The organism is Flavobacterium xanthum, assembly GCF_900142695.1.
In the GTDB taxonomy this organism is placed as follows: Bacteria; Bacteroidota; Bacteroidia; order Flavobacteriales; family Flavobacteriaceae; genus Flavobacterium; species Flavobacterium xanthum.
The window spans coordinates 1-99,261 of record NZ_FRBU01000012.1 but is presented as its reverse complement, the minus strand read 5'-3'; the positions used below and the strand labels follow the sequence as shown (position 1 = coordinate 99,261).

Below are 99,261 nucleotides of genomic sequence, written 5' to 3'. Positions count from 1 at the left end.
CCTGCTATTGTCGCTAATGATGATGCTGGAACAACTATAAATGGTGCCAACGGTGGAACAGCTTTCACTAATGTTTTGGTTAACGATACTTTAAATGGAGTGCCTGTTTTACCTTCACAAGTGGTCTTGACTACAGTTTCATCTTCAAATACTGGTGTTACACTTTCTGGTACTGATGTAGTAGTAGCTCCGGGTACACCTGCTGGTGCTTATACTTTGGTTTACCAAATCTGTGAAATACTAAATCCAACCAATTGCGATACTGCAACAGTTACTGTTACTGTTTCTGCTCCTGCTATTGTCGCTAGTGATGATGCTGGAACAACTGTAAATGGTGCCAACGGTGGAACAGCTTTCACTAATGTTTTGGTTAACGATACTTTAAATGGAGTGCCTGTTTTAGCTTCACAAGTGGTCTTGACTACAGTTTCATCTTCAAATACTGGTGTTACACTTTCTGGTACTGATGTAGTAGTTGCTCCAGGTACGCCTGCTGGTTCTTATACTTTGGTTTACCAAATCTGTGAAATCCTAAATCCAACCAATTGCGATACTGCAACGGTTACTGTTACTGTTTCTGCTCCTGCTATTGTCGCTAGTGATGATGCTGGAACAACTGTAAATGGTGCCAACGGTGGAACAGCTTTCACTAATGTTTTGGTTAACGATACTTTAAATGGAGTGCCTGTTTTAGCTTCACAAGTGGTCTTGACTACAGTTTCATCTTCAAATACTGGTGTTACACTTTCTGGTACTGATGTAGTAGTTGCTCCGGGTACACCTGCTGGTTCTTATACTTTGGTTTACCAAATCTGTGAAATACTAAATCCAACAAATTGCGATACTGCAACGGTTACTGTTACTGTTTCTGCTCCTGCTATTGTAGCTAATGATGATATTTTTTCAATCGAAAATTGTACATCGTCTGGATTGATAGGAAATATATTGGTAAACGATTCACTTAATGGATCCTCAGTACTAGCTTCTGCCGTTAATATCTCTTTGGTTTCTGGACAAAATTCAAATATTCAAGTAGATATCATTGGAAACATTACTACATTAAATGGAGCGATTCCTGGAACTTATGTTTTAACTTATAAAATATGTGGGAAGTTAAATCCAGAAAACTGTGATACTGCAACAATAACAATAACAATTAAAGATAGTACTGCACCGGTAATAGCTCAATTACCAATACCTTCAAGTATAAGTTGTAGCACTACTCCAAATTTCACTCAAGCAACAGCAACTGACACTTGTAGTACTGTGACATTAACATTTGTTGACGTGACGATTCAAGGTAGTTGTATTGGATCTTACACTATAACTAGAACTTGGACAGCTACAGATTTGGCAGGAAATATGAGCACTGCTTCTCAAATCATCAGTGTCCAAGATAACGTTGGTCCTACGACAACAACTACATTTGAAGCAAACATAAATGTAACATGTGATGCTATTCCTTTAAAACCAGAGCTAGTTTTTGTCGACAATTGTTCAACAGTTTCTCCAGCAGTATTTACAGAAACAATCACTAATAGTTCCCTAACCTCGTATACAATTACTAGAGAGTGGTCTGTTTCTGATTCTTGTGGTAACGTTTCTAAATTTATACAAACGGTAAATGTATCAATAGCAAATAGCGGTTTAGCAATTGCAAGCTCTGCTTGTAGTGGTGACTCGTCTACAATTAACATCTTTAACTTATTACCAGAAGGAACGCCAACGAACGGAACCTGGATAGATGTTGATAACACTGGTGCATTACAAGGAAACATCCTATCTCCTTTTGGATTAAGCTTAGGAAACAAAGTCTTTGAGTATAGAATCAGTAATGAAACATGTCCAACAAGCCTATTTCTGACTGTAAATATAAATGATGATTGTATTGTTTTAGGTTGTGGTGATATAAAAGTTCATAATGCATTCTCTCCTAATGGAGATAATATAAACGAAGTTTTTGTTATCGATAATATTGATGATGTGACTTGCTATCCTGAAAATACAGTTGAAATATATAACCGCTGGGGTGTATTAGTTTTTGAAACTAAAAACTATAATAATCAGACTAACAATTTTGAAGGTATTTCACGTGGAAGAACTACTGTTAATCAGTCTTCTGGTTTGCCAACTGGAACCTATTTTTACATATTGAATTACAGTACTATTGATGGAAATGGTAAAGTAGAAATCAAAAAATTAGACGGGTATTTATATCTTAGCAAATAATATTTAATTACTTTTAAATCCTGACGATCTTAAATTGTCCTCAGGATTCAAAAAAATGAACCAGCCCTATTCTTTAATATAAATAGCATTGACCTTACTCAAAATAGACCTCTTTTGTCTAATAAAAGAAAAAGTTCAATCAAAATAAAAAAATCTACTATGAGAACAAAAATATTATTAATCTTTTTGATGTTTACAGCTTTTGTGGGTTTTGCACAACAAGATGCTCAATATACACAGTACATGTATAACACCATCAATATCAATCCAGCCTACGCTGGTTCTAGAGGTGCAATGAGTATTTTTGCGATGCACCGAACGCAGTGGGTAGGATTAGACGGTGCTCCAGTAACAAATGTAGCTTCAATTAATACCCCCTTAAACAATAATAATCTAGGACTAGGAATTTCATTTATTAATGATAGGATTGGGCCTACTAATGAAAATACTATTTCTGCTGATTTTTCGTATACCATTCCAATGTCGGAAACCTTAAAACTTTCTTTTGGTATAAAAGCTACAGCTAATTTATTCAATTTAGACATCTCAAAATTGGATCCATCTCAACCGGATCCATCAATACAAAATATAGATAATGAATTTTCTCCTAATATCGGTGCTGGTTTATACTTGCATTCTGATAAAGGTTACGTGGGTATTTCTATTCCAAATTTTATTGAATCAAATCGTTACGATGATAATGAAGTTGCGATATTTAAAGAAAAAATTAATTACTACTTAATCGGTGGTTACGTTTTTGATCTTAACAGTACCGTAAAATTTAAACCAGCTGTACTAACTAAGATGGTTATTGGTGCACCCTTACAAGTTGATGTATCTGGTAACTTCATGTTTAGTGAAAAATTTGTAGTTGGAGTTGCCTATAGATGGAGTGCTGCTTTAAGTGCTATGGTAGGTTTCCAAGTATCTGATGGAATGCATATCGGTTATGGTTATGATCGTGAAACAACTAGATTGAACAACTACAATTCTGGTTCACATGAAATATTTTTGCGATATGAAATATTTAAAAATAATGGTAAAATTATAACTCCTCGATTCTTCTAGAAAGTGAATAGCATGAAAAAAAACACATTCTTTTGCATCATACTTATTAGTCTAGTTTATTTTAAAGGAAATGCTCAAGATTCCAAATTATTTATAACTGAAAAAACAAGTGACAAATATGTCTACGTAGATGTAATCAAAACCTATGAAAGGATTGCTGAAAAAGGATATAAGTCAGCTGATCTATTTAAAAAAATTGGAGATTCTTATTACTTAAATGCAGACTTTGGTAACGCTGCTAAATGGTATTGTGAATTATTTGCCATGGGTATTAATTTAGAACCTGAATATTATCACCAATATTCTAAATCTTTAGCATTTATTGGTCAAAATGATATTGCACATGAAATATTGGAAAAATTAAAACAAAAATCAAGGCTATTACACGAGAAAAAAAATCGGAAATAACGACAAAATCATAACGCCAAAATTCTTTTAAAAACAATTATTATGAAAAATAATATACTCCTCTATATAACCTTATTAACCGCTTTTTCATTTAGTGCACACTGCCAGCAAGGAAAGGTTGCAGCTGCTGATAAAAAGTACGACAACTATGCTTATATAGATGCCATAAAAACTTATGAAAAAGTTGCTCAAAAAGGATACAAATCGGCAGATATGTTTAAAAAATTAGGCAACTCCTACTATTTTAATGCAGAATTGGAACAAGCTGCAAAATGGTATGGCGAATTATTTGCCATGAATACTTCAGACTTAGAACCAGAATATTATTTTCGTTATGCGCAGTCTTTGAGATCAATTGGCCAAAATGAAAAAGCAAATGAACTTTTAGAGTTGTTCAACAAAAAAGCCGGAAACGACAGCCGAGGAAAACTTTTTTTGGAAAACGAAAATTATCTAGATGCCATTAAAGCTAATTCCGGAAGATATACTATTGAAGATGCTGGAATAAACTCTATCTACTCTGATTATGGTACTGCATTGTATTCCAATGAAATTATTTTTGCATCAGCTAGGGATACTGGAAGTCTTGGACAAAGAAAACACAAATGGACTAATCAATATTTTACAAATTTATATGCCTCTACTTTAGGAGAAAATATGACTCCCTCTGATCCTCATAAATTTGATTCCAATATCAACTCTAAATTCCACGAATCTACTCCTACTTTTACAAATGATGGGAAAACAATGTACTTCACCAGAAATAATTTTATAAATGGAAAGAAAGGAAAAGATACTAATCAAATTACTTTAATAAAAATATACAAAGCTACTTTAGAAAATGATAAATGGACTGAAATAACGGAGCTTCCATTTAACAGTGATAATTATAGTACAGCGCACCCAACATTAAGTCCAGACGGTAGGATGCTCTATTTTGCTTCTGATATGCCTGGAACCTTGGGTCTATCTGATTTATTTAAAGTTCAAATAAATAATGATGGAAGTTATGGAATACCCGAAAACTTAGGCAAAACTATTAATACCGAAGGAAGAGAAACTTTTCCGTTTGTAAATGATGAAAACGAAATCTATTTTGCATCAGATGGACATCCCGGCTTAGGAGGTTTAGATGTTTTTGTTTCTACAATTAATCCAAACGGTTCTTTTAGCAAAGTACAGAATGTAGGCTCTGATATTAATTCTCCCAAAGACGATTTTGCTTATTTAATAGATACAAAATCTAGAAGAGGCTTTTTTACTTCAAACCGGGATGGTGGTATGGGATATGATGACATTTATAAATTTTTAGAACTAAAAAAAATTACATGTAAACAATTATTATACGGCGAAATCACCAACATCGATACTGCAGAGTTGCTTCCTAACACTAAAATAACGTTGCTTGACAATCAATTTAATAGCATCAGCACCACCGTTTCAGATGATAAAGGTGCTTATTCATTTGCTGTTGAATGCGGTAAAAAATATTACGTAAGAGCTCAAAAACCAGAATATACCGTAAAAGAAGTATCGATAACGATTGCAGACGAAAATGGAAAAACATATCTACCAATCGCGCTAGAGAATGCTGTTTGTAAAGTTACTATTGGTGATGATCTTGGTAAATGTTTTAACATAAAAATGATTTATTTTGATTTAGACAAATCTAATATTCGAAAAGAAGCCGCTTTAGATTTGGAAAAAATACTAGATGTTCTAAACCAAAATCCAACGATGACATTGGATATTCGCTCTCATACTGACAGCCGCGCCTCGTTTAAATACAATGAAGCTTTATCAGATAGAAGAGCTAAATCAACTATTAAGTGGTTAGTTAAAAATGGAGTAAATGAGAATAGATTGAGTGGCAAAGGATATGGTGAGACTCAATTAGTAAATAAATGTACCGATGGAGTATCATGTACAGAAGAAGAACATCAGCTAAACAGAAGAAGTGAATTTATTATCACTGCCCTGTAAAATAAATCCCTAAGTAAATGCAATAGGCTGTCCCATAAAGACAGTCTATTTTTATTTCAATTATTTTCCTCATCTATTTTCTCCGCGTAATAAAAATAACTCCTAGGGATATAAATGATATAATTTATGGAATCAAAAGATATTACATTTGAGCATATCATTTGTCAATTATCTCCTTTGTAGACTAGTAAATAGCTATGTCTAAAATTTTAGTAGTATAAAAATTTTGTAAATGATAAATCAAGCCGAGATAAGTAGGAATATAAAAACTACGAATAATTACAAAAAAAATATAAAGAATAAGATACCTTACATTCCTAAATGAAAAATAATTATAATTTAAAACACATCTAAAGAAAAATCATTAACAGTTAATATCTTAAATTAACAATGATTTTTTCTAAACTGTTTTTAAAATATAAATGGCTGTCTTTTGGGGGGAAGACAGCCACTTAAATATAAAAAACTCAACTTAAATTTTTGCAAAGATATTTGTATAATACTTTCTACCATTTACTGGATTTTCTTTTATTGCAATTCCAAAATGGGTAAAGTTACCTTCTATATTTTCTTTATGACCAGGACTTGCTAACCACGCATTCAAAACTGCCTGTGGTGTATTAAAGTTATAAGCTATATTTTCACTTACAGATTTGGCTCCTAAAATCTTCATAATGTTTTCAGAACGCGCAGCAAAATCATTATGATTAACTACATTGTTTGCGATCATGTAATTATCATGCTCTTCAGATTTATAAGACATGTGATTGATTTTCTCCAAGCGATTCAAACCTTTACTAACTCTGTGGGCATTTATTAAATCCATAGTCTCTAACTCAATGGAATTGTATGAGTATGCAACTACTTTTTGAACGGTTGCGTCAGCGGTTTCAATTTCAGAACTGTCTGAGGAACAGGAATTCATAGTGCATATCACAGCAGCGAGCAATAATGCACGAAGTAATTTTATTTTCATAACTTTGGTAGGTTAGGTTTAAAGTAGATTGTGGGGCAAACAACTTTAATATATAATACTATGTTTTTTATTTCTTACTCAAACATACATCTTTTACCGTTTAAATACCTAAAAAAATCGATGAACTACATCATAAAAATAATTAAATATGTATAATTCTTACATTAAGGAGAAAGACGGTCTATTTTCCAAGAATAATCTTGTTGGCTAGAATACCGAATTCTATCATGTAATCTATTAGGTCTTCCTTGCCAAAATTCTACTTCTAAAGGAGTTACAAGAAATCCGCCCCAATGCTTTGGTCTTGGAATAACCATACTCTCAAAATCTTTTTCTAATTGTTTCAAGTTTTGTTCTAAATAGTCTCTGGAAGGAACCACTTCACTTTGATTGGACACAATTGCTCCTAATTTACTCCCCTCAGGTCGCGATTCAAAATAAAGATCTGATATGTCTTCTGCAGTTCGTTTAGCGATCCCTTTAATGATTACTTGACGTTCTAGGGTATGCCAAAAAAAAGAGAGGCATACGTTTGGATTTTCTGTAATAGCCTTCCCCTTTTCTGAATTGTAATTGGTATAAAAAACAAAACCCTCTTCATTAAACTTTTTTAACAAAACAACTCTAGACTTTGGAAATCCATCTAAGCCAATTGTCGCTACGGTCATTGCATTTACTTCACTATCACCTCCAAAGTCCTCTACTTCGTGAAACCATCTGTTAAACAAATTGATTGGATCTTCGGGGATAGAAGCTTCTAATAGCTCGCTCTTATCGTACGATTTTCTGTAATTACTTAAGTCGTTCATATATTTTTAATTTAAAAATGTTCATTTCTAGACTGATTTGCGTAGTGTCATTCAAAATTCCCTAAACCAATTTTCTCGTGCCGTTCAATTATTTATTTAAAACTCAAAGCTTTTCCCATCATCGGCTAAAAGCACCTCTGAAAAAACGGTTTCGGCTTCGTCTTTAAACAATTCAATTTTTTCATAACGTGTTGAATAGTGGCCCAAGATCAATTGTCCTACATTAGCCTTCAGAGCAATGGTTGCTGCCTCTTTAGCGGTACAATGTAATGTCTTTTTAGCCAGATTTTCCTCAGACTGCAGGAAGGTAGATTCATGGTACAATACAGTACTCTTGGCTATAATAGGAATAATAGCTTCATGGTAAACGGTATCAGAACAAAAAGCATAACTCTTAGTTGGAATAGGATCAAAAGTCAATTTGTCATTTTCAATAACTCTCCCATCTTCTAGTGTGATATCTTTACCATTTTTGATTTTTTGATAATAGCAACTATTAATTTCATAATTCTGGACTGCATCTAAATTCAGTTTTCTCTCCCCTATTTTTTCTTGGAACAAAAAACCATTTGTGTATACTCGATGTTTTAATGGGATGGTTTGCACCCTAACCTTCTCATCCTCATAAACAATCTCGCTTTCTAGCGATTCCAGTTCATGAAAAAACAAACCATAATTTGTCCAAGAATTAGACAATCGCAATTGCAATTTAATAATTTCTTTAATTCCTTTTGGTCCATAAATATGCAAATCGGTAGTCCTGTTCAACAAAGTAAATGTGGATACTAAACCGACTAATCCAAAAAAATGATCCCCATGCAAATGAGAAATGAAGATATGATTAATCTTCGAAAACCTGATTTTATTCTTGCGCAATTGCACTTGCGTTCCTTCTCCGCAATCGATTAAAAAAAGTCTGTTTTTTATTTCTAAAATCTGGGAGGTGGGATTGGTAAAAGTTCGTGGTGTAGCTGCATAGCAACCAAGTATTGTTAGTTTCAATTTTTTAATTTCATGTTAGAAGTTACGATAGAATTAAAAATGGAACATTCATAATTCGCTATGTAAAAATTAATTACAAAATACTATCCTTTTTTTCCTTGTTATATTTTTTAATTTGTAGCCCTTGAGAAATTGCTAATAATAAGTTTGCACCTACTCCCCATTTGCTGTATGAATCGTCAGTAGTAAAAACTTTATAGAGATTGAGACCCATTAAAATTATAAAACATGCGAATAGAATAATGCTTAAAAGATGTGCGTCTTTTTTGTTTTTGTAAAAATCCATAAGATATTTGTTAAAACCCTAAATCTCTTTCAATCTCTTCCATTTCTATAATATCGTGCGCCTCTAATAAGGAAGGCACCACGGTTAGTTTAGCAGGCACGGCATTATAATCAAAATCAGAAGTAATTATGACAAAAGATTTTTTTGCTTTTTTATGTTGTTTCGATAAAGGCATAAATTGCTTAATATCATTGGTAGATAAATCTTTATGTAACAAAAGATCAATCATTATGTTGTGTTTTTCGAATGTTTTATACTGGTGCGTAACCTTCATAAGAAAAGACATAAAATCCCCTTGTGTATCTCTAATCGTTACGGTATGTCCTTTTTGATCTACTTTCATTTTTACTATATTTATGAAACTACCCAGCGGTATTTTCGATTACAAGTAGCTAATTTACAAAGTTTCACCTAAAACTACTGAATTTTTGATGCCAAAAGATAAATTACAGCCATTCTAATTGCAACGCCATTTTCTACTTGGTTTAAAATCACTGATTGGCTTGAATCAGCGACTTCGCTAGTAATCTCCACACCACGATTGATAGGTCCTGGATGCATGATGACAATTTCTTTATCTAAAGAATCTAAAAGTGTTTTATCCACTCCATATTGTTGTGCATATTCTCTTGTTGAGGGAAAAAAATTCACGTCCATCCGCTCATTTTGTACACGCAACATGTTTGCCACATCGCACCATTCAAGTGCTTTTCTAAGATTTGGTTCTACCGTAACTCCAAGCGATTCAATATGTCTGGGAATTAGCGTTTTAGGCCCACAAACTTTCACCTCGGCCCCTTGCATTTGCAAAGCATATATATTAGACAGTGCTACTCTAGAATGTAAAACATCCCCTACAATAACCACTTTTTTCCCAGCGACCTCTCCTAGTTTTTCTCTAATCGAATAACTGTCTAATAAAGCTTGCGTAGGATGTTCATGCGCACCGTCTCCAGCATTAACGATGCTTGCTTTTACATTTTTGGATAAAAAATAAGCAGCTCCCGGATTTGCATGTCGCATTACCACCATATCAACTTTCATCGAAAGTATATTATTCACCGTATCAATTAGTGTTTCTCCTTTTTTGACAGAGGATTGTGCAGCTGAAAAACTAATAACATCAGCTGATAAACGCTTTTGAGCAAGTTCAAAAGAAAGTTTTGTCCTCGTACTATTTTCGAAAAAAATATTGGCAATGGTAATATCTCTTAAAGAAGGTACTTTTTTTATGGGGCGATTAATGACTTCTTTAAAATGATCGGCTGTTTCAAAAATTAGGTCAATATCATTCTTATTAATGTATTTTATGCCTAACAAATGATTTACGCTTAATTCTTTCATTGCTGTTTACGATTATTAGTTTTTAATAGTTAGCGTTTAAAAACGATCTAACTTGTAATTAGATAGACACCATCTTCCCCTTCATTTTCTTTCCAGCTCACTTTGACTTTTTCGTTATTGATTGCATCAACCTGTCTTCCTCTATAATCTGGCTGAATAGGCAAATTGCGACTGAAACGTCTGTCGATTAATACCAATAGTTCAATTTCTGAAGGCCTACCAAAAGATTGAATAGCGGTCAAAGCAGATCTGATACTTCGTCCAGTGAACAAAACATCGTCTATAAAAATGACTTTTTTATTTTCAACAATAAAATTAATTTTAGTTTTATTGGCCTCCAATGGTTTGTCGGTTCTTCGGAAATCATCTCTAAAAAAGGTAATATCCAAATAACCTAATTGAATTTCAGGAGTTTGGTATTCATTTTCCAAAATTTCTTTCAAGCGTTCCGCTAAAAAAACACCTCGTGGTTGAATTCCAACTAAAATTGTATCCGAAAAATCTAAGTGTTTTTCAATTAATTGACAGGCCAAACGATGTAATATGATAGTTACTTCTTTTGCAGTAAGTAATACTTTTTGACTCATAGTAGATTATATTGTTTGGTTTGACAAATATACGAATTCCGATTTAGGATTTTATAATTAAAAAGAGAGAAAATAAACATCGTTACTCGTTTATCTGCTAAAAACCAAATTGCTTTTTTACAAAACTATTCTAAAGCATTTTGGAAATGGATTTTAGAACACTGTGTAAAGTTAAATTGGACAAACTTCCCTGATAATCAATAGACGTATTAAAAAATACTGTTGCAACATCAAAAAATCCTATGACCTAATTTGATACTTGACCGTCTCAACAGGAATTGAAATAGTTTATCTAGGTAGACTTCATTTTACTAAATAATACCGTTTTTTATTCCACTATGTTTTGTCAAAATATAAAACACTACTGTTCAACTGTACATATTTTTGTTTTACCTTTATACTTAAATGGGCAATTTAGATACCATTTTAAGCTATTTTTTGTTTGAATTATATAAACACCTCTCTAAATTATATAACAAACTGCTTAGTTGAAAGCAATAATTTTACATTTTTAACCTAAACTAATTAATCATGCAAAAAAAATTAACTCGTTTATTGATGCTTTTTATAGTATTAATATCATTTTCAAGCTGTTCAATAATAGAAGGAATATTCAAAGCTGGAGTAGGTGTTGGTATATTTATAGTTGTTGCAGTACTGGCCATACTAATTTTTATAATCAGCAAAATTTTCGGAAGAAAATAAGTAACGGTACTTTCGAATGGTAATTTGATCCCAATAAAAAAGAGCCCATTGCTGGGCTCTTTTTTATGGTTTCAATATTGTGGCTTTTTAATTTACTAAAAACAAAGCATTACTGAATAATAAATTTCCATTTTCCCAGAAACCTCTAAATAAAGGGTTGTCGACCATATAGATTACAGATCCGTCACCTTTACTTTCTACTGCAAAACTTACCGTATTATTCAATTTCTTTTTTATTTCATTTCCAACAAAACCATAACTCTTATAATCTTTGGGCACATAAACGACATTTGTTGCTTTTTTCAGTAGCGAATAATGTCTATCATCCGTTTTTAGACTGAAATATTTATCCCCTAAACCAAAAGACATTGGATGTGTTTTATTCAGCATGTTCTCGATAATAGCGCCAGGAATTGATTTAGAAATATACCTACGCTCCGAATCTTGAAAATCTAAAAAACGTTCTTTTAACGCTTCCTCTTCAGCCTCTTTCTCTGAACTCAATTTGTCTTCCTCGGATGCAAATGGACTTAATGCATAGCCTTCTTTTCCCTCAAAAAGTGTTAATGCACTATTCATTGCTATCACTTTTCCTCCGTTTTTAATCCATTCTCCAATTTTCTTTTGTTGGTCTTCGGAAAATTCATAATATCCATCTGCTAAGATTAACGTGTTATAATTGAACAAGTTTAATCTGTTGAAATTGTCTACTTCAATCACACTTACTGGATAACCAATTGTTTCTTCCATATAATACCAAGCGGCACCAAACTCAGTGGAACCAACCCCTTTTCCAGATAATAAAACCACTTTTGGCGCTTTCAATAAATTAAAATTTTCTCCTCCTACATCTTTCGAATTCGAGGAAAAACCCGTAGCAATATAATTGTAATCCGTTTTCATTTTCACTAGTCCTGCAATTGTTTTTTCAAAATCAACTATTTTAGGATTATCTGCTTTTGTGACTAACAAACCACCCGGCTCCACAATTACTTCTCCAAAAACAGCTTTCTTCATTGCTGATCGCACTTTAATATTATTTTGGTGCAACAAAGATAATACCTGAGCTGAAATTCTATTATTCCAAGGAATATGAAACGCATACACGTTTTGCGGAATGACTTTTTCCTGCATTTCAATTGCCATTTTTGTTTTAACAGCTACACTATTTTTCAGTGCATACCCTTCTACTCCATAAGCCAGAGGCAACGCCCATGAAGTAATATCATACGATAAACTGTCATTTAATTTTTGGTTTGGTTCAAAAAGCACTTGCGCAAAAACGGCTTTCGGCTGATCTACTTTCACAATTAAATCATTTGGTTCAATTGTAAAACCTTTCTCTGTTTTTGTAGTATAATTAAATCCGGATGCTTTTTGAGTAGCATCAGCATAACTGAATTCTACATTGTTTTTTTTCAACAAATCCGCCATTTGAACCAACTTCGGATTGTTTTTCATCACATACATTTTATAATTTCCCTTGACCGTTTTTCGAGAATTATTCATAAAACCTCTAAAACCTTTCAGCAAAACATCCGCTTGTGCTGCCGCTGATTCTACAACCGTAAGAACTGCCGTTGCATGATGGGTTAAGCGATCTTTTATAGTCAATGTGATTCCGTTACTCATTGTAACTGCTCTCCCAGCTCCTATTCCGCCTTGTTCCATAGTCATGCCTACTGCTCCATTGTAAGTAGGATAAGTATCTCCATAACTTGGATAAAACAAATCAAAACGCTCCCCTGTATTGTACATCCAGTTTTGAGCATCAAATTTTTTAGATATATTTTTACCTAACGTGTAATGAAAATCTTTTTGATACTTTTCAATATATTCGTGCAAAGGTTCCGCTGACGGTGGAAAAAAATAGGGAGAATCATATCCCATTTCATGTACATCCGTGTGTACTTGAGGCATCCACTGGTTGTACAATGCGATACGCTGTTGGGTTTCCGGCTGGGTTTGCCACGCCCAATCCCTGTTCAAATCAAAGATATAATGGTTGTACCTTCCCCCTGGCCAAACTTCCATGTGTTCTCTATCTGACAAATCGGGATGTGTTTTTTTACTTGAAATTTCTCTTAACCAATTCCCATATCTGGAATATCCATCAGGATTGATGCATGGATCCAAGATTACAATAGTGTTTTCTAACCACTTTTTAGTTTCGGCGTTTGAGGGATTTACCAGCTCATAGGCTACAGTCATAGCACTTTCAGTTCCAGCAAATTCATTTCCATGAACATTAAAACTCAACCATACAATTAATTTATCACCAATCATTTGGCTTTTGTTAGTGGACAAACCAATAGCGGCTAAATTATTATTTCGAATTTGTTCCAAGTTAGCCAAATTCTCAGGACTAGAAATAAAATATACATTCAAATCTCTTTGCTCGGGAGTTACTCCATATTTTTGATGTTTTATTAAAGGAGATTTTTCCGTAAGATGCCTAAAATAATTTTCGGCTTGATGGTAATACGTTATTTGCTTTCCGTAATTCGGTAAAAATTCTGAAGGACTTTGCACCTGTGATTGAACACTGAGTACCAGAGTTAGCATTAGATAAAAAGAAAAAATAGTCTTTTTCATATTATTTTGGGTTAGTTATGCCTCAAAAATAGCAATTTACGAAGTCTTTCACAAGCTAAATTTTCTATTAATTAAATACGGATTATACCAAAGCTATTCTCTATCATTAATTCATTTTTTATTAAGAAATACTAAGATTACAGTACTATTCTTTATTAAATAATTAATAAAATTTTGCATATAATTCGGATACTAATAACAATCTATTATATTTGTCGATCACAAAATGAAACAACAGATGGAAGAATGTATCTCAGTTTTTGACATGTTAAAAATTGGTGTAGGCCCTTCGAGTTCACACACACTTGGCCCATGGAGAGCTGCCGAACGCTTTTTAGGTGAATTGAGAAACGAGTTGTTACTTCATGCTGTAACCCGAGTAAAAATAGACCTATACGGTTCTCTTTCCTTGACTGGAAAAGGGCACGCAACGGATTTAGCCGTAATGCTAGGATTGAGCGGACAAGATCCAGAATACATTCCTATAGAAAATATTGCTGCCATTATAAAATCCATTGAATCAAAAAACGAGATTAATTTAGCAAACGAAAAACCAATCCCTTTCTATTTTCTTCAGGATATCATTTTCAATAAAAACTTCCTTCCTTTTCATGCCAATGGAATGACGTTCACGGCTTTTATGAACGATGATAGCGAATATATATCTACTTTTTATTCTATTGGTGGAGGATTTGTAGTCAAAGAGGAACGCATTAACGCTAAAAAGAAAATACAAATAAAATGTGCTTTTCCTTATCCTACTGATAAAGCATCAGAACTATTAGCGTATTGTAAAAACGAAAATAAATCCATTTCGGAAATCGTTTTTGAAAACGAAAAATCAATGCGTACGGAAGCCGTAATTGATCACGAATTGATCCGTATTTGGCACACCATGCTGGAATGCATGTACATAGGCTGTCATTCTGAAGGGATACTTCCTGGAGGATTAAACGTACGCCGAAGAGCATTTGACATGCATCAAAACCTAATTGGTTTAGCCAATTATAATTCTCCACAAAGTTGGCTTGAAGAAATTAGAAAAACAGAAGTCAAATTTCGTCAAATCCTGAAATGGGTTAGCTGTTTTGCACTTGCAGTAAATGAAGTCAATGCAGCATTAGGACGCGTGGTAACTGCTCCAACTAATGGAAGTGCTGGCGTTATTCCAGCTGTTTTAATGTATTACTTAGTGATTGAAAACCACCAAGCTGGTGAAAAACAAATCAAACAATTCCTTATGGTTGCCGGTGAAATAGGCAGTATTTTCAAGAAAGGTTCTACTATATCAGCAGCGATGGGCGGTTGTCAGGCTGAAATTGGAGTGTCCTCCTCGATGGCAGCTGCCGCTTTATGTGAATTAATGGGTGGGACACCAGAGCAGGTATTAATGGCAGCTGAAATTGCCATGGAACATCATCTTGGACTGACTTGTGACCCTATTGGCGGATTAGTCCAAATTCCTTGTATTGAACGCAACACCATGGGTGCCATAAAAGCCATTAATGCCGCCGAATTAGCCTTAGCCACCGATCCCGAAAACGCAAAAGTTCCTTTAGACAAAGTGGTAGAAACCATGTGGCAAACTGCCAAAGATATGAACAACAAATACAAAGAAACTTCTGAAGGCGGTCTAGCAATTGCCGTGAATATGGCAGATTGTTAATTCGCCCATTGCGGTAACATTTTTTATCTTGTTTCAGCTTAGATAGGCTCTTTTTACAATGACAACCAAATACTTAATCCGTTACACTTCAATGATTTAAAGTAATTAATAGTTTAAAAATGAAATCAGCCAAAACAATATCCTCTTTATCTGACACTGATTTATTTATTTTTTTATTGATGTAATTTAAAGAAAAGTAAGAAAGATTATATTTTTAAAAACTTAGTCTCTTCTGCTTCATTTTCACCATTGGATTTGTTAATTGGTTACAAGTAGATCTAAAATACATTTGAGTACGCAGCAAGTAGCTATTTTTGAACCAGAATTATACCACTATTTGTAAAATTATTAGCAAACAATGCGCACATAAAAAAGCAGTTTTAGGAAACATATCAAAGTTAAAACGAAATTATAAAATAGAAAACAATGAAAATAAAATCAACTATTTGGTTACTACCCTTGCTATTATTTGCTTGTAACAAAGAGAAAAGCGATGCTTCAAAAAGCAGTGATACAATGGTTTTCACCGATACCACTCAAGTCGTAAAGCACATTGAACTACAAAATATTATTGTAAAACAGTATGCAAATCAACGCTTTCGACAGGTAACAGTAGAAAAAGTAGCGGATAATAAATTCCAATTGCAAGGACAAGCACAAGTTTTTGAAGCAACCTTCAACTGGGTGGTTGAGGATGGACACAATGAATTAAAAAAGGGTTACGTAACGACTGATGCGGGAGCACCTGAATGGGGCAAATTTGACTTTACAATTGATGTTGAAAAAAAGGAGGAATATTCAACTCTAAATCTAATTTTGTTTGAGGCGAGTGCACAAGATGGTAGTCGCCAATATGAACTTCCTATACCGCTAAAATAACGTCCTAAAAAGGAAATCGATTGCAGCAACCTAAAAGTAACCTCTGCGTAGAGATGAAGTTCTTTATGCTTACAACTTTTGTAATGCATTGAAAGTAAAATTATTCCCTATCAACTCTTTAAATACTTACAAGCCATTCTTTATTATTTTAGAATAATTTTTAATAAAATAAGTATACTTTTCCCTTTTACTATTTCTTTTTTTATGGTTTTAATTTCAAAAAACTAACCAATAAAATTTAATTAAAAAACAAATCGGAATTTATAAAATGCATAAAAGCACTTTCCAGAAAATAAAATTGTGTCAAACTAAAAAGGGTTCAGGTTCTAGCAGAAAAAAAATTATAAATAAAAATAGCAGCAATAAATAGGCATCAATAGGGCCGAAAAAGTTTCGAAACTGGTCAAGCAGCACGTAGGTCAAAAACAGATATTAATAGTAAGATTAGTATTCTCCAATAAAAAAAAAACAAGCTGAATGTCCTTATTTTCTATGTATTCTGCAATTTGAATGTAGAAAGCTAAAATTGAAAAAAGAGGACTATCGCAATTAGTTGCTTATCTCTTTTCAAATAAAATATTCACCCTGTAAGAAAATTGAATCCGTTACTTTTTCTAAATCTCATTGTCGTATTTATAAAACAGTATAAACGTGATTATTGTATTTAAATCCCTTTAGCCCGAAAAAAACTAAAAAAGAAGTGGAAAGCAAGATTTAAGCTACCGCGAAATTTATACTAGTCAAAAGTTTTTTTGGGCAAGAAGTATTATCTTAGCGAAAAGCTATTATTTTCCAATTGTGTAACCGCAAAAAGGCTACAAATAATACGTGAAATTCTTCAAGAACCACAAAGATTTATTATGACAATAACAATTATCATCACAATATGTACGTTACTTTTATTAGCTTATGTTTTTGAGCGAACATCGTCTAAAACAAAAGTGCCTTCGGTAATTTTATTATTGCTTTTAGGATTTGTTGTCCGACAATTGACGAGCTTCTTTGAAATTAGTATACCCAACCTCACGCCTATACTTCCATTTTTCGGTACTGTAGGACTGATATTGATAGTTCTCGAAGGTTCTCTTGAATTGGAATTTAACAAATCCAAAGCTTCTTTAATCAAAAAATCATTTTTAGTGTCTCTTTTTCCAATGCTGGCTTTAGCGTTTCTACTTTCATTTTTATTTCATCATTATGGGCAGTTCTCCTTTAAAGACAGTTTAACGAATGCTGTACCACTTTGTATAATAAGCAGTGCTATTGCAATTCCTAGTGTAAAGTCGTTGACCTCTTTCAATAAAGAGTTTATTATCTATGAAAGCAGTTTATCCGATATCATTGGTGTTTTATTTTTTAATTTTATTGCTCTAAATGACACCTTTGGTTTTTCGTCCTTTGGATATTTTGGTTTACAACTTATTGCTATTACTCTTATTTCCTTTGTTGCAACGATTGGACTTGCTTACATGCTCAATAAAATCGACCACCACATAAAATTTGCTCCTATCATTTTACTAGTTATTTTAATCTACGCTGTTTCTAAAGTGTATCATCTGCCTGGACTAATTTTCATTTTCCTTTTTGGTTTATTTTTGGGCAATCTTGATGAATTAAAACAATTTAAGTGGATTGAAAAATTAAAACCGGATGAGTTGAATGCAGAGGTTAATAAATTTAAGGAGTTGACAATTGAAGCAGCATTTTTAGTACGATCACTTTTCTTTTTACTTTTTGGCTATCTTATCCAAACTGAAGAAATCTTGAATATGGATACGTTGATATGGGCCATAGGAATTGTAACTGCAATTTTTGTTTTCAGAGCAATCCAATTAAAAATTTCTAAACTGTCATTATCTCCTTTGCTATTTATCGCTCCAAGAGGCCTAATTACTATATTACTTTTCCTCGCAATTGGGCCGGAACAAAACATTTCGTTGGTAAATAAATCACTTATTATTCAAGTGATAATTTTGACAGCATTGATTATGATGCTTGGACTTATGACAAATAGAAAGCAACAACAAGAATAAATTAACTAATTTAGCTACATATTAATGACAATTATACTACTTTATAAGAGCTAAAAGTTATGAATTAGAAGATTAACTTATAATACTTGTGCTTAAGCAAATCTGCAAATTAAATTAATAGAGATATGATCATTAAAAAGACGACTATTACAAAAGGGTTCATTATTGCTGGATTAATGAACGCCACAGTATTAATTTTTTCGAAATTATTTACAAATTCCACAATTCCTGAATTTGATCCAGAAGTAATGTCCAATTTTGGATTACTTATGATACTCATTTGGGGATTAGCTTACATGTCAGTGGCAAAGGAGTACCATCAAGTCAGATGGCTTGTTGGAATTTTTGTCATTGAAAAATTTATTTATGGTTTTATTTGGACCAATTGGATCATAAATAATAATGTTTACGACGTGTATAAAAAAGATGTATTAGCTGGACTATTTTATTCCATTTACGGGATAAATGATTGGGTGTTTTTTATCTTCTTCTTATCCGTCTTTATTCATCTTTTCAGAACAAAAAATAGTGAATAGAAAAGAGGAATAATAAACCTATTTACTATTTTCGTAGTGTAAATTCTAGATGTATGACATGATTTCAATAGGTCTCAAGCAGATAAGAATTAAAATAAAGAAAACAATCTGTTGATTTTAAAAGGAATGTTCGCCTACTCGCTTTTGTAAAATTGAAAGCTATGATTCGTCCAACACTATTTTATGGTCTGGATATCCTAATTCATCATGAAATACATTACGTTTACTATCTAATTTAGAAGCACGAGTCTCTCACTTTGTTTAAACACTAATTATCTTTGCTGTAAATTTTAACACAATCTTTCAACGTCACTAATTCTTTAAACCTAAAAAAATGGAAATCAACTGGATTATTATTGGTATTGTAATTTTCTTCGCAATTATTTTGATTGTATTCCTTTTTAGAAAAAATCAAAAAGATAAAAAGAAGTACACTTATTTCTTGAATAATGATTACAAAAAATCTGCAGAAGAAGAATCAGATTTGAATGACGACACATATTAATTGTTATCTTTCCCTTTTATGAAAGTTTTCAAGCTTAGTCAATTGACTTTTTAAATCTTCTTTTATTTCACTATTTCTGAAATAAATAATAAATTTTCACTAAAAATTAAAGATTATTTCTAAAAGGTGATAGTATCAATAGTGGTGCAAAAGAACAAAAATCAGTTATGGAAAAGTTCAAAAAATTGATTCAAAAAGCAAATGACTTCAATAAAGCCAATTTATTGTCTCCACAGCTTATAACTGTAGGTGACGAATTTCATGGAATTACTAGAGATCTAGATGCAGAAATAGGAATTTTAATTACGTTATGTAATTAATTAAGATAAAATATAAATACCTACAAATCAGAATATTGACTACATAATAGTATGAAGTAAAATAACAGAATCGTGATTGAAACCCAATGATTCCAGGAATAAAACCTTTAGATTTATTATAAAAGTAAACAATCTAATACAATGCACTATTTTAAATAATGCGTTCAAAATATTCAAAAATAGAACTGACAAATGGTCACTAGAAAAGTATTATAAAATTGTTTCTCATTCCATACCGTTTGAAGACTACGAATTCGTGTCTCAAAAGAGGAATCAAACCCGTTCCTTATTAAAGAAAAGAGAAAAAAAGCTAAATATGAAATCCTTTAATACGACCAAGAATACTATTAAACTTGATAAAACGATTTACAAATTATAATGCTGAATTAAAAAACGTTTTCTTTGGATAAGAAACTAAATTTTGAAGCTATTCAGAAATATCTTTTGGAATTTTATTTAATAATTTTGACGCTTTTTCTCTTTTTTTACTCAGTTGCAAGTCTGAATAGCGCTCCGATCCCTCTTTTGGGCTTACCCTTTTTTCAAAAATTAATCTTGCTAATAAATAACTCACTGTTGATTCAGCACCCTGATTTAAATTGAGATGTGTTTCTTCTAATCCGTCATAACATCCTCCTGTACAAGGATTATAAACAATTTGACTTAAATGATTATTGCCTAAAAACCAACTAAAGGCAATTTTCATTTTTTCTAAATAGTCTACTTCTTGAAAGATTTCGTAAAATTGATTCAGAGCCAAAATAGTATAAGCCACATCTATGGGTTGTTCTCCAAATTGATTTGGGCTTTTACCTTTAAGTTTCCAACCTTGATTTGAAATTACTTTAATCTGATTGTTTTTGAATATTATTGACAATAAAAAATCAAATGTTTTTTTGGCTATATCTTTATATAAATAACTACCAGAACTCATGGAAGCATAAAGCATTGCTTCTGGTAAAAGGCTGTTGGCATAAGTTAAATAATCTTCATACCAATCCCATTTTTTTTCTGAAACACCTCTGTATTTTGATACCAAGTTATCCGCAAGCGCAACAATCAAGTTTTCAATCTCTGTGCTTTTCTTCTTTAAATTATAATGGTATAGGCCTTTAATTGCAAAAGAAATTGCTCTTGGTGATTGAAATTTATTTATATAATGGAGCGATTTATCTAAAGCGAGTCTCACTTTTTCTATTCTTCGTTCAGGAAACAAATGTGCATAAGTCATAAATTCACCCAATGCCCAAATTGCTCTACCATTTGAATCTTCAAGATTTTCGTGATGGTTTTTTTCGAAATAATTACACTCAATATCTACATAATTTAGAAAAGATCCATCCGATTCTTGGCAAAATAAAATAAAATTTAAATAGGTATTTATCAGCTCTATATCGTCTAATTCACCAGTAAGGTAGTAATGTTTTGTAACAGCAATTAACGCTCTGGCATTATCATCAAGTGTGTATCCCGTTTCCAAATCAGGAATATCGATTGTAGAAAACTGAATCATCCCATGCTTAGCGGTCAGTCGTTTAATGTGCGCCAATGAAATTTCTGGCATTTTAAACTTCAAAGCATTTTGCTTTCCCTTACTAATTTCCTGCGCTAATTTAACGTGAGAAATGGCTATATTTTGCCAAGCCGTTGGATTAATTCGATGCAAAGCATTGGATCGCATTTGTTTTAATAATTTGGGGTCCAATAATAATTTTATTGCAGCATTCGCAAGTTGCCCTGAGCTTTTAAAATCAAAATTAATTCCCGCACCTTCTAGAAGTTCTTTTGAATGCGGAATTGGAGTAGAAATTATGGGGCAACCGCATGCCATTGCGTACGCTAAGGTGCCACTTACGGCTTGATTTGGATTTTTAGAAGTAAATAAATAGATGGTGGTCTGTTGCAAGTAATCGATTAAATCTTCAAGTGACAAGTAGCTGTTGATAAACTGGACATTGTTTTGAATGTTCAACTCCATTACCTTGGCACTTAAATATTCTCTGTACTTTTCTCCTTCATTTTTCACAACTTCGGGATGTGTTTTCCCGATAATCAGATAAATAACCGAAGGAAATTTCTTTATAATTTGAGGTAAAGCTTCTAAAGCTGTTTCTATACTTTTATCCTCGCTAATTAATCCAAATGTGGAGAGAACTAATTTATTCTCCAAATGAATTTTAGATTTCACACCTTTTTCCTTTGGAGAAATTAAATGGGTACCGTGCGGTATAACTTTTATTTTTTCATCCAAAATACCATAATCATTAATCAAAATTGCCGAGGAATTTTTAGTCATTACAACAATTGAATCGGAAAGTTGGGCAATTTTTTGAACAATTAGTTTTAAATCATGATCTGGTTTTGGCAAAATGGTGTGAAAAGTAGTTGCTACCGGTTTTTTTAAATGAGTTAACAATTCAATTATGTAGCTCCCATTTTTACCACTAAATAAACCAAATTCGTGCTCTAAAAAAACCATAAAGATGCGATCATCATTATTAATTTTTACCGCAAGTTCTTCATAATTGTCTTTTTCCGAAGTGATCAAATGATATTTTACTTCTGTGGGATACGTGGCTGTTGTTTTCTTGTTTTCTAAAGCACAAATTTTAACAGATACAGCACTACCAAATTTTTGAATAATACTATTTTTTAAATCTTGGCTATAGGTTGCTATCCCACATTCTCTAGGAGGATATGACGAAATTATCAATATTTCAGGGGATTCACCCTTTGGGATACTGACTAATTGTGTAATTTCATCCGTTTTATTGTTTTCTGATTCAACTGCAGGATCAATCAAATCTTTGAGTTTAAATAGCTGATTGTTGATTTTGGTATACGTAAGTGCTGTTTTCATTTTAGTAAGGATTTAGCATTAATTCTTCTATAATTTTTTAAACATAGCGGGGTAAAAGGGATAATTTTGGCTTTACTACTTCTTTTGATTACAGTCAAATTTCCCTCGAATTGACCTTATATCAAAGTTGAAAATTTTAACTCTCAAACCAAAAAATGCAAAACAAAACACTCGATTTTCGACCTAAATATTGCCAGGACTGAGAAAACGTACCTTTTAAAAAGCAAAACCAAATTATAAGGAATAATTGCTTTTTTTTTCAGAATCCCAATTTAGTCTTTAAAAGGAATATTTTGATGCAGTAAAGTGCAAAACAAAGTTGCGACTCTTGTCCTCTAATTTGTTACACTATTAAAGTTGAATATTACATAACTTACAGATTTTTGATATTTAACACGTCTGTCATCCAAATAAGGCGCATTCGTATTTCAAAAAATTAACAAGAACCAGAAATCACCATAAAAAGTATCTATTTTTAAAAAAGGCAAATCTATTTAGTCGTCACAAAAGAATTAGTTTCACTACTTTTACAATCATAAAAAACATAAAAATGTCTGTCGCTAAAAAAGATTACAAAAGGATTACCACGAAATCACTGATTGAGATGAAGGCTAACGGAGAAAAAATCTCTATGCTAACGGCTTACGATTACACTATGGCAAAAATCGTTGATAGTGCTGGAATCGATGTGATTCTTGTGGGTGATTCCGCTTCAAATGTCATGGCAGGTCATGAAACAACATTGCCTATCACTTTAGATCAGATGATCTACCATGCCTCCTCTGTAGTTAGAGCTATAGAAAGAGCTTTAGTTGTCGTGGATTTACCTTTTGGAAGCTATCAATCAGACCCGAAAGAAGCCTTGCGATCTGCTATTAGAATTATGAAAGAAAGCGGTGGACACGCAGTAAAGTTAGAAGGTGGTAAAGAAATTAAAGAGTCTATCAAGAAAATATTAAACGCAGGAATTCCTGTTATGGGCCATTTGGGATTAACCCCACAATCCATTTATAAATTTGGGACTTATACCGTTCGCGCTAAAGAAGAAGAAGAAGCACATAAGTTGATCGAAGATGCTAAATTACTTGAAAGACTAGGTTGCTTCGCCTTAGTTTTAGAAAAAATACCTGCACATTTAGCCGAGAAAGTAGCTCAGAGCATATCGATTCCTGTTATAGGCATAGGTGCCGGTGGCGGAGTTGACGGTCAGGTTCTAGTAATTCATGACATGTTAGGAATGAATAATGAATTTAGCCCTCGTTTCTTGAGGAGATATATGGATTTGTATGAAGGAATGACAAAAGCCATTGGCCAGTATGTTGCCGATGTAAAATCGAGTGATTTCCCTAATGCAAATGAGCAATATTAAAATAGACTCTTTAGATCGTTAGTTTTTTAAATTGTCAGACTAAAAAAAAGAAGATCATATATTTAAGGATTTGGAGATTTGGAAAAAAAGTAGCTTTTTTTCTTCTGAAATTATAAAGTCACTTTGTCTTTGCCCAGCGAAAAAAATTTTGGATTAACAAATCAATCAAGCGGGGCTTCTGTTTCTATTCCGTCAAATAGTGCTGAAGGACTGTCAAGACAATCGAATAAGGACTTTGCACAGTTTTAGAAATCGATATTGGTTCCGCTTATGAAGTCGAAACACAAATTCTTATTTCATCAGATTTGGGTTTTATAACTTCACTAGATTTAAAGCAGTTCGCAAATAAGCTAGATGAAATTGTAAAAATGACTTTAAGATTTAGAGCGACTTTATTAGAGACTTTCTTAAATTTTCAAACTGCAAGACTTGTATAAATAGCTAAACATCTAAAAAGTCTAATGATTTAAATTCCAATACTCTAAAAACCCAAATGAAAATAGTTTCAGACAAATCGAATCTCCAAATTCTGCACGAAGACAACCACCTTATTGTGGTCAACAAGCGTGTGGGCGATATTGTACAAGGCGATAAAACAGGCGATAAACCCTTGTCAGACGTTGTCAAAGAATACATTAAAGACAAATACAACAAACCCGGAGAAGTATTTCTAGGAGTGGTGCATCGGTTAGACCGACCAACAACTGGAATTGTCGTTTTTGCCCGCACTAGTAAAGCATTGACGAGAATGAATGAGTTGTTTAGTAACCGGGAAACTCAAAAAACCTACTGGTGTATTGTCAAAAATAAACCTTTAAAGTCTGAAGATAAACTCGTTCATTACTTAAAAAGAAACGAAAAAAACAACTCTTCAAAAGCACATTTAAAAGAAGTTCCCGACAGTAAACTAGCTAGTTTAGATTACAAAATAATTAAAGAACTCAACAATTATTTCGCTCTAGAAATCAATCTTCATACTGGCAGACACCATCAAATCAGGGCGCAACTTTCAGCTATTGGTTCCCCAATAAAAGGCGATTTGAAATATGGTTTTGACCGAAGTAATTCCGATGGTGGAATTCATTTGCACGCTCGAAAATTAGTTTTTACACATCCTGTAACTAAAGAAAATATTGAAATAGTTGCTGCAGTACCAAACGATGTGATCTGGAATGCCATTTAATTTTTATTAGAATAGTAACAAAATAGATACTTCAAAGACTTATACATTATAAAACAGGAATAATTTTTCCTGTTTTTTCGTTTTTATTTAGAATAGAAACTTGGATTAAAATAAAAATCTGTATTTTTAAAACTAAAATCATCCGATGAATCATAAAACCGACATAAATTACCGAAAAGAATCCTTAAAAAAACTATTACATGTCATTACAAAGCATGAAGAAGCGATCATTAAGGCTTTATATGATGATTTCAAAAAACCTGCTTTTGAAGCTGTTTTAACTGAAACCAATTATGTGATTAGTGATCTAAAAGAAACTATAAAAAATATAAGCTCTTGGGCTAAGCCAAAGAAAGTTAGTGCTTCGTTGTTGAATTTTCCTTCTTCAGATTATGTTTACAGTGAACCGTATGGCCATGTTTTAATACTTTCACCATGGAATTATCCTTTTCAATTAGCGTTATGTCCTCTTGTGGCCGCAGTAGCCGCTGGAAATAAAGTGACGTTAAAACCATCCGAACTTACACCACACACTGCCGCAATTATTTCCAAAATTATAAGTGAAACTTTTCCTGTAAAAGAGGTAGTAGTTGTCACGGGTGATGCTACTGTGGCGGCAGAATTGTTAAAAAAACGGTGGGATTATATCTTTTTTACAGGAAGTGTCGCTGTGGGGAAAATAGTAGCGAAGGCTGCCGCCGAAAACTTAACTCCTGTTACTCTGGAGTTAGGAGGAAAAAGCCCTTGCATTGTTGATGAAACGGCTAATTTAGAATTGAGCGCCCGTCGTATTGTATGGGGAAAAATTATAAATGCAGGACAAACATGTGTTGCTCCTGATTATATTTTGGTACATCATAAAATGAAGGACACTTTAGTGAAATTCTTAATTCTGGAAATTGAAAAAGCTTTAGGAGCAAATCCAGAAGAATCTCCTGATTATGCTAGAATTATCAATTTAAAAAACTGGGAACGTCAATTGAGCTTATTGGAAAATCAAGAAACGCTCTTTGGAGGAAAATCTACCAAAGAAAGCTTATACCTAGCTCCTACTTTACTCGACGAACCTAAAATGGACAGTAAAGTCATGCAGGAGGAAATTTTTGGTCCCATACTTCCCATACTTTCTTATAAAACAAAAGCAGATATTGAGAAAATAATTTTAAGCTTTGAAAAACCATTATCATTGTATTTATTTACTCAAAATAAATCCTTTGTTGATGAAGTATTACAAAAATATTCCTTTGGTGGTGGTTGTGTCAATGATACAGTAATTCATTTGGTTAACAATAAATTACCTTTTGGTGGTGTTGGAAATTCTGGTATGGGTGCTTACCATGGAAAATTGAGTTTCGATATTTTTTCCCATAAAAAAGCGATCGTAAAAAGAGGAACTTGGCTGGATTTACCGCTGCGCTATGCTCCATATAAAGATAAATTACAAACCATTCAAAAAGTATTGAAATGGATTTAAGCACTGAAAAATCAGTGAGCGAAGCTATTAAATACAGACGCTCTGTCCGTGTTTTTAAAAATGAAGCAATTGATATTCAAAAGGTAAAAGACTGCATTCAATTAGCGGCTCTTGCACCTACGAGCAGTAATATGCAGCTTTGGGAGTTCTACCATATAGTATCTCCAGATTGCATAGAGCAAATTGCGAAAGCAAGTTTTGATCAAAACGCAGCAAAAACAGCGCAACAATTAGTCATTGTTGTCACTAGAAAAGACCTTTGGCGCAAAAGAGTTAAATCAAATATTGAGTATCTAAAAACTCAATATGGCAATAAAGCGGAAGCCGATTATTCGAAGAGAGAAAAGTTTGCTTTAAATTATTATCAAAAAATTGTTCCTGCCCTTTATTTTGATTTTTTTGGAATCATTGGAATGATCAAATTTCTTGCTTTTCAAATTATTGGAATATTCAAGCCCATTTACAGGCAGGCTCGACAAAGTGATATGCGGATTGTAGCACATAAAAGTGCTGGACTCGCGGCACAAAATTTTATGATTAGTATGGCAGCCATAAATTATGATACCTGTCCCATGGAAGGTTTTGATTCGTTGAGAATTAAAAAAATATTACATTTACCCGCTTCTGCTGAAATAAATATGATTGTAGGATGTGGTATCAGAGCTACAAATGGTATTTATGGGGAGCGGTTCCGCATCCCTTTTGAAGAAACCTATTTTAAAATATAACCCATTAAATAATACCAAAACCAAATGATGAATACTACTCAAAATCGCATAGAAAGAATTAAAAATAATGGATACGAACTGGATTTTGGCACTGTTTTCAACCATGCATTCGAAAATTATAAAAAAATTGCGCTTTATGGCGGTTTAGTTCTTTTTGTATTTTTTTTCCTTTTAAGTATAGTAGCATTTGGCGTAATCATTGCCATTTTTGGTAGTGCCGCCACTTTAGAATTTCTAAAGCCAGAAAATTTAAGACCAGAAGCACTTTCCTTAAATATTTTATTAATTATTTCAGCAGTTTCCATTTTAATTGGTTCGTCCTTAAGCCCATTTACTGCTGGATTAATAAAAATGGCCTATTGCGCTGAAAGAGATGAAGAATTTCATGTATCAACTATGTTTGAGTTTTTTAAAGCGCCTTATTTCAAGGAACTTTTCATCGCTACATTACTCGTCTCTATAGTGAGCTCCACCCTCTCCGCAATAATTGATTATGCACAAATTCCAATTTTAGGTTTTGTTAATACCTTGACTGTCAATTTATTCACCATCTTAATGATTCCGCTTATTATTTTCGGCAAATTAAAAGCCGTTGAAGCTATACAAACAAGTCTTATGATTGTATCGAAACAACCACTGATTCTGCTGGGTTTAATTGTAGTTTCAGTTTTAGCAGTAACGGTGGGATTAATAGGATGTTGTATTGGAATTTTCTTTACTATTCCTTTTATGTATTCTTTATACTACGTAATTTATAGTGAAATAATTGGATTTGACACCGAAATTGAACAAGAAGCAACAATTTAATTAAAAATTATTTTTGAATAAAAACAATCACAGAAAGGGCAATCTGTTTTGGTTTTTAATTTAAAATAAATTACTAAATTGACAGCCAAAATAGCCCTCACTAATTTAATTTTTAACCTAAGCCAATACAATCTATGGTATTCTACTATAGCCAATTATATACTTCTCCACTTGAAATTATTTTCTTGGGGATCTCTAATTCATTGGCTATTAATGTGCTATTTAGTATTGTCGTTCTTATTTTAATCCTTTTTCTTATTTATAAAATTTTCAAATTAAGAAATGGACTAAAAAGTAATTTACTGGAAAAAAGTGCCAAAGCCATTACAAAGAAAAAGGAATATCAAATTTATCTTTTCTTTTTAGGAATTATACTACCCATTATAGAAATTACATTTGAATTTTTAAAAACTAGACCTAAAAGCTTGCTAGTAGTCAACTGCAGTATTGGGTTTGCCTTATTGGTCTTGTACTTTATCAGCACCAAATCTGCACTAATATTCAGAAATATTCAAAAAATTTTTACTGTTTGCTTTCTACTCTACTTTAGCTCAATTTGTAGAAATTTAATAGTAACTCCCACAGATCTTATTCCTATCGTAGCTTTCGCAGTAACGTTATTTTTTTCATACATCGTCCTCAAATCTTTAAAACTGTACTGGGGGTTTGTATTGGCGGTCATTGCCTATTTTGTTGTTATTTATGTTTTTGAATTAGTCCCATTTAAAACAATTTTAGTATTATTTATCAACTCTGCCGTAATAGTAATTATAAATTACATTCGCTTCATACTATGGATAAACCGCAATAATGTAACGAAGTTTAACAATCAAATTATCAACAAAGGAAATTCTCTCATTCTAGCAACAAATAAAAAAGGAGAAATTGTTTTTTGTAGTGAAAATGTAGAAAGTATTTTAGGGTATACTGTAGCCGAAGTAATGGGATTGGGTTACTGGAAAGTAACCGAAGATACTGAATTCTATGGGGAAGACTATCATACTAAGTTTAAAGTTGATCGAATTTTCACCCGAAAAGTTAAATGTAAAAATGGAGATTATAAGCAGATTCAGTGGAATGACAAGAAATTTTCTGATGATTTAATTATTGGCATCGGTCAAGATGTAACTAGTGAAATCAATTTACAAAATCAATATAAAAATTTAATTCAAAACGCAACGGATCTTATTTTTGAGGTAAACAACCTTGGCAATTTTATCTTTGTGAATGAATTTACAATTAAAACTTTAGGATACGATCCAAAAGAACTATTATCCCATCATTATTTAGAATTCATACGTGAAGATTACGGTACTAAAATCAGGAGCTTTTATCAGAATTTGTTAGAAAATGAGCAAGACTTTCCTACGATTGAATTTCCATTATTAAAGAAGAATGGCGAAGAATTATGGGTATCCCAAAAAGTAATTATCAATCGAAATGATACTGGAATACTAGTAGGATATTCCGGTATTGCAAGAGATATTACTAAGTTGAAAAATATTGAATTAGAAAATAAAATCCGTCAGAAAAAAACAGAAGATTACAACAGAACTATTAAAAAGCTATCCACAACCAATTTTAGTAATTACAAAAACCTGGATGTTAGTATAATGCAAATCATTGAAGCCGCTGCAAAAGCTACTAAATGCAGTCGCGTTAGTTACTGGAAGTATTCAGAAGAACTTATTACTTGTGAAAATTTATACGAATTAGAAACCAATACCTACAGCAAAGGATATGTTATTGAAAAGGAAAATTATCCTATTTACTTTGAATCTATAAAAAGCAAAAAACAAATTAGCGCACCAGATGTTTTAAAAAAATGGGAATTATCCGAATTCAAAGAAAATTATTTTTTAAAATATGATATCAAATCTCAACTTGACATCCCTGTTTTTATCAGTGGCGAATTAACAGGAACAATCAGCTTTGAAACGGCAAAAAATAAAAGGAAGTGGGATAATGACGATATTATTTTTGCCAGAACGATCTCTGACATTCTTTCGTTAACGATAATATCACATAGCAGATACGAGGCAGAAATAAAATTAGAGTATAAAAGTGAGCTATTATCTGCCATGGCACTTTGTACGGAGAAATTTTTGAACAGCAATGACATCAATGCTATTTTCTCCGATGTCCTGGTAATCATGGGAAAAGCGACTAAATCCCATAGAGCCTATTATTACGAAAATGATGTAAATACTGATCTAATTAGTCAAAAATACCGGTGGATAATACACAACATAAAACTATCTGAAAATAATATTAAACTTCAAAATTTACCACACGATTATTTTGAAGAACTCATAACACCCCTTTTAAATAATAAAATATATACCGCCTTAATTCCTAAAATTGAGAATATTTCTCTACGGAATAAACTAATTAATGTCGACGTTGTGTCTTTGATCCTTTTTCCAATCTTTGTAAGAAACAAATTTCATGGTTTCTTAGGATTTGATGACACCCATCAAGAACGATTATGGTCAGAGGATGAAGTCAATATTTTGCAAACATTAGCCAGTAACATTGCATCTTCAATTGAGCGTATTGCAAACGAGACCGCAATTAATGAAAGTGAAGAGAAATTCCGATTGTTAGCTAATAATATTCCTGGAACCGTTTATCTCTCTAATTATGATAAAAATAACACCAAAATATACATTAATGATGAAATTGAAAAACTAACAGGTTATCCTAAATCAAGTTTTATCAATAATGAATTATCTTTTATTGACTTGATTCATCCAGATGATAAAAAACAGACCATTACAGCACAAAAACATGCGATAGAAAACAAAAGAGCCATTCATTTAACGTACCGAATCATACACAAAGACAACCATGTAGTTTGGGTAGAGGAATTTGGTGATACCATTTATAAAGATGGAAAAATTGCATTTATCGAAGGCATTTTTATTGATATTACGGAGCGAAAAAAAACCGAAACCGCTATGCAACAAAAGGAATTAGCAGAAGCCGCCAACAAAGCTAAATCTGAATTCCTAGCTAACATGAGTCATGAAATTAGAACGCCTTTAAATGGAATTATTGGGTTCACTGATTTATTAATGAAGACTAATCTTGGAATTACGCAGGAGAAATATATGACCACTATCAGTCAATCCGCTCATTCCCTATTAGACATTATCAATGACATTCTTGATTTTTCAAAAATAGAAGCCGGTAAACTAGATTTGTACATTGAAAAATATGATATTCATGAATTGCTAAAACCTGTAATTGATTTAATTTTATACGAATCCAATCAAAAGAAATTAAATTTAGAACTTAGTATTGCATCCGATATTCCTAAATATTGCTGGTTAGACAGCGTGAGATTAAAACAAATATTAATCAATTTATTAGCCAATGCAGTAAAATTCACTCTAAAAGGCGCTATAAAATTAGAACTATCCTTAATCAAGGAATTAGATAATTCTGAAAATATAATTCGATTTGCAGTAATCGATACCGGAATTGGAATATTAAAAGAAAATAAGAAGAAAATATTTCAGGCCTTTTCGCAAGAGGACAGCTCCACCACTAGAAAATTTGGTGGTACAGGATTGGGTTTAACAATTTCGAATCAGTTGTTGGGCTTGATGGATAGTCATTTACAATTAGAGAGTACCGTTAATAAAGGAAGTACTTTCTATTTTGACTTAAAATTAAAAACTAGTAATGAAGCAACAGAAAGTGTGAGTCTATTCGATACAGATTTTAATGCTATCAAAGACATCGTAGTTAGGACCAATGTCACCACTAAAATAATTACCGTTTTAATAGTAGAGGACAACAAAGTAAACATGTTGTTACTCAAAACTATTATAAAAAACTTATCGGTACCTACTGCTATTTATCAAGTAGTAAATGGTCAAGAAGCTGTGGAGCAATTTGAAAAAATAAATCCAGATATTATTTTTATGGACATTCAAATGCCAATAATGAATGGTTATGAAGCCACAGAAATTATTCGGAATTTAAAATCCGGTAAAAAAGTGCCAATAATAGCCATCACTGCTGGTACAGAAAAAGAGGAAAAAGAAAAGTGTCTGAATGCAGGCATGAATGATTATATTCCAAAACCAATTATCAAAGGAATAATTGAAGATGCATTTTTAAAATGGGTTCAATAACCTAATCATAGGATTATTAATTATTGTTTTAAATTTGTATTTTTATATTTTGATTTAAATAACTAAAATAACAGATTATGAAATGGAGTGGCAGACGAAATAGCGAAAATTTCGAAGACCGTAGAGGAATGTCTTCGGGTGGAAAAACCATTATTGGTGGTGGAATTATTGGAATAGTCATCTTGTTACTGAATGTTTTTGGTGGAGAAAATGGTCAGATGATAGGTACTATTTTGGAACAGACTCAAGGAAAACAAACAAATCCTACTGAACAACGCGCTTTAACCGCAGCCGAAATTGAAGAAGGCAAATTTATAGAAGCCATATTAGTAGATACGGAGGATGTTTGGGGGAAAATATTTCAGGAGAATAATCTGCAATACGAAAGACCAAATTTAGTCTTGTTCACAGATTCTTATGAAACTGGCTGCGGAAGTGCTACATCAGCTTCTGGACCATTTTACTGCCCAGCGGACCAAAAAGTCTACATGGATTTATCCTTTTTTGAAGAGCTAAAAACTAAGTTTGGTGCGCAAGGAGGCGATTTTGCAACAGCATACGTTATTGCACACGAGATTGGTCATCACGTACAAACCTTGTTAGGAACTTCAACTAAAATGAGGCAAATGCAAGAAGGAAAAAGTCAATCTCAAGCCAATAAATTGTCGGTCGCTTTAGAATTGCAAGCTGATTTTTACGCAGGTGTTTGGACACATTACAATCAAAAAATGAATAATTTCTTGGAAGAAGGTGATATTGATGAAGCTTTAAGCGCGGCACACGCCGTTGGTGATGATGCGATTCAAGCTAAAATTCAAGGACATATTGTTCCAGAATCCTTTACACACGGAACTTCAGCACAACGCAAAGCGTGGTTTATGAAAGGGTATAAAACAGGTGATATCAATCAAGGCGATACTTTTGCAGAAATAAGATAAATGACAAATCAATAAGAATTTAAAAATCGGAATAATTTTCCGATTTTTTTTGTGCTTATATTTAAACAAATCGGGATAATCAAAAGCACATCGGAAAAATTAACAGTACCTTTGCGCCCAATTAAAAAGTAACCTAAATAATAGTGTTTACTTTATAAACACTATTTATGTCATTTAACTCATTAGGATTATCTGACGCTTTATTAAAAGCGATCAGCAAAAAAGGATACACAACCCCTTCTCCAATACAACAAAAAGCAATTAAACCTATATTAGAAGGGAAAGATGTTTTAGCATCCGCACAAACTGGAACTGGAAAAACAGCTGCTTTTACGTTACCCATTTTACAAATAATTTCGCAAGGTCAACAATTAAGACAAAGACCTATTCGTGCGCTAATATTAACCCCAACAAGAGAATTAGCTGCTCAAATTTTTGAAAACATTAAAGAATACAGCACATTTTTAGATATTCGAAGTACCGTTATTTTTGGTGGTGTAAATCAAAATCCACAAGCGGCTCAACTTAGAAACGGTGTAGATATTTTAGTAGCAACACCTGGTCGCCTTATTGATTTGCAAAATCAAGGTCTAGTTTCACTCGCTAAAGTAGAGATTTTAGTTTTAGATGAGGCTGATCGCATGCTAGATATGGGGTTTTTAAGAGATATAGAACGCATCTTAAAAGTGCTACCAGCAAAAAGACAGAATTTACTATTTTCAGCAACATTTTCACAAGACATTAAGAAATTAGCGATGGGAATTTTGCACAATCCTATTCAAGTTGAAGCAACACCTGAAAATACTACAGTTGAAGCAATCGCTCAAAAAATATATCCTGTTGCCAAAGAGAAAAAAACAGAGTTAATAATAAAACTTATTACAGAAGGCAACTGGAAACAAATATTAGTATTTACCCGCACTAAACAAGGGGCTAATAAATTATGTGAAAGCATGATCAACGCCGGTATTGTAGCAGCGGCCATTCATGGAAACAAAGGTCAAGGTGCAAGAACCAAGGCGTTAGCTGGTTTTAAAGATGGTAGTATAACCGCACTTGTTGCGACAGATATTGCAGCACGTGGTCTAGACATTCCTTTATTACCGCACGTTATTAATTTTGAATTGCCTAATATTCCAGAAGATTATGTTCACCGCATAGGCCGAACAGGAAGAGCTGGAGCAAGTGGCGAAGCTATTTCTTTGTTTAGTCCTGATGAAACTGTTTTTTTACGTGATATTGAAAAATTAATAGGTTTGAGATTGCCTAAAGAACAACTTGCAGGATTTGAGGCAGACCCAAATGCATCAACTGAACCTATTAAACAAGGGCAAGGAAGACAACAACGCGATTCAACTCCGCGAAAACCAAAAACCGACACTACAAACCGCAGCAGCAATAACAGTTTTGGTCCAAGACGTCCAAGTCAAAATAATGACAGACGTTCTAATAGATAATTAATTTTTATTGTTTTTTAGGAGCAGCATATTTTCGTTTTTTAAGAACGTATTTCCCGCTATACATTACAAACCTAGTAAGAGCTGAACACCAGCTCTTACTAGGTTTTTCATTTCTATCGGGGCTATATAGCGCGTTTTTATTTTCATAATACCATTTTGCAAAATACTACATTGAATTTACAACAGACAGATCCTTTGTAAGAAAAATTTAATATATTTGAAATAAATAGTAGGGCTCTTGTGATGCATAACTAACCTAAATTGGGTGGCTTAGTATGATTTTTTTTACACATATCTATTTTTTGTGTAACAAGCTGAAAAACAAATCCCTAATCAACTTTAGACCTAAAAAAAGCTTCAAATGTGATTTTTTCACTATATTTGTATAAAAAACAGATAGTATTATGCTAATTAGATTTACAATTGAGAATTTTTTGTCATTTAAAGACAGAGAAGTATTTTCCCTTATCCCAGGAAAAGGAACTCTAAAATCACATCATAAATCCAAATCAATAAAAGGAACTTCCGCTCTTAAAACAGCAGTTGTCTATGGTGCTAATGCATCTGGAAAATCCAATTTGATTAAAGCTATCGAATTCGGAAAAGAGCTTATTTTAAAAGGAAACAAGGCGGAACAACCTATAAAATATAGTAATTTTAAATTAGATAAAAAGCAATTAAAACATAATTCAAGAATCGAATACGAAATACAGCACAAAGATAAAAATTATGCTTACGGTTTTATTTTTAATTCTAAGGAAATAATAGAAGAATGGCTTTACGAAATTTCAAAAAAATCGGAAAAAAAAATATTCACTAGAGATAAGAATAGAACAAAAGAATTTGACCTTGAAGCAATACTTAGCAAAAACAAAAAAACGGAGGAAAAACAATTTTTAGAATTTACCGCAAAAGGAACTCAGAAAAATCAATTATTCTTATCTGAAATTAGAACAAGAAAAGTAAAGGAAAATGTTTCGAACATTGACGATCTTATCAATGTTATTGATTGGTTTCAAAATGCCCTAACTGTAATATATCCAAATTCAAAAAATGTTGGAAAGAAGTTTGAATTATTAGAAGACACCGATTTAAATAAAGTATTTACTGAAATGCTTGGGTATTTTGACACTGGTATTGACGGAATAGAATTTAAAGAAGTTGACATAGAAAAAATTGATATTCCAAGTGAAATATTAAAAGATATTGAGAATGATTTGGTGGGAGATAAATCAGAAAAAACTAATGCGTTTATTTCTAACATCCAAGATGACAAATATTATGTTATTTCTTTGAATAAAGACCGCTCAATAAGAGCTCAGCTTTTAAAAACAAAACATAAAATTTCTGGAGGAGGCTATGAGTTATTTGATTTAAGAGATGAATCAGACGGAACAAGAAGAATAATGGATTTAATTCCATTAATAATTGATTTTTTCAAAGGAAATAACGTTTTTGTAATTGACGAAATGGAAAGAAGTTTACATCCTAATTTGATATATGACTTATTTGATTTTTTTCTATCCAAGTGTAAAAATGTTAATAGTCAGTTTATCGTTGCAAGTCACGAATCAACTCTTTTAACTCAAAAGTTATTAAGAAAAGATGAAATATGGTTTGTCGTTAAAGACAAGTCAGGAGCTAGTAGACTTCATTCTTTAGAAGACTACAGCATTAGATTTGACAAGGAAGTCAGACGTGATTATTTGTTAGGTAGATATAAAGGTGTTCCTAAGTTTGGCAATAGAGATAATTTAACTGTTATCCCACAAATCAACTAAGTATGCCAAGAGAACCAATACCATTAATGAGGGAAGGCAGTTTTAAAGATGCGGAAAAATTGTATATCTTATCCTATGAAGGTCAAAAAACTGAAGTCACATACTTCAATGATTTTAGAATGTCTGAGTTTTTTAATGATTCAGGAATAATAGAAATTATTCCTTTAGAAAGAGAGGTCAATACTGGAACAGACCCACTAAGTGTTAAAAGATTACTTAAAAAAGCTAAAGCAAATTACCCCTTTAAAAAAACAGACGAATTTTGGCTTATTGTTGATAGAGACCATTGGGAAACTATTCATAAAATAGATTTCAATCAATTAGTAATAGACTGTAATAAAGAGAACAACTTTTTCTTAGCAATGAGTAATCCTTGTTTTGAAATATGGCTGATTATGCACTTAAAAGATATTTCTGAGTATGATGATGAAGAACAAAAAAAGCTTTTAGAAAACGCTAAGTTCAATAAAAATAAAAATCATATCGATATAGTTCTAAGCGATTTACAAGGTATTGGCTATAATAAAAACCCAAATCCGGAACTATTTTTACCTTTGACAAAAGCGGCTACTGAAATAGCTAAAAAATTAGATAATAACAATGAAACATATCCTAAAAAATTAGGTTCACACATTTATAAATTAATTGAAAAGCTACAGAAAGAATAAGCCCGTTAAGCAAAGTCTCCGACTTTAAGTATGTTTTTTTTTCAGTCTCATGCTGACCTTAAAATTAAAATATTTTAAAAACAAAATCGGTTAAGAATATAAAGTCACTTCCTCAAAGTCGGAGACTTTATAAAACGTTGTGCTTAAAATCTGAAATCAAAAATCGTTGATCAAAAATCTGAAATCTGTTCCTCTTTATACTGAAAACTGTTATTTCCAAATACAACAACAATTTAGAGCATTACTTTACAAATCAATATTTTATTCATACTCTTTCAAATCTAGTTTAAGAATATCACCAACTCTGCTAAACTCTTCATTAATCTTTGCATTTATGATAAGTGGTTCATCTGTTATGGGATGATTAACAAGTAACTGATGTGCATGAAGCATCATCCCTTTCAGTTCAAAATTCTCGAACCATAATTTATTTTGTTTGTTACAACCATGCGGGCGACTTCCTAAAATGGGATGAAAAATATGTTTGAAATGTTTTCGCAATTGATGCATACGCCCCGTTTCTGGAATCGCTTCTACCAAACAATATCGAGACGTTTGTTTATTGTTAAATTCTAACTCAATTTCGGTACTTTGCAAGCGATGAAAGTAGGTTATTGCATTTTGAACAATGCCACCATCATTGGTTAGATCATAATCAATCGTTAGTTCTTCGGGTGACCAACCACGTAAAATTGCTAAATATTTTTTTTCGACTTCGCGTGTGGCAAAACGATCATTCATGATTTTCAAAACGGCTGTATCCAACGCAAATAACAAGACACCAGATGTTTTGCGATCCAACCGATGAATCGGATAAACGTGTTGCCCTCCTATTTGATTTCTCAATTCTTGAATAGCAAACACTTTTGCATCGCGCGCATAAAATGATTTGTGGACCAACAATCCACTTGGTTTATTAATTGCAATAATATATTCGTCTTGGTACAGGATTTCTAACATCTGGCAAAAATAAAAGAGATTTCTATCGAAATCTCTTTTTTGACTTATTTATTTCTATACTTTTCTTTCTTCCCTACTTGCTCGCTCCGCAAAGTCTCTGACTTTGAGGATGTGTAATAAGGTCTCCGACCTTTGTCACCACTTATCAAAAGTACTAATCGATTACAGTTTCAAAACATCAATTAATAACGCTCCGCAAAGTCTCTGACTTTGAGGATGCGTAATAAAGTCTTTGACCTTTCTCACCACTTATCAAAAGTACTAATCGATTGCGGTTTCAAAACATCAATTACCGGATTATCAACTTTTGTAATTGCTATAATTCCACTATCTTCCACATAATTAGAAGCACTGGAATATATATAATGAGAAGCCTTAGCCACTATTCCTGCTCGAACAGGATTCAAATGAATATAATCCAATTTCGACCAAAATAACTTTTCTGAAAAAATTTCTTCAGGATGACTCCCATATTGCCAAAACTGATATTTTTCATTTCGACTGTGACTTTTACACGCAAATTCAAAACGTTTCAGCATCCAATCGGCTCTACTTTCTGGCTCAGTTTCTATTTTACTCAAAATAGTCTTTGCCGTAAACTTCTTGAAATCCCGAATCAAGTCAGATAATTTATTGTTTTCTGATTGAATAATTAAATGAATGTGATTGGACATAATTACAAATCCATACAAAATCATTCCTTTGTTTTTAATGCAAAAATCCAAGCTTTCGATAATACAATCTTTATAGGTTTTTCTAGAAAAAACATCAACCCAGTCTACAACCGCCGCGGTTATAAAATGCAGTTTGGATTGGTCTCGAATTATAAATCCTTCTTTATCTTTCATTGTGTCTTTTTAGGGTCAGTCAGAGACTGAAAATCACTTCCTCAAAGTCGGAGACTTTGCGGAGCATAAAATCTGAAATTTTGCTTCCGCTATACAAAATATCTGATTTTCAAGATGCGTTCGTCAGTTTGTAACGAAGTTATAAATTACTCGCCTCGCTCCGCAAAGTCTCTGACTTTGAGGATGCATTCGTCAGTCTATGACTGACATAAAATCAAAAATATCAAATCTAATTCACCATGTTACATGCTCCGCAAAGTCAGAGACTTTGAGGATGCGTTCGTCAGTCTGTGACTGAAATAAAAATCAAACAATCAAAAATAAATTCGGTTGAAAACCGAGAGTCACTACCTCAAAGTCGGAGACTTTGCGAAGCATAATCTATTCACTATCCCAAAGTCGGAGACTTTGCGGAGCGTAACTATACAACTGAAATCTATTTTAACCCAACCAGCCATCACGATCCAAACTTCTATACTGAATGGCTTCAGCAATATGACTGGAAACCACTATTGGAGCCGCATCAAGATCAGCGATAGTTCTGGCCACTTTCAAAATACGATCGTAGGCCCTAGCGGAAAGATTCAATCGTTCCATAGCCGTTTTTAATAATTGTTTCGAAACATCATCCAAAGCACAATATTCCCTAATGTGTTTGGTATTCATTTGTGCATTGTAATGGATGTTTTCCATTTGCTCAAAGCGCTCCGTTTGTATTTCTCGAGCAGCAGTCACTCTTTTACGAATGTCAACACTGCTTTCTGCTTTTTGGTCATCAGATAATTTTTCGAAAGGAACTGGCGTCACTTCGATGTGAATATCGATTCTATCTAATAAAGGTCCGGAAATTTTACTTAAGTACCGTTGCATTTCATGAGGAGAAGAAGTTTGTGGAGAATCTGGATCGTTAAAAAAACCACTCGGACTTGGGTTCATACTTGCCACTAACATAAAAGAGGAAGGATAGGTAACCGTAAACTTGGCTCTCGAAATTGTCACTTCGCGATCTTCTAAAGGTTGACGCATTACTTCCAGAACGTCTCTTTTAAATTCCGGTAATTCATCCAGAAATAAAACGCCATTATGCGCCATAGAAATTTCACCCGGTTGCGGATAACTTCCTCCACCAACAAGCGCGACGTTCGAAATCGTGTGATGCGGACTACGAAAAGGGCGTTGATTCATCAAACCTACTTCTTTTAATTTCCCTGCCACACTATGAATTTTAGTGGTTTCCAAGGCTTCACGTAACGTCATCGGCGGTAAAATACTAGGTAATCGTTTGGCCAGCATCGTTTTCCCTGCGCCGGGCGGACCAATCAAGATAATATTATGTCCTCCCGCTGCGGCAATTTCCATACAACGCTTGATGCTTTCTTGTCCTTTTACATCCGAAAAATCGAATTCGGGAAAATCTAATGTTTTATAAAATTCGGCCCGTGTATCTATAGTTGTCGGTTCTAGGGTTCCTTTACCTTCCAAGAAATCAATCACTTCCTGAACGTTTTCGATTCCATAAACATCCAATCCAGCAACAATTGCTGCTTCTTTTACATTTTGCTTTGGAAGAAAAAAACCTTTAAAACCTTCTTCTTTGGCTTTTATCGCAATTGGCAAAGCGCCACGTATCGGCTGAAGACTGCCATCAAGAGAAAGTTCTCCCATAATAATATATTTATCAATATCCTCCGCTTTGATTTGTCCGGAAGCGACCAAAATTCCGATAGTTAAAGTTAAGTCATACGCAGAACCTTCTTTGCGCAAATCAGCGGGAGCCATATTAATCGTTATTTTTTTCCCGGGCATGGCGTACCCATTATTTTTAAGTGCAGCCGCAATTCGATAACTGCTTTCCTTGATGGCATTGTCTGGCAAGCCAACTAAATGATAACCAATCCCTTTATCAATATTTACCTCAACAGTAATCGTTGTAGCTTCGACTCCAAAAACTGCACTTCCAAAAACTTTAACTAGCATCTCTATTTATTTTATTCTAAAATTAGAGAAAACTTTTCTTATTGTTATAAAAAATCTTACATAACTTCTGATAAAATACTAAATAACATAAAATATTCAAAAAACACTCCAAATAGTATGATGATTAACCCAATACCATTTATTATTCGCAAAAACAAAATGTTAAAATTTAAAAAATTGAAGGTATAATATTAACATTTTTCTACTTTTAGGAAATAATTAGAAACCACATTATGAAAAAAATTGTACTACTTCTCTTTTTTAGTTTTTTACTGCCAAAAACCTACGCACAAGAATACTTTCCGAATAATGAAAGTGTTCAAAACAAAAACACCAATTTTACCGCTTTTACCAATGCAAGAATTTATGTAACGCCCACACAAGTTGTCGAAAAAGGTACATTACTGATTCAAAACGGAAAAGTTATTGGTGTTGGAACAAATATTTCCATCCCAAAAAATTGCACGACAATCAATCTGGAGGGAAGATCCATTTATCCATCTTTTATTGATATGTATACCAGTTTTGGAGTAGAAAAACCAAAAGGAATCACCGAAAGAAACCCATTATATGATACAAAAAGATCCGGTTTTTATTGGAATGAGAGCATTCGTTCCGAGGTGAATGCTTACGAAGCTTTCAAATACGACCAAACTAAAGCCGAAGAATTATTAAAAGCCGGATTTGGTGTTGTGGGAACTCATATCCCGGACGGAATTGCACGCGGATCAGGAACTTTAATCGCTTTGAACAACTTTGAAAAAAAGAATCAATTGCTTTCTGATAAAGTAACCAATCACTTTGCGTTTACTAAAAGTGTAACCACAAATCAATCCTACCCAAGTTCTTTAATGGGAATGATGGCATTATTACGCCAAATGTATCATGATTTGGATTGGTATAAAAAAGGCAATTCAACAACTAAAGATTTATCATTAGAAGCCTTAGCAAATAATGAAAAATTGATTCAAATATTCGCTTCTGAAGACAAATTAAACAGTTTGCGTGCTGCCAAAATAGCGAAGGAATTTGGTTTAAATTATGTTCTAAAAGGAAACGGAAACGAATTTGAACGTATTGAGGAAATCAAAAAAACAAATTCAAAATTTATTATTCCAGTCAATTTCCCTGAAGCCTATGATGTTTCTGATCCAAATCAAGCGAACCAAATGGAATTGAAAGATTTGCGTTTTTGGAACCAAGCGCCTACTAACCTTAAAGTTTTAGCTGATAACGGAATTGTTTTCGCATTGACGACAGACAAGTTAAAGAAGATGGAAGATTTTAGACCTAATCTTTTAAGAGCCATCAAATATGGTTTTGATAAAACAAAAGCGTTAGAAGCATTGACTACAATTCCTGCTGCACTTTTAGGAAAAAGTAACGAAATGGGAACTTTGAAAACAGGAAGTTTAGCCAATTTCGTTATTACTTCTGGAGAAATTTTCGAAGAAAAAACAATACTCTATGAAAACTGGGTTCAAGGAAACAAATTTGTTATAAATGACTTGACTACAAAAGATATTCGTGGGAATTATGATTTAACCATTAACAATGAAAAATACAAATGGAAGATTAATGGCGAAATTAGCGCACCAAAATCAGAAATTACAACAGTTGATGCAAAAAAAGTAAACTCAAAACTGACGATGACCAACAATTGGATTTCGACAGTAATCAAACCTAATGATTCAACAAAAACCAGCTTTACAAGATTAATTGGATACATTGAAGACACACAAAATCTTTCTGGAAAAGCCGTTTTATTTAATGGAAATGAAGTAAAATGGTCGGCTGTAAAAACGGCACCTTTCGTAAAAGTGGTGGATTCCTCCAAAATTGAGAAAAACAACATGATTATCCCAACAACATTTCCAAATGTTGCTTATGGTAATTTGAAAAAACCAACTGCAGAAACCTTATTATTCAAAAATGCTACTGTTTGGACCAATGAAAAAGAAGGGATTCTTGAAGAAACGGATGTATTAGTTAAAAACGGAAAAATCGCGTCTATCGGGAAAAATATTTCTGACGCAGCTGCAACAATCATTGACGCCAAAGGCAAACATTTAACCAGCGGAATTATTGATGAACATTCACATATCGCTATTTCAAACGGTGTCAATGAAGGCGGACACAATTCCAGTGCCGAAGTAACAATACAAGATGTGGTAAATTCAGAAGACATTAATATCTACAGAGATTTAGCTGGTGGAGTAACTATTTCGCAATTATTACACGGTTCCGCTAATCCTATTGGTGGACGCTCTGCAATTGTAAAATGGAAATGGGGTGCTTCTGCAGAAGAAATGCTGTATAAAAATCAACCAGGATTCATCAAATTTGCTTTGGGAGAAAATGTAAAACAAGCCAATTGGGGAATCACTAATCCTACTCGTTTTCCGCAAACCAGAATGGGAGTTGAACAAGTTTTTACAGATTATTTCCAACGTGCAAAAGAATATGATATGGCTTGGAAAGCATACAATTCTGGTGGTAAAAAAGCAAAAGGAAATGCGCCAAGAGTGGATTTAGAATTACAAACATTAGCCGAAATTTTAAACAAAGAACGTTTTATTACTTGTCACTCCTATGTTCAATCGGAAATTTTGATGTTGATGAATGTTGCCGAAAAATTTAATTTTAAAGTAAATACATATACTCACATTCTTGAAGGATATAAAGTGGCAGATAAAATGAAAGAACACGGCGTTGGAGCCTCTACTTTCTCAGATTGGTGGGCGTATAAATTTGAAGTAAATGATGCTATACCTTTCAACGGACCAATTATGCACAATGCAGGACTTGTAGTAGCTTACAATTCTGATGATGCTGAAATGTCAAGAAGACTGAATCAAGAGGCAGCAAAAGCAGTGAAATATGGTAATATTTCGGAAGAAGATGCTTGGAAATTCGTAACACTGAATCCTGCTAAATTGTTGCATATTGATGACAAAGTAGGAAGTATAAAAGTGGGTAAAGATGCAGATATCGTATTATGGAATGCAAATCCGTTGTCTATTTATGCTAAAGCTGAAAAAACCTTAATTGAAGGAGTTGTGTATTATGATGCGCAAAAAGATGAAGCGCAAAGAGTGGCAATTGCTAAAGAAAGAAATGAGCTTATTGGTCAGTTACTGCAAGAAAAAAATAAAGGTATGAATACTCAGGAACCTAAAAAGAAGGAAAAAACAGAATATCACTGTGATTCGATGGAAGAATAACGGAACAATTTGAATTTCAAAAACCCGAGCTTTTATAAAAAAGCTAAGCAATTTTAAAAAACGTATAAATATGATTAATAAAAAAATATATCTTTTAGCGTTGGTATGTAGTATATCAATACTTACAAGAGCACAACAAACACCTGCCGCTAAACAATCAAAATCTGTTTTAATTCTAAATGCAACAGCGCATTTAGGGAATGGTAAAATAATTGAAAATAGCGCCATCGGATTTGTGGATGGAAAAATCACTTTGGTAGCGGATGCTACAGTAATCCAATTAGCTGCAGGAGCATACGACGTAACGATTGATGCCAGCGGAAAACATGTCTATCCAGGATTTATTGCACCAAACTCTACATTGGGACTTGTTGAAATTGATGCTGTAAAATCATCCGATGATGAAGATGAAATTGGAGTTATGAATCCAAATGTAAGAAGTATTATTGCATACACCGCCGATTCAAAAGTAATAGAAACCGTGAGACCCAACGGTATTTTAATGGCTCAAATTACGCCTCGCGGTGGAACAATCTCTGGATCTTCCTCCATTGTTCAATTGGATGCCTGGAACTGGACAGATGCTTTGGTAAAAGAAAATGACGGAATTCATGTAAATTTCCCAACTACTTTTAGAAGAGGTGGATCACTATTTGAACCCGGAAATATCGAAACCAATAAAGATTATACAAAACAAATTTTAGAATTATCAGGATTTTTATCTAATGCAAAAGCCTATTTAGGCGATGGTTCAAAAGAAAGAAACTTAGTTTTAGAATCCACGAAAGGTATATATGACGGAAGCCAAACACTATTCATTCATGCCAATGAAGAAAAGCAAATTATAGATGCGGTGCAATTTACCAAAGAAAATGGTATTAAGAAAATGGTTATTGTTGGTGGATATGAAGCCTACAAAGTTGCTGAATTATTACAAAAAAACAATATTGGTGTGTTATTAAGGAGAGTTCATGACATGCCTGACAATGATGATCATGATATCGATTTGCCTTACAAGGCAGCTAAATTATTATCAGACAAAGGTGTTTTGGTTGGTTTAGAAAATAGTGGTGCTCATGAAAGGATGAATACCAGAAACTTACCGTTTTTAGCAGGAACATGCGCTGCTTACGGAATGGATAAAGAAAAAGCGTTACAATTAATCACTTCAAATACTGCAAAAATATTAGGAATTGATGCGCAATGTGGTACCTTAGAGCAAGGAAAAGATGCTACGTTATTTATATCCGAAGGTGATGCTTTAGATATGAGAACCAATAAATTAACAAATGCTTTTATTCAAGGGAGAATGATCAGTTTAGAAACGCATCAAACTAGGTTGAACGAGAGATACAAGACTAAATACAATCAAAAATAAAATAATATCATGGGACTATTTAACGCCATTTTAGGCAATGCATCTGAAGTTAACATTGAAAATGTTTCGAAGGAATTCGAGCCTATCTTAATTGATGGAGAGGTAATTGAAAAAGCATATAAGCTCATTCGCGATATGTTTATCTTTACCAATAAAAGGCTGATTCTAGTCGAAAAACAATTGGTAGGTAGCAAAGTTGATTATATGTCGATTCCATATTCAAGTATCAAGAAATTCTCTAAAGAAAGTGCAGGAATATTAGATTTGGATGCCGAATTAAAAATTTGGTTAAACCACGATAATAATCCAATTGTGAAGCAATTTGGAAAAGGTGGAAATAATATTAATGAAGTCTATAAAATTTTAAGTCAACATACGTTGAAATAAAAAAACATAATTTTCAGCATCGAAAGGCACTAATTGTAATCCAAACAATTAGTGCCTTTTTTAGTTTAACCCATTTTTAGTTGGAAATGAGAACCCGTAATTAGAATTCAGTAGATTTTATTTCTAAAAATAACGCGTTACTGGGCTTTATACTAATATTTCTTTAACCTAATTTTAACAAATTATAGATATTAAGATTAAATTATATAATACCCACAATAAAAAGGGGTATAGATTATTTAAATCATAAAAATTAAACATTCAACTGATTTTTTAAGGGGGTATATTCAGTATTTTTCTATTTTTATCGAAATTTAAAACTAAAAACAATGCGAAAAATTATTTTAAGTGTATTATTGATCACCATTTTGGTAGTGACCCTTTTTTCAAATTATTTTCTAATAGACAGCCCCGCTCCTGCTGAAGTTGTCAAATTTGATACTGGCGACACCGCTTGGATGATTGTTGCTACAGCACTTGTATTAATCATGACTCCTGGTTTAGGTTTCTTTTACGGTGGAATGGTAGGTAAGAAAAATGTAATCAGTACCATGCTTCAAAGTTTTATGGCTATGATAATTGTAACCGTACTTTGGGTTGTTATTGGTTTCGGATTGTCTTTTGGTCCATCAATTGGAGGGATTATAGGAAACCCTCTACCGAATTTATTTTTCCAAGGTGTCGGTACAAATACTGCTTGGAGCCTTGCACCTACAATACCTTTTATGTTATTTGCTTTATTTCAGGCAAAATTTGCTATAATTACACCAGCATTAATAACTGGAGCTTTTGCAGAGAGAATACGTTTTTGGGCGTACTTACTATTTATGGTTTTATTCATACTAGTTGTTTATGCACCATTAGCACACATGACTTGGCATCCAGATGGTATTTTCTTTAAAATGGGAGTTTTGGATTTTGCAGGTGGAACAGTTGTTCACATGAGTGCTGGATGGGCAGCATTGGCAGGAGCCATTTTCTTAGGAAGAAGAAAAGGACAAAAAGTAAATCCAGCGCGTATTACATATGTGTTATTAGGAACCGGTTTATTGTGGTTTGGATGGTTTGGTTTCAACGCAGGTTCAGCATTAGGTTCTAATGGCCTAGCAGTTCAGGCACTTGGTACGACTACAGTTGCTGCCGCTGCCGCTGGAATGGCTTGGGTATTTCTTGATAAAATTCTCGGTCACAAACTTTCTGCAATGGGAGCTTGTATAGGTGTAGTTGTAGGTCTAGTGGCCATTACTCCTGCCGCAGGTTTTGTTAGTATTCCTCATGCTTTGTTCATCGGTATTTTTGCCAGTATTGTGAGTAATTTAGTGGTTAGAAGTTTCCACAAAGGAAAAATTGATGACGCTTTAGACGTTTTCGCTTGCCACGGTGTAGGTGGAATGGTTGGTATGCTTCTAACTGGAGTTTTCGCTTCAAAATCAATCAACTCTGTTGTAGGTGATAATCAAGGACTAATTTTTGGCGATGCTACATTATTCTTAAACCAATTAACGGCATTAGTTGTGGTTTCAGTATTTGCATTTTCAATGTCTTATTTCCTATTCTTTATTGTAAACAAAATTACTCCACTTCGTGTAAGTGAAGAGAAAGAAGAATTAGGTTTGGATATTTCTCAACATGGTGAGTTTTTATAAATCTATTTTTAGATGAAATCAAAAAACACTCTGAAATTCAGAGTGTTTTTTTTGCAATAAACTCATTTATATACTGATGATTTAGTGCGGTCTGCGAATCTATTTAGACAAGAAAAACTATCTTTCAAAACCGAATTTTACCAGACTAGTTTTAGTCTCAGTCATTTAAAAACAAAATCCCAATCTTAAGAAAAAGATTGGGATTTTGCTTTTAGTATAGTGGAATGCTTTTTTAGCACAGAACTAGATTACCGTCTTATTTTAATATTGTAAACTCAATTTTAGAGTCGTTATATATTCTATGTGTTTGTTTTTGGAAATCCTCTGGTTTAGCATAAAATATATTATCAACAAACGTTTGCGGATTCAAATCAATAAACGGAAACCATGTACTTTGAATCTGAATCTGGATTTTATGTCCTTTTTTGAACGTATGAAACACATCTTGCAGTTTAATATTTACTGCTGTTTTCTCATTGGCAACAAAAGCTTCTGGTTTTGAAAAACTGTTTCTAAAACGACCGCGCATTACTTCACTACGGACCATCATGTGGTAATTGCTCATTTTCAAATAAGGAGCCACATCTTTCGTCTCTGGCTCGTCACTTGGAAAAACATCTACCACTTTAACAATCCAGTCCGCATCAGTTCCTGTTGTTGAAACTTGTAATTTAGCCAATATTTCTCCTGCTAATGTGATATCATCGGCCAATACTTCTGTTTCAAAAACAATAACATCTGGACGTCGAGCAGCAAAACGCTGATCATCTGTCATGTATTTCCTTGGCGTTAGCCCTGCTTGTTTAATGTCTTCAGAATAAGGAACCGGTTTCTTAGGATCACTGATGAATTCTTCAAAAGAAATATTACGCTTTGCCATTTTTGTCAATTGACTTCCTTGCAAAAAGAAATCTTGCTTTTCAGTATTTTGAGGAGGCCAAGTTTCATACGTTTTCCACTCTTTTCTACCCGTATCAAAAACATACGCTTCCGGTAATTTATTTTCACCTTTTCCATTATTTTTCAAGAAATGACGGAAGAAATTAGCTTCGATATTTTTTTGATAATAACCAGAAATACTATCTCCAAAATTAATATTACCAATCACTTGTTTTGCTGAATTTCTAGCCCAATCGCCGTGACTCCATGGTCCCATAACGATCGTGTTGTAGTTTTTGCTACTCTTTTCGATAGTAGCATAGGTGTTTAATGGACCGTATAAATCTTCCGCATCAAACCAACCTCCAACTGTCATTACTGCTGGTTTAATATTGTTCAAATGTTGCAATATCCCACGTTTTTGCCAAAAATCATCATAGCTAGAATGGTCTTTCAGCTGCTGCCAAAATTCATTCTCCTTACCATAATATTTGTCCAAATTTGATAAAGGTCCAGCATCCAAGAAAAACTGATAATCATCATTCGTTCCTATGTTGCTGAATTTATACCAAGGCTCGGTAGTACGCTTTGTTTTTTGAGGGCCAAATAATGGCGTTACTTTCCAATAGCTCAACAAATAAGCACCATTATGACGAAAATCATCAAAGAAGAAGTCGGCAATACACGCTTGAGGCGAAACCGCTTTCAAAGCTGGATGATTGCTCAACAAAGAATATGCAGCATAAAATCCAGGATATGAAATCCCCCAAGTCCCAACATTTCCGTTGTTATTGGCCACATTTTTAACCAGCCAATCAATTGTATCATACGTATCTGAAGCTTCATCAATAGCTGACTTCCCTTTTTTATTTGGAATAAAGCCTCGCATATTATCATATAATCCATCGCTCATGAACCTGCCTCGTACATCTTGATACACGACGATATATCCTTCTTTCATCATCGTTTCACTTGGAGAAATACTTCTCTTGAATTGACCTTCCCCATAAGGACCAGAATTATAAGGGGTTCTTTGCATTATAATTGGATATTTTTTAGAAACATCCTTAGGAGTATAAATAGCCGTAAACAATTCTGCTCCATCGCGCATCTTGATATGTACTTCCTTTTTAGTGTAATTATCAGCGACATAATTTACTGCTTTGTCTTGGGCAAAAAGAATCACACCAATAAAAAGAAGAGAAATACTTAATAGTTTTTTCATCTGTATTTTTTGAGTTTAAATAGTTTTTAAAGATAAAAAATCTCTTCGAATATAATATCCTTCACCGTTTTTTTTTTTAATGATTACTCCTGATTTAGGATTTTGTAAAAAATAAATAACTTTCTTACTATCAATTACAATTTAAAATAAAAGAATTTAATAAGAAAATCTTCATTCAAATTTCAATTGTAAACTATTCCTTTATATTTTTTTGAAGTGAAATATCCCTTTTTTGTAAAATTTAAAAAGCAAATCTTATATTTTGGAAATAAAAATAAAAAATATTTTATAAAACACTTTAAAACAGCTATTTATGTAATTTAAATCGATTTATTTTTAATAAAAAACACAAAAAAAAGCCTCTATAAAAGTATGTAAAAACTGGAAAAGACCTTTTTATGGGGCATTTTGGGTAAATTTAATCTATCTTTGTAAAATACCAAATTATGTTTTGCGATTACTATTTGTTCATTTTACGAACTTTTAATCCAAAATCAAGATCTCTTCTTTCGGAACTAATTCTGAAAAAAACGTCTTTATATTAATGCAGTTTACTGCATCCTTTGCCTCTTGGAAAAATTCCATTTACAGGCTATTAAATAATCGAAAATTAATAAAATGCACATAATAGATTATGTAATCTTTGTTGTTTATATGCTTGCTATGCTAGGAGTTGGCGTTTATTTTTTCAACAAGAATAAAACTGCTGAAGATTTTTATGTAAGCGGCAGAAATATGAGCAGTTGGCACATCGGTTTATCGGTAGTGGCCACAGATGTTGGTGGTGGATTTTCAATTGGGTTAGGCGGACTGGGATTTACTATGGGAATCTCCGGTTCTTGGATGTTATTTACGGGATTACTAGGAGCTTGGCTAAGTGCAGTTTATCTTATTCCAAAAGTGAGTACTTTAGGACATAAATATAAATTTTTTACCTTTCCACAAATTTTTGGCCATTTCTATAACGCTAAAGTCGCTTTGCTAGCGGGAATAATTTCGGCTATTGGATATATAGGATTTACCAGTTCTCAAGTCTTGGCTGGAGCCAAATTAGCTTCCGCGACCATAGAAGGACTAAATCTACAAACGGCTTTAATAGTTATGGGCCTTATAGCTGTTATTTATACCGCTATAGGTGGATTGAAAGCAGTTATATATACCGATACAATCCAATGGTTAGTCTTAATTGGAGGATTAGTTTTCATCGGAATTCCTATTGCCTATACTGCCGTGGGAGGGTACGATGCAATCAAAACTACCTTAGCACCCGAATATTTATCCCTGACCAATGTAAAATGGTATCAAATATTAAACTGGTCCATCACTATAATTCCTATTTGGTTTGTGGGAATGACCTTGTACCAAAGAATTTATGCCAGCAAAGGCGAAAAAGAGGCGAAAAAAGCATGGCTGATTGCCGGTGTTTTTGAATGGCCGATAATGGCCTTTATGGGCGTAATTCTGGGAATGCTGGCAAAAGTGGCGGCAACAAAAGGAATGTTTAACGGAATTACCGATGCCGCTTCGATGGATAGCGAAATGGGATTGCCTATTTTATTAGCCACTATACTTCCAGTAGGACTCATGGGATTGATGCTTTCTTCTTATTTCTCAGCAATACTTTCCACTGCGGATAGTTGCTTGATGGCTGCTTCTGGAAATATTGTTACTGATATTATCGCTAAATTTTCTAAAAAAGAAATGAGCCATAAAAGAGAACTTCAACTGTCACAAATTGTAACCTTATTAGTTGGATTTTTCGCCATCTTATTGGCCTCACAAATGCAAAATGTATTGGAACTCATGCTGTACTCCTATGCTTTTATGGTTTCAGGCTTATTCATTCCAGTAATAGGCGCTTTGTTTTGGAAGAAAAGTCATCCAATTGCTGCTTTTTGGAGTATGCTTTTTGGAGGTGCAACCACAATCTTACTAATCGTCACCGAGAATAAACTACCTTTAGGTATAAAATTACCAGAGCACTTAGATGCTAATATTTACGGAATTAGCATTTCACTACTATTATTCGTTACACTATCACTTTATCATACTAATAAAAAAGAAAGACAAAATGGAATTCAAACAAATTAACGATACAACAGGAGAAGATGCCGTTTATACCAATCCAATTATAGCCTTATTTCTTTATGCTCATTTAGAACAATACGGCGATACCGTTGCGGATATTACTAAATGTATGGATTATGTAATGAATCCCAGTAAAGGAGGAAACATCATAGTTGGTATCGAAGAACAAAAAATTGTAGGTGTTGTGATCTTAAACAATACTGGAATGAAAGATTTTATTCCCGAAAATATTTTAGTGTATATCGCCGTAGACAATAGTCAACGCGGAAAAGGTTTTGGAAAACAATTAATGCAAAAAGCCATATCGATCGCTGAAGGAAATATTGCGCTACATGTAGAACCTGATAATCCGGCTAAAAAATTATATGAAAAATTAGGTTTTACCAACAAATACTTAGAAATGCGTCTCATAAAATAGACCAAAATGGAAAATTCAAACGCACTCATTCTTTTACGAAAGGAATTACACCAACATCCTGAGGTTTCAGGACAAGAAATTCACACGGCAAAACGTGTTCTTTCTTTCCTTGAAAATTATCCTCCTGATGAAGTAATTACGGAAATAGGAAAAACTGGCGTAGCTGCTATTTATAAAGGTACAAAAACCGGTAAAACAATATTGTTTCGCTGCGAATTAGATGCTTTACCAATTGAAGAAATTAATATTTTTGAACATCGCTCCCTGTCCAAAGGAGTTTCTCATAAATGTGGACACGACGGTCATATCGCTATTTTATGCGGTTTAGCCATAGAATTGCATCAAAAACGACCAGTATCAGGGAATGTAATTTTACTATTTCAACCTGCTGAGGAAGATGGCACTGGAGCACAAAAAGTATATTTAGATCCAAAATTTGCTATACTTCAACCCGACTATGTATTTGCTTTGCATAATTTGCCTGGATATGAAATGCATCAAATTGTAGTTAAAAACAATACTTTTACTTGTGCTGTCAATAGTATCATAATTAAATTAAAAGGCAAGACTTCCCATGCAGGTGAACCTGAAAAAGGAATTAACCCTGCCTTGGCGATAGCCGCTATCATTACGGAATTCAATGCAATTATTCAGGCCGATATTGCTCAAGAAGACTTTTGCTTAATTACTCCAATTTACACCAAAATGGGCAAAAAAGCCTATGGCGTTTCTGCGGGCGCAGGAGAAGTTCATTTTACAGTGCGGAGTGACAGCAATTCGCAAATGAGAAAAATAGAAGGTACGCTAGAAAATGTAGCTCAAACAATTGCAAATAAATATAACTTGAGTTGTAAAATTAAATGGACACAGGGCTTTCAAGCCAATGAGAATAATAAGATGGCAGTAGATGCAATCAAAAAAGCAGCAAAAATAAATAATTTTGCATTGCTTGAAAAAGACAAACCATTTACTTGGGGTGAAGACTTTGGTTTATTTACACAACAGTATCCTGGCGCTATGTTTGGTCTAGGATCTGGAATAAACACACCTGCTTTACACAATCCTGATTATGATTTCCCAGATGAAATTATTGCAACAGGAGTGGCTATTTTTTACCAAATCAGTAAAGAAATTACAAATGCATACTAATTCACTTATAGAACTTAACCGTTCAGCCTATCAAAATAATATCGATTTTCTAAAAAAAACTTTCGGTAAAAAAGTAGTTCTTTCCTCGGTTGTAAAGGGAAATGCGTATGGCCATGGCGCGGAAGAGTTTGTAACTATGGCGCATCAGTGTGGTGTAACCCATTTTTCAGTATTTGACGTTCAAGAAGCGAAAGTAGTGAAAGAAGCCTTACAAGATCAAGCGACCGTAATGGTTATGGGTCTTGTTCAGGATGAAGATATGGAATGGGTTATTAAAAACAATGTTGAATTTTTTGTTTTTGATAAAAGCAGGTTAACACAAGCTTCAAAAACAGCAAAAAAACTCAATAAAAAAGCGATTTTACATATTGAAGTTGAAACTGGAATGAACCGGACTGGTTTTGACAAGAATGAGCTTAGTCATGTGATTTCTTTTTTACAAAAAGGGAAAGAGCAGCTTACTTTTAAAGGACTTTGCACACACTATGCCGGAGCGGAAAGTATAGACAACTATTACAGAGTTGATAAGCAAATTAAGAAATTTGAAGAAATATACCAATACTTTTGTAAAAATGACCTGAAACCTGAAATAAGACATTCCGCTTGTTCTGCAGCATCAATAATGTTTCCGCAAACGAGAATGGATATGGTGCGTATTGGAATAATGCAGTACGGCTTGTGGTCCAGTCCAGAAGTATTTGTAACCTATTTAAACTCTAAAAAAAGCAAAATTGACCCGCTGCAACGCGTTATCAGTTGGAAAAGCACGATCATGAGTATTAAAAAAGTCAATATTGGCGATTTCATAGGTTATGGCAGCAGTTTTATGGCTAAAAGGAAAATGAAAATTGCGGTTATCCCCATTGGCTACTGTCATGGATACAGTCGCTCTTTAAGCAACCAAGGACGGGTACTGATCCACGGCCAACGCTGCATAGTAGTGGGTTCCGTAAATATGAATATGATGACCGTTGATGTGACTGATGTCGATATAGCAAAAAAAGAAGATGAAGTTATGCTGATTGGTACGCAAAAAGAGCTATCCGTTTCTGTAGCCTCATTTAGTGACTTCAGCAACCAACTTAATTACGAATTATTAACTCGGATTTCTAAAGCAATTCCACGTAAAATTATAGAATAATGGCCTTTATAAAATTATATCGCAAAAAACTCGAAGAAAATTATGCCTTTCTGGATCACATTTTTAAATCTAGAAATATCCAGTGGGGCGTAGTTTCCAAACTTTTATGTGGAAATAAAATATATCTCAAAGAAATAATTGCTTTAGGAGTTCGGGAAATTCATGATTCCAGAGTGAGCAATTTAAAAAAAATCAAATCATTGGATCCAGAAATTCAAACTGTTTATATAAAACCACCAGCAAAACGAAGTATTGAAAGTATTGTTAAGTATGCCGACATCAGTTTTAATACTGAAATCTACACCATACAATTGCTTTCTAACGAAGCTGTAAAGCAAAATAAGATTCATAAAGTCATTATCATGATCGAAATGGGTGACCTTCGAGAAGGTGTTATGGGTGAAGAGCTAATCGCTTTTTACGGTACTATTTTAAAAATGCCAAACATCGAGATTTCAGGAATAGGAACTAATCTCAATTGCCTTAGCGGTGTAATGCCTACGCAAGACAAGCTCATTCAATTGAGTTTATATAAGCAATTAATTGAAGCTAAATTCAATATAAGCATTCCGTTTGTCTCTGGTGGAACCTCCGTGGCAATTCCGCTTATACTTAAAAATGCCCGTCCTATGGCTGTTAATCATTTTCGAATAGGAGAAGCGCTCTTTTTTGGAAAAGATTTATTCACGGGCGATACCATGGAAGGAATGCATAACGATGTTTTCAAATTATTTGCTGAAATCATAGAAATCACCGAAAAACCCAATACGCCTACGGGTGAATTAGGCGAGAACGTCGCCGGAAATTCTTTTTCTATGAATGATGTCACCGATTTAGGTATTACGTCTTTAAGAGCCATCTTAGACATTGGTTTGTTAGACATGCAACCACAGTATTTAGAATCGGATGATGCTGATATTACTATTGTAGATGCCAGTTCTGATATGCTTGTGATTGATATTTCAAATTCTAAAAAGACTTATAAAATTGGAGATTTAGTTGCTTTTAAAATTAGGTACATGGGCGCTTTATACCTTTTAAATTCAGATTATATTGAAAAAACTATCGAATAGTAAATACTATTGTCTCCAACTTTTTTTGTAAATCGTAACTTGTAGTGCGATTTTTTTTTACTTAATGTACCAACTCCTAACACGAATTGCACTAATTTCCAATAATCAATTTGTGGAAACTAATGCAATTCGTGTTTAAATTCAGCCTACCTTTTGCGTGCAGGCAATCGATTTTATTTTACCTTTTCAAATCGATCAATTCCCTCTCTCAACCAACCTTTGTAGGCATTTATATCTGAGTTATAGCTTTCTGGCTTGTCTGATAGCATGATGCCTTCCGTGTCTAAAATAATATAATACGGTTGCGCATTAGCTTTAAATTTGGTAATTTGAAAATCACTCCATTTATTTCCAATACTTACAATTTCTTTCCCCGTTTCTTTGGATACATATTGTTCGCTTTTTGGTAATTCTCTTTTGTCATCAACATAAAGAGAGATTAACACCACTTCTGCTTGTAATATTTTTAGAATCGCAGGATCGGACCAAACATAGTCTTCCATTTTTCTACAATTGACGCAAGCATATCCTGTAAAATCAAGCAAAATCGGCTTATTTACTGATTTGGCGTAGGCCAATCCTTTTTCATAATCTTCAAAAGCAATCAGGTCATGCGGACCTAAATGTGCGCCTTCTGGCAAAATTTGAGCTGTTGCGTTTGAACTGCCTTTTGAATTTCCTACACCATAAGGGCTTTCGCTATAAGTCATTGGTGGTGGGAAACCAGAAATTAATTTTAATGGCGCTCCCCATATACCAGGAATTAAATAGATTGTAAAAGCCAAAACTACTAAGCCAAAAGACAATCGGCCCACAGAAATATGTGTCATGGGACTATCATGTGGAAGTGTAATTTTTCCAAAAAGATAGAATGCCAATGTTCCAAAAATAGCAATCCAGATGGCCAAGAAAACTTCTCTTTCCAAGAAATGCAACTGTAATACTAAATCTGCATTCGACAAAAATTTGAAGGCCAATGCCAGTTCTAAGAATCCTAAAACTACTTTAACGGTATTCAACCAACCACCCGATTTTGGTAAAGAATTCAACCAACCCGGGAACATCGCAAATAACATGAATGGTAAGGCTAAAGCCAATGAAAATCCGAACATTCCAACAATAGGTGCGATTCCGCCTTTAGAAGCAGCTTCGACTAAAAGGGTTCCTACGATTGGTCCGGTACATGAAAAAGATACAATCGCAAGTGCCAAAGCCATAAATAAAATTCCAATTATTCCGCCTCTATCGGCCTGATTATCTACTTTATTTGCCCAAGAATTAGGCAGCATAATCTCAAAAGCACCTAAAAATGAAGCCGCAAATGTGACTAACAAAACAAAGAAAATAATATTAAACCAAACATTGGTCGACAACGCATTCAGTGCATCGGCACCAAAAATCCACGTCACTAAGAATCCTAAAACTACATAAATGAAGATGATAGCAATTCCATAAATAATGGCATTTCTAATTCCTTTTGCCTTTGTTTTACTTTGTTTCGTAAAGAAACTTACCGTCATAGGAATCATCGGGAAGACGCATGGCGTAAGCAATGCAGCAAATCCAGATAAAAAAGCAATGAAGAAAATAGACCACAATCCCCTTTGTTTGGAAGGCTTCGTATCCAGAACAGGAACTTTTTCAGGAGTAACAACCTGTTCTTTATTTGCATCTGTATTTGTAACTACAGTGTCAACATTAGCTGAATCTATTGTCGTTAAATTTGTTGGTATAGTAGCGATTTCTGCTGCTTTTGAAGCCGCAGGAATGGTAAACGTGAAACTCTTTTCTATATTAATACAAACATCTTTACAAACCTGATAATTAAAATCAACTTTTATTTCCGTAAGCTTCGGATTTGTTATTGTAATTTTTTGCTGTATTTGACCTTTCTTTTCAAAGAATGTTTCGTTAACCTCAAATATGTCATTATAGGCCGTTCTTGTTTTACTTTCTTTAGCCTTACCTACTAAAGTAAAATTCCCTTTCTGATTTTTGAAGATAATTTCTAATGGTAATGGCCCACCATCTGGAGTAAACTGCGAATACAAATGCCAATCATTTTCTATAACCGTATTGAAGGTTAGGATGTAATTAGTCTCGGATTTTTTTTCAATTTTAGTAGTCCATTTTGCTGGATCTAAAATCTGGGCATTTCCATTGGCAAAAGCCAAAAAAGCAAGAAGTATAAATAGTAGTTTCTTCATTATTCTAATTGTATTTTAAGTATATTCTTTGTTGTGTTGTCTATTCTAAAGCGCTCATCCTGACGAAGCCCTATTACCCAAACTATCTCAGTATTGGAACATAAAAGCCATTTACTTTCTTTCTCAATCAAGGATAATTTTTCATCTTTAAACAGTTTACTGATCTTTTTTGATTTGCCATCCATTCCAAAAGGTTGAAAATGATCGCCTTCATTCCAATGGCGCAAAACCAGTGGATAGTGTAATTTATCAGCGTCCACAAATATAGTTTTATTTGAACCGATACTGATGTCCGCTACTTTGCAAAAGCTAAGATTTAAGGGAATATTAACTTCTTTTTGATTTTCTAAAATTGCATACTCCTGAATTTCATCTTCCTCATTCAGGCGGCTCAAGAGTAAGGAATCCCGATCTTTTAGCAAGCGGTACTCCGAAGAATAAACACATTTACCCGATTGGCTATCGACTAGATCATAAATATCAACCCATGCTTTAAATCCAAATTCATTGAGCCATTGGTACAAATACGATTTGTAGTTCGGTAACTTTTGTAATTTCTTTAAATCAAAATAAATGGTATCGCCATCTTGCTGTGCAACTTGTTGATACACCATAATAGCCGCATCATCGACCATATCCTGAGCTTGTTGCAAATATCCTTGTGTTTTGTGAAACGATAAGAGGAAATTGGGATTCAATTCCTTTAACAGTGGAACAACATGATGGCGGATTTTATTGCGAAGGTACTTATCAGAGGCATTACTGCTGTCTTCACGCCATTGTATACCATGTAAAATCGCATATTCTTCCATTTCTTCTTGGCTAAATGCCAAAAGTGGGCGTACTACTTTTTCGTTTTGTTCTGGAATACCTATTAATCCCTCTAAACCAGTACCACGTGACAGATTGATAAGAAAGGTTTCTAAATTATCATCAGCATGATGTGCGGTAAGAATATAATCGTATTTTTCAGTTTCTAATAATTCATAAAACCAATTGTATCGCAGCTCGCGAGCCGCAACTTGAGTAGATATTTTATAATCTTCGGAGAAGGCTTTGGTGTCAAATTGTGTTATAAAAATTGAAATATTATTTGCGGAAGCATATTCCTGCACAAAATTCTGATCTCCAAAACTTTCTATTCCGCGAAGTTGAAAGTTACAATGTGCAATTCCTATTTCGTAGTCCAAGTGCTGCAACAAATGCACCATCACCATACTATCTTTGCCACCGCTAGTAGCTATAAGTATCTTTTTACCGCGTAGAAACTGAAAATTATGTAACAGGTGATTTTGAAATTTTTGTAGCATATTCAAATTTAATTAATTCCTTTTGATTTAACTTAAAACCTCTCGCATTGCTTTTGCTTTTAGCAAACATTCCTCGTATTCTTTTTCAGGAATAGACTGCGAAGTAATGGCACTTCCTACAGAAAATGAAACATATTTCTTTTCTTGATTGTATAAAATACTTCGAATAACTACATTAAAATCAAAATCTCCGTTTGGTGTAAAATACCCTACTGCTCCACTATACAAACCTCGTTTTGTTTCTTCAAGTTCTTCAATGATTTTCATCACCGAAATTTTTGGTGCTCCAGTCATACTCCCCATTGGAAAAGTTGTTTTCAAAACATCTAAAGCCGAATATTGCGCATCTAATTTTGAAATAACAGTTGAGATCATCTGGTGCACTTGCATAAAAGAATAAATTTTACAGAGTTCTTTTACTTCAACAGATCCTTTTTGTGCAGTGCGTGATAGGTCGTTTCGCACTAAATCCGTTATCATAATATTCTCTGATCTCTCTTTTGCATCTGCCGCCAATTCATTTTTTGATTTTTCATCTTCAATTGGGTCTAAAAATCGTTTTGAAGTTCCTTTAATCGGTTGCGAAACAATCAGTTCTCCTTCTTTCCTTACATAGCGTTCTGGTGTCGCCGAAAGTAAAAAGTGTGTATTATTTTTAAAAAAAACAGCAAATGGAGGCTGAGAAATTTCGTTAAGTTTTATAAATTTTTTAAAAGGATCTAGGATTGCATTTTCGGCAAAAAACTCCATGCAAAAATTGGCTTCATAGATGTCCCCACGATGAATGTATTCCAAAATTTTAGCCACTTTTTGAAGATAATTCTCTTTCCGAATTCGTTGTTGAATGGCTGTTTGTGAATCCTTATTACTGAACACTGAATACTGAACACTTATTTCTTCAAAATCTTCCTCCACTTCATCACCACACATATTGAGGTATTGAATTTCGAGTTCATTTCCTTTCAATAAAAACAGTTTTTTAGGCTGAAAGAAATACAAATCGGGAAATTCTAATCCGTCAAAATTATGAGATTGTAACTCCTCAATATCATTTTTTAAATCATACGATAAATAGCCAAAAAGCCAGTCTTTGGTACTTTGCTGGTATTGTTTCAAGTCTTCAAAAGCATTGTGAAAATCAGTTTTAATGGATGTTAATGCATCAACAGCAAGAACACAATCATAACTGGAATAATTTTGTGGATAATCATTACTGTCCAAATAAATGATTTCTCGAAACTGTTGAGACCATAATAAAAGCTGTTCTTTAAACAGTTTTGGATCAGAAATGGTCTTGTAAATTGAAGTTCTCAAAAAGTATTGGTATTTAAAATTCAAAATTACAATAAAAAATAAACCTTCAATAATTGATTTTACTAAAAATAGCTTATTTTTTTGTAAATTTGGTAAAGTAGAATCAATTTTGGTTTTTTCAGGCTTTTAATTAATCTTTTTAAAGTGTCAGAAAAAATCAGACCTTCAGACCTTCAGGAACAAAAAAGCAATTGATTTTTTACACTAATAGAATTTTACTTCAATCCACAATTTACGGATAAAAAAACAACTTGTAGGATTGTATCAGACTATAATTCACGAATAGGAACCAGCAGCTCAACAGTGGTTTAACACTACTAATTTTGCAACTTTAAATGGGCACGGATGGGAAATTGCAAATAGGATAAAAATTGCAAACCCATTATGATAATTCTCTTATATGTAACCAATAAAAACCATATAGTATGAAAATTGCAATCCTTATTATTCGATCTTTATTAGGAATCTTATTCCTTTATACCTCCGTTAGTTTTTTTCTGCACCTTGCACCTGAAGCCGAAACTACTGGTAATTTTAAAGCTTTTAATGTTGGTTTAATGGCATCTACTTATTTAATTCCTTTGGCTAAATCTTTAGAGTTCCTATGCGGACTCTCTTTTATAACCGGTCGCTATGTAACCCTCGCGAACCTTATCATTTTGCCAGTCACATTAAATATCTTGCTGATTAATTTTTTTTTAACTCCAGAAAATCTACCAGTCGCCTTATTTGTGTTTTTTGGTAATATCTTTTTAATAATTAGTCATTGGTCAAATTACAAAGGTTTATTTGTAGCAAAATAATTTGGCATTAAAAGTGAAATTTACATTCAAGTCAAAGCCTTGCTTTGTTGGAATGTCTATTTTCAGGGGTACATATTTTAACGTTTTAAACAATTTCAAATTAGCAATAACCACATGTTTAAAACACACTAGTTAGTGCTACATTTAGAATTGAATTAAATGAAGTAGAGCATTTTGCCTGTCATAGCTAACAAAAAAATAGTAATAATGGGACTCCATTTTACAAGTCAGAATCTTTATAGTGAATTTATATGGTATCGATAACCTCTTTCATTAATTGTATGCTTTTCAATTTATCATCGTGATTGAAAATGGGAGTGGTAATCATCAATTCATCAATTTGCGTGTAGTCTATAAACTGTCTTAATTCGATTTCTACTTTCTTTTTGCTTCCAATAAAGGAACAAGATGTCATTTGGTTCACATGAAAGTGTTCTTCTTCCGTCATAATTCCATCCAAAGAATCTACTGGCGGCTGCAATGGTTTTCTATCATTCCGAATCAAGTTCAGAAACATTTGGGTCAAGCTAGTGGATAACCTTTGAGCTTCTTCATCTGTGTCAGCTACAATTGCATTGGCGCAGGCCATCATTTTGGGTTTGTCTAAATATTTTGAAGCTTGAAAATTTTCACGATAAAATTGAAACGCTTGCACCATCTGTTTGGGGGCAAAATGTCCAGCAAAAGCATATGGCAATCCATTGGCTGCAGCCAAAGCAGCACTATCCATACTAGAACCTAAAATCCAAATAGGGACATCAGTTCCTTCTGCAGGAAAGGCTCTAACCTGTGCATTCGCATTATCATTTGAGAAAAAATCCTGAAGAGCAGCAACATTTTGAGGAAAGCGCTGTGACTGTTCGAAAAAATCTTTGCGAATGGCTTGCGCGGTTAATCCATCGGTTCCTGGCGCTCTTCCTAAACCTAAATCAATACGATTTGGATACAAAATCTCCAGTGTGCCAAACTGTTCAGCAACAATTAATGGAGCGTGGTTAGGCAACATGATGCCGCCAGAACCTACTCTAATATTCTGAGTTTTACTGGCAATATAACCTATGAGTACAACCGTAGCGGTACTGGCTACATGAGCCATATTATGATGTTCAGCCAACCAAAATCTATTGTATCCTAGACTGTCAGCAAGTTGCGCTAGTGCTGTTGTTTTTTGAAAAGTATCCTTTGCATCGCTATCTTGAGTAATTATGGCTAATTCTAATATGGAAATTGGAATGTTTTTTTTCATTATTAATTTCAAATTTTAACAAAAATAATCATTTCCTATCGAGCCTAAAATTCTCTGGTGTTAATAGATTTATAATGTTTGAAAAACGAAAAATAGTTTACTCCTTTGGAACCATAAAAAAAACCTGCAACTTTGAAGGGCAGGTTTTATAATTTATTTTAAAAAAGATACTTATTTCCCATCTACATAATCTTGCAAATAACTAAATCTTGGAGTCAATTTACCATTCTCAGTAATTTTAGCTCTTTTCAGAATCCCGTCTTTATCTTCGTTAAAAAATGCTGGAATTACGTGTTCTAAGAACATTTCACCAAATCCTTCACTAGCATCTTTTGGCAGTTCGCATGGTAAATTATCCACGGCCATGACAACAATTGCTGCAGGATGAAAAACATCTGATTCTTGATGTTCGTTAGGTAAATAGCCATACAAAGGTTCTGCAATCGAAGAGGATCGTAGTGTGCAAGCGATAGGACCATTCACATCACAAGAGACATCGGCAACCACTTTAATCTTGCAATCATTCGCTTTCAGCATTTCTTGGGTAAGAATTACTGGAGCATCATTACCATAAAAATGTCCTGTGATATAGATGTCAGACACTTTAGTAAATTTTTCAAAATCAGACATGTAATCCTTTGGATTTTGATAAAAATCAGTAAAGTCTAAAACCTGTCCGTCCTTGCGCTTGTTGTATTCCAATACATCAATTTGGGTGTAAACTGGTTGCGAATAATTTTTTGTCAAATAATTTTCAATGGATACTTCCTTTATTTTTATCGCATCTAAAACTTCTTTAGCTCCATTACCAACTTTACCCGTTCCAGTAATCACAAATTTTAAAGGCGGTAATACTAATCTTTTCAAATGAGCAATCAGGGCCTCTTTATCTGAAAGAGTTTCTGCTTTTGGTAATTTAAACAATTCAAATTTTATTCCAAAAGCCCGAATACTATTGTAAGCGCCCACAATTCCAGCGTATCTTCCAAAACCAATTAATCTGCGGTTTTCTCCATCTACAATAGTTTCATAGTCGTACAAATCAATGTTATTGGCTAATATTGCTTGCAACAATTTTCTATTGTAGGGTTGTCTTTTGATGGTATGGGAAAAGAAAAAATATGTTTTATTAGGAATTAAATTTTCTACCGGTACTTCTTTCACTCCAAACAGTACATCACAATCACTGATATCAGCGGTAACTTCAATTCCAAGATTTTCATATTCAGAATCGGTGAAAATCCTAATATCAGAACGTTCTACCATTACGGAAACATTTTGATATTGCTGTTTTAACTTTGTTAATGCATTTGGTGAGAAAACAACTCTCCTGTCAGGCGGATTTTTTCGTTCTTTTAAAATTCCAAATTTCATATCTCTTGTGCGCTTTAAAATTTATTTAATATAACTTTATCGTGTTTATTTGTTACAAATATAACAATTTAAACGAAATTGAATTTTTTTTTCAGTAAAATCTATAATTCGCAATCCCACTATCCACTGACGCACATAATAATACAGTAATTGTAATCAAAAGCATCTGGTAAAATAGTGTTAAGGTTTAAAAAAACAGGGAATCAAAACACATTGATTCTATATATTTGCCCTTCTAGCACTACAGAAATGAATTTTATAAAAAAAACAAATATACTACATATATTCCTGCTCCTTGTGATATTAAGCTCTTGCGCCAAAGAGAAAAAGAAAGTGGAATTAAATGATGCGCAACTCCCAAAGAGTACATTGCCTAAAATGAAGCCTTTATCTAAACCGGAGCCCAAGCTCACTGCCGCGTATATCAATTCAAAAAAGCAGGAGATTGACTCTTTTTACAAAAAAAATTGGCCAAATAATAGTGCAAATGGCAGTTTTCTGGTAGCAAAAAACGGTCAGATTATTTATGAAAAATACGAAGGGTACGCTAATTTTAGAGATAAGATAGAAATTACTAAGACCACACCACTGCATCTTGCATCAGTTAGTAAAGTCATTACAGCTACTGCTATTTTGAAATTAGTCAATGCCAAAAGAATCGAACTAGATCAAAAGGTCAACACCATTCTCAAGGAATTTCCTTATCCAGATGTTACCATAAAAACATTACTCAATCACAGAAGCGGCATGCGCAATTATGCCTATTTTACAGATCGTGATAAAACGGTTTGGGATCGGCACAATATACTGACCAATCAGGATATCCTTACGATTATGGCAACCAAAGATATTGGTCTGGAGTTCAAAACTGACACCCGTTTTAGTTACTGCAATACTAATTATGCCATGTTAGCCTTAATAGTAGAAAAAATCACAAAACTTCCGTTCAAAGAGGCCATGAAACAAATCATTTTTGATCCCTTAGGAATGAAAAACACGTATGTTTTTGATTATGATAAGGATAAAGATTCTGCTGTCACGTCCTATAAAGGAAATAAAGTAGAGATAGGAAAAGACTATCTAGATGCTGTTTATGGCGATAAGAATATCTATAGCACACCTAGAGATTTATTAAAATTTGATAGAGCAAGAAGCAGTGCTACTTTTTTAACACCAGCATTGCAAGCTATGGTATATAAAGGATACAGCAACGAACGCAAAGGAACCAAAAATTATGGTCTTGGAATCCGAATGGTGAATTGGGAAACGGGACAAAATTTTTATTTTCATAATGGTTGGTGGCATGGAAACACCTCATCCTTTATTACTTTGCGAAAAGAAGGCGTCACTATAATCGCTTTATCTAATAAATTTACACGCAAAACGTATGACGTTCGGAAATTAGCCGTCTTATTTGGAGATTATCCTTTCAAATTACGAGACGAATAAAAAAGGTATGATTTTTGACACTGTCTTTAAAGTTTAGCGATACAAATTCAACTTTAAAAGTGTATATTTGCAAACTCAAAATTCAAGTTTAAATTTTGAAATTAAATAATGGGGTCGACTGGTTTTGACAGCAAGTCGAATTGATAAGTAAGCACGTCGAGCATTGAGACCTTGCTCGTAAATATAAGATCTTACCATTTTACACGGCGAAAATAACTACGCTTTAGCTGCATAATCCGAATTATAGTACGATTAAGCCACGTTCCTATCAGATAGGAAAGCTGGATTCTCCTTGAAAGCCTTGGTTTGTGGCGTTCAGTTTAGGAGAACCGTAAAAATAAACCTAGATTTCCATGAGCTTCGGGTGGATTTCAAAATTAAGAAGATAAGTAGCGTGTGGCTGTTTCTGGCCTAGCACACTATCGAAAACTCAATCAGGAAATAAACGCGTAGAAAGCTTTTTAGTTGCTTGTTTGGACCCGAGTTCGATTCTCGGCGACTCCACTGGATGGGATGATTGGAAAATCATCCCTTTTTTTATGGTAAATCAACAAGCCTTTTTCCTGCATTAACAGGTGATTCCGAGACATTATCGGTATCATGGTAGGTGTTCGATAGACACCTTCCTGATAGTATAAATTGCTGTCGAACACCAATTTGACAAATTCCCTTTTTTGGATAATATTTGCATTATCATATATAGATTTTAGATCTCCGAGTAAGTGTAATTTTTTATGTAAAATTTTGAATGCATGTGTTTCAACTTTACTTAAACGCTCAATTGCATCTTTGCAGGAATGGATAGTACTGCTATAAGTAGCATACCATCTATCATAAGTATCTTTTGAAATCTCATTTTTAATCCACTTTTCTTCTACAGAAAACATCTTTTCTTGAGTCTCTTCTAGCAAAAGTTTCTTTTGTTCTATTATCAGTTTGTTAGATTTTAAATTTTCTTCTATTGCCACACTAGAAGACTTTTTTATTTCAGACAAAGTATTTTCTGGGAGACTCATTAATTCTAATATTTCAGCAAGCTGTGTATGGGCTTTTATTGCACTTATATTATTATGCTTTGAAGTCTTACACTTATAATAATTAAAATACTTGCCTGATTTCCCTCTTGATGGAGCACCTGTGAGTAGGTTTCCGCAATGACATTTTAAGATTCCGCGAAGTGGTAAATTTTCATCTAATATTGCTCTAACTTTTTCAGGCTTTTTCATCTTATTTTGCACCAATTGCCAAGTAGTTTTATCAATAATAGCTTCGTGTATAGCTGGAAAAATTCCCCCGGGATACTCTTTATATCCCTGAACCTGCAACATACCTGCATACACAGGATTAGTCAATACTCTTTCAACAGCCGTATTTCCTCTTGCTTTAAATCCTAATTTAAATACTTGTCCTTTAATTATATAAAGTGGTGTATCATGTAAATAAGCATCATACATAAACTTGACAACCTTTGCTTCTGTTTCTTCAATAATTAATTTTCGTTCCTTTCCTTCGCCAAACTTTATATAACCATAAGGTGGTTTAATTCCGATGTAACGGCCTTCTTTTGCTCTAGCAGTATAGAGTCCTCCCCTAATTTTAATACTCCTGTTAATATTATCCTCTTCAGCAAGCAATAGTTGTAATCCCGCTCTGAAAAAACTTCCTGGAGTATCATAGTCGAACGTAATTCCTTCGGTTACACTGACGACCTGAATATTGTATTTTCGCTGAAGCATCTTTACCATACTCATTGCTTCTCCAGCATCCCTACTAAATCTGTCCATTTGATCTACCAAAAGATAGTCCACAGTTTTAAAATGTTTACTAATAAACTCTTGAAGTTTAATAAAGTCTGGTCTATCAAATGTCTTAGCACTTCTCCCTCGATCAATAAAAGTATCTGTTAATTCAACATTGTTAAATTTCAACCATTGATCCGTATAAAGCTCCTGTCTTTCAATGGAACCATTACTTTGTCCCAACTGACTAAATCTTAAGTATCTAATCGCTCTTTTCATTTAATTCATTTAATGTAATAGAAACAATAATTTCAATCAGTAAATTTACGAATTTCTGTTCATTTAGCTTCTCAATATCAAACTTTAACTCCTCTATCTTTCCATCAATCAAGCTCTTGTCTTCCTGTTCCATTATTTACCTCCTTTGCTCTTTATGAAAATGAATTTTATTTTTACTTTGTGAATTTTATATGAACGCACACATAAATAAATTTAACAGCAAGGCCAGTAAATCGAATGGGAATGTCATGTCAAGGCTCTTTTTGACTACTAGTGGCATTTAACATCAGTCGATGTATCATTTTGTTTGTAATTGGTAACTCGTCTAAATAAATTATCTATTTCCATCGGAAATTTAAATTTATTACATTTCTATCACTCCTACTATTTCACTATTTCCTTTTCTAAACTTGAGGACTAAATAAATTAACTCAATAAATAAACAATCTATATAAATTGTCCCGTTCAGTACTTAGTACTAATGAATATACTTCTCTTTCTTGTGGATAAATATCCTTTGACAATGCATTATTTGCATAATTTTAAAATTCAGCTCAGACTTTAAGAACCCTGGGCTTTTTGTCCGCAGCACAATCCGCAAAGCACATTTATACTTTCGCTATGCTACAGTATAAAAGAGCTTTAAGAATACTCAATAAAAGAATCTTGAAAATTGAAGTTGCTACCTACGTATAATTTTCAAGATCCTTTTCCATGGCTTTAATAGCCATATCATTACTTCAAACTATAAGCCGATTAAAACCATCAGACAATATTTCTAGTGATTACCTTCTTTCTTTACAATAAAACATAATACGCTTTACAACCTTGCTTCCATCCTATCTATATTCAAAAGCCAGTATGCTAATTGTCCCATTTCAAGAGCAAAGGTATACTAGTGTTTTTAACGCAAAAAAAAGGTCAAGCCCTGCGGGTTTATCAAAAAATCTCCATCCGCCGCGGCGAATAGTATTTATTTGATAAAACCTTGTTTTTGCTAAACACTAACCTTTTATGCTCTCGAAACGAAACATAGCATACTCCGACTCTTTGGACGAATAAAAAAAATGTCAACAATGAAATTTAATACCATTTACATTGGAATTAGAGTGAAACAAAACAGCTCCTCCTCTCATTACCGAATAAATTAATTAAAAAAAATAACCCTAAAAATAAAAAATCATGAACATCATCGGAAGATTAACAAAGGATGCGGAAGTACACAGAACCGCGCAAGACAAGCAAGTAGTGAATTTTTCTCTAGCCATCAATGATAGCTACAAAAATAAACAAGGCGAACGTGTAGAGCAAACAAGCTATTTTGATTGCTCCTACTGGATAAGTCCAAATGTTGCAAAAATACTCACCAAAGGCGCTTTAGTTGAGCTTACAGGTAGAGTAAGTGCAAGAGCCTGGACAGCTAGTAGCGGAGAATTAAAATCACGTTTGACTTTTCATACTTCGACTATAAAATTGCACGGAGGCAGTAAGAAAATTGAATTTACACAAGGGTTTACAGAGCAGGATAATACAAAGATCATCACACCAGAACCTGCTGAGGATTTACCCTTTTAACTCTAAACATATAATAATTTTTTCAACTTTTAAAATTTTAATATCATGGCACACAATTTAAATTTCAACGAAAGAACGGGACGTTATTCATTTTTTAGCGTACAACAAAAAGCTTGGCACGGTTTAGGTCAAATAGTATCAGACTATCCGACAAGTGCAGAAGCTATTAACAACGCAGGACTTGACTATGAAGTTATAAAAAGTCCTCTTTATTCCAAGGTATCAAACATAATTGATCCTACTGACAGTTTAGAAATTAGGGACAATGAACTAAAAGTGCCTAATTATTTTGCTACTACCCGTACCGATAACAATACTGTTTTGGGTGTAGTCGGTAAAGAGTATCATATTGTACAAAATCGTGAAGCATTTCGTTTCTTTGATGCTATTGTAGGTGGTACAGATGGAATTATGTACGAGACTGCAGGCGCTTTAGGAAATGGAGAACGCATTTTTATTACAGCAAAATTACCTGACTATATTCGTGTGGGTACTGGTGATGATGTTACAGAAAAATATATTTTCCTCACTACTTCACACGATGGTAGCGGAAGTATTACGGCAGCTTTTACACCTGTTAGAATTGTATGCCAAAATACACTAAACGCTTCACTTCGAAATATGAGCAACGTGGTACGCATCCGCCATACTTCGGGAGCAAAACAACGTTTGGAGAATGCGCATAAAGTAATGGGATTAGCAAACGAATTTAGTAATCAACTAGAGGGAATTTTTAATGAATGGTCAAAAGTAAGAGTAAAGGACAACGAGGTTAAAAAATTGATACAATTAGCACTATGTCCCAACAAGGAAACCTTACAGCATATTAAAAACGGAAATGAGGACGAAATATCAACCGTTTTTAAAAATACGGTTGAGGATGCCTTTGCCTATGCTATGACGAGCGACTCACAACAAATGGAAACGACAAAAGGCACTTTGTTTGGAGCTTATAACGCAGTTACAGGCTACTACCAAAATGTACGTAGCTATAAGAACAATGAAGCAAAATTACAATCTATTATTTTGGGAGGTACTGCACAATCAAAATCGCAAAAGGCTTTTGAAATCTGTACCTCATTTCAAAAAAATGGTACTGACGTTTTCAACTTCAATTAAAAAGGCTTTAAAATTAAAGGCGACTACTCACAAAAGTAGTCGCCTATTTTAACAATTTCTATTATTTTTCAGAATAAAGTTTTTTTCTAAATCTTAAAGATTTTAGGGCACAACCTATTCCGGTTGCATTACTTCAAAGTCTGGATGCAAAAAGACACTCCCTTCCAATGGTCGGGAAAGTCTTTTTGCGGGAAATGATACAACCATTTTGGTAAAACAACAATCGCACAGATTCTCATTGCTCTTTATATTTTACCAAAAAGCTCGTGATTATTGGTTAGGATAGTCAGTATCCTATTTTTTTTTACTGGACTTCTTTTCTTTCCACATAAGTGACAAAAGAAAAGAAGCAAAAGAATGCCACTTTATTATTTTGGATTTTGATCGTGTTTAAATGGAACTTCTTTTTGAATTAGCACTTTGTTATCTTTCTGTTGTTTTGAATAACTCCATAATAAAAGTAGTCCAAAAATAATCAGAATATAAGCAATCCATTTTCCTGTACGTTCCAAAAATGAAATAAAGACTGATTTTTCATAACTTGAAAAACTTTCCGCTCCCAAAGGACTTCTTCTGTAAAATTTTCTTCTGTTTATCCAATAACGAATACCAAAACCACTTAAAACCATTGTTGGATTCATAATTTGATTTTTTTAAATTTTAAATTTACTAAAAACTACCTCATCAGTACGGAAATTACTATTTATAAATCAGTAAGTTGCGTACTTATTTATAAACAGTTAAAAAAACACTGTAATATACCCAACAAAAATAGGCTATATCACAAGTCGTGAAACAGCCTATTTTCCCATTATTATATTTTGAATACTATGAGAGAATTATCCTCAAATACCTCCTTTATAAAGAACCAATTTTAATTATGAAACTTCCTATCTTTTATCAGTATTGCTTTGAGTAAATCTGAATTTTTAAGTTTTATCAACTGATGTCTCGCTCCATTTTTCTCATAAATTTCTATCAGGAGTACTTTGTCATCGGCAATAGTAAATTGATCCAATAAAAATATATTTCGCTCTACCGTTTTACCTTTAATTTCGTCCAATGGTTTGTAAATTCTTAGTGGATTCAACGTCATTTCTTGTATAACCGTACGTTTGGCTAGCTTTTTATCAACTACTTTGAAAGTAACAAAATCGACAAGGAAAGAGACATAACTGCAATTAGTAACTTGAGTATGGAAATAGAACTTGCCATCATCTACATAGATTCCTTTCAATATGAACTTGACACCATAACTACTAGCACCCTTATTCTTTATTAAACGTTTGTCTTTTTTGTATATCTTTCCCATTAAATCGTCTACCAGTGAAGGCGAATTTTTTCCGAGTTCCTCAAATAGGATATCATTTCTATGCTCTCTATTTATCCCTTTCTGCATTTCCAAAAGATTATAATTTATAATCATAGGACAAGAATTATAGAGCACATTGAAATTATAAAAATGCCCGTCTTCGGTAATTACAGAAAAGTTTGTTTCCTCATCGAAATTACGGACTGAAGCTTTTACTCTTAACACATTTTCTGCATCTTCTGCTTTGCTTGCAATCAAATAGTCACTTCCTAAATCTACGTATCGTATTGCAGAAGGAAAGAGTAGATGCGACGTTTTACTATAAGTTACCTCTATCGGGTACGGATCTATTTTTTCTAAGTCCAATTTTTGGGTATTAGTAACAGTCACTTGCCCTTCTGATTCCATACTGTATCCTAAAAATAAGACCAGTACTATTACCATGTTTTTTTTTATAGTTTTCATATTTAAATTTTTTATTAAAGTGAATAATTATTTTTTTGACACTAGAAACACTTGAAGGCCTGCCTTCAAAGTGACTTTTGGAGTTTTCATTTTTTTTGAAAAATAACCTGAAATGCCCTGCACAAGGCCACGGCTCAAATCGCCAGCTATCTGCTGTCCTGGGGAACTTGAAAGCATAATACTGCTTCCTGAAGTTTGTCCCATATTGGCAGCCATTTCTTTTAGAGCGCTCATTTCGGGAGAATAGGGTACAAATAATCCTTGTTGTCCATCTAATCCATAGATAGTAAGATCAACAGGGAGGATAGTACCATCCAACTCAATAGAAGTAATTTTCATTTGGAGCCTTCCTTGATTAAATTTTGAATTTGCCGTCAACACTGTTCCTTGCGGAATAATATGATTTTGCATTTTGGCAGGCTCTAATAAACGCAAACGAACACTACTTTCCACTGATACTAACTGTGTGGTTTGGATAACTGCTCGAATACTATTTTTGAGCTGTGTCTCCTTTTCGATTTTCCCTGCAGTGTAAAATCCTCGATTACGACTTTCGCTCCAATTGGCTATAAAAGTACTGTCAGGAAGATCTCTATGCAATGAAGATACCGCACTTTTGCGAGCAGGAATAAATGAAATAAAAGATTCCTTTTCGGTTGAAGCAGTAGAAACAGCCATTGTCTTTTCATTTAATTGTTCCGTTGAAGTCTTATTGACTGGCAAATATTTAGCCGCCATCTGATATGACTTCTCCATTAACTCCAATTGATTGTCAACAATATTGGTAGGTGTTTCTTCCTTTCTTGCTAACTCTTTTTTTACCTCATCTAATTGTTTGCGTAATTCCTGCGTTTCAGATTTATCATTATTGTAAAAACTGCCCAATGTATTTTGTGCATTGCGATAACTATTCAGCGAAGTATTAGTATTGGTTTCTTTTTCTGTTTCAGGAACATCTTGCAATGATTCTTCTGTGGTCCCCTCATTCCAGTAATCAGAAAGAGAGGTTAGCGCATTTTGTTTTTCTCGATTTTTTTGTTCCACTATTTCCTGTTCATAGGCTTTTTGTTTATCATTCTGTAAACCGATAGTAGAAGCCTGAGGAACGGAATCATTGAGACCTACATCTTCTGTCTTTCTTATGTTTTCCGATGGTTTGAATAGTAGATACATACAACCAAGAAATACTATACCCATCAACGCAAACAGGATTGGCTTTTTAAATTTTTCTACATTATTATCTGAAGATTCTCGCGCTATATCTGTACTTTTATCTAAGCTACCATCCGTAACCAAGACTGTATTTTTTTTGTTTTCACTTTCTTTCATGTTTTCTGTTTTTTATAATTAACAACAAGGAATCCCGTAACGATGCTGTGGATTCGTTCTTTTTGAGAAGAGCGTTTTCAATACGCTCCTCATCCAGCTTACTGCTGTGTTTTCCGGTTTCAAACCAAACGCTAAGTGTAACAACTACAGTAAGAATCAAATAACTGATAAAAGAATACAGAATGTACTTGTACTGTTTTTGAAGAGGAAGTGCTCTCCAGCGTACATCAATCTTTATTAACCATAAGTCAATATTTGTTCGAAGATTTTCCATCTTGGTTTATTTTAACGTTCAATAATTTCTAGATCATTATTCTGCAGCACAGTAAACTTTTCTATATTGAAGCCTTGCGGATTATTATCCGAACGAACGGAATTCACAAGGTAACAGGAGGTAACTAAATTGCGTTTGGTTACATTACTAGAGCGAATGATGAACTGCTTAGCATAGGTTTTTACAGCATAAGGATAGGTTTCGAAGTTGCATACCACACTATCTACTTCAAGGCGCTGTTGAACATTACCTGAAATAATCCGATTGTAATACCCCTTTTCAGCTAAGTCTTTGTAATAATCAAAAGCGCTTTTGTCTGCTAGATTAAATGCTCTTTTCATATTATTTTCTATAGCACTCTTGTCTGGTGCCTGTGTAAAGAAAAGCTCATGAAATCGACGTATGTGTTCCCGAGCTTCTACAGGACGATTGATTGAAGCGTCTTGCGCCAGCGCTAGCATTAATGATTTACCATTATCCAACACATAAACCTTTTGACGCTGCAATTCTGCAAACCGATACGATTCCCAAATTGCATATCCTGCTACTCCAACACATAGTACTGCAAATACTATGGCATACAGTCTGATTTGTTTAAAGCTATTTTCGATATTTCTTAATATTTTAAATTCCATTTTACTTTAATTTTAAATTGTTACTTCATTAATCTCCCCCCAATATTTCCAGTAACTGCTCCCGTACCAGCTCCTACAATATTTCCAGTTTTAGCGCTAGTTTGATTTATATTACGAACAAAGTTTCCTGCTCCCCCTGCCTGAATAATCCACCCAGTCACCGTAGGAATTGTAAAATATCCAATGATGCCAATAATCATAAAGATGATATACACTGTACTGGATGAATCTGGAATAAAATTAGGATCGGATAAACTGTCAATATCCTTTTGCAGTATTAACGATTGGATCTTGGACAACATCGAGCTGAAAAGGTCAGAGACTGGCAACCAGAGATATACACTAATGTATCGAGTAAACCACTGCGTCAATGTGGACTGAAACCCATCCCAGACTGAAATAGCAAATGCTATAGGCCCCAATATTGATAGCACAATCAAGAAGAAAGTTCGTATCGTGTCAATGACCAGTGCAGCAGCTTGAAAAAGCACTTCTAAAAATTCTCGAAAACTATCGCGAATCATTTTCTTGATACTATACATTTCTCTTTCAATATACATCCCCGATATGGTTGCTAAATCAGCAGGTGACCAACCTATTTCATCCAATTTCTTATCAAATTCTTCATTTGAAACCAAATAAGCTGTCTCAGGATTGCGCAACATAGCCTCTCTTTCTAATTGGTCTTTCTGCTGTTGTAGGGCATTTAAATCCAATACTTGGTTTTCTAAAATACTATGTGTTCCTTTTACAATTGGACTAAGCACCCCATTAAGCGTTCCTAAAACGATCGTTGGAAAAAACATAATGCAGAGGCCTAATGCAAATGGCCTAAGTAGCGGATATACGTCTATCGGTTCTGCACTACTGAGTGCCTGCCACACTTTTAACGCTACATAAAACAAAGCTCCCAATCCAGCCAATCCTTTTGCTACTGCTGCCATATCTGCTGATAGTGGTAGCATCTCGTCATAGAGCGAACGCAGTACTTGGTGAAGATTACTAAATTCCATGGTTACCAGTATTTTTGGTTAGCATTTCCATAAAGCTCCAAAACTCTTTTACTAGCGTTTGCTTTCTTAGCTCGCAGATAACTAACCGAAATATTTTTATTGGTAAAATAACGAACCAAATTGTGGTACTCTTTTACTTTTAGATAAACACGATCAATAATATCCATTCGCTCCTTATCAGTAAGCGACAAGCTGGAAGTGCTTACAATTTGCTTTAGCTCTTTCAGAAGTTCGGTACTTTCATTTAACAATATGGAATACCCATTAGCAATAGCCGTTAATTCTTGTTCATTAAAATTAGGATCGTTCAACATTTTCCCAAAATTACTTACATACATCTCAGATACATCACCAACAAGTAATACGGTCTGCTGTACTTTTCGAGCATCCTTTACTAGGTTATTTACAGCCTTTAGCTTGTCATAATATTCTTTTCCTTGATTATATACTTTTTGGACTTCTTTAAAGTTGTTAATCATGTTAGTCGCTGTGGTTGAAGTTTGTATAATCTGTCTCGCTGAATTGACTATTCCTTGAGCCAAATTGGTTGGATCTGTTACCACCCACTGTGCTTTAGCAGTCGGCATGACAGCAAATAAAATTACCATGCACACCTTAATTTTTAAATTTTTCATTTTTATTCGTTTTTAAATTTTTACTATTTGTTTTCTTTTTCTCTTTTCTCAAGAGCTAACCTTTTAATGGCCTGTTCTACATTTCCATCCAGTTCTCCCGCAAGACGCATCACTTCTAACTTTTCGGTTTCTTCTGTGGTATAGGCTAAATATTCTTCAAGACTCACTTCTGTGGCATATACTGCAGAATGCGTTCCCCCTAGCCCAATCCAGACTTCTTTGTATAATCTTTTAGGATCATTATTCATATTGATTGAAAGTACCTGCGCTTTTTCTTTCTCGGTTAGACCAAGCATCGCTTGGATATCATCAAATTTGTTCATGTACTTCCGTTGGTCAAGGAGTATTTTACAATCTGAATTATTAATGATACTTTCTTTCACAATAGGTGACTGAATAATATCATCTACTTCTTGGGTTACTACAATCGCTTCTCCAAAAAACTTCCGTACCGTTTTAAAAAGGTATTTGATGTACTCTGCCATTCCCTCTTTCGCAATCGCTTTCCAAGCTTCTTCAATCAGAATTAGTTTTCGTACTCCTTTCAAGCGACGCATCTTATTGATAAAAACCTCCATAATGATGATCGTCACAATGGGAAAAAGGATTTTGTGATCCTTGATGGCATCTATTTCGAAAACAATAAATCGCTTACTAAGTAAGTCAAGTTGCTTCTCTGAGTTTAGCAGATAATCATATTCTCCGCCCTTGTAATAGGGTTCTAATACATTTAAGAAGTTGTCAATATCAAAGTCTTTTTCTCGTACCTTTTTATCTTCCAATACCTTTCTATAGTCCCCTTGTACAAATTCATAAAACCCATTGAAAGACGGAAAATCGTCATGCTGCTTGATGCGTTCAATATAACCACTCACAGCATTAGACAATGCGACTTCTTCCGAACGAGTTGGTGGTTCATCATCCCGTTTCCATAAGGTTAATATCAAAGTTTTGACACTTTCTCTTTTCTCAATATCGAATATGCCATCATCGGTGTAAAAAGGATTAAAGGCTATTGGATTGTCCTCAGTGTAGGTGAAATAAACCCCATCTTCGCCTTTGGTTTTTCCTTTGATGAGTTCGCACAAACCTTGATACGAATTACCAGTGTCTACCAATAAAACATGTGCCCCTTGCTCGTAATATTGTCTGACCATGTGATTGGTAAAAAATGATTTTCCAGAGCCTGAAGGCCCCAAAATAAACTTATTCCTGTTCGTGATAATACCCTTTTTCATTGGCAGATCAGAAATATCCAAGTGAATCGGTTTTCCTGTAAGTCGGTCAGCCATTTTAATCCCGAAAGGAGAAGGTGAACTTTTATAGTTAGTTTCCTCCGTAAAAAAACACAACGCAGGTTCGATGAATGTGTAAAAACTTTCTTCACTTGGAAAATCTCCTGCATTGCCTGGCATTCCTGCCCAGTAGAGCGTCGCGACATCTGTAGTGTTGTGCCTTGGTTTGCATTCCATCAACGCCAAAGCGCTACCTGTGTCGTTCTTTAACTGTTTTAGTTCTGCTGGATTGTCTGACCACGCCATTACATTGAAATGCGCTCGGATAGAAGCATGTCCGAAAGAATGTGCTTCATTCAAATAACGTTCGATCCATTCTTTATTGATTTGATTGGCTCTGCTATAGCGTGCCAACGAATGCATGTTTCGTGCTGATTTCTCAAACTTACGCAGGTTGTCCTCACTGTTATCCAAAAAAAGATACTGGTTGTAGATGTGATTGCAACTTAACAGTAATCCAACTGGCGCAGCAAAAGACAACAAACAATCACTTCTATCGGTGGACAATTTTTCGTAGCGAGTTTCTGCAGATACGGAACTAGGCAAATCATCGGTATCGGACAACGTATGCAGACAAAGTCTTTTGTTTCCAATACGAACTTCTTCCCCTCCCAAAGCTATATCCTGCATTGGTGTCCCCTCCTCTGTTGAAAGACTTAGGTATTGTTCCAATAATCCTTGTTTGTCATTTGTTCCAATGATGTCTTCCTCACTTAAACGTTCCAATTTTATAAAACCGGACTCATTGACGATCCGTTCAAATTGCGCCACCGATTCCATAAAACGAGAAATGGTTTCCTTATCTCTTATTTCTTTTGGAATAAGTACCCCTCTGCAAAGCGAAGAGAAATTACTCTGCATGCGCATGCGCTCTTTCGTAGTTTTTGTTAAGAACAGATAGCAATAATGATTGAGAAACGGACGCTCATTAAAATGTTGTTGGTAGGATTTCGCCAAAAAACTCAAATCCTCTTTTGCAATATCAGGAGCATAATTTTCCTTGATGTACCAATCCTGTTTGTGTACCACCGTATAATCAGGCAAGGTCTTAATAGCCTTATGCCACGCTGAATGTATCGCTTCATATTCCGCAGAGGCTACTGTGAAAAGTTCTGGTAGCTGTACTCGAAAACAAGCGGTAATATCAGCATCCTTTGAGATGATACAATTATTTTCTAGTGCCAACAACGGAAACTTACTTTCAAGTGTAGTTGCTTTTGATTTATTTCTCATAGCTAGTACAATTTGGAGTTAACTTGAAATAGCGATATACAGGCTTACGACAGATGATGTATCGTGGATGTCGTTTATTGGCTCCTACTTTCATCAAGCCATGTTCACCATACTTTTTGTTAAGTGAAAATGTTTGCCACACCAATAGCGATCCCCCACCGATTCCGATAAACAGACACAGATATGAATTGACTCCAATCATGTACAAGATCATTATCAGGATAACCATCCCGAGCAAACCTCCTGCGAATAGGAACAAGTATTGTGCTTTCAGTCCTTTAAACTCTACTGTTCTTCCTATTCCCTTATTTATATTGTAAATATTCATAAGACAATAATTAAAGGAAGAAAGAACGTAAAACAGTTGCCGCTACGATAAGGAATATACAAGCACCAAACCAACTGGCTGCTGTCTTGCTTGTATCAGGATCACCGCTACTAAACTTGTTATACACCTTTACCCCGCCAATGAGCCCCACTACTGCTCCAATAGCGTAAATGAGTTTTGTAGCAGGATCAAAATAAGAGGTTACCATTTGTGTAGCTTCCGTGATTCCTGCAGTACCGTTTCCTTGTGCCATTGCACTAATTGTTGATAGTGCAATTACTATCAACACTACTTTTTTTCTGTGTTTTTCCATGCTTTTAATATTTTTTTTGTTCTGTATTCCTACGTTTTGCAGGATTTTGAAACAAATATCAAGTAGAAACAGTTTCTGTTTAATATGTTGTCGTTAAGTGGATTTGTTTGGCATAAGAAGACGTTAAAATTAGTTTTAGCATCGTAAAAACATTAAATTTGACTTGAAAACAAACGCAAATCGCAATATGCGATATTCTGAAGTTTAAAATTGCATATTATAGAATTTATAATTAATATTGCAGATCGCAATATTAATTATAAGGATGGTACAAACAAAAAACAGTCTCAAGCCACAGGACATCATAATCTTGTTAAAAGTCATTGCACTAGGTGAAAAGCCGTGGTTTCATCATACTATTGCTCAAGATTTAGGTATGAGTCAATCGGAAGTAAGCCAATCCTTAAATCGTTCCAAATATGCTGGACTAATTGATAATGCCAGAAAAAAAGTAAACAAAATAGCTTTTAATGAATTTTTACTTCACGGTGTGGCATATGCTTTTCCACAACAACCTGGTGCCTTGGTTAGAGGAATGCTAACCGCCCATTCGGCAGAACCTTTGAATAAAATAATACAAGCAACGGATAAGTATGTTTGGCCAAATGCAAAAGGTTTAGATCGTGGGCAAGCTATAGAACCCTTATACCCTACTGCCGTTGAAGCTTCCTTAAAAGACAACGAGTTATACGAATTACTAACTTTAGTCGACGCTATTAGAGTGGGAAGAGTTAGAGAAAAAGAAATGGCAAAAAGAGAATTAGAAAAAAGGATCCTGAATGTATAATAAAATAATCAATCTCGCTTTAGTAGCGCAAGTAGCCAAGGGTTTGAAGGAACTTAATGAAAAAATGGTGTTCATTGGTGGAGCAGTAATTAGCTTGTATACCGATGATCCTGCTGCGGAAGAAATTCGTCCGACTACTGATATTGACATGACTATTAATTTGGCCAATTATTACGAATGGACACAGATGCAGGAACGATTGGCAGACCTAAATTTCTATCCAGATCCTGAGGGACATTCTATTTGTTCTTATAAATTTCAAGATATTGCCATAGACATTATGCCTGCTGATGATAGTAGCATTGGAGTATCCAATAAATGGTACAAACCAGGATTCAAATACCTACAACAAATAGAATTGCCAGAAGGAATTAAAATTAACGTATTACCATCACCTTATTTTTTAGCTACCAAATTAGAAGCATTTAAAGATAGAGGACAAAATGACTTTTACGGAAGCCACGACTACGAAGATATTATCTATTTGATTGACAATAGAACAACAATAGTTGAAGAAATATTAGCAAGTGAAGATGATGTAAAACAATATATAAAGGAAGAACTTACAACCTTTAAAAACCATCCACAAGCAGAAGAAATTTTAGCCATGCACATACATCCACTTATTAGAGAGGAAAGATTTCAAATGTTAATGGAGAAAATAGAGGGAATAATAAAATAATAGACGAATTTTCAGAATTGAAATCATGATAAAATCCCTAGCAAAATTAAACACAAATTAACTCACAAAAACTTTAACATTCTTAGTAAATCACCTAAATTTTACTACTTTTTTCAGTTTCATTTCGATACATTTACATTTATCAAATTTTAATAATAAGTTTAAGAATAAGGAGACGCCTACAAATATAAAAATATATGCAAAAAAGATCAAACTTAATTTTTGTCAATTTAGAAGATTTAGAATTAGATATTAATAACCCTCGCTTTGGTGAGTTGTATAATGGTAGTAAAAAAGAAGAGGACTTAATTGAATATTTACTTTTTGAAGAAGCTGCAGAAGAAATTGCTAAATCAATTGCCTTTAGAAATGAATTCTATGAAGATAAAGCTTTATGGGTTATAAAAAATTCTGAGGGAAAGTTTACAGTTCGAGACGGAAATAGAAGATGTGCAGCAGTTAAAGCACTTCAAATGCCTGGAAGATTTAGACTTTCAGAAGCAAAAACAACTTTTGTACAATTACCAGTTTATGAATATACGGATGAGGACGAACTGAAATCAAGAATAGGTGAAGAACATGCAGCATCACTTTTTCGTAGTTGGGAACGCATTGCAAAAGCTCTACAAATCCTTGATTTAGCTAACACAGGTAAACAGGATGAAATGATAGTTTCTATAGAAGTTGCTCCTTTTTTCATAATTACATCTTGCAACAGCTGCGTAAAAATAAGGGTGCTTTCCATAACCAAACGATCAGCCGTAATTGGCGTAAAAATGTGGTGCATTCCTGCCAAAGCTTTCAGAATACCAGGAGTATTCACCGTTCCAGGGAGATCAAAAAACAGGACATCAATTGGTACATCAGAAGTATTTAAAAATTCCTCAGCAGCCTCCAATACGCTTTCCGCTTTGTGTTGTAGAATGGGATAGGCTTTTTTGTTGATGGTGGTAAATTGTTTGTAGGCTAGTTTTTTCAAATGCTCATTTTCCATAACCATAGCCAGATCACGAGATTTCATTTTAATCAAACTATGTTGCGGAAAATCGGCATCAAAGACGGCTACGTTGTGACCTAATCGATAGTGCAATGTACTTGCAACTAATGTTGTAAACGTACTTTTTCCGACACCTCCTTTTTGAGAAGAAAAAGCGATAAATTTTGTGTTGTGATTTGCATTCATAGTTCCACTGTTTTTAATTATTTATATCGGTATTAACTTGTATTTGTACATCTTTACTTAGATACCTACAGCAATATGTCTGTACCTCTTTATCTATGATTTTATGTAGTTAAGTAAGCTGTTAACAAAATATCTGCACATTGCATTATGTATTGATATCTGTAGGCAATTCCATGAATATTTTTCCGCACTAGTACTTAGAAACACAAGTACTACTATAATTAATCATGTATTTATCTAGTTCAATCTATCTCTATTTATAACTGTATGTCTGTACTTTTCTATAGTGATACTTATATAATTATGTTGTTACGTACATAGCTAACTAGGTATACCTGTTTGTTTATAAGTACAAAGAAACAGAGCGATATAAGTGCTTTTAACATTGTGGTTGTTCTTGGCTTTTATTGACACGTTTTGGCAATTCCTTTAAGCATAACCATAAACCAATCAATGTCTTACTTTGTAAAAAGACAAAAATGATTACAAAATGAAGGCCATAAATCGAATTTCAAACAAGAACTGGAACGGCCTGAAGCCGTTTTTCCCTGATCTATTAAATCTGTTCCGCCGACAGGCGGACGGATTATCTGTTCACCAGAACAGAGCAAGTTGTGTTTTGAGGCACTCGAAATGAATTCCGTGCCTCAAAACAACTTGCCCTTGCAGGAAGCTAAAAACTCCCTCCGAAGTCGGGGTTTTCTAAAAATTAAAATTGGAATGATCATGGAGAATCAAAAGAACAAAAAACAACACAAAGGTGGTAGGAATCCCAAAAAGGATCCTAGCATTCATCGTTATGTTTTTCGTTTAACGGATCAGGAAAATGCTAAATTCCTTTCGCTTTTTGAAGCTTCTGGATTAGACAATAAAGCTCGTTTTATTACTTCGGTACTATTTGAAAAGCAAATAAAAACGGTAAAAGTAGACATGGCAGCAATGGATTATTACATGCGTTTAACCACTTTGTATGGTCAGTTTCGGGCGGTTGGTGTCAATTACAATCAAATTGTGAAGATATTGTACCGCAATTTCTCCGAAAAGAAAGCAGCAGCTTACCTCTTTAAATTGGAAAAACAAACTATAGAATTAGCGCAGTTATGTCGAGATATCGCTCAATTAACAGCAGAGTTTGAATTGAAACATTTGAAAAAAGAAGAAAAATGATAGCGAAAATTGGTCGTGGAGCAAATATAATTGGTGCACTTACTTATAATCAACTCAAAGTTAACCAAGAAAATGGAGCAATACTAGCGACTCATAGAATAAGAGAAACAGTCAATGGACAGTTTACTGTTAACCAATTATACAGCTCTTTTGAACCCTATTTAATGGCAAATAAACGAACAGAAAAACCAGTTTTACATATCTCACTCAATCCAAATCCTAAAGATAGTGTCACTGATGAAGACTTTAAAAAAATCGCAAAAGATTATATGGATCTTATGGGTTATGGTGACCAGCCTTATGTAGTATTTAAACACACTGATATTGAACGAACGCACATTCATATCGTTTCGACCTGTGTAGATCGTTACGGTAAAAAGTTATCCGACTCCTATGAGAAATTGCGCTCTATGAATGCTTGCCGCGAACTGGAACAAAAATATCAATTGCTTCCTGCTACTGAAAAGAAACACAATTCGAAAGAAGTTATTTTTAAACCCGTTGTCTACAAAGAAGCCAATGTAAAAAGTCAAATAGCATCGGTAATTCGGCATTTGCCAAAGTATTACCAGTATCAAAGTTTAGGAGCTTATAACGCATTACTTTCCCTATTCAATATCACTGCCGAACAAATAACAGAAGAAATTCAAGGTCGAACAAAGCAAGGACTCGTTTATTTTGCACTGGATAAAAATGGAGAAAAAGCAACAAATCCGTTTAAATCCTCACTCTTTGGTAAACAGGCTGGAATGGAAAGTTTACAAAACCATTTTGAACAATCGAAAGTAAAAATGAAGACAGAGCCTTCGAAAGAGATTTTAAAAAATTCAATTGAAGTCGCCATGAATACCACCACTAGTGAAACCGACTTTAAAAAACAACTAGTCGAACAGGGAGTGAATACCGTTGTTCGAAGAAATGACCTAGGGCGAATATATGGAATGACTTATATTGACCACGAATCCCGTTCTGTTTGGAATGGATCCCAATTGCGTAAAAATTTATCTGCCAACGTTTTTAATGAGTTATGGAAAAAGGATGGAACGCAAAAAGTTCAGAATGATGATAAAATTGATAAAAAAGTCTCATCCCAAAATCAAGAAAATGATTCCAAACCAGAAAATGAAAAACCGCATGCTCTTTTCGATTTCCTTAATGGAAATAATTCAACCTATTCTACTACTGATTTTGGCCTTGTAGACAGCCTTGGAAGTTACCTTCCAAATGCTCAAGCTGAAGATTATGAAGAGCAAACATTTGCTAATCAAATCAAGAAAAAGGCGAAACGAAACAATCGTCGTGGCAGGAAATAGTTTCAGCGAGACTACAAATGCCAAAAGACGACAACAAAAGCCAATTCAACTATATTCCTTTACGCTCGATCTACTTTCGCTCGTTATATTTTAAATATTTCTACTATGCAAGGAGAAGACGATTTAAGAGGACTCGCCAAAATAATGGCTTTCATGCGTGCGGTAAGCATCCTATTATTATTGATGCACTTTTACTGGTTTTGCTATAGTTTTTTCTTAGAAAAAGGTTGGACGCTAGAAATCATCAATAAAATACTTGGCAATTTCCAACGAACAGCAAGCCTGTTCTCTCACACCCTATACACAAAGATTTTTGCTCTGGTGTTGTTAGCTTTAAGCTGTTTGGGAACAAAAGGAGTAAAAAACGAAAAAATTAGTTGGACAAAAATATACAGTGCCTTAATCATTGGATTTATACTTTTCTTTCTCAATACACCTTTGTTGAAGTTGCCTGCTGCAATCGCTATCTCCTTGTACATCTTGACTACTTCAGCGGGTTATATTTCGTTAATGGTAGCTGGTGTATGGATTAGCCGCCTACTGCGTACCAATCTTATGGATGACGTTTTTAATAATGAGAATGAAAGCTTTATGCAAGAAACTACATTAATGCAAAATGAATATTCTGTTAACTTGCCAACCAAATTCTACTACAAAGGAAAATGGAATGAAGGATGGATAAACGTTGTAAATCCTTTCCGAGCCTCCATTGTTTTGGGAACACCAGGTTCTGGAAAAAGTTATGCCATCATAAACAACTACATCAAGCAGCATATAGAAAAAGGATTTTCGATGTACATCTACGATTTCAAATTCGATGATCTTTCGACAATTGCATACAATCACTTATTAAAACATAGCGATAAGTATACTGTTAAACCAAAATTCTATATTATCAACTTTGATAATCCTAGCAGAAGCCACCGCTGTAATCCCATCAGTCCAGATTTCATGACTGACATATCAGATGCTTATGAATCGGCTTATACCATTATGTTGAACCTTAACCGCAGTTGGATACAAAAACAGGGCGATTTCTTTGTGGAATCTCCGATTATTTTGCTGGCCGCCATAATCTGGTTTCTGAAAATTTATGATAGTGGAAAGTACTGTACCTTTCCGCATGCTATTGAATTACTGAACAAGAAATATGTTGAAGTATTTACCATCCTTACTTCCTACCCTGATCTCGAAAACTATCTTTCGCCGTTTATGGATGCTTGGCAAGGTGGCGCGCAGGATCAGTTACAGGGACAAATTGCTTCCGCAAAAATTCCGTTGTCACGAATGATTTCGCCCCAACTCTATTGGGTTATGACCGGAGATGATTTTTCGTTGGACATTAACAATCCTAAAGAGCCTAAAATTCTATGCGTTGGTAATAATCCAGATCGTCAAAATATTTATTCGGCGGCACTGGGTTTGTACAATTCGAGAATCATAAAACTGATAAATAAGAAAGGAAAATTAAAAAGCTCAGTTATCATTGATGAGTTGCCAACAATTTACTTCAGAGGATTAGATAATTTAATAGCTACCGCTAGAAGTAATAAAGTAGCGGTTTGCTTAGGATTTCAAGATTATTCGCAATTAACACGTGATTACGGTGACAAAGAAAGTAAGGTAATCCAAAATACCGTAGGCAATATATTCAGTGGCCAGGTTGTGGGAGAAACAGCCAAAAGCTTATCAGAACGCTTTGGAAAAGTATTGCAGAAACGCCAGAGTCTAACGATCAATCGAAATGACAAATCAACTTCGATATCCACTCAATTAGACAGCTTGATTCCAGCTTCCAAAATCTCCACGCTTACCCAAGGGATGTTCGTGGGAGCAGTTTCCGACAACTTTGACGAACGCATCGAACAGAAAATTTTCCATTCGGAAATTGTAGTCGATAACGAAAAAGTAGCTTATGAAACCAAGGCCTATAAAAAAATTCCCGAGATTTTATCTTTCACTGACGAAAACGGACAAGACAATATGAAGATCGAAATTGAAGCTAATTACAAACAGATAAAACGGGATATTGTTTTAATTATCGAAAGTGAATTGGATCGTATTAAAAATGATCCTGATTTACAGCATTTGGTGCAGGAGGGTTGAAATAGTAAAACGTGAATTATAGAATTCAATACATAATGTTTGTTATTATGTACATATTTGCTATTTTTGTTCATATTAATGAACATTTACTGAAATGAGCGTAAAGAAACAAATTGTCTTCCCTAAACACCAACTCCTTTTAGAGCAAATGGGTGAGAATATTAAATTAGCTCGAAAAAGAAGAAAACTAACCGCCATACAAGTTTCTGAAAGAGCCGATATTGCTAGAACTACGTTATATCAAATAGAAAAAGGAAATTCTAGTGTGGCAATAGGTGCTTATTTCAATGTCCTCAGGGTATTAGGCTTACAAGATGATTTTTTAAAATTAGCCGCGGATGATGAACTAGGAAGAAAACTCCAAGACCTTGACCTGTTAAAATAATAAAACACAAAATATGTTTCCATCTAAAACCGATATCTACGTTTATGCCCATTGGCAAGAAATGCAGGAACCTAAATTAATAGGTATCTTATCTGCGCAACAAGCCAAAGGAAAAAAAGCATTTAGTTTTGAATACGATAAAAATTGGCTTAAAACAGAACATAAATTTCTTTTGGATCCGGACATCCAATTATACGGTGGTCCACAATACCCAAACCAAAAAGAAAACTTCGGTATTTTTTTAGATAGTATGCCTGATACATGGGGACGAACTTTAATGAAACGTCGCGAAGCCCAACAAGCTAGAGAACATAATGAAAAACCAAAAACACTTTATGATATTGATTTTCTTTTAGGCGTGTATGACGAAAGTCGTATGGGAGCGTTACGATTTAAAACCGACCCAAATGGAGATTTCTTAGACAATAACAAAACAACTTCAACACCACCATGGTCTTCCATTCGAGAACTACAAAATGCAGCGTCCATTTTCGAGAATGATAACGACAACGAAGAAGTCAATAAATGGTTAACGGTATTAATGGCTCCTGGTTCTTCATTAGGTGGAGCAAGACCTAAAGCCAATATTTTAGACAATGACAAAAGCCTTTGGATTGCCAAATTCCCTTCCAAAACGGATACTATTGATAAAGGAGCTTGGGAGTTTCTAGCCTATCAACTAGCAATCAATGCTGGTATTGACATGGCTCCCTCTAGAATCGAAAAAATCATGGGCAACCACAACACCTTTTTCACCAAACGCTTCGATAGAGAAAACGGGACAAGAATTCATTTCGCTTCCGCTATGACCATGACAGGCAACAACGAAAATACCATAAAGGACAATCCTGCAAGTTATTTAGATATTGCCGAATTCATAAGCAATCATGGTGCGAACGTCCAAGAAAACCTCCAACAATTATGGCGCAGAATAATCTTTAACATCGCTATTTCAAACACTGATGATCATTTGCGTAACCACGGATTTATATTGACCAAAGAAGGTTGGATCCTCTCCCCTGCTTATGACCTAAACCCGTCAATTGACAAAGATGGTTTGGCCTTAAATATTGATATGGATAATAATGTATTAGATTTTGAATTAGCTATAAGTGTCGGTGCATATTTTAGACTGAACTCTTTGCAAATGGATGACATTATTCAAGAAGTTACACAAGTTACAAGCAACTGGAAAATGATAGCTAAAGAAATAGGGATTCCAAGAAGTGAACAGGAATTGATGGAAAAAGCTTTTATTATACCCTAAATTTAAAATATATAAACTCAATTCCCCCAATTTGTAAGGCTTATTTATTAATTTCGGCAATTGATAAAAATAGAAGCTTTTTACCATTGGCATAAAGTTTTAACATTAAATAATCCAATAAAAAAGAATGAGCATAAACATACTAAAATACGAAAGTGATATTTGGAAAACAGCAAATTTATTAATTGCATCAGGTATAAAACAAAGTGATTTCCCAAAATTTATGATGCCTTTTTTCGCTCTTCTAATGGTAGAAAGTAGATTAGTAAGAGAAGCTAAAAGACTGAAAGAAGAAATTGGAGATATTGATATTGAAGATTTTATAGAAATGTTTCAATTAGAAGGTCTAGGATATAACGATTTTGTAATCAGAAAAAATAAAACGCTAAAAGACATTTGTAAAAATGATAAAGCTTTTGATGTTGATTTTCACGCTTATTTAAAAGCATTTGACCCAGAAACAAAATATTTATTAGGAGTTGATAAAGGAACTGAAGAGGAAAAGTTTTTGGATATTTCGGGTATTAGTGGACAGTTAAAAAAGAAACGTATTTTATTTGAAACAGTTCAAACTTGGAGTGAGATTGATTTAACGCCATTCAATAATTCTGAAATTACAACTTTAGAAGAACACATTAAAAGAAAATGGGCTGATATTTCTGCTGAAACGGCTGGAGAACAATATACGCCAGATGATATTATTTGGCTTATTACAGATATTATTCTCTCAAAAATTGAGGACAACGATAGCTTTTTAACGATTTATGATCCTACGTGTGGCGGAGGAAATCTACTTTTTGGAGTTGAAGATAAAATTAAAGAAAAATACAAAAGACCAACTAAAACATTTGGCGAAGATTGGAGTGATAGTTTATTTGCTTTAGCTAAAATTGAAAGTCGTTTTAGAAACGATAGTGATATTCGTTATGGAAATACATTAACCAATATTTCATTTATTGAAAAACGTTTTGATATCATAGTTGCAAATCCACCTCACGGTATTCCGTGGGATGGTTATAAAAAAGATATTTACAATGACACAACAGAACGTTTTGTAGCATTACCGGCAATATCAGACGGGCAACTTTTATTTGCACAACACAACCTTTTTCAATTATCTGATACAGGTTTAGGTGTTGTAGTGCATAATGGTTCTGCTTTGTTTAGTGGCGATGCCAAAAGTGGTGAAAGCAATATTAGAAAATATATTTTTGATAATGATTGGGTTGAGGCTATAATTCAAATGCCAACAGATGAATTTTTCAATACTGGAATTTATACTTATTTGTGGATTTTCAATAAAAATAAAGTAGCCGAAAGAAAAGACAAAGTAATGCTAATTAATGCAGCCGATCTGTTTGTGCCTTTAAAGAAAAGTAAAGGTAAAAAGCGTAAGGAAATGAGCGTTGAAAATAGATTAGACATTGTAAAAGCGCTAACTGAATTTAAACCAAATGAGTTTAGTAAAGTATTTGATAAATGGTACTTTTATTATAACAAGCAAAGCATAATTCTTACCAATGTTGATGATTTTGGTAATGCTATTGAAATGCCAAACAAAGTATCTAAAGATGGCGAAGTAAAAGAGGAAAAGAGCATTAAAATTGATGTAAAAACTATTGCGGTTTTGGATAGTTTCAAAGAAAATGGAATGAAAGCCATAAACACTACCGAAATAACCGAATTTGATAAAACAGCCTATTCAAGCTTATCAGATTATTTTGAAAATCATTATAAAGCTCTTGTAAACAGTATTGAGTATAAAGATGATGCCTTTATATTATTTGACAATCAAGGCAATTCATTTACCTATGATAATAACAAAGAAAGTATTGTTGTAAAAGACAAAAAGCAAAAGGAGAGCTTTTTAGGTAATGGTAAAATAGTTATTAAATCTTCTTATAAAAAAGCAACTAAAACCAAAGCAGAACATATTTTGGTAACTGCTGAACTCACAAAAGACTTGCAAAAAGATTATGAGGTAATTCCATATAGCCCAATTGAGGAGACAAACCAAAAATACATTGCCGATTTTATGGCAAAATATGTAACCAAACCATTTGAATATTTAGAAAATAGTATTGGCGTTGAAATTAATTTCAATAAAGTTTTCTACAAGCCAGAGGTGTTAAGAAATATTATTGAAATTTCTGCCGATTTAATGGAATTAGAAAATGATTTAGCTAACCTTGAAAAAGAATTAGCAATATGATTAAGTACGACAAATAGAAATCATCAGAAATAAATTGGTTAGGTGATATTCCAAACGATTGGGAAGTTAAAAGGGTAAAAGATTTGGCTAAAACAAAGTCAGGTACAACTCCTCACAGTCAAACAAAAAAATATTATTCGAAAGGTATACATAATTGGGTTAGGACTACAGATTTAAATGATGGAGAATTATTTGAAGTTGAATATAAAATTACAGATATTGCTGTAGAAGAATGTAATGTGTCATTTTTACCAATAAACACTATTTTAGTTGCAATGTATGGTGGTTTTGGAACGATTGGGAAAAACAGTATTTTAAAAAAAGCTTCAACTATTAATCAGTCTGTATGTGCAATTTTACCAAGTAATAAATTGAATTCGGAATACTTTTTATATTTCTTAAAATTCTTCAGAAGTAGTTGGAAAATTTTTGCAGATGGTGCGAGAAAAGATCCAAATATAAATCAAGATGCTGTTAAAAATTTATTTATTTATTTTCCAAAAATTAAAGAGCAAAGTCAAATAGTTAATTTTCTTAATACCAAAACCCAAGCCATTGACAAAAAAATAAACCTACTGACGCAAAAAGCCAATTACTACAAAGAATATAGAAAAAGCATTATTAACGAAACCGTTTGCAAAGGTTTAGATAAAGATGTAAAGTTGAAAGATAGCGGCATTGATTGGATTGGTCAAATTCCGGAACATTGGGAAGTGAAGAGATTGAAAAATATTGCTAAAACAATTAAAGGAAAAAATCTTGATTTCTTTGATGAGCATTTTGAGAATAGTTTGCCAAATCTTTCATTAGATTATTTAAGAAATGATACTGTCACGTTTAATAATTTTTGTTATTCGTCTGATAAATCTTTGTTAGCCGATGAAAAAGATATTATTATTATTTGGGATGGTGCTGGAGTTGGCGAAATTTTGAAAGCAAAAAAAGGTTTCATTTCTTCTACAATTGCAAAGTTTGATTTTCATAAAAGTTTATCATCTAAATATTTCTTTCATTTAAGAGATAATATTGAATATGTTTTGAAACAAATACCAACAGGAATGGGAATACCACATTTAAATCCTCATATCTTAAATAATTTTCCTTGTCCGTTTCCACCTTTAAGGGAACAAACAGAAATTGCCAAATATTTAGATACCAAAACCCAAACAATTGATAAAATAGTTTCAAATATCAATACACAAATTCAAACGCTGAAAGAATTACGTAAAACATTAATAAATGATGCCGTAACAGGTAAAATAAAAGTAAATTAAACTGATGAATAAAATCAAACTATTTATAATGTCGTTTTGGATTTTTTTCCTTTTACTAATTATAGTAACGGTAGATATTCCATTTTCTTTTGCTAAAGAATTCAAATTAGTGCAATTTTCAAGTTTAATAACTATTTCAAACTGCATTGCTTTTGGAGGTTTTATTTTTCTTCTATTAGGTGGTTTATTCTATTATCAATTTAAAAATAAGTTAAAAGGAGATTTGGATATTCCTGTTGAGATTTTAAAAATTGAAAATATAAATTATGAATATTTTGCATTGTTGATGACCATTATATCACTAATTTCTTTTGATTTTAAAACTATTAGGGGATTGATTTTGTTGACAGTATTACTAGTAATATAGTTTAGCCCCTTAATAGTTCGGAGTGTTATTTTAAATTTCAAAATTATATATTTGAGATATGAAATACAAGAAATGGACTTTAGCTCAGAAGCTAGAAATACTAGCTGCTTCAGAGGATACTGGTATTGTAGAAGCATGCCGTAAGTTTGGCGTGAGTACGGCAAGTTTATATAACTGGAAGAAGAAGTACGAACACAAAGGCGAGGCTGGCTTAAAAGTCACCTATGACACTAAAAGCAAAGAGCTGAAAGATGCAGAAGAGGAAAATCGGATTCTACGCAAGCTACTGAGCAATAAAGAAATAGAATTAGAGGTACAAAGGGAGCTTTAAAAAAAAAAGTTTGGGACATCCGATCCAAGAAAGATTTAGTGAACTCTATTTATCAAAAGCATAAATGTAGCAAGGCTAAGATAATAAAGATGGTTGGTATAATTAGCAGTAGTTATTATAGAAAACCAAATTTTGGTAAGAAAGGCAATCATCCTACGGCAGTAACATTTCATCATAAAAATGGTTTTGTTAGTCAATTAGATGTTGTAAAATCTATTAAAAAAATCTTAAAACATGAATTTATAGATTGTGGTTATCGGTTGATTACCAAGTATCTAAATAGAGATGGCTACCAAATAAATCATAAAAAACTGTACCGAATTATGAAAGAAGAAGGACTTTTAAAACTCGAGAATAGAATTAACAGAAGTGGTTCTGGACGTAAGTTTGTGAAATTTAGGAAAGTTTATACTTCTAGACCATTGCAATGTTTAGAAATGGATATTAAAATGGTATGGGTGCCAAATGTTGGTAAAAATGCATATTTATTATCTGTAATTGATGTTCATACACGACGAATTTTAAAGGATTATTTTTCTTTCAACATAAAGCAAAAACACGTTATAGAATTACTATCCCAACTTTTTGACGAATATAACTACCCTGAAAGCGTTGTTATTAGAAGTGATAATGGAAGTCAATTTATAGCTAAAAGCGTCCGTGAATATTTAGGGTTAATAGGTGTTCAACAAGAATTTACCCATGTCGCAACACCTGAAGAAAATGCTCATATAGAAGCCTATCATGGAATCTTGAAGAAGGAAGTGTTTTCCAGGTTCGATTATCGAACTTTTGGAGAGGTTCAGCAGATATTAAAACGATTTGTCTCTTTTTATAACAATGAAAGACTTCATGGACTCCTAGGAAGAATCACTCCAATGGAGAAATGGAACTCGGATAAACATCTAATAGAAATGAAAAAATTAACCGCTTAATTAAAAATCGAAATTTAAAATAGTACTCTTGTTTTATAGGGGTCAAAACATAATAATGGGAGCAATTTTTATTAAAACAGAATTATTTTATTCAAATCCCTCTTTTGCATTATTGGGGTTTCATATTTACAGAGCTGAAACAAACAATTCTTTACTTTCGTGCAGTATATTTATTACAAAGGATAAAATTAAGGAAGGAGATAAAGTTAAATATTTAATGATTTCCGAAAAAGTATATTTCACTAAAAAAATATAAAGTATGAATTTAGAAGAGATTAAAGAGAAGTTACACTCCATTTGCGAAATGGAAGGGATTGGAATTAATGTATATTTTCTTTTGAAGGCAGAAAATAATTATGTTTTGAAAAGAGCAAATATTATTGAGAACGTTAAAACTACAATAATAAGTTCATATAAAAATTCTTTAAATTCAATTATTCAAAATGAAGATTTAGCCCTACTTAATTTATCTGCTGCGGACGATAGAATTCATGCTTTTTATAAATATGATTTAGAAGAAACACCAGGAGTATTTAATTTTTTTGAGGAAATAACTAATCCTCAAAATCAAATACCATACTTCTCTTTTGACTTGGATGAATTAGCGGACTTGGAAGGATATTTTGTTTATTTTGGTGACCATGCAAACAATGTTTTATTTTATAGAAAACAAATGTCGGTAAATCTCTTTAAGCAAGGAAAAATCTATCTAATAAAAGGTCATGAAACACAATTTACAAGCATTGACGAGGAATTTTTAAGAATTGATGGTAAAATAGATGTTTTAAAAATAGAAGCTGTTATTTATATAAATAATATAGACATACTAGAACGCCACTACGAGTTTAGAAATATAATAATTAATGAAGCAACAGCATCAATAGAGAACATAAGTGCTTTACAAATTCTTGAAAACATTGAAGTTTTAAGTGAAAGAATAAATGATGTTGCTTTTGCTAGAAAATTATCTAAAATTTCAACTACTTCTCCAGTCTTTCAACTTCCAAAAGAAACTATTATGAATTTTGTTAGAGGACATCTAACGTTAGGACACGAGTTTCGCTATTCTCAAGATGGTACAAAAATACTTTTAGACACAAAAAAATCTCAAAATTTCTTTTTACGATTGATGAATGATGATTTTCTTCATTCTCAATTAACCGATTATGATTATGTGACTCCTGCAAAAGATAAATTATAAAAATGAACGAACTCGATTTACAAGACAAATATTTAGTACACTTTTTTTGTGAGCGTCCAGATGGTTTACAATACAAAGAAGCTAAAGCCAATACGGTTTCAGCTCAATTCTTTATTAACGAAGATTTAAAGCAGTTTATTTCTGAAACGTCATTAAACAAAGACAATTATAAAAAATTGTTACGCAAATTTTCCAATAACGAAAAGGAGTTAATGAATGCTATTACTTTGTTTCTTGACGAAAAAGTAAAGTCGTCAATGAATATGGCTTTATTTATTAATACCAATAAGTCAGTTACTTTCGAGGGAATAAAGTTGCATTTGTTTTATCCAAGCGGAAGCGAAACCCACGAAGATAAATTGTTTGACGAGAATATATTTTCAATAGTTCAGGAGTTGCCTTATACATTCAAATATGATGGTAAACCTCGTTTCTCTTTTCGTCCTGATTTATCCTTTTTTCTTAATGGTATTTTTCTTGGGTATAGTGAACTAAAAAGCAATTGGAACAATCAAAATGCTAAAACCAACGGCAGAAAAAAAGTAGCTAAAGATTACCTTTCAGCAGTTCAAGAATATTTACAAATTGCCGATGGTAATGATTTATCTCAAAGTATCAAAAAAGATTTCCTAAAAATATTTGAAAAAGCAATTCACATCACTTCAACAGATATAAATGAAACCTACGTTATCAGAAATATTTCCAATCAATTTGAAGAAATAAAAGCAACAGTTGTTACTGGAGATTATGATTTTGAAAATTACAATAAGAAGATTTTAAAAGATTTTAAACCTTATCCGCTTTTAAACAAAGAAGCCGATAAACTACATAAGTTTGAAGAGGTTTTTAAGGCATTGTATGATAAAAAAATGATTGAGAAAGAAATTCTTTATTACAATTTTATTGAGCGTGAATTAGTTAAAAAAGAAGGTAGTAACGTAAAAGAATATAAGCACAATGATGGGAGATTAATAAGTCCAAGACCAAAGCAAAAGTTCGGAACAGATAAAATAATAAATAAAATCAATGAGTTTTTAGAACACGAAAGCGAACCTGATTATTTTATTACCAAACTCGAAAAAGAGTTAAAAGCAAAAGGTATTGGAGAAACCCAAATAAAAGAACTAATTGCAAAAAGGTTAAAGTATCAAAACAATAAAAATGTCTATTCATTATTATTGCAATATGCAGCAGGATTTGGAAAAAGTAACATTATTGGTTGGACAGCATTACAATTAAAAGATTATCGCAAAGAAGGCAACTATGTTTACGATAAAGTAATGTTGGTTGTAGATAGGTTACAACTTCGTGACCAATTAGATACAATGCTTCATAATATGAATATTCAAAAAGGAATGTTTCTAGAAGCTTCAGATAAAAAAAGTTTTATGACTGCTTTAAGTAGTGATAAAAGAGTAATTGTAGTAAATGTTCAAAAATTTGCAACGGTTAAAGATATTCTTGATGATGAGGTTACTACAAAGCTTTCAAAATTAAGGATTGCATTTCTAATTGATGAAATCCATAGAAGCAATAGCGGAGCACAACACGAAGAAATGATTAGTGTTTTTGATGAATTGCAAAGTAGTTTTGATAATAACAAACAATACCAATCATCAGCTAACAAGAAGAATTTAATCATTGGTTTTACTGCAACTCCAAGCGATCATACATTAGCTCGATTTGGAGAATATAATAAATATGCCGAAGCCGAGAAAATATGGATACCATTTGACAGCTATACTATGAAAGAAGCCATTGAAGATGGTTTTATTTTAAATCCAATAAAAGGGATTGTGCCGGTATCTGCTAAAATGTATTTCGAAATTCCCGAAAATGAATTAGAGGGTTTTGAAAAGTCAATGGGTTATGAAGAAATCCCTGACGATACCGATACTGGAATAGATGATGAAGGTAAAAAATATGCCATCCGTAAAAAGAAAATATATTCCAATCCGCAACGAATTGAAGCTATTGCAAAATTCATTTCCGAAAGATTAGTAACAACAGTATATCATAACATTAGAGGAACAGCTAAAGCAATGTTGGCAGTATCATCTATTCCAAATGCCATTAAATACAAAAGATTAATTGACAAGCAATACAAAGCATTAGTTGAACAAAAGAAATATGATAGGTTCAAAGATGCGCCAATTTATATTGTGTATTCCGACAGTCAAGACCATCCAACTAGTAATAGTGTTAATGATGGCTTGAATGAAAAACAAGTCTTGCAAAATTTTAAATTGGCTAAAAATGGTTTAATAATAGTAGTTGATAAATTGCAAACTGGATTTGATGAACCTAAATTACATACTTTGTTTTTAGACAAAGAAATTAGAGGTATCAACGCTATTCAAACTATTTCTAGAGTAAACAGAACAACCAAATATAAAAACGATTGCAAGATTATTGATTTGTCTTATAAAAATGTAAATGTAAAAAACATCAAATTAGCTTTTGAACATTTTAGTAATGTAGTAGTTTCAGACTTTGACCCATTAGGAGACGAAGAGAAATTAGAAATTTATTTGAAAGAATTAAAAGAGAATGATTTATTTATAAAAAATTTCAAATCCTTTCAAGAATACAATACTACTAATGCAGATATAAAAATCATTTTAGCAATTGATAATGATTTTACACGATTTATAACTACACAAAAGAAAGAAGCAAAGAAACTTAAAAAAATAGTTAGTGCGTATTTCAAAATATTAAATCTAATAGAATTTGTAATTGAACTAGACAAAAAATATAGCCAAGAACTATTTTTACAATTCTGGCGTAAGTTCAATATTATTTACAGCCAAATCAACAAAGACAATGAAGTTATTGATGATGTAGAAATATATTTTGATAACAAAATAGGTATTGTTGCTCCACAAGATTATGCAGTTAAGGATATAAAACTAAAGGTGCTTGGAGAACCTAATGGCGAATACGGCGAAAACAAATTCAAATACAATATTTTAAAAGTAATTGAAAAACGAAATCAAGAAGAAGAAGCTATAGCCGAATTGATTGTAGATTTTGAAAGTAAAATAGATACCTTTTTTGGTTTCATCAAATCGGACGATATAGGTAAACGCTTAATAGCAAAAATTAGAGATGGTGGTTCTGCATTCTCACAAGATGAAATTTATTCAGACTTTAATAAATTGTATCGAAAATATACCATAATGAATAAAGATTTAGGAGAGTTTTTCAAGAGAGAAACAAAGGATATTCTAAATCAATTATGTGATGATTTTGAGAGGAATTTAATTTAATAACCAATATTACAGAGTACCATAAACTAATTAAAATCATGAATCTTTACCATCTCAATAATCATCAGCTTTCAACTCTAAAAGAAAAGCCCTTTAAACTAGAAAAAGAAATACAAACGTTGTTTGAACAGAACCTATTTCAAATTACAGGTTTAGAAATGGTAAAAAGAGAATTTAGCATAAAAGGAAAACGTATTGACACGCTAACTTATGATAGTCAATCAAATGCCTTTATTATTATTGAATACAAGCGAGATAAAAATGTGAGTGTTGTCGATCAAGGATTTACCTATTTAAGTTTAATGCTGGAAAACAAGGCAGATTTTGTATTGTGTTACAACGAAACCCTTCAAAAAACATTACATAGCAGTAAAATTGACTGGTCGCAAACACGGGTTGTTTTTGTTTCTCCTAGCTTTACCGAAAACCAGCGATTAGCCACCAACTTCAAAGATATTGCAATTGAACTATGGGAAATAAAACGCTATGAAAATGATTTGATAAGCATAAACCCTATCAAAAAAACCAAATCAGCTGAAAGCATCAAGCCGCTCACCCAACAAAATGGTATCATAAAAGCGGTAACGGATGAAATCAAAGTATACACTGAAGAAGATCATACAAAAGGATATCCAGAAGAAATAATTGAATTATATGAAACCTTTAAAAATGCAATTTTGAATTTGGCTGATGATATTGAAATTGTTCCTAAAAAACTATATATCGCATTCAAAAAGAATAAAAACATTTCAGATATTGTAATCACTAAAAAAGGAATTAGGATATTTATAAACATGAAGAAAGGGCTATTAGATGACCCTAAAGAAATAGTGAGAGATGTTTCTGAAATTGGGCACTGGGGTAATGGTGATTATGAAGTTTTTGTTATAGATACAATATTTTTAGAATATATTATGAGTTTGGTGAAACAGGCTATAATTTAATTGCAATTAGTAGTATATTTACATTATGAATTTAGAGAGTATCATTACAATAATTGCATCAGTAGTTTCCATCTTGTTGGCTGCTAAAAATGACACACCCTTATTCTCCTTTTTAAAAAAAACCTTTTTTTAATATTTTGAGATACGAAAACGTCCCAGTAAAATATTAAAAATATTGATTTTCAAAAAGTTAAATAGCAAATCGTGACCCCTCTAGGATTCGAACCTCTACAAGTTTTACAGTGATTTTAAACCGGAAATTGTAAAAGATGTAAGCCTAATGCTTCATAGAATAAGTGAAAGATGAAAGAGATTAAACATAAAGATTTCTCGAAGGAAATAGCAATCATTATAAAATTTGAAAATTTCAAGAAACAAGAAATTGTACTAGAAAAAGGAGGTGAAAAAGCATTTCTCACGAAAACGAAGACTGATTATCAACTTTACTTTGATGGTATTTTTCCATATAATGGAACCAAAAAACTTAAAGTAAGGATCGATGGAGAAGAATACACATTAAAATCAACCGATTTTCAAGAACCGATGCATTCTGGACTTGCACTCATTCCAGCACAGTATACTTTTGATGTAGAAAGCGTATCAAAAGGAACTATAAACGATGCTGCTTTCTTTAAAATGTTCTTTTTTGATGACTCGCAAAAAACGAATATCTTTTATTCAAAATTGGAGATCATTCGCGATTATGGACATTCTTTTAACTGCGTTCAACTTTGTATTTTACAAAAAAGATATGAGATATATGCTGCTCCCCAAAAAACGTACAACTTTTTGTGTGAATTTAAGATAGGATTAAAAACCTTAAATTAGCAGAATTATGTCAAGAACAAGAAGAG

Annotated in this window: 80 protein-coding genes, 1 other RNA gene and 1 pseudogene; 52 read left to right on the top strand and 30 right to left on the bottom strand. The window is 33.4% G+C overall.

Translation table 11 applies throughout. The features are described 5' to 3' along the window. The 4 genes from BUC11_RS07160 to BUC11_RS07145 form a co-directional block, all read left to right on the top strand. A partial coding sequence (locus BUC11_RS07160; protein ID WP_139259438.1) for a T9SS type B sorting domain-containing protein occupies positions 1-2,229 on the top strand: 2,229 nt, incomplete at its 5' end. Positions 2,230-2,388: 159 nt separating this feature from the next. Further along, on the top strand, positions 2,389-3,297 hold the full coding sequence (locus tag BUC11_RS07155; protein ID WP_073352979.1) for a PorP/SprF family type IX secretion system membrane protein: 909 nt from the start codon (positions 2,389-2,391) through the stop codon (positions 3,295-3,297). A 12-nt stretch (positions 3,298-3,309) separates the two neighbouring features. Beyond that, positions 3,310-3,705 carry a hypothetical protein gene (locus tag BUC11_RS07150; RefSeq protein WP_073352972.1) on the top strand — a complete coding sequence of 132 codons (396 nt, stop codon included), beginning with the start codon at positions 3,310-3,312 and terminating at the stop codon, positions 3,703-3,705. Between the two features lie 42 nt (positions 3,706-3,747). Then, positions 3,748-5,688, top strand: coding sequence for an OmpA family protein (locus tag BUC11_RS07145; protein ID WP_073352971.1), 1,941 nt, complete (start codon positions 3,748-3,750; stop codon positions 5,686-5,688). 472 nt (positions 5,689-6,160) lie between these two features. Here BUC11_RS07145 and BUC11_RS07140 read toward each other — a convergent pair whose 3' ends face one another. The 7 genes from BUC11_RS07140 to pyrR form a co-directional block, all read right to left on the bottom strand. Further along, the gene (locus tag BUC11_RS07140; RefSeq protein ID WP_073352970.1) at positions 6,161-6,664 is read right to left on the bottom strand and encodes a CAP domain-containing protein; all 504 of its coding nucleotides are present in this window, start codon (positions 6,662-6,664) and stop codon (positions 6,161-6,163) included. Positions 6,665-6,828: 164 nt separating this feature from the next. Further along, on the bottom strand, positions 6,829-7,473 hold the full coding sequence (gene pdxH, locus BUC11_RS07135; RefSeq protein ID WP_073352969.1) for a pyridoxamine 5'-phosphate oxidase: 645 nt from the start codon (positions 7,471-7,473) through the stop codon (positions 6,829-6,831). 96 nt (positions 7,474-7,569) lie between these two features. Then, complete coding sequence (locus BUC11_RS07130) at positions 7,570-8,475, bottom strand: ribonuclease Z (protein ID WP_073352968.1); 906 nt, start codon at positions 8,473-8,475, stop codon at positions 7,570-7,572. Positions 8,476-8,548: 73 nt separating this feature from the next. Continuing rightward, positions 8,549-8,761, bottom strand: a complete 213-nt coding sequence (locus BUC11_RS07125) for a hypothetical protein (RefSeq protein ID WP_066076423.1) — start codon at positions 8,759-8,761, stop codon at positions 8,549-8,551. 10 nt (positions 8,762-8,771) lie between these two features. Next, positions 8,772-9,104: a ribonuclease Z gene (locus BUC11_RS07120; RefSeq protein WP_066076426.1), complete on the bottom strand. Its 333-nt coding sequence runs from the start codon at positions 9,102-9,104 to the stop codon at positions 8,772-8,774. Positions 9,105-9,178: 74 nt separating this feature from the next. Then, positions 9,179-10,105 (bottom strand): aspartate carbamoyltransferase catalytic subunit, encoded by a 927-nt coding sequence (locus BUC11_RS07115; protein ID WP_073352967.1) that lies wholly within the window; start codon positions 10,103-10,105, stop codon positions 9,179-9,181. Between the two features lie 47 nt (positions 10,106-10,152). Next, positions 10,153-10,692, bottom strand: coding sequence for a bifunctional pyr operon transcriptional regulator/uracil phosphoribosyltransferase PyrR (gene pyrR, locus BUC11_RS07110; RefSeq protein ID WP_066076432.1), 540 nt, complete (start codon positions 10,690-10,692; stop codon positions 10,153-10,155). A 531-nt stretch (positions 10,693-11,223) separates the two neighbouring features. On the opposite strand from pyrR, the gene BUC11_RS16960 reads away from it, so the two are divergent. Then, on the top strand, positions 11,224-11,397 hold the full coding sequence (locus tag BUC11_RS16960; protein WP_175455466.1) for a hypothetical protein: 174 nt from the start codon (positions 11,224-11,226) through the stop codon (positions 11,395-11,397). Positions 11,398-11,484: 87 nt separating this feature from the next. Here BUC11_RS16960 and BUC11_RS07105 read toward each other — a convergent pair whose 3' ends face one another. After that, positions 11,485-13,992 carry a M14 family metallopeptidase gene (locus tag BUC11_RS07105; RefSeq protein WP_073352966.1) on the bottom strand — a complete coding sequence of 836 codons (2,508 nt, stop codon included), beginning with the start codon at positions 13,990-13,992 and terminating at the stop codon, positions 11,485-11,487. Positions 13,993-14,230: 238 nt separating this feature from the next. Between BUC11_RS07105 and BUC11_RS07100 the strand changes: the two genes are divergently transcribed. The 6 genes from BUC11_RS07100 to BUC11_RS16950 all read left to right on the top strand — a co-directional run bounded on the left by BUC11_RS07100 (position 14,231) and on the right by BUC11_RS16950 (position 19,931). Then, positions 14,231-15,658: an L-serine ammonia-lyase gene (locus BUC11_RS07100; protein WP_073352965.1), complete on the top strand. Its 1,428-nt coding sequence runs from the start codon at positions 14,231-14,233 to the stop codon at positions 15,656-15,658. Positions 15,659-16,084: 426 nt separating this feature from the next. Then, complete coding sequence (locus tag BUC11_RS07095) at positions 16,085-16,537, top strand: Gmad2 immunoglobulin-like domain-containing protein (protein WP_073352964.1); 453 nt, start codon at positions 16,085-16,087, stop codon at positions 16,535-16,537. Positions 16,538-17,397: 860 nt separating this feature from the next. Then, positions 17,398-18,570, top strand: a complete 1,173-nt coding sequence (locus tag BUC11_RS07090) for a cation:proton antiporter (RefSeq protein WP_073352963.1) — start codon at positions 17,398-17,400, stop codon at positions 18,568-18,570. 125 nt (positions 18,571-18,695) lie between these two features. Then, on the top strand, positions 18,696-19,106 hold the full coding sequence (locus BUC11_RS07085; protein ID WP_073352962.1) for a hypothetical protein: 411 nt from the start codon (positions 18,696-18,698) through the stop codon (positions 19,104-19,106). 334 nt (positions 19,107-19,440) lie between these two features. Next, positions 19,441-19,611, top strand: coding sequence for a hypothetical protein (locus BUC11_RS16955; RefSeq protein WP_175547740.1), 171 nt, complete (start codon positions 19,441-19,443; stop codon positions 19,609-19,611). A 167-nt stretch (positions 19,612-19,778) separates the two neighbouring features. Then, positions 19,779-19,931: a hypothetical protein gene (locus BUC11_RS16950; RefSeq protein WP_175547739.1), complete on the top strand. Its 153-nt coding sequence runs from the start codon at positions 19,779-19,781 to the stop codon at positions 19,929-19,931. 427 nt (positions 19,932-20,358) lie between these two features. Here the strand turns inward: BUC11_RS16950 and BUC11_RS07080 are convergent, their stop codons facing one another. After that, the gene (locus BUC11_RS07080; RefSeq protein ID WP_084129551.1) at positions 20,359-22,791 is read right to left on the bottom strand and encodes a glycosyltransferase; all 2,433 of its coding nucleotides are present in this window, start codon (positions 22,789-22,791) and stop codon (positions 20,359-20,361) included. A gap of 550 nt (positions 22,792-23,341) precedes the next feature. Here BUC11_RS07080 and panB point away from each other — a divergent pair. From panB to BUC11_RS07025, 11 genes and pseudogenes are all read left to right on the top strand, one after another. Next, the gene (gene panB / locus BUC11_RS07075; RefSeq protein ID WP_073352961.1) at positions 23,342-24,160 is read left to right on the top strand and encodes a 3-methyl-2-oxobutanoate hydroxymethyltransferase; all 819 of its coding nucleotides are present in this window, start codon (positions 23,342-23,344) and stop codon (positions 24,158-24,160) included. Positions 24,161-24,283: 123 nt separating this feature from the next. After that, a pseudogene (locus BUC11_RS07070) lies at positions 24,284-24,597 on the top strand (four helix bundle protein). Positions 24,598-24,653: 56 nt separating this feature from the next. Further along, complete coding sequence (locus BUC11_RS07065; protein ID WP_073352960.1) at positions 24,654-25,343, top strand: RluA family pseudouridine synthase; 690 nt, start codon at positions 24,654-24,656, stop codon at positions 25,341-25,343. A gap of 145 nt (positions 25,344-25,488) precedes the next feature. After that, positions 25,489-26,817 (top strand): aldehyde dehydrogenase, encoded by a 1,329-nt coding sequence (locus BUC11_RS07060; protein ID WP_073352959.1) that lies wholly within the window; start codon positions 25,489-25,491, stop codon positions 26,815-26,817. Next, positions 26,808-27,545, top strand: coding sequence for a nitroreductase family protein (locus BUC11_RS07055; RefSeq protein WP_073352958.1), 738 nt, complete (start codon positions 26,808-26,810; stop codon positions 27,543-27,545). The genes BUC11_RS07060 and BUC11_RS07055 overlap by 10 nt, the downstream gene beginning before the upstream one ends. 24 nt (positions 27,546-27,569) lie before the next feature. After that, positions 27,570-28,352 carry a hypothetical protein gene (locus BUC11_RS07050; RefSeq protein WP_245793801.1) on the top strand — a complete coding sequence of 261 codons (783 nt, stop codon included), beginning with the start codon at positions 27,570-27,572 and terminating at the stop codon, positions 28,350-28,352. A 134-nt stretch (positions 28,353-28,486) separates the two neighbouring features. Further along, positions 28,487-32,497, top strand: a complete 4,011-nt coding sequence (locus BUC11_RS07045) for a PAS domain S-box protein (RefSeq protein WP_073352957.1) — start codon at positions 28,487-28,489, stop codon at positions 32,495-32,497. A gap of 77 nt (positions 32,498-32,574) precedes the next feature. After that, a complete protein-coding gene (gene ypfJ / locus BUC11_RS07040; protein WP_073352956.1) occupies positions 32,575-33,435 on the top strand; it encodes a KPN_02809 family neutral zinc metallopeptidase in 861 nt (286 codons plus the stop codon). 167 nt (positions 33,436-33,602) lie between these two features. Further along, positions 33,603-34,892 (top strand): DEAD/DEAH box helicase, encoded by a 1,290-nt coding sequence (locus tag BUC11_RS07035; protein WP_073352955.1) that lies wholly within the window; start codon positions 33,603-33,605, stop codon positions 34,890-34,892. Positions 34,893-35,299: 407 nt separating this feature from the next. Further along, entirely contained in the window at positions 35,300-36,676 is a 1,377-nt protein-coding gene (locus BUC11_RS07030; protein WP_073352954.1) for an AAA family ATPase, read from the top strand. A 2-nt stretch (positions 36,677-36,678) separates the two neighbouring features. Next, positions 36,679-37,344, top strand: a complete 666-nt coding sequence (locus BUC11_RS07025; RefSeq protein ID WP_073352953.1) for an RloB family protein — start codon at positions 36,679-36,681, stop codon at positions 37,342-37,344. Positions 37,345-37,605: 261 nt separating this feature from the next. On the opposite strand, the gene BUC11_RS07020 is transcribed toward BUC11_RS07025, so the two are convergent. The 3 genes from BUC11_RS07020 to BUC11_RS07010 all read right to left on the bottom strand — a co-directional run bounded on the left by BUC11_RS07020 (position 37,606) and on the right by BUC11_RS07010 (position 41,129). Further along, positions 37,606-38,304, bottom strand: coding sequence for a pseudouridine synthase (locus BUC11_RS07020; RefSeq protein ID WP_073352952.1), 699 nt, complete (start codon positions 38,302-38,304; stop codon positions 37,606-37,608). 242 nt (positions 38,305-38,546) lie between these two features. Beyond that, positions 38,547-39,152, bottom strand: coding sequence for an REP-associated tyrosine transposase (locus BUC11_RS07015; RefSeq protein ID WP_073352951.1), 606 nt, complete (start codon positions 39,150-39,152; stop codon positions 38,547-38,549). A gap of 441 nt (positions 39,153-39,593) precedes the next feature. Further along, complete coding sequence (locus BUC11_RS07010; RefSeq protein WP_073352950.1) at positions 39,594-41,129, bottom strand: YifB family Mg chelatase-like AAA ATPase; 1,536 nt, start codon at positions 41,127-41,129, stop codon at positions 39,594-39,596. 233 nt (positions 41,130-41,362) lie between these two features. On the opposite strand from BUC11_RS07010, the gene BUC11_RS07005 reads away from it, so the two are divergent. From BUC11_RS07005 to BUC11_RS06990, 4 genes are all read left to right on the top strand, one after another. Then, entirely contained in the window at positions 41,363-44,353 is a 2,991-nt protein-coding gene (locus tag BUC11_RS07005) for an amidohydrolase family protein (protein ID WP_073352949.1), read from the top strand. A 70-nt stretch (positions 44,354-44,423) separates the two neighbouring features. After that, positions 44,424-45,731 (top strand): amidohydrolase family protein, encoded by a 1,308-nt coding sequence (locus BUC11_RS07000; protein WP_073352948.1) that lies wholly within the window; start codon positions 44,424-44,426, stop codon positions 45,729-45,731. A gap of 9 nt (positions 45,732-45,740) precedes the next feature. Beyond that, positions 45,741-46,118, top strand: coding sequence for a PH domain-containing protein (locus BUC11_RS06995; protein WP_073352947.1), 378 nt, complete (start codon positions 45,741-45,743; stop codon positions 46,116-46,118). A 329-nt stretch (positions 46,119-46,447) separates the two neighbouring features. Continuing rightward, a complete protein-coding gene (locus BUC11_RS06990; protein WP_073352946.1) occupies positions 46,448-47,764 on the top strand; it encodes an ammonium transporter in 1,317 nt (438 codons plus the stop codon). Between the two features lie 256 nt (positions 47,765-48,020). Here the strand turns inward: BUC11_RS06990 and BUC11_RS06985 are convergent, their stop codons facing one another. Further along, entirely contained in the window at positions 48,021-49,868 is a 1,848-nt protein-coding gene (locus BUC11_RS06985; RefSeq protein WP_073352945.1) for a CocE/NonD family hydrolase, read from the bottom strand. Positions 49,869-50,486: 618 nt separating this feature from the next. On the opposite strand from BUC11_RS06985, the gene BUC11_RS06980 reads away from it, so the two are divergent. Genes BUC11_RS06980 through BUC11_RS06960 form a run of 5 tightly spaced genes read left to right on the top strand, consistent with a single transcriptional unit; the run spans position 50,487 to position 55,737 of the window. After that, positions 50,487-51,959 (top strand): sodium:solute symporter family protein, encoded by a 1,473-nt coding sequence (locus tag BUC11_RS06980; RefSeq protein WP_073352944.1) that lies wholly within the window; start codon positions 50,487-50,489, stop codon positions 51,957-51,959. Then, entirely contained in the window at positions 51,940-52,374 is a 435-nt protein-coding gene (locus tag BUC11_RS06975; protein ID WP_073352943.1) for a GNAT family N-acetyltransferase, read from the top strand. The genes BUC11_RS06980 and BUC11_RS06975 overlap by 20 nt, the downstream gene beginning before the upstream one ends. A 6-nt stretch (positions 52,375-52,380) precedes the next feature. Next, positions 52,381-53,523 carry an amidohydrolase gene (locus BUC11_RS06970; protein WP_073352942.1) on the top strand — a complete coding sequence of 381 codons (1,143 nt, stop codon included), beginning with the start codon at positions 52,381-52,383 and terminating at the stop codon, positions 53,521-53,523. Further along, positions 53,513-54,664 (top strand): alanine racemase, encoded by a 1,152-nt coding sequence (alr, locus tag BUC11_RS06965; RefSeq protein ID WP_073352976.1) that lies wholly within the window; start codon positions 53,513-53,515, stop codon positions 54,662-54,664. The genes BUC11_RS06970 and alr overlap by 11 nt, the downstream gene beginning before the upstream one ends. After that, complete coding sequence (locus BUC11_RS06960) at positions 54,664-55,737, top strand: alanine/ornithine racemase family PLP-dependent enzyme (protein ID WP_073352941.1); 1,074 nt, start codon at positions 54,664-54,666, stop codon at positions 55,735-55,737. The genes alr and BUC11_RS06960 overlap by 1 nt, the downstream gene beginning before the upstream one ends. 173 nt (positions 55,738-55,910) lie before the next feature. Here the strand turns inward: BUC11_RS06960 and BUC11_RS06955 are convergent, their stop codons facing one another. The 3 genes from BUC11_RS06955 to BUC11_RS06945 are packed head-to-tail and all read right to left on the bottom strand — an operon-like array spanning position 55,911 to position 60,568. Beyond that, a complete protein-coding gene (locus tag BUC11_RS06955) occupies positions 55,911-57,944 on the bottom strand; it encodes a protein-disulfide reductase DsbD family protein (RefSeq protein WP_073352940.1) in 2,034 nt (677 codons plus the stop codon). Beyond that, a complete protein-coding gene (gene tilS, locus BUC11_RS06950) occupies positions 57,944-59,254 on the bottom strand; it encodes a tRNA lysidine(34) synthetase TilS (RefSeq protein ID WP_073352939.1) in 1,311 nt (436 codons plus the stop codon). Before tilS ends, BUC11_RS06955 begins: the two co-directional genes overlap by 1 nt. A gap of 27 nt (positions 59,255-59,281) precedes the next feature. Next, positions 59,282-60,568, bottom strand: coding sequence for an anthranilate synthase component I family protein (locus tag BUC11_RS06945; RefSeq protein WP_073352938.1), 1,287 nt, complete (start codon positions 60,566-60,568; stop codon positions 59,282-59,284). Between the two features lie 425 nt (positions 60,569-60,993). Here BUC11_RS06945 and BUC11_RS06940 point away from each other — a divergent pair, with 425 nt between their 5' ends. Then, the gene (locus tag BUC11_RS06940) at positions 60,994-61,371 is read left to right on the top strand and encodes a DoxX family membrane protein (RefSeq protein ID WP_073352937.1); all 378 of its coding nucleotides are present in this window, start codon (positions 60,994-60,996) and stop codon (positions 61,369-61,371) included. A gap of 247 nt (positions 61,372-61,618) precedes the next feature. Here the strand turns inward: BUC11_RS06940 and BUC11_RS06935 are convergent, their stop codons facing one another. Further along, entirely contained in the window at positions 61,619-62,617 is a 999-nt protein-coding gene (locus BUC11_RS06935; RefSeq protein WP_073352936.1) for an LLM class flavin-dependent oxidoreductase, read from the bottom strand. Between the two features lie 171 nt (positions 62,618-62,788). Continuing rightward, the gene (locus BUC11_RS06930) at positions 62,789-63,991 is read right to left on the bottom strand and encodes an NAD(P)-dependent oxidoreductase (RefSeq protein WP_073352935.1); all 1,203 of its coding nucleotides are present in this window, start codon (positions 63,989-63,991) and stop codon (positions 62,789-62,791) included. A gap of 249 nt (positions 63,992-64,240) precedes the next feature. On the opposite strand from BUC11_RS06930, the gene BUC11_RS06925 reads away from it, so the two are divergent. Both BUC11_RS06925 and ssrA read left to right on the top strand, forming a co-directional pair. After that, positions 64,241-65,440, top strand: coding sequence for a serine hydrolase domain-containing protein (locus BUC11_RS06925; RefSeq protein WP_073352934.1), 1,200 nt, complete (start codon positions 64,241-64,243; stop codon positions 65,438-65,440). A 110-nt stretch (positions 65,441-65,550) separates the two neighbouring features. After that, positions 65,551-65,947: a transfer-messenger RNA gene (gene ssrA / locus BUC11_RS06920) on the top strand. Here the strand turns inward: ssrA and BUC11_RS16945 are convergent. Then, positions 65,902-67,458 carry a recombinase family protein gene (locus BUC11_RS16945; protein ID WP_175547737.1) on the bottom strand — a complete coding sequence of 519 codons (1,557 nt, stop codon included), beginning with the start codon at positions 67,456-67,458 and terminating at the stop codon, positions 65,902-65,904. The two genes, ssrA and BUC11_RS16945, sit on opposite strands and share 46 nt — an antisense overlap. A 1,182-nt stretch (positions 67,459-68,640) precedes the next feature. Here BUC11_RS16945 and BUC11_RS06905 point away from each other — a divergent pair. Next, positions 68,641-69,033: a single-stranded DNA-binding protein gene (locus BUC11_RS06905; RefSeq protein ID WP_073352933.1), complete on the top strand. Its 393-nt coding sequence runs from the start codon at positions 68,641-68,643 to the stop codon at positions 69,031-69,033. A gap of 45 nt (positions 69,034-69,078) precedes the next feature. Next, positions 69,079-70,152, top strand: coding sequence for a DUF932 domain-containing protein (locus tag BUC11_RS06900; protein WP_073352932.1), 1,074 nt, complete (start codon positions 69,079-69,081; stop codon positions 70,150-70,152). A gap of 368 nt (positions 70,153-70,520) precedes the next feature. On the opposite strand, the gene BUC11_RS06895 is transcribed toward BUC11_RS06900, so the two are convergent. The 10 genes from BUC11_RS06895 to BUC11_RS06850 form a co-directional block, all read right to left on the bottom strand. Then, positions 70,521-70,793 (bottom strand): molybdenum ABC transporter permease, encoded by a 273-nt coding sequence (locus BUC11_RS06895; protein ID WP_073352931.1) that lies wholly within the window; start codon positions 70,791-70,793, stop codon positions 70,521-70,523. A 233-nt stretch (positions 70,794-71,026) separates the two neighbouring features. Further along, positions 71,027-71,929, bottom strand: coding sequence for a conjugative transposon protein TraN (gene traN / locus BUC11_RS06890; RefSeq protein ID WP_073352930.1), 903 nt, complete (start codon positions 71,927-71,929; stop codon positions 71,027-71,029). Positions 71,930-71,956: 27 nt separating this feature from the next. Next, complete coding sequence (gene traM, locus BUC11_RS06885; protein ID WP_073352929.1) at positions 71,957-73,258, bottom strand: conjugative transposon protein TraM; 1,302 nt, start codon at positions 73,256-73,258, stop codon at positions 71,957-71,959. Next, positions 73,245-73,532, bottom strand: coding sequence for a hypothetical protein (locus BUC11_RS06880; protein WP_073352928.1), 288 nt, complete (start codon positions 73,530-73,532; stop codon positions 73,245-73,247). The genes traM and BUC11_RS06880 overlap by 14 nt, the downstream gene beginning before the upstream one ends. Positions 73,533-73,543: 11 nt before the next feature. Continuing rightward, positions 73,544-74,167, bottom strand: a complete 624-nt coding sequence (traK, locus tag BUC11_RS06875; protein ID WP_073352927.1) for a conjugative transposon protein TraK — start codon at positions 74,165-74,167, stop codon at positions 73,544-73,546. 20 nt (positions 74,168-74,187) lie between these two features. After that, entirely contained in the window at positions 74,188-75,180 is a 993-nt protein-coding gene (gene traJ, locus BUC11_RS06870) for a conjugative transposon protein TraJ (protein WP_073352926.1), read from the bottom strand. 2 nt (positions 75,181-75,182) lie between these two features. Beyond that, a complete protein-coding gene (locus BUC11_RS06865) occupies positions 75,183-75,815 on the bottom strand; it encodes a DUF4141 domain-containing protein (protein ID WP_073352925.1) in 633 nt (210 codons plus the stop codon). A 23-nt stretch (positions 75,816-75,838) separates the two neighbouring features. Then, positions 75,839-78,343: a TraG family conjugative transposon ATPase gene (locus tag BUC11_RS06860; RefSeq protein WP_073352924.1), complete on the bottom strand. Its 2,505-nt coding sequence runs from the start codon at positions 78,341-78,343 to the stop codon at positions 75,839-75,841. Further along, positions 78,333-78,671: a DUF4133 domain-containing protein gene (locus BUC11_RS06855; protein ID WP_073352923.1), complete on the bottom strand. Its 339-nt coding sequence runs from the start codon at positions 78,669-78,671 to the stop codon at positions 78,333-78,335. The genes BUC11_RS06860 and BUC11_RS06855 overlap by 11 nt, the downstream gene beginning before the upstream one ends. Before the next feature lie 10 nt (positions 78,672-78,681). Beyond that, positions 78,682-78,984 (bottom strand): DUF4134 domain-containing protein, encoded by a 303-nt coding sequence (locus BUC11_RS06850; protein WP_073352922.1) that lies wholly within the window; start codon positions 78,982-78,984, stop codon positions 78,682-78,684. A gap of 265 nt (positions 78,985-79,249) precedes the next feature. On the opposite strand from BUC11_RS06850, the gene BUC11_RS06845 reads away from it, so the two are divergent. Beyond that, positions 79,250-79,771, top strand: a complete 522-nt coding sequence (locus BUC11_RS06845) for a hypothetical protein (protein WP_073352921.1) — start codon at positions 79,250-79,252, stop codon at positions 79,769-79,771. Next, positions 79,764-80,453 (top strand): nucleotidyl transferase AbiEii/AbiGii toxin family protein, encoded by a 690-nt coding sequence (locus BUC11_RS06840; RefSeq protein ID WP_073352920.1) that lies wholly within the window; start codon positions 79,764-79,766, stop codon positions 80,451-80,453. Before BUC11_RS06845 ends, BUC11_RS06840 begins: the two co-directional genes overlap by 8 nt. Positions 80,454-80,982: 529 nt before the next feature. Here the strand turns inward: BUC11_RS06840 and BUC11_RS06835 are convergent. Then, entirely contained in the window at positions 80,983-81,636 is a 654-nt protein-coding gene (locus BUC11_RS06835) for a ParA family protein (protein WP_084129549.1), read from the bottom strand. A 726-nt stretch (positions 81,637-82,362) separates the two neighbouring features. On the opposite strand from BUC11_RS06835, the gene mobA reads away from it, so the two are divergent. The 14 genes from mobA to BUC11_RS06760 all read left to right on the top strand — a co-directional run bounded on the left by mobA (position 82,363) and on the right by BUC11_RS06760 (position 99,235). Further along, positions 82,363-82,803, top strand: a complete 441-nt coding sequence (gene mobA, locus BUC11_RS06830) for a conjugal transfer protein MobA (RefSeq protein WP_073352975.1) — start codon at positions 82,363-82,365, stop codon at positions 82,801-82,803. Further along, positions 82,800-84,116 (top strand): conjugal transfer protein MobB, encoded by a 1,317-nt coding sequence (gene mobB, locus BUC11_RS06825; RefSeq protein ID WP_073352919.1) that lies wholly within the window; start codon positions 82,800-82,802, stop codon positions 84,114-84,116. The genes mobA and mobB overlap by 4 nt, the downstream gene beginning before the upstream one ends. A gap of 105 nt (positions 84,117-84,221) precedes the next feature. Continuing rightward, entirely contained in the window at positions 84,222-86,222 is a 2,001-nt protein-coding gene (gene mobC / locus BUC11_RS06820) for a conjugal transfer protein MobC (RefSeq protein WP_073352918.1), read from the top strand. Between the two features lie 94 nt (positions 86,223-86,316). Next, positions 86,317-86,607 (top strand): helix-turn-helix domain-containing protein, encoded by a 291-nt coding sequence (locus BUC11_RS06815; RefSeq protein ID WP_073352917.1) that lies wholly within the window; start codon positions 86,317-86,319, stop codon positions 86,605-86,607. Between the two features lie 13 nt (positions 86,608-86,620). After that, on the top strand, positions 86,621-87,874 hold the full coding sequence (locus BUC11_RS06810; RefSeq protein ID WP_073352916.1) for a type II toxin-antitoxin system HipA family toxin: 1,254 nt from the start codon (positions 86,621-86,623) through the stop codon (positions 87,872-87,874). A 127-nt stretch (positions 87,875-88,001) separates the two neighbouring features. Continuing rightward, entirely contained in the window at positions 88,002-90,086 is a 2,085-nt protein-coding gene (locus tag BUC11_RS06805; protein ID WP_084129547.1) for an HsdM family class I SAM-dependent methyltransferase, read from the top strand. An 83-nt stretch (positions 90,087-90,169) separates the two neighbouring features. Next, positions 90,170-91,360 (top strand): restriction endonuclease subunit S, encoded by a 1,191-nt coding sequence (locus BUC11_RS06800; protein WP_073352915.1) that lies wholly within the window; start codon positions 90,170-90,172, stop codon positions 91,358-91,360. Between the two features lie 4 nt (positions 91,361-91,364). Then, a complete protein-coding gene (locus BUC11_RS06795) occupies positions 91,365-91,727 on the top strand; it encodes a hypothetical protein (RefSeq protein ID WP_139259437.1) in 363 nt (120 codons plus the stop codon). Positions 91,728-91,785: 58 nt separating this feature from the next. After that, positions 91,786-92,058 (top strand): transposase, encoded by a 273-nt coding sequence (locus BUC11_RS06790; protein ID WP_073352913.1) that lies wholly within the window; start codon positions 91,786-91,788, stop codon positions 92,056-92,058. Between the two features lie 38 nt (positions 92,059-92,096). After that, positions 92,097-92,993, top strand: coding sequence for an IS3 family transposase (locus tag BUC11_RS06785; protein ID WP_245793798.1), 897 nt, complete (start codon positions 92,097-92,099; stop codon positions 92,991-92,993). A gap of 259 nt (positions 92,994-93,252) precedes the next feature. Beyond that, positions 93,253-94,194, top strand: coding sequence for an anti-phage protein KwaB (gene kwaB / locus BUC11_RS06775; RefSeq protein WP_084129545.1), 942 nt, complete (start codon positions 93,253-93,255; stop codon positions 94,192-94,194). 2 nt (positions 94,195-94,196) lie between these two features. Further along, on the top strand, positions 94,197-97,463 hold the full coding sequence (locus BUC11_RS06770) for a DEAD/DEAH box helicase family protein (RefSeq protein ID WP_073352910.1): 3,267 nt from the start codon (positions 94,197-94,199) through the stop codon (positions 97,461-97,463). Between the two features lie 38 nt (positions 97,464-97,501). Next, positions 97,502-98,407: a DUF5655 domain-containing protein gene (locus BUC11_RS06765; protein ID WP_073352909.1), complete on the top strand. Its 906-nt coding sequence runs from the start codon at positions 97,502-97,504 to the stop codon at positions 98,405-98,407. A gap of 303 nt (positions 98,408-98,710) precedes the next feature. Next, the gene (locus tag BUC11_RS06760) at positions 98,711-99,235 is read left to right on the top strand and encodes a hypothetical protein (protein WP_073352908.1); all 525 of its coding nucleotides are present in this window, start codon (positions 98,711-98,713) and stop codon (positions 99,233-99,235) included. Positions 99,236-99,261 lie beyond the last annotated feature (26 nt).

Coding starts and splice junctions, on each gene's coding strand:
- BUC11_RS06865 (WP_073352925.1), bottom strand. CDS start 75,815: ATGAAAAATTTAAAAATTAAGGTGTGCATGGTAATTTTATTTGCTGTC.
- BUC11_RS06860 (WP_073352924.1), bottom strand. CDS start 78,343: ATGAGAAATAAATCAAAAGCAACTACACTTGAAAGTAAGTTTCCGTTG.
- BUC11_RS06815 (WP_073352917.1), top strand. CDS start 86,317: ATGAGCGTAAAGAAACAAATTGTCTTCCCTAAACACCAACTCCTTTTA.
- BUC11_RS06790 (WP_073352913.1), top strand. CDS start 91,786: ATGAAATACAAGAAATGGACTTTAGCTCAGAAGCTAGAAATACTAGCT.
- BUC11_RS06880 (WP_073352928.1), bottom strand. CDS start 73,532: ATGGAAAATCTTCGAACAAATATTGACTTATGGTTAATAAAGATTGAT.
- traJ (WP_073352926.1), bottom strand. CDS start 75,180: ATGGAATTTAGTAATCTTCACCAAGTACTGCGTTCGCTCTATGACGAG.
- ypfJ (WP_073352956.1), top strand. CDS start 32,575: ATGAAATGGAGTGGCAGACGAAATAGCGAAAATTTCGAAGACCGTAGA.
- BUC11_RS07125 (WP_066076423.1), bottom strand. CDS start 8,761: ATGGATTTTTACAAAAACAAAAAAGACGCACATCTTTTAAGCATTATT.
- BUC11_RS06795 (WP_139259437.1), top strand. CDS start 91,365: ATGAATAAAATCAAACTATTTATAATGTCGTTTTGGATTTTTTTCCTT.
- alr (WP_073352976.1), top strand. CDS start 53,513: ATGCATACTAATTCACTTATAGAACTTAACCGTTCAGCCTATCAAAAT.
- traK (WP_073352927.1), bottom strand. CDS start 74,167: ATGGAATTTAAAATATTAAGAAATATCGAAAATAGCTTTAAACAAATC.
- mobB (WP_073352919.1), top strand. CDS start 82,800: ATGATAGCGAAAATTGGTCGTGGAGCAAATATAATTGGTGCACTTACT.
- mobA (WP_073352975.1), top strand. CDS start 82,363: ATGGAGAATCAAAAGAACAAAAAACAACACAAAGGTGGTAGGAATCCC.
- BUC11_RS06760 (WP_073352908.1), top strand. CDS start 98,711: ATGAAAGAGATTAAACATAAAGATTTCTCGAAGGAAATAGCAATCATT.
- BUC11_RS06905 (WP_073352933.1), top strand. CDS start 68,641: ATGAACATCATCGGAAGATTAACAAAGGATGCGGAAGTACACAGAACC.
- BUC11_RS06850 (WP_073352922.1), bottom strand. CDS start 78,984: ATGGAAAAACACAGAAAAAAAGTAGTGTTGATAGTAATTGCACTATCA.
- pdxH (WP_073352969.1), bottom strand. CDS start 7,473: ATGAACGACTTAAGTAATTACAGAAAATCGTACGATAAGAGCGAGCTA.
- pyrR (WP_066076432.1), bottom strand. CDS start 10,692: ATGAGTCAAAAAGTATTACTTACTGCAAAAGAAGTAACTATCATATTA.
- BUC11_RS06990 (WP_073352946.1), top strand. CDS start 46,448: ATGCGAAAAATTATTTTAAGTGTATTATTGATCACCATTTTGGTAGTG.
- BUC11_RS07005 (WP_073352949.1), top strand. CDS start 41,363: ATGAAAAAAATTGTACTACTTCTCTTTTTTAGTTTTTTACTGCCAAAA.
- BUC11_RS06985 (WP_073352945.1), bottom strand. CDS start 49,868: ATGAAAAAACTATTAAGTATTTCTCTTCTTTTTATTGGTGTGATTCTT.
- tilS (WP_073352939.1), bottom strand. CDS start 59,254: ATGCTACAAAAATTTCAAAATCACCTGTTACATAATTTTCAGTTTCTA.
- BUC11_RS06930 (WP_073352935.1), bottom strand. CDS start 63,991: ATGAAATTTGGAATTTTAAAAGAACGAAAAAATCCGCCTGACAGGAGA.
- BUC11_RS07000 (WP_073352948.1), top strand. CDS start 44,424: ATGATTAATAAAAAAATATATCTTTTAGCGTTGGTATGTAGTATATCA.
- BUC11_RS16945 (WP_175547737.1), bottom strand. CDS start 67,458: ATGAAAAGAGCGATTAGATACTTAAGATTTAGTCAGTTGGGACAAAGT.
- BUC11_RS07145 (WP_073352971.1), top strand. CDS start 3,748: ATGAAAAATAATATACTCCTCTATATAACCTTATTAACCGCTTTTTCA.
- BUC11_RS06855 (WP_073352923.1), bottom strand. CDS start 78,671: ATGAATATTTACAATATAAATAAGGGAATAGGAAGAACAGTAGAGTTT.
- BUC11_RS07020 (WP_073352952.1), bottom strand. CDS start 38,304: ATGTTAGAAATCCTGTACCAAGACGAATATATTATTGCAATTAATAAA.
- BUC11_RS06925 (WP_073352934.1), top strand. CDS start 64,241: ATGAATTTTATAAAAAAAACAAATATACTACATATATTCCTGCTCCTT.
- BUC11_RS07060 (WP_073352959.1), top strand. CDS start 25,489: ATGAATCATAAAACCGACATAAATTACCGAAAAGAATCCTTAAAAAAA.
- BUC11_RS07105 (WP_073352966.1), bottom strand. CDS start 13,992: ATGAAAAAGACTATTTTTTCTTTTTATCTAATGCTAACTCTGGTACTC.
- BUC11_RS07100 (WP_073352965.1), top strand. CDS start 14,231: ATGGAAGAATGTATCTCAGTTTTTGACATGTTAAAAATTGGTGTAGGC.
- BUC11_RS07140 (WP_073352970.1), bottom strand. CDS start 6,664: ATGAAAATAAAATTACTTCGTGCATTATTGCTCGCTGCTGTGATATGC.
- BUC11_RS07115 (WP_073352967.1), bottom strand. CDS start 10,105: ATGAAAGAATTAAGCGTAAATCATTTGTTAGGCATAAAATACATTAAT.
- BUC11_RS07050 (WP_245793801.1), top strand. CDS start 27,570: ATGATGAATACTACTCAAAATCGCATAGAAAGAATTAAAAATAATGGA.
- BUC11_RS06805 (WP_084129547.1), top strand. CDS start 88,002: ATGAGCATAAACATACTAAAATACGAAAGTGATATTTGGAAAACAGCA.
- BUC11_RS07095 (WP_073352964.1), top strand. CDS start 16,085: ATGAAAATAAAATCAACTATTTGGTTACTACCCTTGCTATTATTTGCT.
- panB (WP_073352961.1), top strand. CDS start 23,342: ATGTCTGTCGCTAAAAAAGATTACAAAAGGATTACCACGAAATCACTG.
- BUC11_RS06935 (WP_073352936.1), bottom strand. CDS start 62,617: ATGAAAAAAAACATTCCAATTTCCATATTAGAATTAGCCATAATTACT.
- BUC11_RS06980 (WP_073352944.1), top strand. CDS start 50,487: ATGCACATAATAGATTATGTAATCTTTGTTGTTTATATGCTTGCTATG.
- BUC11_RS06955 (WP_073352940.1), bottom strand. CDS start 57,944: ATGAAGAAACTACTATTTATACTTCTTGCTTTTTTGGCTTTTGCCAAT.
- BUC11_RS07055 (WP_073352958.1), top strand. CDS start 26,808: ATGGATTTAAGCACTGAAAAATCAGTGAGCGAAGCTATTAAATACAGA.
- BUC11_RS06895 (WP_073352931.1), bottom strand. CDS start 70,793: ATGAATCCAACAATGGTTTTAAGTGGTTTTGGTATTCGTTATTGGATA.
- BUC11_RS06840 (WP_073352920.1), top strand. CDS start 79,764: ATGTATAATAAAATAATCAATCTCGCTTTAGTAGCGCAAGTAGCCAAG.
- BUC11_RS07065 (WP_073352960.1), top strand. CDS start 24,654: ATGAAAATAGTTTCAGACAAATCGAATCTCCAAATTCTGCACGAAGAC.
- BUC11_RS06900 (WP_073352932.1), top strand. CDS start 69,079: ATGGCACACAATTTAAATTTCAACGAAAGAACGGGACGTTATTCATTT.
- BUC11_RS07010 (WP_073352950.1), bottom strand. CDS start 41,129: ATGCTAGTTAAAGTTTTTGGAAGTGCAGTTTTTGGAGTCGAAGCTACA.
- BUC11_RS07155 (WP_073352979.1), top strand. CDS start 2,389: ATGAGAACAAAAATATTATTAATCTTTTTGATGTTTACAGCTTTTGTG.
- BUC11_RS07090 (WP_073352963.1), top strand. CDS start 17,398: ATGACAATAACAATTATCATCACAATATGTACGTTACTTTTATTAGCT.
- BUC11_RS16950 (WP_175547739.1), top strand. CDS start 19,779: ATGGAAAAGTTCAAAAAATTGATTCAAAAAGCAAATGACTTCAATAAA.
- BUC11_RS07015 (WP_073352951.1), bottom strand. CDS start 39,152: ATGAAAGATAAAGAAGGATTTATAATTCGAGACCAATCCAAACTGCAT.
- traM (WP_073352929.1), bottom strand. CDS start 73,258: ATGAAAGAAAGTGAAAACAAAAAAAATACAGTCTTGGTTACGGATGGT.
- mobC (WP_073352918.1), top strand. CDS start 84,222: ATGCAAGGAGAAGACGATTTAAGAGGACTCGCCAAAATAATGGCTTTC.
- BUC11_RS07030 (WP_073352954.1), top strand. CDS start 35,300: ATGCTAATTAGATTTACAATTGAGAATTTTTTGTCATTTAAAGACAGA.
- BUC11_RS07025 (WP_073352953.1), top strand. CDS start 36,679: ATGCCAAGAGAACCAATACCATTAATGAGGGAAGGCAGTTTTAAAGAT.
- BUC11_RS06810 (WP_073352916.1), top strand. CDS start 86,621: ATGTTTCCATCTAAAACCGATATCTACGTTTATGCCCATTGGCAAGAA.
- BUC11_RS07120 (WP_066076426.1), bottom strand. CDS start 9,104: ATGAAAGTAGATCAAAAAGGACATACCGTAACGATTAGAGATACACAA.
- BUC11_RS06940 (WP_073352937.1), top strand. CDS start 60,994: ATGAAAATTGCAATCCTTATTATTCGATCTTTATTAGGAATCTTATTC.
- BUC11_RS06960 (WP_073352941.1), top strand. CDS start 54,664: ATGGCCTTTATAAAATTATATCGCAAAAAACTCGAAGAAAATTATGCC.
- BUC11_RS06845 (WP_073352921.1), top strand. CDS start 79,250: ATGGTACAAACAAAAAACAGTCTCAAGCCACAGGACATCATAATCTTG.
- BUC11_RS07085 (WP_073352962.1), top strand. CDS start 18,696: ATGATCATTAAAAAGACGACTATTACAAAAGGGTTCATTATTGCTGGA.
- BUC11_RS06995 (WP_073352947.1), top strand. CDS start 45,741: ATGGGACTATTTAACGCCATTTTAGGCAATGCATCTGAAGTTAACATT.
- kwaB (WP_084129545.1), top strand. CDS start 93,253: ATGAATTTAGAAGAGATTAAAGAGAAGTTACACTCCATTTGCGAAATG.
- BUC11_RS07045 (WP_073352957.1), top strand. CDS start 28,487: ATGGTATTCTACTATAGCCAATTATATACTTCTCCACTTGAAATTATT.
- BUC11_RS06975 (WP_073352943.1), top strand. CDS start 51,940: ATGGAATTCAAACAAATTAACGATACAACAGGAGAAGATGCCGTTTAT.
- traN (WP_073352930.1), bottom strand. CDS start 71,929: ATGAAAACTATAAAAAAAAACATGGTAATAGTACTGGTCTTATTTTTA.
- BUC11_RS06770 (WP_073352910.1), top strand. CDS start 94,197: ATGAACGAACTCGATTTACAAGACAAATATTTAGTACACTTTTTTTGT.
- BUC11_RS07035 (WP_073352955.1), top strand. CDS start 33,603: ATGTCATTTAACTCATTAGGATTATCTGACGCTTTATTAAAAGCGATC.
- BUC11_RS06835 (WP_084129549.1), bottom strand. CDS start 81,636: ATGAATGCAAATCACAACACAAAATTTATCGCTTTTTCTTCTCAAAAA.
- BUC11_RS06765 (WP_073352909.1), top strand. CDS start 97,502: ATGAATCTTTACCATCTCAATAATCATCAGCTTTCAACTCTAAAAGAA.
- BUC11_RS16960 (WP_175455466.1), top strand. CDS start 11,224: ATGCAAAAAAAATTAACTCGTTTATTGATGCTTTTTATAGTATTAATA.
- BUC11_RS06970 (WP_073352942.1), top strand. CDS start 52,381: ATGGAAAATTCAAACGCACTCATTCTTTTACGAAAGGAATTACACCAA.
- BUC11_RS16955 (WP_175547740.1), top strand. CDS start 19,441: ATGGAAATCAACTGGATTATTATTGGTATTGTAATTTTCTTCGCAATT.
- BUC11_RS07080 (WP_084129551.1), bottom strand. CDS start 22,791: ATGAAAACAGCACTTACGTATACCAAAATCAACAATCAGCTATTTAAA.
- BUC11_RS07150 (WP_073352972.1), top strand. CDS start 3,310: ATGAAAAAAAACACATTCTTTTGCATCATACTTATTAGTCTAGTTTAT.